The organism is Mesorhizobium sp. Cs1299R1N3 (genome assembly GCF_037179625.1).
In the GTDB taxonomy this organism is placed as follows: Bacteria; Pseudomonadota; Alphaproteobacteria; order Rhizobiales; family Rhizobiaceae; genus Mesorhizobium; species Mesorhizobium salmacidum.
Genome location: NZ_JAPYKQ010000019.1, coordinates 1 through 96,905, shown reverse-complemented (window position 1 = coordinate 96,905; position 96,905 = coordinate 1). Strand labels below are relative to the sequence as shown.

Below are 96,905 nucleotides of genomic sequence, written 5' to 3'. Positions count from 1 at the left end.
ACTTCGCCGCGGTGATCAACCCGCCGCATGCGACGATCCTGGCGGTCGGCGCCGGCGAGCAGCGGGCGGTGGTCAAGAATGGCGAGATCAAAATAGCCACCGTGATGTCGGTGACGCTGTCGACCGATCATCGCGCCGTCGACGGAGCTCTGGGGGCCGAACTGCTGGTCGCCTTCAAGAAGCTGATCGAAAACCCGATGGGCATGCTGGTCTAGGAAAGGAAAAGGCTGTGCGGATATTCTTCACCAGCCTTTTTGCCTTTCTCATTTCCGGGTTGGCCGGCGGGCTGATCGCGCAATGGTTGGCCGTCGCCACCGGCGCCGAGGAAGAATATGTCATCGTCTTCATGTTCTCGGTGCTGGTGACTTTTGTCGTCACCTTCGTCTTCTTCGTCGCGCAATTGACGAACGATCCGGTCGCGGCCGTGGCGACGGCGGGAAAGTGGACGCTGATTATATTTGTGGCGCTGCTCCTCCTCTTGGTCGCGCTGATCCTCTACAGCGACAGCAGCGCCGCGGTGGTCAGGAAAGACATGCCGGTGGTTGCCGGTCTCGGTCTGCCGGGCCTGGTGACGATCATCATCCATTGGTTGTTCGTGCGCTGGCGCGTGAAGCGCGGTGTGGCCAACATAAAGGCGGGTTGAACGGATGAAGACGGTTCTTTGTTACGGCGACTCGCTGACATGGGGTTACAAGGCCGAAGGTGGGCGTCATGCGCTCGAGGATCGCTGGCCAAGCGTGCTGCAAGCTGGCCTCGGCGAGGGCGTTCAGGTTATCGCCGACGGCCTCAACGGCCGCACCACCGCCTTCGATGATCATCTGGCCGGAGCCGACCGCAACGGTGCGCGGCTGCTGCCGACGGTGCTGACGACGCATGCGCCGATCGACCTGATCGTCATCATGCTCGGCGCCAACGACATGAAGCCATGGATCCATGGCAACCCGGTTGCGGCCAAGCAAGGCATCCAGCGGCTGATCGACATCGTGCGTGGCCACGACTATCCGTTCGACTGGCCGGCGCCGCAGATCCTGATCGTTTCGCCACCTGTTGTAAGCCGCACCGAGAATGCCGATTTCAAGGAGATGTTCGCCGGCGGCGATAACGCCTCGGCGCAGCTCGCAGGGCAGTATTCGGCGCTTGCCGACGAAGCCGGCTGCGGCTTCTTCGATGCAGCCACCGTGGCGCAAACCACACCGCTCGACGGTGTCCACCTCGATGCCGAAAACACGCGAAACATCGGCAAGGCGCTGACTTCGGTCGTGCGCGTCATGCTGGAATTGTGATTGAAGGAGAAAAACCGTGGCTGAGAACTACGACGTCATCATCATCGGCTCCGGTCCCGGCGGCTATGTCACGGCGGTGCGTTCCGCCCAGCTCGGCTTCAAGACGGCGATCGTCGAGCGCGAGCATCTCGGCGGCATCTGCCTGAACTGGGGTTGCATTCCGACCAAGGCGCTGCTGCGCTCGGCCGAGATCATGCACTATTCGGATCACCTGAAGGACTATGGCCTGAAGCTCGACGGCAAGGTCAGCGCCGACACGGCGGCAGTGGTCGATCGGTCGCGGAAAGTGTCACTGCGGCTCAATGGCGGCGTTGCCTTCCTGATGAAGAAGAACAAGGTCGACGTTATCTGGGGTGAGGCCAAGCTATCGAGGTCTCCTTCCGGTGATAAATTGGGTGAGATCGTTGTTTCCAAGACGGCCAAGAAGCCGATGGAACCGCAGCCGCCGGTGCCGAAAGGCGTCAAGGGCGAGGGCACCTACGCCGCCAAGAACATCATCCTGGCGACCGGCGCCCGGCCGCGCGCACTGCCCGGCATCGAGCCGGATGGCAAGCTGATCTGGACCTATTTCGAAGCCATGGTGCCCAAGGAGATGCCGAAGTCACTGCTGGTGATGGGTTCGGGCGCCATCGGCATCGAATTCGCCTCCTTCTACCGCACCATGGGCGCGGACGTGACCGTCGTCGAGCTGCTGCCGGCGGTGATGCCTGTCGAGGACGCCGAAGTCTCGAAATTCGCGCAAAAGCAGTTCGAGAAGCAAGGCATGAAGATCATCCTCGAAGCCAAGGTGACCAAGGTCGAGAAGGGGGCGAACTCGGTCACCGCGCATGTCGAGATGAAGGACGGCAAGGTCGAGAAGATATCAGCCGACCGCATGATCTCGGCCGTCGGCGTCCAGGGCAATATCGAGGGCCTCGGCCTTGAAGCACTCGGCGTGAAGACCGATCGCGGTTGCGTCGTCATCGACGGTTACGGCAAGACCAATGTGCCTGGCATTTACGCCATCGGCGATGTCGCCGGCCCGCCGATGCTTGCCCACAAGGCCGAGCACGAGGGCGTCGTGTGCGTCGAGAAGATCGCGAATTTCCCCGGTGTTCACGCCATCGACAAGTTCAAGATCCCCGGTTGCACATACTGCAATCCGCAGGTCGCCTCGGTTGGCCTGACGGAAGCCAAGGCCAAGGCCGAAGGCAAGGACATCCGCGTCGGCCGCTTCCAGTTCGCCGCCAACGGCAAGGCGATCGCGCTTGGCGAAGACCAAGGCTTCATCAAGACCATCTTCGACAAGAAGACCGGTCAGCTGCTTGGCGCGCATATGGTCGGCGCCGAAGTCACCGAATTGATCCAGGGCTTTGTCGTGGCGATGAACCTCGAAACGACTGAGGAAGAGCTGATGCACACGATCTTCCCGCATCCGACGCTGTCGGAGATGATGAAGGAAAGCGTGCTCGACGCCTATGGCCGCGCCTTGAACGCATGATAGATTCGCCGCAGGAGACTCAGCTTCGAAAGCCGCAGGGTCGCGACGGCGGGGCAGTTCGTTTCCGGATGCACTTTTACTCGCGCAAGGAGAAGGCATATGCACTTGAACGGCGTGGGCTGGATCGCAGCCATCATCATCGGCGGCCTGGCGGGCTGGTTGGCCGAAATGGTCATGAAGAGCAACACCGGCATATTCATGAATATTATCATGGGCATCGTTGGCGCTGTAGTGCTGAATGCCATCCTGCAGGCGCTCAACATCGGCGTGTTCGGCGTCGGCTGGACCGCCTATCTGATCACCGGCTTTATCGGTGCCTGCCTTCTGATCTGGGTCGGTCGTCTGGTGCGCCGTTAATCGATATCGCTCCGGCTATGCGAAAACGGTTGTGGCGGCATGCGCCGCTGCAGCCTTTTTCTTTGTGTTGAAAAGTCCTAGATGACGTGAAAGTGACGATCGCCGACGAGCGGTCGCGAGAAAAGCCAGGGTTCAGATGGTCACTGTCCTCGACACGATCGCCAACGCGCCGCGGCTGCGGCATCCCGAGAAAGCGCACAAGCCCGACCAGGAGATGTTGCGCAAGCCGGACTGGATCCGCGTCAAGGCGCCGGTCTCGAAAGGTTATGCCGAGACACGCGAGATCGTGAAATCGCACAAGCTGGTGACCGTATGCGAAGAGGCCGGGTGCCCGAATATCGGTGAGTGCTGGGAAAAGAAGCACGCCACCTTCATGATCATGGGCGAGATCTGCACGCGCGCCTGCGCCTTCTGCAATGTCGCCACCGGCATCCCGACCGCGCTCGATCCCGACGAGCCGGCCCGGGTCGCGCATGCCGTCAAGCAGATGGGCCTTACCCACGTCGTCATCACCTCGGTCGACCGCGACGATCTCGCCGATGGCGGTGCGCAGCACTTCGCCGATGTCATCCGTGAGATTCGGGCGGCAACGCCTCTGACGACGATCGAAATCCTGACGCCGGATTTCCTGCGCAAGGACGGGGCGCTGGAGATCGTCGTGGCGGCCAGGCCCGACGTCTTCAACCACAATCTCGAAACCGTGCCGTCGAATTATCTGAAGGTCCGGCCGGGCGCCCGCTATTTCCACTCGATCCGGCTGCTGCAGCGGGTCAAGGAACTCGATCCGTCGATTTTCACCAAGTCCGGCATCATGGTGGGTCTGGGCGAGGAGCGGAACGAAATCCTGCAGTTGATGGACGATCTGCGCTCGGCCAATGTCGACTTCATGACTATCGGCCAATACCTGCAGCCTTCGAAAAAGCACCATCCGGTGATCCGCTTCGTCACGCCCGAGGAATTCAAGTCCTTCGAGACGATCGGCAAGACCAAGGGTTTCCTGCTGGTGGCATCGAGCCCGCTGACGCGCTCGTCGCATCACGCCGGCGACGATTTCGCCCGGCTGCGCGCGGCGCGCGAAGCGCTACTCATGAAAGCGCCCTAATGCATGTCGCCCAAAAGTGACCTCAGTTTTGGGAGAACGACGTGCATAAAGACGAAGACTCTGAAGCGCGTCGCATGACTCCGTTTCGACGCGACGCGCTTTAGGGCCGGTTTCATGCCGAAATTCGAAGCCACCCGCCGCGTCGCCCACACGCCTGAGCAGATGTTCGCGCTGGTCGCCGACATCGAGACGTACCCGCAATTCCTGCCGCTTTGCGAAGCGCTGACGGTCCGCTCGCGCAAGGAGCGTGACGGACGTACCATCCTCGTGGCCGATATGAGCATCGGCTACAAGGCGATCCGGGAGACCTTCACGACGCAGGTGCTGCTCAAGCCCGAAGAGAACGCAATCGATGTGAAATACATTGATGGCCCGTTCAAATATCTGAGCAATGTCTGGCGTTTCGAGCCGGACGGTGCCGGCTGTACCGTGCGCTTCTTCATCGACTATGAATTCAAGAGCCGCATCCTGGGTGCGCTGATGGGCACGATGTTCGACCGCGCCTTCCGCATGTTCGCCGAGGCTTTCGAAAAACGCGCCGACGTTATCTACGGCAAGACACCGGCGGCCTGACTCTCGCCAAGCGCCTGCAAGCCGAGCTCGAGCGCATGGTTGACCGTTTCCCGGCGGATGAAGTCACGGCCATTGTCGGCAAATAGCTTGTATTCAGCCGTCACCGGCTGGCCGTTCACCGCAACGCCGAACCAGACCAGCCCGACCGGCTTTTCCCTAGAACCGCCACCCGGACCGGCAATGCCGGTGACGGCCAGGGTCAGCCCGGCGCGTGAACGGGCGAGCGCGCCGGCTGCCATTTCGATCGCTGTCTCGCGAGAAACCGCGCCATGCGCGTCAAGCGTGGCGGCGCGCACGCCGAGCATGTCCATCTTGGCTTCATTGGAATAGGTGATGAAGCCGCGATCGACCACGGCCGAAGAGCCGGCAATGTCGGTCAGCGCGGCAATGATCATGCCGCCGGTGCAGCTTTCCGCGGTCGCCAGCATGAGGCTGCGCTCCCGGCAGGCCTTAAACAGGGCGATGGCCAGATCGCTGTTGGTCATTCCGGAACCTCGCCGGGAAACACCACGCTGGCGGTTGCGATCGCCGCGATGCCTTCTTCGCGGCCGACGAAGCCGAGCTTCTCGTTGGTTGTCGCCTTGATCGAGATGCGGTCGGCGGAAATGCCCAGCATCTGGGAAAGGACCGCCGTCATCGCCTCGCGGTGCGGGCCGACACGCGGTGCCTCGCAGATCAGCGTGATGTCGGCATTGGCGATGCGCCCGCCGCGCTCCCGCACCAGTCTTGCCGCATGTTCGACGAATATCCGCGACGCAGCACCTTTCCACTGCGGATCGGTAGGCGGGAAGTGCGTGCCGATGTCGCCGGCCCCGCAAGTCGCCAGCAGCGCGTCGGTCAGGGCATGCAGGCCGACATCGGCGTCGGAATGGCCCGACAATTTTCTGTCGTGCGGAATGGCGACGCCGCAGAGCGTGACATGGTTGCCGGGCTCGAAGGCATGGACGTCATAGCCATTGCCGGTGCGGATGTCGGGAAAGTGTGCCCGCTCGCTGGAAAGTCGCTGGTGCGCCATGGCGATGTCCCGTGCCCATGTGAGTTTGACATTGTCCGGCGAGCCGGGAACGAGCTTCACCGGCATTTGCATCCATTCAGCGATCGACGCGTCGTCGGTAAAGTCGGTTTTGCCTCTGTTATAGGCTTCCTCATGCATCGTCATGATCGCGAGGAAGGGAAAGCCTTGCGGCGTTTGGGCCGCGTGCAGCCCGCTCCTGGGGACTGTTTCGCCGACCATGCCGGTGGCCGATTCGCGTTTCAGCGTGTCGGCAACGGGCAAGGCGGGAAGCGCGCCTTCGCCCTCGCCGATGGCCGCGATGGTGCGGTCGATCAGATCCATGTCGACAAAGGGGCGCGCGGCGTCGTGGATGAGGACCTTGTCCGGCGCGTAGCTTCTTAGCGCGTGCAGCCCGAGCCGAACCGAATCCTGTCTGGTCGCGCCTCCGGCGATTGCCGTCACCCGATCGGCATCGGTGCCGACCGCTTGCCGAAAAAGCTCCTGGTCCTCGGCATGAATGGCCACGACGATCCGGCCGATAAGCGGGTGCGCCAGAAAAATATCGATCACACGAGCGATGACGGCACGTCCGCCAATTCGTTGATATTGCTTCGGACCATCAGTCTGGCCGGCACGCGCGCCGCGACCGGCCGCGACGATAACCACCGCGACTTTGCCACCCGGATCCGGAGCCTGATTTTCAGTTGCGCCAGTCATTCAGTCTGGTCCTAGTCGCGGCTAAGGCCGAAGGCCAGCATTTTCCCAATTGCGCCTTAATGTGGCGTCATTCCGCGTTGCACATTTCTCTCGATCTGGCTAGAGAATGTGCAACGAATGGACATGCTTGGTTTTTGTGCATGGTTAACTTGATCAGATTGGCCGCGCCACTTGACGTCGGCGGCGTGAGAATCCGCAACCGCGTCTTCCTCGCGCCGATGTCCGGGATTACGGACGAGGCGTTCAGACAGCGCGCCCATTCTCATGGCGCCGGCCTGGTCGTGTCCGAAATGGTGGCCAGCGGCGAACTCGCCAAGGGCAGGGCCGGCTGCGACCTGCGCATACGTCATTCCGGCCTGCCCGTCCATATGGTGCAGCTTGCCGGCCGTGAAGCCATGCATATGGCTGAAGGCGCGCGGATCGCCGCCGGCGAGGGCGCCGACATCATCGACATCAATATGGGCTGTCCGGCCAAGAAGGTCACCGGTGGCTATGCCGGCTCGGCATTGATGCTGGACCTCGACCACGCGCTCTCGCTGATCGAGGCCGTGGTCGCCGCCGTCAAGGTGCCGGTGACGGTCAAGATGCGACTGGGTTGGGACGACGCCGCACTTAACGCTCCCGTCCTGGCCCGCCGCGCCGAGCAGGCGGGCGTCAGGATGGTCACGGTTCACGGTCGTACACGCTGCCAGTTCTACCAGGGCAAGGCGGATTGGCGCGCCATCGCTCGCGTCAAGGAGGCCGTTTCCATCCCGGTCGTCGCCAATGGCGATGTCTGCTCCCAGGCTGAAGCCTCGATCATTCTCGAACAGTCCGGCGCCGATGCAGTGATGGTCGGCCGCGCCCATTATGGCGCGCCGTGGGTCGCCGGCAGCATCGCTGCGGCTGCCGGCGGGACATTTTCATCCGGCATTCCCGAGACCCCGCAAGGGCTCGCCGACTATGTCGTCGCCCATTACGAGGACATGCTGGCGCTTTACGGCATCGAGAGCGGCCTGCGGCAGGCGCGCAAGCATTTGGGCTGGTATCTCGATCGACATGCCGGCGGTATCGCTGGCGAGAGTAGAAAAGCGATAATGACCGCACTCGAGCCGGCTCGCGTTATTACCTTGCTGCGCGATGTGTTTTCGCGCGATCCGCAAACCTTGAACCTGCGGAGCGCCGCATGACCGCCACCGCTGGCCAGGGCACCGAAATGGCCGATGCCGCCCAGATCGTGCTGAACACGATCCGCCGCCCGGTGATCATGCTCAGCGAGGAAGGCTTCATCACCTTCGCCAACGCCGATGCCGAGGATTTCTTTCGCTCCAGCGCGACCATGCTGGCGCGCAACACCCTGTCCAAGCTCATACCCTTCGGCAGCCCGTTGCTGACGCTGGTCGACCAGGTGCGCGAGCGCCGCGCGCCCGTCAACGAGTATCGGGTCGACGTCTCGTCACCGCGCCTCGGCATCGAAAAGGTCGTCGATCTCTATGTCGCGCCGGTGCCGGAATTTCCGGGCTCCGTCGTCGTCATGTTCCAGGAGCGGTCGATGGCCGACAAGATCGACCGGCAGATGACGCATCGCGGCGCCGCGCGCTCGGTGACCGGCCTGGCGGCGATGCTGGCGCATGAGATCAAGAACCCGCTCTCCGGTATCAGGGGTGCTGCCCAGCTGCTCGAACTGTCCGCATCCGATGAGGATCGCGCGCTGACGCGGCTGATCACCGACGAGACGGACCGCATCGTGTCGCTGGTCGACCGTATGGAGGTGTTTTCCGACGAGCGGCCGATCGATCGCTATCCCGTTAACATCCACGTCGTGCTCGATCACGTGAAAGCGATCGCAAAGAACGGTTTCGCGAAGAAAATCAAGATATTGGAGGATTACGATCCTTCATTGCCTCCGGTATTCGCCAACCGCGACCAGCTGATCCAGGTGTTCCTCAACCTGATCAAGAACGCCGCCGAGGCAATCGGCAGCGATCCGCAGGGCGAAATCGTGCTGTCCACCGCCTTCCGGCCCGGTATTCGGGTTTCGGTCCCGGGCACGCAGGACCGCGTATCGCTGCCGCTGGAGTTCTGCGTGCGCGACAATGGTTCCGGCGTCTCGGAAGATATCCTGCCGATCCTGTTCGATCCCTTCATCACCACCAAGCCGAATGGCTCGGGGCTGGGGCTGGCGCTGGTGGCCAAGATCGTCGGCGAACATGGCGGCATAATCGAATGCGATTCGACGCCGCGCGCGACAACGTTCCGGGTCTTGATGCCGGCCTGGAAGGAAACGGCGCTGGGCGCTGATCAAGACGGCGAAGGAGACCGCAAATGACGGTTCGCGGCAATATTCTCGTCGCCGACGACGATGCGGCCATCCGCACCGTGCTCAATCAGGCCCTGTCGCGGGTCGGTCACGAGGTGCGCGTCACCTCCAACGCCTCGACCCTGTGGCGTTGGGTGGCGGCGGGCGAGGGTGACCTCGTCATCACCGACGTCGTGATGCCGGACGAGAACGCTTTCGACATGCTGCCGCGCATCAAGAAGGCGCGGCCGGAACTGCCCGTCATCGTCATGAGCGCCCAGAACACCTTCATGACGGCGATCCGCGCTTCCGAGACGGGCGCCTACGAATATCTGCCGAAGCCTTTCGACCTGACCGAACTCCTCAACATCGTCAATCGCGCGCTATCCGAGCCCCGGCGGCCGAAGATCGATGCCCGGCAAGAAGAGCAGCCCGAGACGATGCCGCTGGTCGGCCGTTCGGCCGCCATGCAGGACATCTACCGCATGCTGGCGCGCATGATGCAGACCGACCTGACGGTCATGATCTCGGGCGAATCGGGCACCGGCAAGGAACTGGTGGCGCGCGCGCTGCATGAGTATGGACGCCGCCGTGGCGGTCCATTCGTTGCAATCAACATGGCGGCGATCCCGCGCGACCTGATCGAATCGGAATTGTTCGGCCACGAGAAGGGCGCGTTCACCGGAGCGCAGAACCGCTCGACTGGCCGCTTCGAGCAGGCAGAGGGCGGCACGCTGTTCCTCGACGAGATCGGCGACATGCCGATGGAGGCGCAGACGCGCCTGCTGCGCGTCCTGCAGCAGGGCGAGTACACGACGGTCGGCGGCCGCACGCCGATCAAGACCGATGTGCGCATCGTCGCTGCCACCAACAAGGACCTGCGCACGCTGATCAACCAGGGCCTCTTCCGCGAAGACCTTTTCTATCGCCTCAACGTCGTGCCGCTCAGGTTGCCGGCGCTGCGCGAGCGCTCCGAGGATGTGCCCGATCTGGTGCGCCATTTCTTCAAGCTTGGCGAAATGGAGGGGCTGCAGACCAAGCGTATCTCTTCCGGCGGCATCGAACTGATGAAGCGCTATCCATGGCCAGGCAATGTGCGCGAGCTGGAAAATCTCGTTCGCAGGCTCGCCGCGCTTTATTCGCAGGACGAGATTTCCGCCGAGATCATCGAGGCGGAGCTCAAGACAGGTGAGCGCCCGGTGGTACCAGGTGCCGGCAACCTCATTCCCGACGATCTTTCCATTGGCCAGGCAGTGGAGCACTTCCTGCAGCGCTATTTCGCCTCCTTCGCAGGCGAATTGCCGCCCGCCGGTCTCTACGAGCGCATTCTGTCCGAAGTCGAATATCCGTTGGTGCTGGCTTCGATGACGGCAACCCGCGGCAACCAGATCAAGGCCGCGGAGCTCTTGGGCCTCAACCGCAACACCTTGCGCAAGAAGATTCGCGAATTGGGCGTCAACGTCTATAAGTCATCCCGCCAGACCTGAGCCGGCGCCGGGCACACGATCTTTTCAGGGGACCGAACGGGGAAAGAGTCCCGTCGCCGTCACACTTGTTGCATAATCGCCACAATGCGTTGCATAGATCGGATGCAATCACTGGCTCTACACGGCGACATGGCTCCGCAGATACCTGTACCCAACCAACCGCTTTTCAGCGAACCCGGCGCGCGCGACGGACGCCGGCTGCTGGCGCTGCCCGGCGTGGTCGCGGTCGTCGGCGCCCTGATCATGGCGGCTATTTCGTTCGCTATCCTGGTCGGAGCGACGCCGATCGCGCCGGACGCCAAGGCAACCTGGGCGCTGATCGCCCTCAACGCCGCCTTCGTGCTTGTCCTGATTGCGCTGGTCGGGCGCGAGGTGCATCGCATCGTCATGGCCCGCCGCCATGGCAAGGCGGCTTCGCGTCTGCATGTGCGCATCGTTGCCATGTTCGCGCTGGTTGCCGCCATTCCCGCCATCATGGTGGCGATCATCGCCTCGATCACACTCGATATCGGCCTTGATCGCTGGTTTGAGATTCGGACCAAGACAATCGTCAATTCTTCACTGTCGATCGCCGACGCCTATGTGCAGGAGAACGCGCGCAACCTGCAGGGCACGACGTTGTCGATGGCCTACGATCTCGATGCCTCCCGCTCGCTTTATGGCCTCGATCGCACCGGCTTTCTCGATCTTATGAACAAGGAAGCCGTAGGCCGCTCGCTGGCGCACGCCGCGCTGATCAAGCCCGACGGCTCCTTCGTCATGAGCGCCAAGACCGATGCCGATTTCGCCATGCCGGAACCGCCGGAAGGCGCGGTCGCTACTGCCACCGACGGCAAGCCTGTCCTGATCGAGCCGCGCACGCGCAACATCATGGGCGCCATCGTCAAGTTGCGTGAGATCGAGGGGCTCTATCTCTACACCATCCGTCTGGTCGACCCAGAGGTGATCAAGGCGCGGCAGATCGTCAGGTCCAACACCGACGAGTATCGCAATCTCGAGGACAACAGGCGCACCTCGCAAGTGGCATTTGCGCTGCCTTACCTGTCGCTGACCCTGATCATCATCCTCTCGGCGATCTGGACCGGCATAGCTGTTGCCGACCGGCTGGTGCGGCCAATCCGCCAGCTGATCGGTGCCGCCGATGAAGTCGCGACCGGCAATCTCGATGTCGCGGTGCCGGTGCGGCCGTCCGATGGCGATGTCGCCTCGCTCGGCGATACTTTCAACAAGATGCTGCTGGAGCTCAAATCACAGCGCAACGAGATCCTGTCGGCGAAGGACCTGATCGACGAGAGGCGGCGTTTTTCGGAAGCCGTGCTTGCCGGTGTCACCGCCGGCGTCATCGGCGTCGACCCTTACGGCATCGTTACCATCGTCAACCGATCTGCCGAATCGATGCTGGCCATTTCCGCCAGCGCGGCACTTGGGCAAAACCTTTCCGCGATCCTGCCGCATGTCGGCCGTGTCTTCGAGATCGGCCGCAAGTCCGGCAAGCCGGTCTACCGCGAGCAGGTGACTTTCTATCGCGCCGGCGCCGAACGGACCTTCAATGTGCAGGTCACCATCGAGGCCGGCGACGACGGCTCTGAGGAAAAATCCTATGTCGTGACGGTGGATGACATCACTGATCTGGTTCAGGCCCAGCGTTCATCCGCCTGGGCCGACGTGGCGCGGCGCATCGCCCACGAGATCAAGAATCCACTGACCCCGATCCAGCTTTCCGCCGAGCGTATCAAGCGCCGCTATGGCAAGGTCATCACCGAAGACCGCGAAGTTTTCGACCAGTGTACCGACACCATCATCCGGCAGGTGGAGGACATCGGCCGCATGGTCGACGAGTTCTCGGCTTTCGCGCGTATGCCAAAGCCCGAGATGAAGGCCATCGACCTGCGCGAATCACTGCGCGAAGCTTCCTTCCTGGTCGAGGTCAGCCGCGCCGATATCACGTTCGAGCGGACATTCGGCAATGAGCCGCTCAAGGGCACTTTCGACAGCCGGTTGATGGCACAGGCCTTCGGCAATGTGATCAAGAATGCGGCCGAAGCGATCGACGGACTGGAACAGAAGGACGGTTCGCACGGCATAATCCGGATTCAAGCCGGGCGTCAGAATGGCGCGATTCGCATCGACGTCATCGACAACGGCAAAGGCCTGCCGCGCGAGAATCGCCAACGGTTGCTGGAGCCTTATATGACCACACGTGAAAAAGGCACCGGTCTTGGTCTCGCTATCGTCAAGAAGATCGTGGAGGACCATGGCGGCAGGCTGGAGCTCCATGATGCACCTGCTGATTTCCACGGCGGGCGCGGCGCGATGATCAGCATCATCCTGCCGCCCGCGGCCGCCGCACTGCCGCGCGGCGAAAGCAGGGCGGACCACGAAAGAGAAACTGAAAAGGTCGATAATGGCGTCTGATATTCTCATCGTCGATGACGAGGAAGACATCCGGGAACTCGTCGCAGGCATCCTGAGCGACGAGGGTCACGAAACCCGCACGGCATTCGATGCCGACAGCGCACTGGCGGCCATCGCCGATCGAGCGCCGAGGCTGATCTTCCTGGACATCTGGCTGCAAGGCTCGCGCCTGGACGGATTGGCGTTGCTCGACGAGATCAAGACCATGCACCCGAACCTGCCCGTGGTGATGATTTCAGGCCACGGCAACATCGAAACGGCGGTTTCCGCCATCCGTCGCGGCGCCTATGACTTCATCGAGAAGCCGTTCAAGGCCGACAGGCTGATCCTCATTGCCGAACGTGCGCTCGAGACCTCGAAATTGCGCCGCGAGGTTTCCGACCTCAAGCTGCGCAGCGGCGAGACCTTCGACCTGATCGGCATGTCGTCGGCGATGAGCCAGTTGCGCCAGACCATCGAGCGCGTCGCGCCGACCAACAGCCGCGTGATGATCATTGGTCCCTCCGGCTCGGGCAAGGAACTGGCGGCCCGCGCCATCCATACGCTGTCGACCCGCAAGGGCGCGCCGTTCGTGACGCTGAGCGCCGCCAACATCACGCCAGAACGCATGGAGATCGAACTGTTCGGCACAGAATCGAACGGCGTCGAACGCAAGGTGGGAGCGCTGGAGGAAGCCCATCGCGGCATTCTTTACATCGACGAGGTGGCCGACATGCCGCGCGAGACGCAGAACAAGATTTTGCGCGTTCTGGTCGAACAGCAGTTCGAGCGCGTGGGCGGCACAAAGCGGGTCAAGGTCGATGTCCGCATCATTTCCTCGACCTCGCAGAATCTGGAGGCGATGATCGCCGACGGGCGTTTCCGCGAGGATCTTTACCACCGTCTCGCCGTGGTTCCGGTCATGGTGCCGGGGCTGGCCGAGCGGCGCGAGGACATTCCCTATCTCGTCGACAATTTCATGAAGCAGATCGCCCGCCAGGCCGGCATCAAGCCGCGCCGTATCGGCGACGACGCGCTGGCCGTGCTGCAGGCGCACAATTGGCCGGGCAACGTGCGTCAGCTGCGCAACAATGTCGAGCGGCTGATGATCCTGGCGCGCGGCGAGGATGTCGACGCGCCGATCACCGCGGATCTGCTGCCGTCCGAAATCGGCGATGTCATGCCGCGCACGCCCAACCAGTCGGACCAGCACATCATGGCGCTTCCGCTGCGCGAGGCGCGCGAACAGTTCGAAAAGGACTATCTGATCGCCCAGATCAACCGGTTCGGCGGCAACATCTCGAAGACGGCCGAGTTCATCGGCATGGAGCGCTCCGCCTTGCATCGCAAGCTGAAGTCGCTGGGCGTCTGACGCGGGGCGTTCATAAGCCGCGCCTGGGCCAAGCATTTGCCGGTTACGGCGGCGGCGGAATCGCATAAGAAAGCCCGAGAATTTTCCAGGGGTCGCCAATGCCGCGCATTGCCTATGTCAACGGGCGCTACATCGCTCATGCCGACGCGTCCGTGCATATCGAGGATCGTGGCTATCAGTTCGCCGATGGCGTCTACGAGGTCTGCGAGGTGGCGCGCGGCTTCATCGTCGACATGCCGCGCCACCTTGCCCGGCTGAACCGCTCACTGACCGAACTGTCGATCGCCTGGCCGGTGACACGCAATGTGTTGCCGCTGATCCTGCGCGAGGTGGTCAACCGCAATCATGTCGTCAACGGTCTGGTCTATGTCCAGGTGACGCGCGGTGTCGCCAGCCGCGATTTCGTTTTTCCGGCGGCGGACACGAAGCCGGCTTTGGTGGTGACCGCCAGGAAGGCGGATCCTGCCGCCGGCACGAAACGGGCTGAGACGGGTATCGCCGTCATCACCGTACCCGAGAACCGCTGGGACCGTGTCGACATCAAGAGCACCGGGCTGCTGCCCAATGTATTGGCCAAGCAGAAGGCCAAGGAGGCCGGCGCTCAGGAAGCCTGGTTCGTGGACACGGATGGCAACGTCAAGGAAGGTGGCTCGTCGAACGCCTGGATCGTTACCAGGGATGGCGTTCTGGTCACCAGGCCGGCCGAACATGGCATTCTGCGCGGAATCACGCGCACCACCATGTTCGAAGTCGCGGCGAAACTTGGCCTGAAGATCGAGGAGCGTGGGTTTTCCGTTGCCGAGGCCAAGACGGCTCGCGAAGCATTCATCAGTTCGGCGACGACTATTGCCATGCCAATCGTGACCATTGACGGTGATCCCATAGCCAATGGGCACCCCGGCTCAATAACACTTTCGTTGCGGCAGGCCTTTTTTGACATTGCGGAAAAAAGTCCAGCCTGATAACCGCACAGGTGGAATGAACATCAATATATCTCGTTCTGCTTGTCGTTACTGACGGCAAGAGGGTGTTTGCGCGCTTGACATGTGCCCGTTAATTTGGCGCATTGGCTGCAAACCGAAGGGGATCGGCGAAAGACAAAAACAATGGCGGAACGATCGCAAAACCTTCAGGACCTGTTCCTGAATTCAGTTCGCAAGAGCAAGAACCCGCTCACCATCTTCCTTATCAACGGCGTGAAGCTGACCGGCGTGGTCACTTCCTTCGACAACTTCTGCGTCCTGTTGCGCCGCGACGGCCACTCCCAGCTCGTCTACAAGCACGCCATTTCCACGATCATGCCGAGCCAGCCGGTTCAGATGTTCGATGGCGAGGAAAGCCAGGGCGCCTGATTGGCACGTGAGAAGGACGCGGACGGCACGGTTCGCGGAAAACCAGCGCATCATCCCGGGACGGAAGCCAAGGGTCCGACCCGGGCCGTTGTCATTGTGCCTGTGCTTACCCGCCAACCGCGTAATGACGATGACACGAGCCGTCCCCGGCTGACGCGCTCGGCCGAGGCGCGCCACGACGAAGCAGTCGGCCTTGCCCGAGCCATCAATCTTGATCTGATCCATACAGCGGTCGTAACCGTCAACGATCCTCGTCCGGCGACGTTGCTCGGCAGCGGCAAGGTCGAGGAGTTCGGTCAAATCGTGAAGGAGGGTCACGCGGAAGTGGTCATTGTCGACCATCCGCTGACCCCGGTGCAGCAGCGCAATCTCGAGAAGGAATTCAACGCCAAGGTGCTGGATCGCACGGGGCTGATCCTGGAGATCTTCGGCGAGCGGGCGCGCACCAAGGAAGGCACGCTGCAGGTCGAGCTTGCCCATCTCAACTATCAGAAGGGCCGCCTGGTGCGCAGTTGGACCCACCTGGAGCGTCAGCGTGGTGGTGCCGGCTTCCTCGGCGGTCCCGGTGAAACGCAGATCGAATCCGATCGGCGTCAGTTGCAGGAAAAGATCATAAAGCTGAAGCATGAGCTGGAAACCGTGCGCCGCACTCGCGACCTGCATCGCGCCAAGCGCAAGAAGGTGCCGTTTCCAGTGGTGGCGATCGTCGGCTACACCAACGCCGGCAAGTCGACGTTGTTCAACAAGCTGACCGGAGCAGGGGTGCTGGCGCAGGACATGCTGTTTGCCACGCTTGATCCCACATTGCGCCGCGTGCGCCTGCCGCATGGAACGCCGATTATCCTTTCCGACACGGTGGGCTTCATCTCGGACCTGCCGACGCATCTGATCGCGGCTTTCCGGGCGACCTTGGAAGAGGTGGTCGAGGCCGATCTCGTCCTCCATCTACGCGATATTTCCGATCCCGATACGGCGGCGCAGGCCGAGGATGTCGAACGCATCCTCGCCGATCTCGGCGTCGACGCCAGCGATACCAAGCGCGTGATCGAAGTCTGGAACAAGATCGACCTGCTGGACGAAGGCAACAGGCAGCGGCTGCTCGCCGACGGCGCCGACGGCAGCAAGGAGCCGCCAATCGCAATATCGGCGGTATCAGGCGAGGGCATCGATGCGCTGAAAGCGATCATCGAAACGCGGATGGCCGGCGAGCTGCAGGATCTGACGGTGACGATCGAGCCGGCCCAGTTCGGGCTTCTCGACTGGCTCTACCGCAATGGTGATGTCGTTTCGCGAACCGATAATGACGACGGCAGCGCCACCATCTCGCTCCAGGCCACGCAAAGCGCCCGTGAAGAGATCGAAAGCCGGTTGCGCCGCAAAAACAACGGCTAACGCACGACAATTCCAGGGAAAGTGTATCGCGGCTTTTCGTCTGGGATTGCCGAGCTATAGGCTTACTTCGCCGTTTTTGCTTCCTGCCAGAGCGCTTCCATTTCCTCCAGGGTAGCTTCCTCTAGCGAGCCGCCTGATTTTTCCAGGGCCTGCTCGACATAGTGAAAGCGCGAGCGGAATTTTTCGTTCGTTCCGCTCAGCGCCGCTTCCGAATCGAGCTTGAGGTGACGGCCGAGATTGACGACGGCAAACAACATGTCGCCGAACTCGTCCTTGATCTCAGCCGTTTCGCCCTTGGCCAGAGCCTCGCGCAGCTCCCCGATCTCTTCTTCGATCTTATCCAGGATGGGAGCAGCCTCGCTCCAGTCGAAGCCGACACGGGCGGCCTTTTCCTGAAGCTTCAAGGCTCGCGTCAAGGCGGGCAGGGCGACCGGAACACTGTCCAGGAATCCCTTGCCATTGTCCTCCGGGTCGAGGCCACGCGCGAGGCGGGCTTGCCGCTTCTCGGCTTTCTCCTGCGCCTTGATCTTCTCCCACATGCCCTTGGCCATGCCGGCGCTGCGAGCCTTCTCGTCGCCAAAGACGTGAGGATGGCGGCGGATCATCTTGGTGGTGATGGCCTGGACCACGTCGGGGAACGCGAATTCACCGGCCTCCTGCGCCATCTGGGCATGATAGACGACCTGCAGCAGGAGGTCGCCAAGCTCGTCGCGCAGGTCGTCGAGATCGCCGCGCGCGATGGCGTCCGCCACTTCATAGGCCTCTTCGATCGTATAGGGGGCGATGGTGGAGAAATTCTGCTCGATGTCCCACGGGCAGCCGGTCTTCGGCGCGCGCAACGCCGCCATGATCTCGATCAGGCGTGAAATGTCTTTCGATGGCGTCATGTAGCGGATGCTACAGCGCGAACCGCCGCGCTGCCAACGCTGTCAGCCGGAGAGGGGACCTTGTCCACAATTGCACCGCATCCGCTTCGTCAGTCGAGCACGGAAACGACCGCCTTGGCGAGGTCATCCATGCCGTCCTCGGGCAGGCCGGCCACGTTGATGCGGCTGTCGCCGACCATGTAGATGGCGTGCTCGGCGCGCAGCCGTTCGACCTGCGCTTCCGTGAGGCCAAGCCGGGAAAACATGCCGCGATGGCTGGCAATGAAGTCGAAGCGGTCGGAATTGGATTGCCGGCGCAGCGTCTCGGCGAATGCGACCCTAAGCCTCAGCATACGCAGGCGCATCTCTTCGAGCTCTGCTTCCCAGTCGGCACGCAGTGTGGCGTCCTCCAGCACGATGCGCACCGCGGCCGCACCATGGTCCGGCGGCATCGAATACATAGCGCGCGCCGCCGACAGCATCTGGCTCATCGCCACGTCTGCCTGCGCGCCGTCCCTGGCCAGGACCATCGCCGCGCCGACACGGTCGCGGTAGACGGCGAAATTCTTCGAGCAGCTCGACGCGACGACCATTTCCGGCACTTTCGCGGCCAGCAGCCGCAAGCCGAGGGCGTCGGCCTCGAGGCCGTCACCAAAGCCCTGATAGGCGATGTCGACAAACGGCAGCAAGCCACGCTCGACGATCAGATCCGTGACGGCCTGCCACTGAGCCGCATCCAGATTGGCGCCGGTCGGGTTGTGGCAGCAGCCATGCAGCAGCACCACGTCGCCGCTGTCGGCCGTCCGCAATGCAGCCAGCATGGCGTCGAAACGAACCGCACCCGAGGCCGCATCGAAATAGGGGTATTCGCGAATCCGCAGGCCGGCGGCACGCATCACCGGCATATGGTTCGGCCAGGTCGGGTCGGAGACCCAGACCGTCGCGTCCGACCGTGTGCGCTTGAGCAGTTCCGCCACCAGCCGCAGCGCGCCGGAGCCGCCGGGCGCCTGTGCCGCACGGATGCGCGACAGGTCCGCACCCGGACCGAAGGCGAGCTTGGCCATCACAGCGTTGAAGCCGGTATCGCCGGCAAGGCCGAGATAGGTCTTGGTATCCTGTCCCTCCAGCAGCCGCTTCTCGGCCTCGCGCACGGCGCGCATGACCGGCGTCTTGCCGTCGCGATCCTTGTAGACGCCGACGCCGAGGTCGACCTTGCCAGGGCGTGGATCGGCGCGATAGAGGCCGATCAGCGCAAGAATTTTGTCGGCGGGAGCTGGCTGCAGGTCTTCGAACATCATTATGGTTCCGTTGGCGCGGCGGAGTGATACGCAAATTGGCCAGGTTTCACCAGAGGTTTCGGTGCGCCGACGTGAAAGGCGGCACCTATTGGTGCAGCTTCCACAAACTTCAGAGAAAGCATGCTCCATGCTCGTCCGTCTGACCATGATCTGCGCCGGCGCCACGGCGGCGACCCGGAAAGGATCGTTTCCTTCGGATGAACCGCTGGAGCCACGATCGCTGACATTGGCAAAGGCGATGCGCGGGACGCTGCGTCGGGCCGACCGTGTGTGGACAGCGCCGGCGCTTCGCGCCTGTCAGACCGCGGAGGCGCTATCGCTGGATGCGTCTGTCGATCCGATGCTGGCAGACCAGAACTACGGTCGATGGGCAGGCAAGAGCTTCGACGAGGTGCAGGCGCTACAGCCGGACGAGATCGCCGCCTGGCGCACGGATCCGAATGTGGCCCCGCATGGTGGTGAATCGCTGGCCGACGTTGCCCAACGGGCCGCTGGATTGATGGATCGATTGATCGCCGAACGTGGTCACACGATCGCCGTGACGCATGCCAGCGTCATCCGCACCGCGATCCTGCATATTCTCAGCGCGCCGCTTGCCGCCAGTTGGAAGATCGACGTCGAGCCGCTGAGCATCACCGATTTTCGCAGCGATGGCCGCAGGTGGATGCTGCGCGCCTGCGGCGTAACAGCTCTCAAACCGGCAAAACCGCTTGGGAGCTGAGACGTGAGCCGCGGCGATATCCTCCAGCAAAGAAAAGTGGCGCCCCCGGGATTAAAACCCCCACATGCTCCGTAAACAGGACATGAAACCGTCGATGCCACGCTTTGATATCATAGGACAGCTCGGGCCGCTGCGACGCTACGCGCGCTCGCTGACGCGCGACGGCGTGGAGGCCGAGGATCTCGTGCATGACGCGCTGGTGCGCGCCTATGAGCGGCGCGGCACCTTCCGCTCCAGCGGCAACCTGCGGGCATGGCTGCTGTCGATCGTCCACAACACCTTCATCGACCGCATGCGTTCGCGCCGCTCGGAAGCGGCACGTCTCGAACAAGCCACATATCTGGCCGACGGCAGCACGCCGGCGCCGCAGGAACACTCCGTGCGCCTGGCGCAGGTGCGCGAAGCCTTTTTCAGCCTGCCGGAAGAGCAGCGCTCGGCGCTGCATCTGGTCGCCATCGAGGGGCTCTCCTACCAGCAGGCCGCCAACGCCAGTGGCGTGCCGCTGGGCACGCTGATGTCGCGTATCGGCCGGGCGCGCGCGGCCTTGCGCCAGATGGAGGAGGCGCCGGCGCGCGGCAAAAATCATCTCAGGATCGTTGGAGGTGACTCATGACCGCTCTTGTCGACCCGGTTACGGACGCCGATCTCGACGCCTATGTCGACGACCAGGTTGATGTCGCCCGCCGCATCGAGGTCGAGGCTTTCCTGTCCGCGCGTCCGGAGGCGGCCGCGCGCGTGATGTCTGATCTGCGCACCCGCGACGAACTGCGCGTGGCGCTGGCCGGCTCCGAGGGCATGGCGCGGCCGGCGACGGCCGATGCGGCGCGGCGGCTGGAGAGGGGACTTGGCCGGGGCCGCATCTTCGGCGTGCTGCAACGCGCCGCGGCGGTCGCCGCCTTCGTTGCCGCCGGCTGGCTGGCCAACGGTATCGTCGGGCCGATGTCGGTGACAAAGGTCGTCGCTTCGCCGCAGCCGCCCGCCTATGTCGACGAGGCTGTACAGGCACACAGGACGACGTTGCTGCGCGAAAACATGCCCTCGCAAACCGAGGCGGCCAATTACAACGCCGGCGAGATCCGCGCCGCCACCGCCATCGTCATGCCGTCGCTGCCGAAGGACTGGAAAGTCCGCGACGTGCAGATCTATCCGTCGCGCTTCGGCCCGAGCGTCGAGATCGCGGTTGAAACGAAGGAGATGGGCCTGGTGTCGCTATTCGCGATCCGGCCGGGCACTTTCGATGTGGTCAAACCGACCGTCGCGCCCTCCGGCGATATCTCCTCGGCCTATTTCCAGATCGGCGATGTCGCCTATGCGGTTGTCGCGAAGAGCGGGGTTCATGATCTCGACCGCACTGCCGAAACGCTCGCCAGAACGCTTTACTGACCCATCCACAAAGGAGACCTCAAAATGAATACGCCCAATCTTGGATACCGCGTGGGCACGGGCGTCCGGACCGGAGCCGTCTATGACGAGGGCCTGCGCCAGCACATGCTGCGCGTCTACAATTATATGGGCCTCGGCCTGGTGGTTACGGGCCTTATCGCCTTGCTGGTGTCGTCGACGCCGGCTCTCTATGTGCCGATCTTTTCCAGCCCGCTGAAATGGGTGGTGATGCTGGCGCCGCTCGCCTTCGTGCTCTTGTTCTCGTTCAAGATGCAGACCATGTCGGCGGCAAGCGCGCAGGCAATGTTCTGGGCCTTCTGTGCCGTCATGGGCCTGTCGCTGGCCTCGGTGTTCCTGGTCTTCACCGGAACCAGCATCGCGCGCACCTTCTTCATCGCCGCGACCATGTTCGGTGCCACCAGCCTCTATGGCTACACGACAAAGCGCGACCTGACCCAGTTCTCGTCCTTCCTGATCATGGGCCTGATCGGCGTGGTGATCGCCAGCATCGTCAACATCTTCCTCGGCTCGACCGCGCTGCAGTTCGCCATCTCGGTGATCGGCATCGCCGTGTTCATCGGCCTGACCGCCTGGGACACGCAGACGATCAAGGAGCAGTATGCGGAGAATTTCGATGCGGAGTCGCGGCAGAAGCTCGCCGTCTTCGGCGCGTTCTCGCTCTATCTGAACTTCATCAACATCTTCCAGTTGCTGCTGAATTTCACCGGCGAGCGGGAATAATCCGAACCGCAGCAGGAAACAGCTGGCATCTTGCCGTGGCCGGAGGGAAACCTCCGGCCACTTTTTCATCTGAGACCGCGCCCGGCCCGTGGCGCCATCGAAGTTCATCGCGACTGTGTGAAATGCTGCGTCCGCCGCCTTGAGTTCACTCCTGGCCATTTGCTAGCCTGCCGGCCACACCAGACGGACCGCGAGGACATATGGAACAGGACAGCCTGACGCTTCATGGCGACGGCATATCGGCGACCATTGCCGGGCAAGGCGCCGAACTGGTTTCGCTAAGGGATGCGCAAGGATTTGAGTTCCTGTGGCAGGCCGGACCGGCCTGGCGGCGCCATTCACCGGTGCTGTTTCCGATCGTCGGCCGGCTGAAGGGCGATCAACTGCGCCATCGCGGTCAGACCTATCCGATGACGCAACACGGCTTCGCCCGCGACAAGCCGTTTATGTGGGCGGAGAGGGGGCCTCGATCCTGCACGCTGGTGCTCACCGATGACGCGGAAACCCGAACCCACTACCCGTTCGCATTTCGCCTGGCCGTGACCTATACACTGGGCGAGGGGCAACTCGACATAGGATTGGAGGTCACCAACTCCGGCGACGAGCCGATGCCGGCCTCGATCGGGGCGCATCCGGCATTCAATTGGCCGCTGCTGCCGGATCTGGCCAAAACGGATTATCGGCTGACCTTTTCCGATGACGAGCCAACACCGATCCGCCGGCTGAAGGATGGCCTGCTCACAGCAACACCGCAGCCGACGCCTGTCAGAGGCAATATCCTCGAGCTCTCCGAACGGCTGTTCGACAAAGACGCCGTGATCCTGGACCGGCCGGCCAGCAACAGGGTTCGCTACGGCGCCGAGACTGGTCCGGCGATCGAGGTCTCATGGCAGGGATTTCAGGAACTGGGCATCTGGTCCAAACCCGGCGGCGCACCGTTCCTGTGCATCGAGCCTTGGCACGGCATGGCCAGCCCGCTGGATTTCGATGGAGAGTTCACCGACAAACCCGGCCTGATGCTGATCGCGCCGGGCGCGAAGCGTTCGCTGAGTTACCGGATCAGGCTGGAGCAGGGGCCTCGGTAAAGTTTCCTGCAGGCTGGACAGGGGCCGTATTCGACCTCAGCTTGGGTTTCAAACCTGCCGGACCACGGCGCCGATGACATTGACGAGGAGGCGCGCGGCGGTCAGCGCCGACAGGCCGTCAATGTCTGCAGGCGGATAGAACTCCACAAGATCGAATCCGGCGATCCTCGCCCGCTTGCCCAAGCCGGCAATGAGATCGATGACCTGGGTATAGGTGAGGCCGCCGGGAGTACGCGCTGCTACGCCCGGCATGATGCTGGGATCGAGGCTGTCAAAGTCCAGGGTGACGACGACCCGCGCTCCCTCCGGGATGTGCCTGAGCGCCGCTTCGACACCCAAGGTGTGGACCTCGCGCGCGGTGACGAAACGGCTGCCATAGTGCCGCGCCGCTTCGATCTCCGTGAGGCGTGCGCTGCCGACACTGCGCAGTCCGACCTGCACCATGCCGGCGACATGCGCCATCTCGCTCGCCCGGCGCATCGGGCTGGAGTAGCCGTGGCGTTCGCCATGCACCTCGTCGCGCCAGTCGATATGGGCGTCGATCTGCAGGATCCAGACAGGCCCGTGATCCGCAAAGCCGGCGAGGAAGGGAATGACCACGGAATCGTCTCCGCCGAGCAGGATGGGCACGGCCGGCAATGACAGGACCTCGCGCGTCTTCGCCACGATCCGGGCGCGGTTGCCGGCATTGTCATGCATGGTGGTCAGGATGTCGCCGGCGTCGACGCAGCAGATCGGCCTGCCGTCGAACAGCGGGCCGCCGAGATCGAAATCCCAATGCTCGATGAGCGCGGCATCACCCTGGCTTGCAACACGGATGGCATCGGCGGCCAAGGCATGGCTGCCGCTGTCTTTGCCGGGATAGGTGCTGCCGTGACCAGCTCCGAAGATCACTGCGCGGGGCGCCGTGCCACCGGCGAGGCGATCGGGCAAGCCCAGAAAGGAAGATCGAGTGGTCATTTCTGATCGCCTTCAGTCCCGCCGACGCATGATGAGCGGATTGGGGCAGGGTAGTTGCTTTGTATGCCGGATTCCATCGTCGAAATCTTGATCCCATGCTGGGCCTGCATTGGGTTCATTCCCGGCGTTCCGGGCCGGGTGACCCTTTCGATCTTTCCTTGACCGCCGTTTGGCACGGAACCTTCCAGCGCGAGCATCGTAAACGACGAGAGGTACTGGAAGCCCAATGCGCTCGTCTTCGAACGCTCTATCGAGGAGGCAAGGTTGCGACACCGCCAAGTGAAAGTTGACGGAAATACCGTTTTCTATCGCGAGGATGGTCCGACCGACGCACCAGTGCTTCTGCTGCCGCACGGCTATCCCTGCTCGTCCTATCAATTTCGAAGGCTGATGCCGGCATTGGCCGATCGCTGGCGTACCTTTGCGCCGGATTTCCCGGGCTTTGGCTACAGCGCGACGCCCGACTTCTCGGCATTCGGCGATGATTTCGATGCCTATGCAGGATTTCTGACGGCTTTCGCGAATACGCTCGGTCTGTCCCGCTATGCGCTCTGGTTGCACGACTACGGGTCGCAGATCGGATTGCGCCACGCCATCGCGCATCCGCAACGCATCACCGCGTTGATCGTCCAGAACGGCGACATCTACGAGGACGTGCTCGGCCCGAAATATGCGGCCATCAAGGCCTATTGGACCGAGAAAACGCCTGAGAAGCATCGTCCGCTGGAGGAGGCGGTGAGCGAGGAGGGTTTCCGGCACGAGTTTATCGGTGAGGTGGCTGACGCCGTGGCCGAGCGAATGCCACCGGATCTATGGAAACTCCACTGGCCGCTGATGAATACGCCGCTGCGTCGGCGGCTGGCCGTGGGCCTGATGGAGAAGCTGGAGGCGAATCTCGACTGGTTCCCGCGATACCAGGCCTATTTGCGCGAAAGACAGCCACCGACGCTCATCGTCTGGGGGCCGGAAGACGGCTACATGCCGGCCGCATCGGCTCGAGCCTACAAACGCGACCTGCCGGGAGCAGAACTCCATCTCATCGAGGGCGCCGGCCACTGGCTTCTGGAAACCCATTTCGATGACGTGCTTCCGCCGGTGCGTGACTTCCTCGCGCGCATCCATCGTTCAGCGCAAGGTTTGTGAAGAAGTGCAAAAGGAGAAGGATCGATGACGACAACGCCGACAATCGCGCGCATTTGGCGCGGCCGCACCCGGGCTGGTGTGGGCGACGCTTACGAAGTCTATTTGAAGGCCGAGGGCATTCCGCCGCTTGAGAAGACCGCGCTGGGCGTCCAGCTGTTTCGCGAAGATCGCGAAGGGGAAAGCTGGTTCACCACCATCTCGTACTGGCCCGACCACGAATCGATGACGGCTTTCACCAAGGGCGAGCCAACCGAGGTCCATCATCTCGACCGCGATCCGGAGTTCCTGATCGAGCTGCCGGAGCGAATCCAGATCCATCGCATCCTGCTCGACCGGCGGAGGCTCCGCTGATCCGATCCGGTCGCGGAAATGGGAACACATGGAGCGTCGCGCGGCACCGCCGCGTCATCTACAATAATATGTTGGGTGCGGGCGGTCCGCCAAACCGGAAGTGTTTGTCTCGATCGACGTGTCTGTATCGGCGGCGCCGTTCGAAATCCGCTGCGAGAGGGTCAGGAGGTCGGGTGAAAATCTATGTTCTGAGTGTAGTGGAGGGGCAGGAATGGGTTCTTCCCCATCAACCCGACGACTACCAGCTATTCGCGACCCTCGGGGCCCGGAGCCAGAAGCGATGGCGTTCGCCCCGGATGAAATTCCTGCGCGAGCAAGACGACGGAACACCCCGGCTGTATTCGGATTTTCCTTGGCTTGGCGAGCATGTGCTCATTCTGAGGGGCACGGCGTTGGGGTCGCTACGGCCGATTCTCGAACCGTATGGCGAATTCCTGCCGCTTCGTGCTGACGAGCCGATATCGCTCTTCAATGTCACCACTGTGGTCGATGCGCTGGATGAAGAACGTTCAGGAATCGTCCGCTTTGACGATGGCGGCATCATGACGATCGAAAACCTCGTCCTTCGGACCGAAGCCATCGCCGGGGCCGAGATATTCAAGCTGCCGGAGCGTGCCGATGGCGTGCGAAGATCCGATATCTATCTGCAAGAAACCATCGTGCGTCAGATTGGAGACCTCGGGCTCAAAGGCATCGCCTTTGAGTTGGCCTGGAACGACGAAACGGTCGGTCGCGACAGGATCGAATACCGCGGCGTGAAGCGGCGTGCGCCTGTCTCATCCGCGAGTTCGCTCAGAAGCTTCTGGGCCGGTCTGCTTCGGAAGGCAGGGCTGTAAAGCAGGATTGCGAGATGGATTCGAGATGCTTCTCACACTGTGACAAAAGTCGCATAAGATAGATTATGGAACTGGTGTATGGGGCGCAGCCCGGGAATTGCTGCGGTTTCGGCCATTGGCGAGCAAACATCGTGAACAGCACCACGCTGGCACTTCACGACCTCGAACTCATGATCGAACAGTCGAAGGGCGGATTGAAAAGCCGACTGAGCCGCTGTCTCTATCGTTCTGACTCGTAAGGGATTTCGATCACCATGCCATCGTAGGCCGGTTCGACATTGTCGGGCGTCTCAGTCATCACGGCGGTGTAGTCGAGCGGCACGTGCATGTGCGTCAGCACGGCGTTGCAAGGCGAAAGCGCCTCGATCCAGTCCAGCGCCTGGCCAAGCGAAAGATGGCTTGGATGCGTGTTGTACTGCAGCGCATCGATGACCAGCATGTCGAGGCCTCTCAGCCGCTCTGTGGTGGTCTTGGGAAAGTCGCTGATATCGGGACAGTAGGCGAGCCCGCCGATACGGAAACCCAGCGAAATGATGTCGCCATGGATCTGGGGCAGCGGCTCGAAGGTGAGGGCACCCCCCTCTCCTTCGATCACAACCGGCCTGGAATGATCGATGATGTGGGCGTCGACGATCGGCGGATAGGAACTGCCTGGCGGCGTCTCGAAGCAATAGCCGAACGCCTGGCGCAGTCGTAGCATGGTCGGCTCGTCGGCATGGATGTCGATGCGATGCCCCTGCTCCTGCACATAGCCGCGCAAATCGTCGATGCCGTGGATGTGGTCGGCATGCGGGTGCGTGTAGAGCACACCATGGATACGCCTGACTGAAGCCATCAGCATCTGCTCTCGGAAATCGGGACCGGTGTCGATGACGACCGTGGTGCGGCCGCCATTGGCAGCGATGCGCTCGACAAGCGCGGCCGTGCGCATGCGCCGGTTCCTGGGATTGGCGGGGTCGCAATTGCCCCAGTCGCCGGTGATGCGCGGCGTGCCTGGCGACGATCCACAGCCGAGAATGGTCAGGCGCAGCCGGTCGCTCATGCCTCGGGCGCCTGCTGGTCCGGACGTGGCATTTTTCCAAACAGCCGAAAGAAGTTATCGGTGGTCACCGCTGCGATTGCAGCCTCGGTGACGCCGATCGTCTCGGCCAGCACCCTGGCGGTCTGCGCGACATAGGCCGGCTCGTTGCGCTTGCCGCGAAACGGCACCGGCGCCAGATATGGAGCATCGGTTTCGACCAGCAGCCGGTCATGCGGCACATCGGCGGCGATGGCGCGCAATTCGATCGAATTCTTGAAGGTCAGGATGCCCGAGAACGACACATAGCCGCCTAATGATACGCCAACCTCGGCGAGCCGCCGTCCCGACGAAAAACAATGCAGGATGAACGGGAAGGCGCCCTTCCCTGTCTCGTCCTCGAGAATGGCGGCCATGTCGTCGTCGGCATCGCGCGAATGGATGACGAGAGGCAGCCCGGTCTCGCGGGCGGCGGCGATATGGGCGCGAAAGCTCCGCGCCTGCGCATCGCGTGGTGCCTTGTCGTAGAAGAAATCGAGCCCCGCTTCACCGATCGCCACCACCTTCGGGTGAGTGGAGAGGCGGACAAGATCGGCGGTGGTGACGTCGGGCTCCTCGGCGGCATTGTGCGGATGGGTGCCGACCGAGCAATAGACTTCGTCGAAAGTCTCTGCGATCTCAAGGATTTGCTGAAACCGCTTCACGCGCGTGGAGATCGTCACCATGCGGCCGATACCGGCCGCCTTGGCGCGGGCGACAATGGCCGCCCGCTCCTCGGCGAAGTCCGGAAAGTCCAGATGACAATGGCTGTCGACGAGCATCAGGCGTTCGCGTCCGTCTGTTCGACATAGCGCGGAAACACGCCCTCTGGCGCAGGCAGCGCCGTGCCGGACACAAGCGCATGGTCGGCGTGGACATGCACGAAATCGCGATTGTCCGCCGGCACCGCCAGCAGGTCGAGCAGCTTGCCGGCCGAGCCCGGAATAAAGGGCTGGCATAGAACGGCCACGCGCCGGACCACTTCGGCCGTCGTCCACAGCACCGTTTCCATGCGTTCCGGATTGGTTTTCTTGAGCGCCCAAGGTTCCTGACCGGCGAAATACCGATCGGCTTCCGCGACCACGCCGAAGATCGCCGCCAGTGCCAGATGGATGCCCTGTTCGACCATTGCCTTGCGCGCGGTGGCGAGAGCGTCGACCGCCTGATCCAGGATCACCTTGTCGGATTCCGCCAGATCGCCGCGCTTCGGCACCACGCCGCCGCAATTCTTGGCGATCATCGACAGCGAGCGCTGTGCCAGATTGCCGAGACCATTGGCCAGATCCGCATTGGTACGGTTGACGATCGCTTCATGGCTGTAGCTGCCGTCCTGTCCGAACGGCACCTCGCGCAGGAAGAAGTACCGCACCTGGTCGAGGCCGTAATGCTCGATCATGGTGAACGGGTCGATGACGTTGCCGACCGATTTCGACATCTTCTCGCCGCGGTTGAACAGGAAGCCGTGGCCAAAGACGCGCTTCGGCAGCGGGATGCCGGCCGACATCAGGAAGGCGGGCCAATAAACCGCGTGGAAGCGTACAATGTCCTTGCCGATGATGTGTGCATCAGCCGGCCAAAACCGCCAATCGTCTGCTTTTTCACCGGGATAGCCGACGCCGGTAATGTAGTTTGTCAGCGCGTCGACCCAGACATACATGACGTGCTTTTCATCGCCAGGTACCGGCACGCCCCAGTCGAATGTGGTGCGCGAGATCGACAGGTCCTTCAGTCCCGACTTGACAAAGCTCATCACCTCGTTGCGGCGCTCGGCCGGACCGATGAAGTCGGGTTGGTTTTCATAAAGCGCGACGAGCTTGTCCTGATAGGCCGACAACCGAAAGAAATAGCTTTCTTCCTCGACCCATTCGACCGGCGTTCCCTGTGGCCCGTAGCGAATATTGTCGGGACGGACCTCGGTCTCTTCCTCGCCGTAATAGGCTTCGTCGCGCACCGAATACCAGCCGGCGTAGCCGCCCTTGTAGACGTCGCCATTGGCGGCCATCGCCTTCCAGATCGCCTGCGAAGCCGCGTAATGCCGCTCCTCGGTGGTGCGGATGAAATCGTCGTTCGAGGCGTTGAGCGCAGTCGCCATGCGCTTGAACTCGGCCGAGTTGCGGTCGGCCAGTTCGCGCGCCGAAATGCCTTCCTTCTTTGCCGTCTGCAGCATCTTGATGCCGTGCTCGTCGGTGCCGGTGAGGAAGAAGACCTGCTTGCCGTCGAGCCTCTGAAAACGGGCAAGCGCGTCGGTGGCGATCAGCTCGTAGGCATGGCCGATATGCGGCTTGCCGTTCGGATAGGAAATCGCGGTCGTGATGTAGAATGTGTCGCGTGACATGAATGAACCGTCATGAATGTCTGAATGGAAGCCGTGGCGGTGGATATCGCATCGGAATGGCGATTGCCATCCCGAGACCAATGCACGCCGCCCAAAAGTGGCTCCTGTTTGGGGGGCCAACGGCATGCACCAAAAAGGCCGTCACATTCGCATTGCAGAATTCAGGCGGTCGATCATGGTCAGGGCGTGCTGCTTCTTGTCGAGATTGTAGGTGTCCGTTTCAGATATAGCGTCCAAGGCCTCGTGCCAAGTATCGGAGAGCGTTTTGGCCCGCTTGAGATCGCCAGCCTGCGCCGCCTGGCTTGCCGCGTCCGACAGAAGGTCCAGCGCCCGGCGGTTGAAGATGTCGAACTGGATCGCCTGGTCTTTGCCCGCGACGGCCTCGGCCAGGCGGTAGGCACCGGCAATATCGCTCTTTCCCGTCGCCACCAGGCCATCGAGCGTCTGCGCGATCTCCAGCCCGCCATACTGCGTCAACAGGATCGCGCTGCGGGCACTCCCCCCTGCCCGCTCGACCAGTGCGGCCCTTGCGGCGGGATCGTCCGGTGGTGGCGGCTCCGCTGTCTCCAGCACCGCCATCAGTTCGTTGGCGTCGAGCGGTGTCAGCCGCACCACCTGGCAGCGCGAACGGATCGTCGGCAGCAGACTGCCCGGCGCATGGACGATGAGAATGAACAGGGTCCGTGCCGGTGGTTCCTCAAGATTCTTCAGCAAGGCATTGGCCGCATTGGCATTCATGTCGTCGGCCGGGTCGACGATCACCACCCGGTAGCTGCCGTCATGCGAAGTCAGCGACAGGAAGCGGCTGACCTTGCGGATTTCGTCGACGGTGACGACGGTTTTGAAGCTCTTGGTCTTGTCGTTCAAGGGGCGGGTCAGATGCAGCACCCCCGGATGCGCACCGGTGGCTATCTGGCGAAACAGCGGCGAGGCCGAATCGGGGACCGCAAGGTTGCCGGGCGCCTGGTCGAAGGCCGGATGCTTCAAAAGGTGGTGGGCAAGATGGAAGGCGAGCGTCGCCTTGCCGATCCCGACCGGCCCGGCGAAGATCAGCGCGTGCGGCAGCTTTCCCGCGCGATAGGCGGCGGCAAGCATGGTGGCGGCCTGCCCGTGCCCGACCAGACGTGGCGTTTCGGAAGGTTCCGGCACACCGTCCAGCGTGTCATGCTGTTCCGGCGCGATGCGTTCGAAGATCATACCGGTGCGACCTGCCTGTTGCGCTCGGGCGCCCTTGCCTCCAGTGCCGCGAACACGGTCGCCGTGACGACATCCTCCACCGTGTCCGGATCGGCGGAGGCATCGACGACGATGCAACGTTCCGGCTCTGCCGCCGCGATCGCCAGGAACGCTTCGCGGCGGGCCTGGTGGATAGCCAGCGTCTCCTTTTCGAAGCGGTCGGCGACGGCATCGCTGCCACGCCGCAATGTCGCGCGCTTCAGGCCCTCGGCCGGGTCGATATCGAAGATCAGCGTCATGTCGGGCATCATGCCGTTGATGGCGACCTGTTCCAGCATCGCCATGAATGCCGGGTCGATCCCGCCTGTAACGCCCTGATAGACACGCGAGGAATCCAGGAAGCGGTCACAAAGCACGATGGAGCCGCGCTCGACCGCCGGCCGGATGACCTGCTCGACATGGTCGGAACGCGCGGCAGCGAAGAGCAGCGCTTCCATCTTCGGCCCGAACGGTTCGGCGGCACCCGAAAGCAGCACATGCCGGACCGCTTCGGCGCCCGGCGAGCCGCCCGGTTCACGCGTGCGCAGGACATCATACTTCTTGGCGCGCATCTTTGTGGCCAGCCGCTCGATCTGTGTCGACTTGCCTGCGCCTTCGCCGCCTTCGAAGGTGATGAAAAATCCGCGCGCCAACCGAGAGGCCTTTATTCCTGTTTGAGTAGATTGTTTGCGCTTTAGATAGTCCGCGACAGGCAAAACGTCCATGCCGTCGGTACTATCGAAGCCAGCCGACCGCCAGTTCCTTGACGGCATCGAGCGCGCGTTGCGGCAACGTGCCGACGCCGATCGACTCGGCCGCGAACAACGGTGTCTCCTGGCTCAGCGTGTCGCCGATCCAGACGCGCAGTGCGCCCACCGGTTGCCCCTCCTCCACCGGTGCGGCGACCGGGCCAGTGTAGATGATCCTGGCCGTCAGCTTGTCGCGGTTGGTGATCGGCAGGAAAATGTCGATCGGACCTTTTGCCTTAAGCGTCACGCCGGATTTCGCACCGCCAAAGACCTGGGCCTCCCCGACCACCTCGTCCTTGGCGAAGATCTCGGTCTTCGCGAACGAACGAACGCCCCAATCGAGCAGTTTGCGCGCTTCTTCGGCACGCTCCTTGTCACTGGCCAGCCCGCTCATTGCCGTGATCACCCGCGTGCCACCGTGGCTGACCGAAGCGACGATGCCGAAGCCGGATGTCTCGCTCGCGCCCACAGCCAGGCCGTCGGCGCCGATGTCCATCGCCAGCAACGGGTTGCGGTTCCTCTGCGAGATCTTGTTCCAGGTGAAATCCTTCAGGCCATAGTAGCGATAGAAATCCGGGTATTCGCGCCACAGATGCAGGGCGAGCTGCGCCAGCTCGCGCACGCTTGTCTGCTGGCCATCGGCCGGCAGGCCGGTCGAATTGACGAAAGTCGATGTCTTGAGGCCGATCTGGCGCGCGCGTTCGGTCATCTCCGCGGCAAAATTGTCCTCGGATCCGGCCATGCCTTCGGCGATAACGATGCAGCCGTCATTCGCGGCCTGCACGGTCACTCCCTGGATCAGGTCCTCGATCCGGATCGCCGATTTGAGCTTTGCGAACATCGTCGAGGTTCCCGACGGCGCGCCGCCTTTGCGCCAGGCGTTCTCGCTGACCACGAACGTATCGTCGAGTTTGAGGCGCCCGGACTTGAGGGCGTTGAAAACCACCTCCATCGTCATCAGCTTGGCCATCGAGGCCGGCGGAATGGGTTTGTCGGCATCTTTCGAAAACAGCACCGTGCCGGTGTCGGCATCGATCATGAAGGCCTGTGCGGCCTTGGTCTCGAAAAGCTGCGCTTGGGCCGGCGAAAGCGTGAGCAGGAGACCGAGGAGAAAGAACCCGGCGAAAGGCTGTAGCAAGCGAAACTGCATGAAATTCGACCCGTTGGCCGGCCCCTCCGGCATGCCGAAACTATCGGGCTTTTTCGCTGAGGGATCAACAGCCGGGCGGAAAGCCGGCTGTTGGATCAGTCGCGCACGACCAGCGCATCGGGTGCACCGTGGGACCATGCCGCCTTCAGCAACTCGTCCAGGCCGCCATGGCCGTCCGGATAGAGGTTGACCGCATACCAGTCATTGCCGTCGAGATCGGAGCGCTGGATTTCTATTCTGCCGAAGGGCTTTAGTGCCGAGGCCACGCGTTTGGCTTCGCTAGCATCGTCGAACGTGCCGGCGGCGACATAATCTGGGCTGGACGGCGCCGCATGGCGGCCGTTCTTTTTCCACGACCGCAGGATGTCGGCGGGCGACATGCCGCTGTCATCCAGAGCGGCAAAGACATCTGCGTGATGGACGCGTTCATTCGCATAGGACAGCGAGGCCATGGCGAACGGCGGTTGCGGCGGCAGGCTGATCTCCGGCCGTTCCGGCACGATCGGTCCGAAATCGGGCAGCGCCAGATCGCCGAAAGCCGCCGACTGCGCGGACATCTGCCCCTGCACCGGGGTTGCGGCATCGGTCAGCTGACCTGGAAACGGCACTGCGGCCGCGCCGACCGGAAGGCTCGGCGAAGGCCCGTTCATGGCCACCATGACGCCGGTCGGCAGGCCATCCGACGGATCCGGTATGCGGTTGCCTGGATGGTAAGAGGCCATCAGGTACTGGTCGTCATTGCCGTCGAGCGGCGCGCGGCCGACATATTCGACCTTCACCTTTGCGGTGCCGACCTTGTCGTAGTCCAGCATCTGCGCGGCTCGCTCAGAGACGTCGATGATGCGGCCCTCATGGTATGGGCCGCGGTCATTGACGCGCACGATCACCGAACTGCCGGTTTCGAGGTTGGTGACGCGGGCATAGCTGGGCAGCGGCATGGTCGGATGCGCCGCCGTCAGGTGCGCCGTGTCGTAGACTTCGCCGTTGGCGGTCAGCCGGCCATGGAAGGCGTCGCCATACCACGAGGCCAGACCCACCTTGGCGTACTTCTTGTCTTCTTTGGGATAATACCACTTGCCGCGAACCTGATAGGGCTTGCCAAGCTGATCGCGGCCGCCGCCGCGCCGCATGAAGGCAGCGCGCGGACTGGCCTTCACACCATATTCGGTCTCGGCGAAATATTCCTTGGAGCGGGTCTTCTTGTAGACCATGCCTTTCGGCTCAGGCTGCGATGCGCAAGCAGCAAGCAATGCAGCAGACGCTGCAAGCAACGCAACCGTGGCAACGCGACGAAGACGCGGGTGCGTCACAGCCTGCATTCTTGATTGTCCCCTAAAGTCTCAACCAAAGACGTCGTATCCGACCATCAGAGGAGCCAAGCACTCACTCGACAATGCCAACGACGTCTCGAACCCCGATCCTTTGTGCGCAGGAATTGTTTATCACGGTATTAACCGATTGTGGCCGGAACCGGGCAAGATTGTGACACTGCCCGTCCTGTCGTTGGCTAGGGAGAGGTATGCCTTTGCGGCGCCTGCCTGCAGGAAGCGATCAGGCGGTTGATCTCCGCTTCATCGGCAAGTTGCTGGCGTCGGAAAGCCGCCGTAGCGGCTCCAAGGCCAGGAGCAGCGGTGATCGCACCCGCGAGAGCGGAGCGTCGCGTCTGTGCGTGTGACATTTGGTAGTTCTCATCAGGAAGGGCTGTTCAGTCGCCGCCCTCGGGAGGCTTCTCCCCGAGGGCGGGCAACATCGGCTTACCGAATGATAGGCTCAATCCAGAACTCAACAACGCAACGCTTACACAACAGCCGATACAATAGACTTTGAACGTTTTGGTTCCGTTAGCGATGGCTAAAAATTAGAAAAACCAACCGCCTTCATGCACGGCACCGGCGGAAACGGCGCGGGCGGAATCCTCTTCTAAAGAATTCTACCTCTTTCCATGCACCAGTCTAAGCCCATTAGCTTGCTGGCAGCCGATACTGCAAATGGTACGGTAGTATTGAAATTGGAGGCTTTATACATGTCGACCCAGAACACAAACGGCTCGGAAAAGAAACTCGACCAGAGCCTTGTATCGGAATCCCAAGCGCGCCGGGACTTTCTTAAGAAGGCGGGGCGTTTCGCTGCGGTTACGCCGCCCGCTGTAACTCTCCTGCTCGGCACAAGCTTGAATTCCAAGGCGATTGCCAAATCAGGCGGATCGCGTCCTGGCAACGGATGGGGGGACAAGAACCACACCCACGCCGGCCCTCCCGGTCAGGTCCACACTCAAGCCAGCCCTCCCCCTCAGGTCCATACTCAAGTCGTGTTCGAGCGAGGCCACTCTGACAACGTCGGCGGCGGATCCCACGGAGGATCGAGGGCAGGCGATCCTAACTAGCAACCAAGCCCTCTGGATAAGGCCGAAGCGCTGGCGGTATCAATCGTCGCCACGGTCGAGAAGCTGAGGGATAACGGCTGATGCCCGCCTGGCCTGCGAGATCGCAAAAATTAACGGATCGTTGACCGCGCTGTCCTATTCTGAGACAGCGCGGTCTAGTCCCATCCGGACTGCGCAGGCGGCTCCGGCAACACAGCCCCCGCCGCACTGTCGGAGCCGCCACCATACTAGCCTGAAGATACCAGCAATGGTTGAATCAACTGTTACTGCAGTTGTTGCAAATAGAGCGAAACGGTTCTCCCTAATAAGATCTTTGTTTGCAGCGCTCCTTGAATCCCCGGCTTCGATCGGCAGTTAGCCTGATCACCGGCACATCGGACGATACCGAGCCATCGGCCCACAACGACCGCGCTTTGGTCTGCACCGAGCTGCGTCGGCCGCCTTCCCGCCACCAGATGCAAAAAAGCCCGCCGGGCATCCCCAGGGATGAATCAAGGGACATAGCCGGAGCGTTGGAAACCCAAGCTATCTCTTAACACGTGAGAAGCGGCATAGAGGTTTCAAGGCGTGAGCTAACGCCACTGAGGAACGGTAGCGGGCCTGTTCGAGGCCAGCATAGGTCAACGATGGGCGGTGGGGTCGGCTATTTCGACTCCACGCCCAGCTCAGGCCGCATGTCGATCGTATCGCCATCTCCATGCACGGCATCATGATCCCAATTGTTCGTCTTCTCGGGCGTTTTGACGACAGCCTCTCGGGTGTCCCTGTCTTTGTCCTTGCGGGGCTTTGGACCTGGCACGTCGCGTGATGACTTCGGTTCCATATGCGCCTCCTTTAGTTCTGTCCAGAAACAAGGACGGGAGGCTCGGGTTCCAAAAACAAGAAAGTCCGCTGCCTCGGGCAGCGGACTTTCGCTAGGAGTTGAGGGGACATCTCCATGCTTCGGAGACAGCAGACCAACAGTGGATTCGGTCCAATGTTAGTCTCTGTTTCGCGGCGCGTGCTGTGAGCGCCCAGGGTATTCGAACATCAAAATCACGCTGGACGTCTATTCCCATGTGATGCCGAGAATGCAGGCCGACGTAGCGGAGCAAGTTGACGTCGCGTTGCAGGCGGCTATAAGCAGCGATCGAAAAGGCAAATAGGTGCAAAGTGCGCAGCAGCCGGCGTTTCTCGACCGGACGCAGAATCAAAAAAGCGCAGCGTTTGTAACTACTTGGAGGGATGGCCGAGCGGTTTAAGGCACCGGTCTTGAAAACCGGCGTGGGCGCAAGTTCACCGTGGGTTCGAATCCCACTCCCTCCGCCACAACCTGTTGGTTTGTCTACGCAAAATTCGTTGACGAACCCACAACCCTGAAGCGGACTCCCTGCAACATTTCGCGATGCTACTGCAACAATAGTGCAACAGCTATCCTGTTGCACCGAGGCCCGATTCGAGCCAGTTGGGGATGAATTCCCATGACCGCGAGAATCAGGCGTTCAGAAGTATGTCTTTAGCAACTGTGTGGCGACCTCAGCTGCGAGCACCGGAGGCACCGCGTTCCCGACCTGCGCGAACTGCCGAGCCGTCGGCCCGACGAAGGCGTAGTCGTCGGGAAAGGTCTGAAGCCGCGCGCATTCCCTGACGCTCAGGGTGCGCGGAATCTCAGGGTGCAGGTGCGAGCGGCTGCCGTCGTTGGTGCCTCCCGCAATGACCGTCTTTGACGGCTCTAGAGAGGGGCGGCGGGCCTCTTAAGCTATGGCCCCACTCGTCGCTGAGGTGCTGGCCACAATTTAAGGACGCCCGTTTTGACCCCAGGCATCCTCATGATCCTTGACACGAACCTTACCGATACTTCGCTTGTCGAGTGAGACCACTTCAAAGCTCATTCCGTCGACCTGCAGCGTTTCGCCAGCCGCCGGCAGGTGGCCCAACTGCGTGAGGATGTAACCGCCAAGGGTGGAGTAGCGGTTTGTATCGTCGACGAAATCGCGGTCAATCGCGCCGCTGAACTGGCGAATGTCGACAAAGCCATCAGCCAGCCATGAGCCATCATCCTGGCGTTCGAGTGTCGCCGCTTCTTCGTCGATGTCAGGGAATTCGCCGGCAATCGCCTCAAGGATGTCGGTGGGCGTGGCGATCCCTTCGAGCGAGCCATGCTCGTCGACGATCATCGCCATCTGGACCGGCGAGCGGCGCAGCTGTTCCATGACCTTCAGCACGTTGGTGGTTTCGTGGACGATCACCGGTTGTCGGACGACGCGTGTCCAGTCGATCGATCTCCCGTCGATGAGCATGTTCAGGAGTTCCTTCGTGATCGCGACGCCGACGAACTCGTCGACCCTGTCACGGGCAAGAATGACGCGGCTGTGCGTCAGCTTGCAGATCGCTGTCTGAAGCTCGGATGGCTCGTCATTCAAGTCGAGCCACTCGACCTCGTTGCGCGGCGACATGATTGAGCTGACCGGTCGATTGTCGAGACCGAGCACGCCGCGGATCATCTCCTTCTCCTCGGGCTTGAAGAGGGTACCAGGCGCGACCTGCTCGGCAATCACGTCCACGGTCTCACCCAGCGGTTCTTCACCCACCCTGCCGCCAAGAAGGCGCAGCACCGCCGCTGACGTGCGCTCACGAAGATCGCCGGTCGTTATCCGCTTTTCCCGATTGTGACGCCCGACCTGGTTTGCTGCCTCGATGAGAACCGAGAAGCCGATGGCCGCATACAGATAGCCCTTCGGGACATGGAAGCCAAAACCCTCCACCACCAGGCTGAAACCGATCATCAGAAGGAAACCGAGGCACAGGACGACGACGGTCGGATGTTTCGACACGAAGGCCATGAGCGGCTTCGATGCCGCCATCATAACCGCCATCGCCACGCAGACGGCTGTGACCATCACCCAGAGCTCATCAACCATGCCGACGGCGGTAATCACGCTGTCGAGTGAGAAAACGGCGTCTAGCACGACGATTTGAACGATGACCTGCCAGAAGACGGCGTGAACGACCTTGCCTTCCTTGGGCCGATGCGAGCCCTCTAGTCGCTCGTGGAGTTCCATCGTGCCCTTTGCGAGCAGGAACACGCCGCCCAGGATCAGGATGAGATCACGCCCTGAGAATGACAGGCCAGCAACACTGAATAGCGGCTGCGTCAGTGTTACGATCCAGGAGATCGAGAACAGCAATACGATGCGCATGGCGAGCGCCAGCGCCAGGCCGAGCAGTCTTGCCTTGTTTCGTTGATGCGGAGGAAGCTTGTCGGCGAGGATTGCGATGAAGACGAGATTGTCGATGCCGAGGACGACTTCCAGAACGATAAGGGTTGTGAGGCCGATCCAGAGGTTTGGATCTGCAAGGAATTCCATGGCGGTACCTATCAGATTTTATCAGGCGAACGCGAAAAACCCCGGACCGAAGATCCGAGGCAAACGCCGCATGAATTACAAGCTATGAAATGAGAATATGGCTGGCATCGCAGGCGCAATGCCAGCCTAGATCGGTATCGATTCTCGCCTGTACTGTCGCCTTCTTCAGGCATTTCTAATTCTACTTCCGATCAGCGTGCGATAATTCCTATCGAAATGCTAAATATCATAAAAAAGCCAGTCGGGAAAGCGTGCGCTTCAGGAGCGATGCCCCCTGTTGCGTTCGGCGGCTCAGGGGGCAGGTACGTCTAAGTTATTGTCGCCAACTTTTGATAGTGTCGGACCCGCCGAATCCTTTACGGTCAGCGCAGCGAGTGCTCGCAATACGTTCGCTTGCGCGCGCCTCCTCGGCAGCCTCCACTTTGACAGCTTGCTCGACATCGAGTTCAGTCCGCCATGCGGCCACGACTGGGCGCGGTCCCTGCCCACCTGCTTGCACTCGCACCGGAACATCTTCACCAAGTCATCGTGCATGGGCGTGCTCAACCCCCAGGCGGGCGCCTAGCGCCTCAAGGTCGAACTTGACGGAATGTTTGCACTTGGGATGCCGCAAGTGACGTAAAACGAATCGCATCGGCAATGGTTTTGGACGTGGTGCGGCCTCGGAATGAGAAAATCGCCGCGCGCGGAATATGTTCCTATTGGCTGAGATTTGGCAAAATAAAAAGGGCCGGAAGCCGAACCCCGCCGGGCCTTGACGCCCCTGAATCAAGAAAACGCCCGCCACGTTTTGCGCAGCGGGCGCTAGTTCATGGGAGGAAATGAAACGCGTGCGGTCAAGGGTGGCCCCCTTTTACCCTCGATGACGATACGCCTCGCCTGGTTGGATAATAAGCGCGCAGCAGTTGAAGCACCGCATTATCCGGGTTGCGTGACTTTTCCGCCACAGACGAAGAAAGCCCGGGCACCTGAGCAGCCGAGCTAAACCTGCAAATATGCAGGTTTGATGTGGGGATCGTGTTTCCCTTCAGTGCAGCAGCGGGGCGCCGACGACGGCCAGCGCTGCGGTGAGGGCGAGGAGCGGCAGCAAAGGCAGGGAGGCGGCTTAACCATGCCGAATCTAGATGCGGTTGGCCTTCAGCAGGCGTACGATGGACTCGCGGGAGGGCATCTGGGAGGAGCCCTTTATGTTTGAAGTGCGGAGCTTTGTCGCCAAGATGGTGAAACGCGAGCGCGTAGCTGCCAAGCAGCGCGTGATGCCGCCGATAGTGAAAACACTCGCCGATCGGCCGGTTCACATCAAACCCCGGCCCGCCAAGAACAGACCGGCTCCGCCGCAGCATCACGCCGCCAGCAACATGTAGGCTTTCAGACGCCTGCACTTTCCGCACAGGACCGACGCTTAAGGATTGAGCGCCGACGCCCGAACCTTTGTCCCTCTTTCTCCAGAACCATCGTGCGGTGCCGGTGACGTTTGCGACGTTCCGCTTGGCGGGCCTATATCACCAGGGGACGGTGCGGCCGAGATAGTCGACATAGGTCAACCCCGGGGTTCCCCGCCTGGCAAGCAGGACGTTCACAAGGCTGGGCACGCTTTCCTCGATGCTCAGCCGTCCATCTGGTCCGCCCAACTCAGTACGGACCCATCCGGGCGCCATCAGCACCATGGCACGCGATTTTGCGGCATGACGGGCCGCGAAGCTTCGCATGAACATGTTCAGCGCCGCCTTGCTGCCGCGGTAGACCTCACGTTGACCTGTTTCGTTGTTGGAAATGCTGCCCTGCCCGGACGACATCACGCCGATCAGACCGGTCGCCGGGACAAATGGCTCCAGGCTCTCGAGGACACGCATCGGGCTGAGTGCATTTGTGACCATCACGCGAACGAACTCGTCGGTCGCCACATCAGCGATCGTTTCAGCCGGGTTGTTTGTCACGCCGGCATTGACGAACACTATGTCGAATGCCCTGCCCGACAGCCGGTCGCGCAAGGCCGCGACCTGATCGGGCTCGCAGATGTCGACCGTCTCGATTTCGAGCCGGCGGTCGAACTCATCCGCGAGATCGTGCAGCTTGGTCCGGCCGCCGCTTGCCCGGATCGTGCCAACGACGTGCCAGCCTTTCCTGAGGAACTCGGCGGCCATTGCATGGCCGAGGCCGCGCGATGCGCCGATAAGAAGGGCTGTACCTGATGGGGTGTTCAGAAAGTCTGCGGACATTGGGCAATCTCTTTCGTTTGCTGGGTGACCGCAGATATGGGCAAGCGGAAGCCCCGCGCCAGACGCGCCAAATTCAAACTATGGTTGCATCCGGCGCTATGTCTGCCAGAACAGCTGCGATAAGGCTGTGCCATGGACAATGTGGACATGAACCTTCTCGTGGCGCTGGACGTCTTGCTTGCCGAAGGCAGCGTGACGGGGGCGGCCCGCCGGCTCGGCTTGAGCACCTCGGCGATGAGCCGGACGCTCACGCGACTTCGCGCTGCCACCGGCGACCCGCTGCTCGTCCGGGCCGGACGCGGGCTTGTGCCCACGCCCCACGCCACGGAATTGCGCGATCGCGTCCATGAGCTCAGCCGGGATGTGCGAGCTGTTCTTCGGCCGCAAAACATGCGCCTGGACTTGGCCACGCTCGAATTGACATTCACCATTCGCGCCAGCGAAGCATTCCTGGAATTCCTTTCCGGCCCGGTCGTGATTGCGGTCACCCGTGCGGCGCCCCGTGTTCGCCTGCGCTTCGCACCCAAGCCCGACAAGGACGCGCGTCCGCTTCGGGAAGGTCTCATCGATCTGGAGATCGGTTTGCTTGGAACGTCCGCGCCCGAGGTACGCACCCAGTTCCTGTTCCACGACAAATATGTCGGCGTGGCCCGGGCCGGACACCCGCTTCTGACGGGCGCCTGTGTGACGCCCGAACGCTACGCCGCCTGCAAGCATGTGGTGGCATCACGGGAAGGAAATGTCGTCGAGCCGATCGATGGAGCCTTGGTGAAGCTTGGCCTCGGACGCACCGTCGTGGTTGTCGTGCCGGGCTACCCCGATGCAATGCGGATCGTGCGCCAATCGGATCTGGTCGCGACCGTGCCGCGCTCGTGTTTCGGCAATGCCGGCGCAAGCGACCATGCCGTCACGGCGGGTCTCGAGAGCTTCGAGCTCCCGCTTCTCATTCCGGAGTTCAAGATATCGGCGATGTGGCATCCTCGCATGGACGCCGACCCGGCCCATCGTTGGCTGCGCGATACCGTCATGTCGGTCTGCCGGGCGGCCTATCCCCGTCGATGAAGCGTGATCGCGCAGCGATAGTAAGTCCAACGCCAAGGCGCCGACTTGCTCATTCCGATTGCTGTGTGCGCTCCGCGATGGCAAATGCCTGCAGGTTCCTGGCCTTGCCGATGTCCTGGTCCGCGTTCGCGATGATCGAAAAGAAGGCTGCTCTCGCAATGTCCTTCTTGGAGGCCTTGGGGTGCGCTTTCCGGGCAGCTTTGACAAGCTGCTTGGGAGACATGTCGGGCGTGACGATCCTCATGAGAGTGTCGCCGATCGCACTCATTTCGCTTGCGTCCATGATGGGCGTCCCTGTGCTGACCGCAATGTCACAATAGCAAGGACAACTCGCGACCGACAATATGGTTCTGGAAATGAAAAACCCCGCCGGCAGGGACCGGAGGGGTTAGTCCTGGGAGGACGCGCGTTGCGCTGCGTTCGACAAGCGCGCGCCGACCAAGTAGCGCCAGCTTGCGACACGGATGTGACACCCGGCGATTGCGTGGGAAGCCGTGAGCGTGACACAGGCCGCCGGCATCAAGCCTTTCGAAAGGAGAAATGTGGTTCTGTTCGAAACTGAAGCGCGGGTGGCGCTGGCCAAAGGCAAGGCGATAGCGGTCGAATGGATATCTTTGGCATCAAGGGGCTGTTGATCTGCGCGCTGATCTTCATTCCGTTCGAGCATCTGTTTGCAGAGCGACCGCAGAAGATCCTGCGCAACGGCTTGGGTGTCGACCTGATCTATGTGCTGTTCAACGGCCTCGTCGTAAAGGCAGTAGTAGTCCTGATCGCGGCGAACACGCTCGAAGCCGCTGCAATGCTGGTCCCGCAATCGGTAACGCACGCGATCGGCGGCCAGCCAATCTGGCTGCAGGTCGCCGAAATCATCGTGATTACCGATACAGGTGTCTACTGGGCACACCGTGCGTTTCACGAAATCCCCGCGCTTTGGAAGTTCCATGCGGTCCATCACGGCATCGAGGAACTGGACTGGCTCGGTGCATTCCACTCTCACCCCGTCGACTCCATAATCACGAAGGCAATTTCGCTGACTCCGATCTTTTTTCTCGGATTTTCCGAAGCTTCGATCGGGGTCTTTTCCGTCATCTACTTCTGGCACACTCTGCTCGTTCATTCGAATTTGCGAATTCCGTTCGGCCCCTTGAAGTGGCTTATCGCCAGCCCGCAGTTCCATCGCTGGCACCATGCCAACCAGCGCGAAGCCTACGACAAGAACTTCGCCGGACAGTTGCCCCTCCTCGACGTGGTGTTCGGCACCTATAATGCGACAGGCAACAAAGTGCCTGAGAAGTACGGCGTCGATGATCCGGTCCCTTCCAGCTACTTCGGACAGATTGGCTACCCACTGCTGCGCCGCAGGAAACGATCGAATCGGGCAGCGCCGGAGAGCAAAGGCTGACGGCAAATATTGACCGCAGCTGTTGCCGCCCGATGTGGCTGCTTCGCGCCGAACGGCGTTCATGGCGGCAACACAACCCCACTTGTCGTGTCGGCTGATGGCAGCAGAAATTCCTTCGTGGGTTGGTGTCGGCGGGCGCCGGCGATAAATGTAGGTCCTGCGCAATTTGCCACGAGGCTGGTTTCGGCATGGATTATCGCGACGACGACCTCACGAAATTCGAAGCGCACGGCGCCGCTCCTTTGCCGGCCGCGGCGAACGAAGGCCAGGTGGAGCACGAGGGCGCAAAGATCTGGTACGCGACGTTTGGGACGGGTTATCCCGTGATCCTGTTGCATGGTGGCCTTGGCCATAGCGGCAATTGGGGATTTCAGGTCCCGTCATTGGTCAAGAACGGCTATCAGGCCGTCACCATCGACAGCCGCGGCCATGGACGCAGCACCCGCGACGAACGGCCGTACAAATACGAACTGATGGCCTCGGATGTCCTGGCGGTGATGGATCGCCTGCAATTGAACAAGGCTATCGCAGTGGGTTGGAGCGATGGCGCCTGCGTTGCCCTGATCCTTGGCATGAAGGCCGCCGATCGCATCGCGGGTGTGTTCTTCTTCGGCTGCAATATGGATCCCAGCGGCACGAAGGAGTTCGAGGCCAGTCCGGTCATCGAGCGGTGTTTCAGCCGGCACAAAAAGGACTATGCCGAGCTGTCGGCCACGCCAGGTCAATTCGATGCGTTTGTCAAAGCTGTCGGCCTGATGATGAAGAGCGAACCCAATTATGGCGCCGCCGAACTGGGAGAGATCGGCGTGCCCGTGGCGGTCGTCCAAAGCGAGCACGACGAGTTTATCAAGGACGAGCACGCGATCTATCTGGCCCACAGCATACCGGGATCGGAATTGGTCATGCTGCCCGAGGTCAGTCATTTCGCGCCCTTGCAGCGTCCCGACCAGTTCAACCACGTGCTGTTGGCTTTCCTCAAAATAATTCATCCTTGAGCCCGCCCGCACCGCTTCCGGAGTCCCAACTCCGGGCCATGCACGCGAGACATCATTTCGCCTGCGAGGCTTTTCACGTCGAATCGGCTAAGCCTTGCGGCATGAACGAGACCTCACTTTATGCGCCGGTGAAGCGTTTCCTCGAAAACCTCGACTTCGTCGTGAAAGGCGAAATCGGCGGCTGCGATATCGTCGCGCTGCGCGAGGGAGAGCCGCCGATCGTCGTCATCTGCGAGTTGAAGCTGCAGTTCAATCTCGAGCTGGTTCTGCAGGGCGTCGACCGCGCGGCTGCTTGCGATGAAGTGTGGCTGGCGGCGCGCATGTCGGCGCGTGGCAAGGGGCGCGAAAGCGATGCCAGGTTCCGCAACCTTTGCCGTCGGCTCGGCTTCGGCCTGATTGGCGTGACCGCCAATGATCGGGTCGAAGTGCTTCTCAGTCCGATCGCCGTGGCGCCGCGCAAGAATGCGCGACGGCGTTCTCGCCTTGTCGACGAGCACCAGCGCCGCCGCGGCGATCCTGTCGCCGGCGGAGGATCGCGCACTCCGATCATGACCGCCTACCGGCAGAGCGCCCTCGCCTGCGCCGCAGCGTTGGTGGACGGGCCCAAGCGCCCACGCGACCTGAAGGCGCTGACGCCGCTTGCGCCAAAGATCCTGCTGCATAATGTCTACGGCTGGTTCGCGCGCGTCGACCGCGGCGTCTACGATCTCACCGACGCGGGCCGTGCCTCGCTGATCCGTTGGCCGCAGGCCTCGCACAGTTCGCCAGGATGATCGTGAGCGTGCTCTATGCCGTCGGTCAGTTTGAGCGGGATTTGCCGATCGAACCAGGGGATGCATGGTGATGGTGCGCATCCTGGACATGCGAAACCTTGGCCCGGCGATGGCGCGGATGTTGGCGGAAATCGACATTGTCTCCGACGACGATTTGCGCAATCTCGGCTCGGTCGAAGCCTATCGTCGCCTGAAGTTTCGATTTGGCCGGCATGTGACGATCCTCGCGCTCTATGCCATGGAAGCTGCATTGTGCGACTGCGATTGGCGGAATCTCGACCAGGACAAAAAGGTATTTCTCCGACAACAGGTTGGCGCCGGCCAAGTCTTGGGAACGGCGTTACGCACGCCTCGCTGATCCGTTGGCCGCGGTCGTCCGACGATGAAACACGACACGGGATTTTGAACGCGCCGACCGCCTGAACACGGGAACCTGCCAGGCCTGTTGGTTGATTTTTCAGACAAAACATGCTGCTAGTCCCGCCCATGAAGACACTATGTATTGCGGCCGTGGCGTCCTTGGCCCTGGCTTTTCCGGCCAGCGCCATGGACAGCGCCCTGCGCGCCGGCCTCCTGAAACTCGACCCGCAAACTCGCCTCGAACAGCGTTGCGACGCCGAAATCCTCGACCGCATCTCTCATGACGACCGCAAGTTCAAGGCCGACCGCGTCGTCGCATACGCCTTCGCGACGCCAGAGATGAGCGCCGACGCGATCCGGAGCCCCGGTGCGGCGTTCCGCAGCAAGGGACAATGGTACCGGCTGAAATTCAAATGCCAGACGGGGCCGGACCATATGGAAGTTCTCCAGCTCCGCTATCGGATCGGGGATGAGATCCCGGAAGCCGACTGGGCGAAGTACAATCTGTACGATTAGGTTCTCGCGGGCTCGCACCGGCATCTGGCTGCAGTCGGCGGCTGTTGAGAATCTCGCGTGGTTCCACCGCCACGAAAATGGTTTCCCAGCGTTGTCCGGTGCCGCGACTTGACGCCAGCGGACCATGCCTTTAGGCCCGTTTGGACGATCGACGACGAACACTCGACGAAGGGCTTCCAGGTCGATGGAAATTTTTACCACCGCGGGCTTTTCGGCTCTTCTTCAGGTCATCGCTATCGATCTTGCCCTAGCGGGCGACAATGCCATTGTCATCGGCCTCGCGGCGGCCGGCCTGCCGGTCAGCCAACGCAAGCGAGCCATTCTTGTCGGCATCGCGGCTGCCACCGTTCTTCGCATTTTCTTCGCCTTGATCACGCAATGGCTGCTGACAATTGGTCCCATGTTGCTTATCGGTGGCGGCCTGCTTTTGCTGTGGGTTTGCTGGAAGATGTGGCGCGAATTGCGTGTCAGCCACGACGACGAGCGCGACGCCACCGAAGCGCTGTCGAACGGCGACTTCGACAAGGATGGCGTCGTCGGCGGCAAGGGGCCAAGCAAGACCTTCTCGCAAGCCGCCTGGCAGATCGTCATTGCCGACGTGTCGATGTCGCTCGACAATGTTCTTGCCGTGGCGGGAGCGGCCATGAACCATCCGACGGTGCTGATTGTCGGACTGGCGCTGTCGATCGCGTTGATGGGCTTTGCCGCGTCCTTCGTCGCGCGCCTGCTGCACAAATACCGCTGGATTGCCTATGTCGGCCTGGTCATCATCCTCTATGTCGCGGTCAAGATGCTGCTTGATGGGGCCGTGCAGCAATTCCCCGATCATTTCGCTTTTTTGGCACCCTGGTTCGGATCGGGAGGCCACTGAGCCACCCTGATGGCGTGGACCAGCCCATCGACAGGTTTGCTTGATTGCTGAACCCGTGCTATTGCGCCGCGCGTATTGGCTCCGGCCATGCGCCACAGACCGACATTTACAGCGACTTGAGGCCGGGGAACCGTTTCGGCCCGTGCCCCCATTGGAAACTTGCCTATGTCCGCCCCTCGCGTCAGTTTCGTCAGCCTTGGATGCCCGAAGGCGCTCGTGGATTCCGAGCGCATCATCACGCGTCTGCGGGCCGAGGGCTACGAGATCGCCCGCAAGCATGACGGCGCCGATCTCGTTGTCGTCAATACCTGTGGTTTCCTTGATTCCGCTCGCGACGAGTCGCTCAACGCCATCGGCTCCGCGCTTTCTGAAAACGGCAGGGTCATCGTCATCGGCTGTCTGGGCGCCGAGCCGGACGTGATCCGCGAGAAGCACCCCAACGTGCTGGCGATCACGGGGCCGCAGGCCTATGAGAGCGTGATGGCCGCCGTCCATGAGGCTGCCCCTCCCTCGCACGATCCCTACATCGACCTCCTGCCGCCGCAGGGCGTCAAGCTGACGCCGCGCCACTATGCCTATTTGAAGATTTCGGAAGGCTGCAACAACCGTTGCACCTTCTGCATCATCCCGGCACTTCGCGGAGATCTCGTTTCGCGGCCGGCGGCCGATGTGCTGCGGGAAGCCGAAAAACTGGCCAAGGCCGGCGTCAAGGAACTCCTCGTCATCTCGCAGGACACCAGCGCCTACGGCATCGACATTAAGTACCAGACGTCCATGTTCGGCGACCGCGAAGTGCGGGCGAAATTCCTCGATCTCTCGGAGGAGCTGGGCAAGCTCGGCATCTGGGTTCGCATGCATTATGTCTACCCCTACCCGCATGTCGCCGACGTCATCCCGCTGATGGCCGAGGGAAAAATCCTTCCCTATCTGGATATCCCCTTCCAGCATGCCTCGCCGCAGGTGCTGAAGAACATGCGCCGGCCCGCCCATGGCGAAAAGACGCTTGAGCGCATTCGCGGCTGGCGCGACGTGTGCCCGGATCTCGCGATCCGCTCGACCTTCATCGTCGGCTTCCCCGGCGAAACGGACGACGATTTCGAGATGCTGCTCGATTGGCTGGATGAAGCGAAAATCGATCGCGCCGGCTGCTTCAAATACGAGCCGGTCAGAGGCGCCCGTTCCAACGACCTTGGGCTCGAGCAGGTTCCGCAGGAGATCAAGGAAGCGCGCTGGCATCGCTTCATGCAGCGCCAGCAGAAGATCTCGGCGACGCAGCTTGCCAGGAAGGTCGGCAAACGGCTGCCGGTGCTGATCGACGAAGCGCACGGGAACTCGGCAAAGGGCCGCACCAAATATGACGCGCCTGAGATCGACGGCTCGGTCCACATCCAGTCGCGCCGGCCGTTGCGCGCCGGCGATATTGTCACCGTCAAGGTCGAGCGCGCCGACGCCTATGATCTCTACGGTTCGGCCGTCTGACCCTTCCTCGCTTTCCCGACAAATGAAAAGGGCGCCTCGCGGCGCCCTCTCCATATCGAAATGTGATCCACCGCTTATTGCGGCAGCTTGTCGTCGACGCCCTTGACGTAGAAATTCATGCCGAGCAGCGTCCCGTCGTCGGCGACCTCGCCGTCCTTCAGCCATGCCGAGCCGTCCTGCTTGGCGATCGGTCCGGTGAAGGGGTTCCAGCCGCCGGCGATCTTCTTTTCGGTCGCTTCGGCCATAGCCTTCACGTCGTCGGGCATGTTGGTGTAGGGCGCGAGCTTGACCGCGCCGTCCTTGATGCCGAGCCAGACATTGTCCGGCTTCCAGGAGCCGTCGATGGCTGCCTGCACGCGGCTGATGTAATAAGGGCCCCACTCGTCGGTCAGCGAGGTCAGCTGCGCGTTCGGCGCGAACTTGATCATGTCGGACGACTGGCCGAAGCCGTGCAGCTTGCGCTCTTCGGCCACCTGCAGGGCAGCGGTCGAGTCGGTGTGCTGGACGATGATGTCGGCGCCCTGGTCGAACAGAGCCTTGGCGGCGTCGGCTTCCTTGCCCGGATCGAACCACGAGTTCACCCAGACGATCTTGGCCTTGAAGTTCGGATTGATCGATTGCGCGCCGAGCATGAAGGAGTTGATGCCCATCACCACTTCCGGGATCGGGAAGGAGACGATGTAGCCGGCGACGCCGGACTTCGATTCCTTGGCGGCGATCTGGCCGAGCACGTAGCGGCCTTCATAGAAGCGCGCATTGTAGATGCCGAGATTGTCCCCGGTCTTGTATCCGGTGGCGTGCTCGAACATCACCTTGGGAAACTTCTTGGCGACCTTCACTTCGGCGTCCATGAAACCGAACGAGGTGCCGAAGATGATCTTGCAGCCTTCGCGCGCCAGACGCTCGAAGGCTCGGTCGGCGTCGGGGCCTTCGGAGACGTTCTCCAGATAGGCGGTTTCGACCTTGTCGCCGAGCGCTTTCTCGACCTCGAGGCGCCCCTGGTCGTGCTGGTAGGAATAGCCGAAATCGCCGATCGGGCCGGTATAGACCCAGCAGGCCTTCAACTTGTCAGCGGCCTCTGCGGACGCCGCCAGCGACAAGGCCGCTGTCGTCGTCATCAGGGCAATAAGCAGTTTTTTCATTGTGTTACCTCTCTGTGTTAAGCCTTGGAGCTTCCCGTCTTTTTGTTATTGTCAACGATCCGGAACGAATGGCTGCCCCAGGGAGGCCGGCGTGTTCATCATCGTCAGACGCTTGTTGCGCGAGATTAGAACGAGAACCACGACCGTTGCCAGATAGGGCAGAGAAGAAAGCATCTGCGAGGGCACCGGAATGCCAAAAGCCTGTGCATGAAGCTGGCCGATCCACACCGCGCCGAAGATGTAGGCGCCGGCCAGCACCCGCCATGGCCGCCAGGATGCGAACACCACCAGTGCCAGCGCGATCCAGCCGCGGCCAGCGGACATGTTCTCGACCCACTGCGGCGTATAGACCAGCGACAGATGCCCGCCGGCAAGACCGGCGCAAGCGCCGCCGAAGATGACCGCCAGGTAGCGGTAGCGGATGACCTTGATGCCGAGCGCATGCGCCGATGTGTGGCTGTCGCCGATCGAACGCAGCGTCAGCCCGGTACGCGTCTTGAACAGAAACCACATTACCGCGGCCGTCAGCGCGATCGAAATGTAGAACACTGGATCCTGGCCAAAGAGCAGCCTGCCCACGACCGGAATCGAGCTGAGGCCGGGAATGTCGAGGTTGGGCAGCCTGACGCCAGGCTGGCCGACGAAGCGCGTTCCCATCATGCCGGAGAGGCCGAGACCAAGCAGTGTCAGTGACAGGCCGGTCGCCACCTGGTTGGTGGCCAGCGACAGCGTCATGACGGCAAACAGCAGGGAGAAAAGCGCTCCCACGGCGATCGCCGCCAGCAGGCCGATCCAGGGCGATCCGGTCAGATAACCGGCTCCGAAGCCGCCGACGGCGCCCATGACCATCATGCCTTCGACACCGAGATTGAGCACGCCGGAGCGCTCAACCACCAATTCGCCGATTGCCGCGATCAAAAGCGGCGTCGCCGCCGTTGCGATGGTCAGGAGGATGTTGACGGCAATGTCCATCAGCGGGCTTCCTTCAACTTTGGCGCGACCTCGAGCTTCGCGGGGGCTTCCTGTTTGGTCAGCGCCAGGCCGATCAATCGGATGCGGTAATGAATGAGCGTGTCGCAACCGAGCACGAAGAACAGCAGCATGCCCTGGAACACCCTCGCCACCTTGTCGGAAATGCCGAGCGCGCTTTGCACCGCCTCGCCGCCGAGATAGGTCAGCGCCAGAACGAGGCCCGCGGCGACGATGCCGAGCGGATTGAGGCGGCCAAGGAAGGCCACGATGATGGCGGTGAAGCCATAGCCGGGCGAAATCACGGGCTGCAGTTGCCCAATGGCACCGGAGACTTCGGAGATGCCGGCAAGGCCGGCCAGCGCGCCCGACAGCAGGAAGGCGAAGAACACCATGCGGTTCAGGCCGAAGCCGGCGAACCGCCCTGCCCTCGGACTGGAGCCCAGCACGCGGACCTCGAAACCCTTGAGCATGCGGCCCATCAGGATCCAGATCAGCACCGCCGCAACCAGGGCGAAGACGAAGCCCCAATTGGCTCGCCCGGCATCGGGCATCAGCTCCGGCAGCACGGCCGAGTCGCCGAACTGGATCGTCTGCGGAAAGCCGTGTCCCTGCGGATCGCGCCAGGGACCGCGCACCAGCCAGTCGAGGAACAACTGCGCGACATAGACCAGCATCAGGCTGGTCAGGATCTCGTTGGTATTGAACCGGGTCTTCAGCAAGGCCGGGATCGCCGCGTAGGCCGCACCGCCGACCATGCCGAGCAGAAGCATCAGCGGCAGCACCAGCGGGCCCTCGAATTGCGGAAACAGCACGGGAATGATGGAGCCGAAGATTGCGCCGAAGATGAACTGGCCTTCGGTGCCGATGTTCCAGATGTTGGCCTTGTAGCAGACCGACAGGCCGACAGCGATCAGGATCAGCGGCGCGGCCTTGATTGCCAGCTCATGCAATTGCCAGACCTGGCTGATCGGCTCGATGAAATAGATCTTGAATGCGTTGAGCGGGTTGACGCCGAGCAGCGCGAACATAATGGCTCCGGCGATGATGGTCAGCGCGAAGGCGATGAACGGCGACAGCATCGAAAACAGCGCCGAGCGCTGCGGGCGTTTGACGAGTTCGAGGCGCATCATGCCGTCTCCAGCGTGTGTTCGGCGTGGCCGGGTTCGGCGCCGCCCATCAACAGGCCGACCTTCTCGAAAGTCGCTTCGGCGATCGGCATCGGCCTGGACAATTCGCCATTGTGCATGACCGCGATCGCGTCCGATATCTCGAACAGCTCGTCCAGATCCTGGCTGATCACCAGTACGGCCGATCCGCTGCGAGAGAGCTCGATCAAGGCTTGGCGAATGTGGGCGGCGGCACCGGCGTCGACGCCCCATGTCGGCTGGTTCACCACCATGACGCTTGGCCGGCGGTCGAGTTCGCGGCCGACGATGAATTTCTGCAGATTGCCGCCCGAAAGTGCCGCTGCTTCGGGATCTGGCGCGCTTTTGCGCACATCCATCGCCTCGATGATGCGTTGCGAGGCGGCGTAGACGGCGCCGCTCCTGACCATGCCACCGGTGCCGACAAAGGCCTTGCCGTCCGTGGCATGGCGCGACAGCAGGAGGTTTTCCGAGAGTTTCATGCGCGGCGCGGCACCATGGCCGAGACGCTCCTCCGGCACGAAGGCAGCCCCCAGCAGGCGCCGCCCGGTAATGGTGAGGCCGCCGGCGTCCTTGCCACGTATGCGCACCGAGGCGGTATCCTGCTGTAAAACCTCGCCGGAGACGGATTCGAAGAACTCGCCCTGGCCGTTGCCGGCGACGCCGGCAATGCCGATCACCTCGCCGGCGCGGACATTGAGGTTGATGTTCTTGAGCGGAATGGAAAACGGCGTTGCCGGCTTGCGGTTGAGGCCGCGGATTTCGAGCAGCGGCTGCGCGGTTTCGATCCCCTCGACCGGCGCCCGCACCACGGCCTGCACCTCGCTGCCGACCATCATGCGGGCGAGCGATGAAGCCGTCTGCTCGCGCGGATTGCAGTGACCGACCACCTTGCCATGCCGCAGCACCGTGGCGCGGTCGCAGATGCGTTTGACTTCTTCGAGCCGGTGCGAAATGTAGAGGATCGATTTGCCTTCCGCCCGTAGCCGCTCCAGCGTCTCGAACAGCTTGTCGGCCTCCTGTGGCGTCAGCACCGATGTCGGCTCGTCCAGGATGATGAGTTGTGGCGTCTGCAGCAGGCAGCGGATGATTTCGATGCGCTGGCGCTCACCGACCGAAAGGTCGCCGACCAGCGATTCCGGATCGAGCGGCAGGCCGTAACTGTAGGAAAGCGCCCTCGCCTTGGCCGCGATGCTGCTGATCGGCGAGCCGTCATCCAGCGACAGCGCGATGTTCTCGGCCGCCGTCAGTGCCTCGAACAGCGAAAAATGCTGGAACACCATGCCGATGCCGAGCTTCTTGGCGGCGCCAGGGCTGGTGATCCGCACCGCTTGGCCGTTCCAGAAAATCTCGCCCGAATTGGGCTCCAGCGAGCCGAACAGCATCTTGACCAGCGTCGACTTGCCGGCGCCGTTCTCGCCGAGCAAAGCGTGGATTTCACCTTTGGCGATGTTGAGGTCGATATGGTCGCACGCTGTCAACGTGCCGAATATCTTGGTCAGGCCACGAACCTCAAGCAGGTTCGCCCCGTCATGATTTGCACTCACAGTGCCTCCCATCCGGATTACCGGACATGTTCTGTGTTCCCGCAAGCATCGTATGCGCGGCCGGCTCTCGTGCGAAAGCAGCACGCAACTTGAAAGAGCTTCAAGAATTTCAGCGGAAACTCAAGGGTAAAGATTAGCCCTTCTCGCACAAGGATACGGCTGGCCGGCTTTTCGTGCAAACCATGCCCGCCGCTGCGGCAGGACGTTGAAAACCCAGGCTGTCGTCAGGGAACCAGGACGGTCGTGCCTGTCGTTCTGCGTCCTTCAAGATCCTGATGTGCCTTGCCCGCGTCCTTCAGCGCATAGCGCTGATTGATCTTAATCTCGACAGCACCACTGAGCACAACCTCGAACAGTGCGGCGGCGGAGGCGTCGAGGTCCTCGCGTTTAGCATTGTAGACGAACAGCGTCGGCCTCGTGGCGAACAGCGAGCCCTTCTGCGCCAGCAGCGACATCGAAAACGGCGGGATGGGTCCGGAAGACTGCCCGAAGCTGACGAACATACCGAGCGGCTTGAGGCAGTCGAGCGAGGCCGGAAATGTGTCGTTGCCCACGGAATCATAGACAACGTCGCATTTCCTGCCGCCGGTGATCGCGGCGACGCCGGCGACGAAATCCTGCTCCTTGTAGTTAATGACGTGATCGAAACCGTGTGTCTTGGCCAGTTCGATCTTGTCGGCAGAGCTGGCGGTGCCGATGACCGTCGCCCCGAGATGCTTCGCCCACTGGCCCAGAATGAGCCCGACGCCGCCGGCCGCTGCATGAAACAGGATCGTGTCGCCTGCCTTCACCTTGAAGGTCCGGCGCAGCAGATATTCCGCGGTCATGCCCTTCAGCATCATGGCGGCCGCCTGTTCGTCGCTGATGCCGTCCGGCACCTTGACGACCTTGCTGGCATCGATGACGCGCTCTTGCGCATAAGCGCCCGTCGTCACGGCATAGGCAATCCGGTCGCCGGGCTTCAGCCAGTCGACGCCCTGGCCGACTTCCAGCACCACGCCGGCGGCTTCGCTGCCCGGAATGAGCGGAAACCCTCCGGGCGGCGGATAGAGACCCGAGCGATGATAGACATCGATGAAGTTGAGACCGATCGCGGTATGCCTGATCAGGATCTGGCCCGATCCCGGCTGGCCGGGATCGGCGTCTTCATAGGTCAGGACTTCCGGGCCGCCATTGGCATGGATGCGGATCGCTTTGGACATGGACGGGATTCCTTGAAAAGCGGCTGGTCAGGCCTTTTTGGCGCCGAGGTTTGGAAAGAACTGCATGAGGCCACCAATGGTTGCAAGGTAGAGCCCGGTAACGGTAATGCCGATCTTGGTGAAGGTGCCGACCTGCTCGCCCAGCACGCCGATCTGGTCGTAGAAGGCGGCGAGCGCCGCCTGCGCGAGCGCTAGCGCGCCAAAGGCGCACCACAACAGCGTCATGCCGAGATTGATCGGCCGCAGCCGCTCCACCCGCACCGGATGGATGAAGTTTATCGGGACAAAAGTCAGAATACCTGCCACCACGACCACCGCGAACGAAACCCATTGTCCGGGTTCGATGACGAATAGAGTGAACACCACCATGTTCCAGACCACGGGGAATCCCTTGAAGAAGTTCTCCTTCGTCTTCATGCCGGTGTCGGCATAGTAGATCGCGCTCGACACGACGATGATGGCGGCCGAAAGGAACGAGAGGCCTTCGCCCATAAAGCCCCGTTGGTAGAGCGCGAAGGCCGGGATCAGCACGTAGGTCACATAGTCGATAATGTTGTCGAGGAGTTCGCCGGACCAGGTCGGCAGGATTTCCTTGACCTCCAGCTTTCGGGCGATCGGCCCATCGATACCATCGACGAACAGCGCCAGTCCGAGCCACCAGAACATGGCCGTCCAGCGCTCCTCGCTCGCCGCTACCAGCGACAGGAAAGCCAGGAACGAACCGGAGGCGGTCAGCAGATGCACCGAAAACGCGCGCGCCTGCGGCCAGGTGACCTTCTTCTTCGGTCGCGGAATTCGCTCGGTGATCTTCTCGGCGATTTTCCGGGCCTTTGTGTTCTTTCTCACGGGCCCCGCCAATCCAGCTTGCAGATTTCGGCCGAGCGGCCGGCGAAATTCCAATTGCGGCCAAAGGCGCGCATCTTGCTCTTGTCGGACCTCGCCACGATGATCTCCGGCGCGATCCAGTATTCGGAATTCGTGATCACCGTATCCTTCTCGCGGTCCTTGCCCGCGATTGGCGTGACCGCCCCGTCGATGATCTTCGGTATCTGGAAAATACGCGTCTTGGCCCGCGTCTCGTAGGTAATCGGCACCTGTTCGACGCCCAGGAATTTGCCGACGAGGATCGAGAGCAGCGACGTCGTCCCGCCGGCCTTGCCGGTGAAGATCTTGGTCAATGCCTTGACCGCGTAGACCGAGGCTCTGATGTCGATGAACAGGCCCGCGGTCCAGTTGCCGCGACTCATGTAACCCGGGATTTCCATGATCAACCCGAGATTGAGGCCGGAGAGGTCGACCTCGCCGAAATGCCCGGCGTCGATACGAAAACCCGCCCAGGTCTGGCAATAGCCCTCGGTCGGAGGATGACTGCCAAGCGACAGCACGCAAGGACAAAAAACCGTGCAATTGCAGGAGAGAACGAGCTCTCCTTTCATTGCCCAGCTTTGATCTGCCATCGAATTTCCCCCCGTCATAGCGAGACTACTAGCAGCGCGGCTGCCCAGACAAGCAGTATCGCACCAGCCAGCCGGGTTGGAAGACTGCCCGTCGTCTGTTTTTCAATCAGGGTGAACACACCGATCAGCGCCATCCAGAAGACATTCATCACGCCCACGGCGAACATCACCAGCATCAATGCCCAGCAACATCCCAGGCACCAGATGCCTTGCGCGGCGCCGAGCCGAAACACGCGGACGGTCTCGGCACTCCAGTTCGAAAACAGGATCGAGAACGGGTTCCGGCATTTCGTCAGGCAGGCCTCCTTGAGGCCGCTGAACTGGTAGAGGCCGGCAACCAGCAAGGCGAGCCCACCAGCAACGCCAAGCACCGGATCGAATATCCCGCCGGAGGCGGCGAATGCGTGGACGGCAAGTGTCAGTGCCGCAAACAGCATCGAGGCGGCAAGCCAGACGCAGAGGTAGCCGGCAACCAGCACCAGCGGATGGACGACTGGCTCCCCCTTGATCCGCGCCGTATCGGCGATCTCGCAATAAATGCGGATCATTGGTGCCGCGGATGGCAGCATCGCGGCGATCGCCATGAGAAACCACATGAGGATGAGCGCCAAGGTATGCGGGCCGATGCTTGCGTCGAGCGGCGTTGGTGAAAGGCAGAGCGCGAAGAACCGTTCGAGGACGGCTGGTAACGGCAATTGCGGCAAATTACGCAACAAGGCATCGCCTGGCGCGCTGATCTGGGCTTCGGCGCTGCGAATCGCCATCGCGGCGAGCAGCAGCCAGGCCAGTGCGATGCTTGCACCGACGACGACGTTGACCGTCAAGCGCGGGTTGCGCGCGACGTTTGCCGTGGCGCGGCCGGCACGATCGAGGTGGCTGAAATCATCCTGTTGGCCGGTCATTCCACTCGAATGGGCCGAATCGCCGCGTTGATCAAGCCGCATGATCTGCCCTATATGCGTCTCTTGACTGGCAGGTCTGATGGCCGCCTCGCACAGCAAGCCGGAAACCGATCTTGGAGCATCAGGAAACAGCGCGGATACTGATCGCAGGCACGGGGCCGGCGGGATTGATCGCCGCCCTTGGCTTCGCCGATGCCGGTTTTCCGGTGACGATTGCCGGGCCCGAGGTTTCGGCTCCCGATGGCCGTACCACGGCGCTCATGACGCCCGCGCTGAAAGTGCTCGAACGGCTGGGCGTGCTCCAGGACATCGAGCCCAAGGCCGCACCCTTGAAGGTGATGCGCATTGTCGATGCGACCGGCCGGCTGATCCGCAGTCCCGTCGTCACTTTCCGCGCCAGCGAGATCGACGAGGAACAGTTCGGCCTGAATCTGCCCAACAGCGTCCTTGGACCCGCGCTTGCCGACAAGGTGGCGGCGCATTCCGGGATCGAGTGGCGCAGATCGATGGTGAAGGCCTGGCATCTCGGCGGCGACAAAGCTCACGCCGCGCTGGCTGACGGCAGCGAGATCGATGCATCGCTTGCGGTCGCTGCCGACGGTCGCCTGTCGCCGGCCCGCGAGGCCGCGGGCATCTCGACGGCGGCGCGCGCCTACCCTCAGGCGGCGCTCGTCCTCAATTTTGGCCACAGTCGCGAACATGGCTTCACCTCGACGGAGTTCCATACCGAGACTGGCCCGTTCACGCAGGTTCCACTGCCGGGCAATCGCTCCAGCCTTGTCTGGGTGGTCAAGCCCGAGACCGCCAAGGAGCTTGCCGCTTTGGACGACGCAACGCTCTCGCTGCGGATCGAACGAAAGATGCAGTCGATGCTCGGCCGAGTAACCGTGGAGTTGGGCCGCCAGATTTATCCATTATCGACGGTGACCCCTCTGCGTTTCGCGGCGCGACGGGTGGCGCTTGTCGGTGAAGCCGCGCACGTGTTCCCGCCGATCGGTGCACAAGGCCTCAACCTAGGCATCAGGGATATCGACGATCTAGTTGGAATCGCAACGGAAAATCGCGGAGATCCCGGCGCTGCCGAGGCCCTTGCAGCCTACGATTTCAAACGCCGGCCTGACATCCTCGCGCGGAGTAGCGCGGTCAATCTGCTCAACGTGTCGCTTCTTTCCGATATGTTGCCGGCGCAGATGGCGCGTGGCGTCGGTCTCGGCGTGCTTGGTGGTTTTGCACCGCTTCGCGCCTTTTTCATGCGCGAAGGGCTGCGTCCCGGCAGCGGCTTTGCGGCGCTTGCGGGCGGCCTGCGGAAGCCGACGCGGCAGCGGTAGCGATTTTGAGGACTTTGCCGCGGGTATCGCGACGTTCATCAAAAACCTTTGTTGCGCATTCCGCGTATTTTGAAGGCGCTCAGACGCTCGGGATTGAATTGATGCGGAGTCTGCGCCAAATAAAGTCAAGGAATTCAGTGGTGAGTACGATGAAAACGGCCAAATTCGCGATCGGACAGGTGGTTCGCCACCGGCTGTTCCCGTTCCGAGGCATCATTTTCGACGTCGATCCACAATTCGCCAACACCGACGAATGGTACGAAGCCATCCCCGCCGACGTGCGGCCGCGCAAGGACCAGCCGTTCTACCACCTGCTCGCCGAGAATTCAGAAACCGAATACATCGCCTATGTCTCAGAGCAGAATCTGCTCGAGGATCAGTCGGGAGAACCCGTCCGCCATCCGCAGATCAAGGAAATGTTCGACAAGAAGCCGGATGGGCGCTACGCGCCGAAACGGCAGTCCAGGCACTGACTTCCGGCATACTGAGACTGAGACGGACAGAAATGAAAAAGCGGGGCATGACCCCGCTTTTTTTGACTCGATAATGACCCGATGGTGGATCAGTTCGCGGTCTTCGCCTTGTCCTGCTCGTCCTTGAGCTTCTTGGCGAAGTCCTGGTTGTTCTTGGCGACGAAGTCCTGGAGCTTCTTCTGCCGGTCCTCGATGTCCGACTGCTGCAGCGGGGGGCCGTCATAGGCGCCGCTGAAGCCCTGCAGCGCGATCTTGATCGGGTTGGCCTGGTTCTGGAAATTGATCGAGGTCAGCGTGATCCCCTGACCCTTCTTGAACGAGGCGACGAGCTGGTCGGTCAGCGGCACTTCGGCCACGCAACGATCCGGGAAGCAGATGACATAGTCGAGCTTCTGCGCCTTGCCGGCGTCGATCTGCAGGCCGATGCCGGGAGGCACGAGGCGACCGGTCGGGACCGTCACCTGGAACACCTTGCGGTTCACCTTGCCCTTGAGCTCGATCAGGCTGACGCCGGTAACAAGCTGGCCATTGCCAGCGGTGACGATGTTCTGGACATTGCAGATGTCGACATCTTCCTGCTTGGTGCAGGCCTTGAACCAGCCCTGCGGAATCTGCGGCTGCTGCTGCGCGGAAGCAGAGGGAAGTCCTGCGCCGAGAAAGCCAACCACGCCTGCGGCCATGACCGACAGGCGGTACGCGTTGCTGTTCAGGCTCGTCATGTCGTGTACTTCCTCTCAATGATCCCGGGACCGGCTTCTTCGTGCCGTGTGGTCCAGCTACCTGTTGCCAAAATGAGGCAACAGAATGACTTCGGACGGCGTGTTACACTGCAAGCGGCGTCGAATCCAGCCCGCCCACTTGTAATTCTTGACGACGCCATTGGCCGCCACGCAGTTGCCCCATGCTAGGGTGCGGACCGAATCATCAAGCCGACCTGTTAAGGAGACGGTCATGGGCCGCGTTCTTGTTTGGCTGGTCACCGCACTATCGTTTTTCACCCTGTCGTCGCCACCGGCGCTGTCGGAGCCGAAATACGCTATTGCGATGCAGGGCGAACCGGCCCTGCCGCCGGACTACACCCATTTCAGCTACGTCAATCCCGACGCTCCGAAGGGTGGCAGCATCACTTATTGCGTCGTCGGCAGCTTCGACAACCTAAACCCTTTCATCCTGAAAAGCCTGCGCACGACGGCGCGCGGCATGATGGACACGATCTTCGGCAATCTGGTCTTCGAGCCGCTGATGCAGCGCAGTGCCGACGAGGCTTTTACCCTCTATGGGCTTTTGGCCGACACCGCCGACATGGATCCCGAGCGCAAGAGCATCGAGTTCCATCTCAACGCGAATGCCAAATGGTCGGATGGTCAGCCGGTGACGCCGGAAGACGTGCTGTTCACTTACGATGCCTATACGCAGAAAGGCCGCCCACCCTACAGCGACCGCATGGCCAGGATCGCCAAGCTCGAAAAGACCGGCGACCATAGCGTGCGCTTCACCTTCAACGACAAGGCCGATCGTGAGTTTCCCCTGATCATCGCGCTGACGCCGATCATCCCCAAGCACGCTTTCGACATCGACACCTTCGACAGAACGACGCTGAAGCCGTTGATCGGCAGCGGTCCCTACAGGATCGCGCAGGTGACGCCCGGCCAGCGCATCGTCTTCAAGCGCAACCCCGACTACTGGGGCAAGGACATTCCCGCCAAACGGGGTTTCGACAATTACGACCAGATCACCATCGAGTATTTTCTCAACGCCAACGCCAAGCTCGAGGCCTTCAAGAAGGGGCTTTGCGCCATCGACGACGACGGCGATCCGGTGAAACGCGAGCGCGATCTCGACTTTCCCGCCTTCCATAGGGGTGACGTGGTTTCTGAAACCTTCGACACCGGCATTCCGCCCGTCGTGACCGGTTTTCTGTTCAACACGAGGTTGCCGAAGTTTTCCAACCCGGTGGTTCGGCGCGCGCTCGGCATGCTTTATGATTTCGAGTGGGCCAACAAAAATCTGTTCGGCGGCAAGTATACCCGCACGATGAGCTATTGGCAGAATTCCGAGCTTTCCGCGCTCGGCCATCCGGCTGACGACAGGGAAAAGGCGCTTCTGGCGCCCTACCCCGGCCGCGTGCCGGCCGACGTCATGGACGGCACCTGGAAACCGCCGGTGACAGACGGTTCGGGCCAGGACCGCAAGGTGCTGAAGACCGCTTTCGACCTTCTGAAAAGCATCGGCTACCACGTGAACAATGGCACGATGATCGATCCCGATGGCAAACCTTTTGGTTTCGAGATCCTGACCGCCTCGCAGGACGAAGAGCGTCTGGCCGGCATCTACCAGCGCACATTGGAGAAGATCGGCATCAACGTCAGCATCCGCAGCCTCGATGGCGACCAGATCCAGTCGCGCAAGCAGCGTTTCGATTTCGAAGCCCTGATCGGCTCCAGCGGCTTCAACAATTCGTTGTCCCCTGGCATCGAACAGATCGGGCGCTGGTCGTCCGCCGCGGCCAGGACGGAAGGATCGTTCAATCTCGCCGGCGTCGCCGATCCGGCGATCGATGCGGCCATCGACGCAATGCTGCGAGCCCGTTCGAAGGAGGATTATGTCGCGGCGGTTCGCGTTCTCGACCGGCTGCTGATCTCCGGCAATTACATGGTGCCGATGCAATACAACACGCAGCAATGGCTTGCTTACTGGAATTATCTGGAACATCCGCGAAAGACGCCCATATTCGGTTACCAGTTGCCGACCTGGTGGCGCAAACCGAATTGAAAACCCGGAGATAGAGATGAGCGAAGCGAACGCCATTACCGTCGATGTGGTGTCGGACGTCGTCTGCCCGTGGTGCTTCATCGGCCAGAAGCGGCTGGACAAGGCGGTCGCCGCGGCCGGAGATGTCGAAGTGCATATACGCTGGCGGCCGTTCCAGCTCGATCCGACCATTCCTCCGCAAGGCAAGGACCGCCACGACTACATGCTGGCCAAGTTTGGCAGCGACGAGCGCATTCGCGAAATTCATGCCCGCATCGAGCCGCTTGGCGAGGCCGAGGGCATTTCCTTTGCCTTCGACGCCATAAAGGTGGCCCCAAACACGCTCGACGCGCATCGGTTGATCCGCTGGGCCGGTGCCGCCGGCGAGGACGTTCAGAACCGGCTGGTGCGCCGCCTGTTCCAGCTGAATTTCGAGGAAGGCGTCAACATCGGCGACCATACGGTGCTGGTCGAAGCTGCCCGCGAGGCCGGCATGGACGCCTCGGTTGTTGAAACGCTCTTGCCGAGCGACGCCGATGTCGAAGCGGTTCGCACGGAAATCACCACCGCTTCGCGCATGGGTATCACAGGCGTGCCATGCTTCCTGCTCGAGGGTAAATATGCCGTGATGGGCGCGCAGGACGCGGACACGTTGGCTGATGCGATCCGTCAGGTCGCGGCGGCCAAGGCGCGTGGTGAATTGGAAAAGGCCGACTGAGGCCAGCAGACGCCACTTCGCCGCCATTTTGGCCTTGCTGATGAGAGAACCAGCCACCGTTGGCGCGCTGGTGCGGATCAACCCCTTGGTTGATGACGGGACAGGCGAGTTGGCGACGTCGCTGCGGCAAGGAATCAGACATTGAGGGCGGCGTATTTCGGGAATTCTGGCCAGGCCCAGTAAGAAAATCCCCCGCCCCACACGACTTTTGAGTCACAAAGCCGTGTACGAAGCTTCCCCAAGGGAAGATCGGCCGCAGCCACGGCCGTGGTGCCTAAATGACCGAAATTCATCGAAATTTTCTGGCCATCATCCACGGTTTTGATGTCAATTCGATCTTCAATCTGTTGCCTCAGGGCAACGGCCGCGGCGGCTTTCTGGTCTGCCCGGTTTAAAATTAATGGAAAATGATCAATTGGTGTTACCATCCGTAACAAAACAAAAAAGGTTTGGGCGGGATCGTGATTCGGATCGGCAGACGATCGCAAGAGTCAGTACCGGATGGACTACACCGCGACGCCGCAGGGCAGTCGCATTTGACGCCGGTATCCTCGATGCGCAATTTCTGGGGGCTCATGCGAGCCTACTGGGTCTCGGACCGCTGGAAGGAAGCCTGGACGCTGACGCTGGTGATCGCGCTGCTCACCGCGCTGTCCAGCAAGGCCAGCGTCTGGTTCGCCATGGCTTCGGGCGAATTGGTGAATTCAATTGCCTTCCTGCACGACGCCGCCAACACCCGTCCGCTGGAGACAATCCTGACCAACGCCGGCGTGCTGGTGCTGCTCGTCCTGCTCAAGGATGCCGGCTTCACCGGTATTCGCAATCTCGTCTCGGCAACCTTGCACCGCAAATGGCGTGGCTGGCTGAACGACAAATTCAACCAGGCCTTGCTCGACGGCAATCACACCCATTTCCATGCTCAACATGGTTCCGCGGACGGCGGCATCGTTGCGCCCGACAATGTCGACCAGCGCATCCAGGAATCGATCAAGGACATGACCGGCGGTGCGATCGGCCTCGCCATGGGCGTGCTGGGGCTGGCGACTTCGCTCTACTTTATCGGCCAGAACCTGCTGCAGTCGTCAGTGGAGGTCAAAGGACTGGAGTTCCTTGGCAGCTATGGCAGCGCTGTTCTCGCCCTCCTCGCGGTTGCCACTTACGTGCCCCTCAACACTTGGATCGCCGTCAAGCTCGGCAGCCTGCTGGAACGTCTCAATATTCGCATGCAGAAGGCCGAGGGAAGCTATCGTAGCGAACTGACGACATTTCTGCGCCGCAGCTTCCATGTCGCCGCCTCACATGGCGAGGGCGTGCAGAAAATGATGCACGACCGGCTCTATGTCGACATCGATCGCACCTGGGGACGGCTGAATGTCGTCAACACCAGCTATATGTCGTTCGAGTTGATCTACAATTTCATCGGCGCCCGTATTGTGGCCTATGCTCCTGGCCTGGTGCCGTTCATCCACAGCCGCCTGGACTATAAAGGTTACATCACCGGCTCCGAAATGGTGGGCCAACTCATCAGCCAGTGTTCGTGGTTCATCCATGTCATGCCCGCCATCGCCACGCTTCGCGCCAACAGCCAGCGTGTGACGGAGCTCGCCAACGCGATCGAGAATGTCCAGCACCCACAGGAATTCTACAGCCAGAGCGGCCGTTCCGACTTCCACTACGCCAGCCAGAATCCGGTTTTCGGCCTGACCATCCAGAAGCTGGAGCTGGCGCATCAGGGCGAGGACGCGACGCCATTCCTCAGCTCCGCCAACCTGCGCTTCCGACGCGGCGAATGGACCTTCCTGAAGGGCGAATCCGGTTGCGGCAAGACCTCGCTGATCAAGGCGATCAACGGTTTGTGGCCCTACGGCCGCGGCACTATCGTCTTCCCCGAGGGCGTGAAGAGTTTTTATGCCGCCCAGGAGGTCAAGCTGCCGCAGGTGTCGCTGAAGCAGCTGGTCTGCCTGCCCGGCTCCGAACGCGATCATGGTGATGCCCAGGTCGCGTCGGCGCTGCACAAGGCTGGCCTTGGCGATTTCATCGAACACATGGCCAATGAAAGCCGCGAGGGCAAAAGCTGGGATCAGGTCCTGTCGGGCGGCCAGAAACAGAAGCTGGTGGTGGCTCGTATCATACTGCAGCAGCCGGGACTGTTGTTCCTCGACGAGGCGACCGGTGCTCTCGACCCTGACGGCAAGATTGCCTTCCACCAGGCCATCAAGGACAACTGCCCGGATGTGACGGTGATCAGTGTCATGCACGAAGCCGTGGCGCCGAGATCGGCTGCCGGCACCGAGTTCTACCACTCGATGGTGCTGATTGCCGACGGTGTCGCCACGAAGAAACCACTCGCCCCGAGCCTACCTCTCGAACTCACCACGATCCTGGCCCAGCCAAGGCCGGTCGAGGACAAATGGACGCGGTTCTCGCGTCGGCTGAAGCAGAAATAACGACGACGTCACCGGGACTTGCCGCGTTGAACGGCACACGGTGATCACAGTCTCGCGATCGGCGCCGTTCGGCACTGTTTTCCTTCCTCACCGCGATTGACTCGGCAAGGTGCGCTCCTATGTTGCGCCGGCTTGCAGACAGTCAAAAGCGAACCCGCAAGCGGAAAGGTCACCGCGCCATGCCTGGCGACAGTCACAGTCGAACGCAACCGCCGTCCGCCTAGACGTGACCTGAATGGTTCATGTCCTGCCGGACGGCAAGGAGTGAACCATGAACGATTTTTCCCCGGTAGCGGACGACGAGGCCGTCGCCATCGCCCGCATCCTTGCCAATGACCACGTCGCCGACGTTGTCGAGGCGCTCAATCATGAATCGCGCGAAACCGCGACGGAGCTGCTTTGCGCCGTACCCTTCGAACGGCTGGTCGAGATTTTCGATCAGCCTGAGCTTGAGGGCGCGCCCGAACTGGCGGAGGCCCTGCCCCGTCCCAAGGCGAGCAAGCTACTCACCGCCATGTCCGTCGACCGCGCGGCCGACATCCTGCGCGAGCTCGAAGAGCCGGCACGCTCAGAACTGCTCGGCGCATTGGCGCCGCCGCTGCGCGCGACCCTGCTTTCCATTCTGGGCTATCCTGAAGGCAGCGCCGCCTCGATCATGACGACGGAGTTCGTCAGCGTTCCCTCCGACTGGACCGTCGGGCGCACGCTCGATTACATCCGCAAGGTCGAGCGGACGCGCGAGACCGTCTATGCAATCTACATCGTCGATCCGCAAACACACCTCCTGGTGCGGTCGACGGGCTTGCGTCGGCTCATCACCGGTGAGCCGGACGACTCGATCCTGTCGGTGGCGCCCGACCGCATGCCGGTGACGGTCAGCCCGCTGACCGACCGCGAAAACCTGGCGCAGACGATCTCCAAATACGATCTGCTCGCCGTTCCGGTCGTCGATCACGGCAAGATCCTCGGCATCGTCACCATCGACGACATCATCGACACGATGATCGAGGAGACCACTGAGGACGTGCATCGCTTCGGCGGCATGGAGGCTCTGGACGAGCCGTATATGAAGATGAGCTTCCTCGCCATGATCAAGAAGCGTGGCGGCTGGCTCTGCGCGCTGTTCATCAGCGAGATGCTGACGGCCAATGCGATGCAAAGCTATGAGGGCGAGCTGGAGAAAGCGATCGTGCTGACGCTGTTCATCCCGCTGATCATGAGCTCCGGCGGCAATTCCGGCTCGCAGGCGACCTCGCTGGTCATCCGAGCGCTGGCGCTGCGCGAGATCGGCCTTCGCGACTGGTGGCGGGTGGCGTTGCGCGAATTGCCTACCGGTCTCGTGCTCGGAGCCATGCTCGGCGTGGTCGGCGTCTGCCGCATCGCGCTCTGGCAATATATGGGCTTCTACGACTATGGCCCGCACTGGCCGCTGATCGCCACGACTGTCGGCGCCGCACTGGTCGGCATCGTCACCTTCGGCTCGCTGTCGGGGTCGATGCTGCCTTTCGCCCTGAAACGGGTCGGTTTCGACCCCGCCAGCGCATCCGCGCCGTTCGTCGCCACGCTGGTCGATGTCACCGGACTGGTGATCTATTTCTCAGTGGCGCTGGTCATTCTGCGCGGCACTCTGCTGTAGCGGTTTGACTACCGCCGCCGGCCAAGGCTGGCGGCGGCGCGTCGACAGGCGAGGCGTCAGACGCGCTCGCCGTCCTTCACCCGGTAGGTCGGCTTGTACATGGTGACGAGCTCTTCTGCCGCAGTCGGATGCACGGCCATGGTGCGGTCGAAATCATCCTTGGTCAGCCCCGCTTTCAGGGGGATGCCGAGCAACTGTGCCATTTCCCCGGCATCCGGCCCCAGTATGTGGGCGCCGAGAACCTTGCGCGAAGCGCCGTCGACGACCAGCTTGATCAGCATCTTTTCGTCACGGCCCGACAGCGTGTGCCTCATCGGCCGGAAGCTGGCGCGGTAGATTTCGATATCGGCGAAGCGCTTGACGGCCTCGTCTTCCGATAGGCCGACCGTGCCGATTTCGGGTTGCGAGAAGACGGCGGTCGCGATCGTGTCGTGGTCGGGCGCCGTCGGATTGCCCTTGAACGCCGTCTCGACGAAGCACATCGCTTCGTGGATCGCCACCGGCGTCAGCTGTACGCGGTTGGTGACATCGCCAATCGCCCAGATATTGTCGATGTTGGTGCGGGAATACCGGTCGACCTTGATCGCACCGGTCGCGGCGGCCATCTCGATGCCTATGCCCTCCAGGCCCATATTCTCGCTGTTGGGGATGCGGCCGATGGCCAGCATCACCTGGTCGACCGTCAGCACCTGCCCGCTGATGAGCTGCGCGTCGAGCCGCCCGTCCGGCCGCCTGCTGACCGATTCGGAGACGGAATGGCAAAGGATTTTTATCCCCTTCTTTTCCATCGTCTCATGCAGCGTGCGCCGCAGGTCCATGTCGAAGCGGCCAAGAATTTCCTTGCCGCGATAGACTAGCGTGGTGTCTACGCCGAGCCCGTGAAAGATGTTGGCGAACTCGACCGCGATATAGCCGCCGCCCTCGATCATAATCGTCTTCGGCAGTTCCTTGAGGTCGAAAGCCTCATTGGAGAAGATGCAGTGTTCGTGGCCGGGCAGTGCCGGATGCGCCGCCGGACGGCCGCCGGTGGCGATCAGGATCTGATCGGCGGTGACGGTGCGGTCCTCGCTCAGGAGATGGATCACGTGCGGGTCGACGATCATCGCCCGCGAATGAAAGGTCTCGCCGCCCGAACCCTCGACGTTTTTCTTGTAGATCGACTCCAGGCGGCTGATCTCGCGGTCCTTGTTGGCGACCAGCGTCTGCCAGTCGAATCTGGCTTCCGGCACCGTCCAGCCGTAGCCGGCGGCGTCGGCGAAATGCTCGGGAAATTGCGAGGCATAGACATAGAGCTTTTTCGGCACGCAGCCCCTGATGACGCAGGTGCCGCCAAAACGGTATTCTTCGGCGATGCCGACGCGCTTGCCGAGCGCTGCCGCGACCCGTGCCGCCCTCACCCCGCCGGAGCCTCCGCCGATGACGAAGAGGTCGTAATCATAACCGGCCATAAAGCGGCTCCTTGAACGCCAAAAATGTGAGTGACAGGTAGGCCGCAAACCACCAAAAGAAAAGCCCGGACAGGCCGGGCTTTACAGATGGCCGCAAAGGCCGCGTTTGAAATGCAGGATCAGTTCTGCGTGTCGTCGGCAGGAGCCGAACCGTCCGCGGGTGCGGCGCCATCCGCCGGGGCCGCATTGTCTGCCGGAGCGGCGCCATCGGCGGGCGCAGGCGCAGCCGGCGCCTTCGCTTTTGCCGCCGCCGCCAGCGTTTCGCCGACCTGCTGGGCAAGATCGCGAGCTACGCCGTTCTGCCAGATGTCGGCGGCCTTGACGAGGTCGCGCGTCACGGTCGGGCCGCTGTCGAGCAGCTTCTTGCCGGACTCGGAGCTGTAGAAGGCCGCGATGTCGGTGAGTTCCTTTTCGGAAAACACTTTCGCATAGGCAAGAGCCGCTTCCTTCTCGAGATCCGCGCGGCGAGAGGCCATCGCCAGTGCCTTCTCGTTGATCGTCTTGCCGATCAGCTCCTGCATGTCAGGGTTCTTCTGAATGAGCTGCGATTCGAGCGCCGCGGCGGCCTGCGGCAGGATGCTGTCGAACGGGTCGGTCGCGTGGATCGCGGCAACCGCGGCGCGTGCGGCCTTCAGATGCGATTCCGTGACGTCCTGCGCGAAGACAGGCGAGGAGAACGCGAAGACGGCCGAAGCCGCCACAAGGACGGAAAGACGGCGAACCCGGTTATGCAACATCATGATCGATAGAACTCCCTGGTTTTCGGGCGGCATGGACAGTTTGGATACCGTCGCCGCCGGCGATGATGGCCGCTGACGCCAGCCCGATGAAAAGACCGTGCTCGACCACGCCAGGAATGGCGTGGAGAGCATTCGAAAGCGCTCTTGTATCCGGAATGCGGCCAAAAGATGCATCGAGGATAAAATGGCCGCCGTCTGTAACAAAAGGCTGGCCTCCCGTCATCCTCAATGTCACCGGACCGGAAAGGCCGAGATTTCCAGCCGCCACGGCCACGGCGATCTCGGTCGCGCGCAGGCCGAACCGGTTGACTTCGACGGGAAGAGGAAACCGGCCGAGCGTCTCGACCATCTTCGAACGGTCGGCGATGACGATCATGCGCTGCGAGGCCGCCGCCACGATCTTCTCACGCAGCAGCGCACCTCCGCCACCCTTGATCAATGTCAGCTCCGGGTCGACCTCGTCGGCGCCGTCAACGGTGAGATCGAGTTCGGGCGTTTCCTCCAGCGTCGACAGCGGCACGCCGAGTTCGCGGCACAGCGCGGCGGTGCGTTCCGAGGTTGGCACCCCTGTTATGGTCATGCCGGAGGCAACCTTGTCGGCGAGCAGCCGCACGAACTCGTCGGCAGTGGTGCCGGTGCCGATGCCGAGCCGCATGCCGTCGGTGACATGGGCAAGGGCCGCCCGCGCGGCCTCGACCTTCAATTGCCTCGCATCCATGCCGTTTGCTGCCCCGAAACCTAATGCATGCCGCCCAAAAGTGACCTCGGTTTTGGGAAACGACATGCATGAAACAAAGACCCAAAGCGCGCCGCGGGGAGTCCGTTTCGACGCAACGCGCTTTAGCGTTTCGGGCTCCTAGCACTTTTGCCGGCCGGGTCAAAGCCTTTGGCGACGGCCCCACCAGTCTGCTTGCCTTAAAGCGTCGCAGCCGCTATCGCCTGCCGATGCACAAACCTGCGCAGGATGGATCATGAGTCGCCCGATCATCGTGTTCGACCTCGATGGAACGCTGATTGACACGGCGCCGGACCTGCTCGACAGCCTCAACCACAGCTTGGCGGCCAGCCAACTGGCAGCCGTCGACGAAGCCGGCTTCAGACGCTTCGTCGGCCATGGCGGCCGGGTGATGATCGAACGGGCGCATGCCGCGCAGCAACGATCCCTCAAGGTCGAGGAGCACGACCGGCTGCTGAAACTGTTCCTCGATCACTACACTGACAATATTCCTGGCAAATCCCGCCCCTACCCCGGCGTGATCGAGGCGATTGCCCGCTTTGAGAAGGCCGGCTATCTGCTGGCCATCTGCACGAACAAATACGAAGCCAATTCGCTGGCGCTGATCGAAGCGCTTGGCTTGACCAGGCATTTCGCGGCAATTGCCGGGCAGGACACGTTCGCGTTCCGCAAGCCCGATCCGCGTCACCTGATCGAAACCATCAAACGGGCCGGCGGCGATCCGCACTGCGCCTTGATGGTGGGCGATTCGCAAACAGATATCGACACCGCCAAGGCCGCCGGCATTCCTGTCGTCGCCGTCGACTTCGGCTACACCGACCGTCATGTGCGCGAGTTCGAGCCCTCGGCGGTGATATCGCATTTTGACGCATTGACGCTCGATCTGGCGCAAGGGCTGATCGGCGCCGCCGCGCACTGAGCGCCGGCGATGAAAATGTCTCCGGAACGGCGCCTGGCGGGACCGCAAATCCGATCTGTGTGAGAACACCAGACACTGCCTTGACTTAACGGGCCGGCCTCCCTTATATCGCGGCTCGCTTGGCCTTCGGGCAACGAGCGGGCGATTAGCTCAGCGGGAGAGCACACCCTTCACACGGGTGGGGTCGCAGGTTCAATCCCTGCATCGCCCACCATCTGTTTGCTGGGCATCACATCGGCAGCTACAGTCCGCCCCTTCAGCGTTCTCCCTTTTTTGCGCAGGCATTGAAACGCCGGGATGCAGGCACGACGACATGACGCCAACGTTGCATGGCCATGAATATTGAAGCGGCCATCGTGGTTTTTGGCATAGGACGCTTGTCTTGCCGCAACTGCAAATCCTTGGATCGGTGACCCGGCATGCCCACATGCGGAACAAACCTGCATGGCAGCGAGTTTCCCTCCGTCGAAACTTGAGGGAAAACCATGTCCAGATTTCTGCTTGCGACCTCCGTCGCCGTTCTTCTCGCCGCCGGGCCTGCCTTTGCCGCGGATGAAACTCCGTTGCCGCCACCCAATGCCAAGAAGCTGTCGGAGATCATCGCCAAGGTCGAGCAGCGTGACGGGTTTCGCTACGTGAAAGAGGTCGACTGGGACAAGGACGGCTACACCGTCACCTACTACACCTCGGACAAGGCAAAGGTCGAAATCGACTTCGATCCTGTGACGGCCGAACCAAAATAGGATTCGCAGGGATATCCTCGTCGCGAATGCGCTGCCCACGAGCATTCTCAACGACGAAACGGGAGCCCAAATTGTCCATCCTTGGGGTATGTTATGCGCCGGCGCGGGGCCGCGCCTTGGGCAATCCTGTTGGCTTGGGGCCATGATGCGATGTTTCGTTAGAACTTATTTGCTGTCTGTGCTCGCCATCGTCCCAGCCGGCAGTTTCCTTGCCGTTTCTCCGGCGCGGGCCGATGGGCCGTCCTTCGACTGCGCCAAGGCAAGCCTGCCGGCGGAAAAAGCGATCTGCGCCGACCCGCAACTGTCGGCGATCGATCTGCTGGTTTCGAAGGCGTACAAGGGTTTCGAGCCAGCGTTCGGCGGCGACAAGCGCAAGATTGCCCGCGGGCTGATCGCCGACCGCAATGCCTGCAAGAGCGATACGGCATGTATCGCCAGCGCGCTCAACAACGCCTTGCAGACCTATGGGAATGCGCCATCCTGGGTGCAGGACTACAACATCGCGCTGATTGGCAAGAAGGCGCTCGAAGCCGCCGGGCGAAACCCCGGGCGTAACGATCAGCCCTTGCCCTTAGCGATCGGCCAATGCGCATCGACGCACATCGAGACGCTTACCACGCGCCTCGGCGACGATCCGCTGGAAACGGCCAGTCCCGACGCGGGCAGCGCGGCCACGTTCACCAATGGTGGCGGGGCTGTCTCCTATGATCGCGAGCCTGGATTGGCTGCCTCGAAGGTTGGAGAACCGGTCGTCATGTGCTTGATCTTGATTCCCAGGGACTGCCCCAAGGACGACGACCGTGGCCGGGTCTATTATTCCGTCGACCTCGTCGCGAAAGGCTCCTGGGCTCTGCCGGATTCGCAGCATATGTGCGGCGGCGCCTGAGTGGCTGGTCCGCCTGCGTCGGGCCGCGACGCTGGCCAGGTCTTCCGTCTCCCCTTGCGTCAATTCGCCATTGATGGCTGACTGTAGGATGAACGGGCTTCACGGGGGTGGGCATGTCGACTGCGAAGCACTTGATGAAGCGCGTCCTGATGATGCTGGCCGGCTATCTTGTCGCCATACTGGTCGGCCTGATCGCGGTGGTGGCGATCTATGCGGCGCTGAGTTCCGTGCCCAACGCGCCCGCCTATTTCGACCTCATGGGCGTCTCACCGATCGCGGCCTTGGTGGTGCCGCCGCTCGGCATGTTCATCTATTTCCTGACGGTTGTGCTGACCGCGCCACAGACGCTGATTTTCGCGCTGATCGCCGAGTTTTTCTCCCTGCGCAGCGCCCTGCTGCACATGCTCTTCGGCGCCGCCGCAGCGGCCGGCGGCTTCTTCCTGATCTGGCCGAGCGCGGCGGAGGACGTCGATCCGGAGCGCTGGGCCGATATCGGCATCATCGCCGTCGCCGGTCTTGTGGCCGGGCTGGTCTACTGGCTGATCGCCGGGCGCGACGCCGGTTTCCGGCGCCCGCTGTCAGAGAGTTAGCGATTAGGTCGAGGGTGAGCGCACCGCCTCGGTCGCATCCAAGGCCTGCTTTAGCCGGGAATCGCGGTCATAGACGTCGCTGAAATACTCGACCTTGCCGGACATGTCTGGCCAGGCGGTGAAATAGGCGACATAGACCGGGATTTTGCGCGTTACATCCTCGGTCGAGTGTCCGTGCTTCAGCTTCTCCGCGATATAGTCGACCGAGGTGCCGAGCACCGCCGCCGCCATGCCGCGTGGATCTTGCAGGCGTACGCAGCCATGGCTGAGCGCGCGCATATCCTGCTTGAAGAACGATTTCTGCGGCGTGTCATGCATGTAGATCGCATGCTTGTTGGGGAACAGGATCTTCAGTTCGCCCAACGCATTGGCCTCGCTCGGCTGCTGGCGCACATTGTAGGGGATGTTGGCGCCATAAGCGCCCCAGTTCACTGCCGACGAAGGAATGCGCTTGCCGCGTGAATCCGTCACCTCGTAGCCGGCACGGTCGAGATAGCCGGGGTCGCCGCGCAACCTCGGCAGCATTTCGTTGACGATGATCGACTGCGGCACGCCCCAGTAGGGGTGGAAATCGACCTGCTTGATCTGATCGTAGAAGAACGCCGTCTGGTTGGTAACCCGACCGACGACGGCACGCGTCTTCAGCTTTTCCTGGCCGTCGTCAATGTAACTTGCGGTGAAGGCGGGCTGGTTGATGAAAACACGCGGACTGCCGAGATCGGAAGGCAGCCAGCGCAGTTCTTCCAGCGCCACCTCGACCTTCAGCAGCCTGTCGGCCTTCGACGTCCCGGCCAGTGTGGCGACGGTGCGCGGTCCGATGACGCCGTCACCCTTCATGCCCTCCTTCTGCTGCACCGCCTTGATGAGCGGGACCAGTTCGGGAACATAGACTTCGCTGGTCGCCAAACGCGACAGGACCTCGCCATAGGTGCCGCCCATCTCGTCGTCGAGATTACGCGCGATCAGCGACAGGAGCTTTGGCAGTTCGGGGCTGGTTTCGCCTGGCTTCAGCAGCAGCTTGGGATCGACGACGATCTCGTTCTCGGCACTCGCCTGCAGCGATTCCAGTTCGACGCGCAGCGCCTGATACTCCGCATTCTGGGGATGGCGCGATTCCAGATATGTGCGAACTTCCTGTGTATGCGCCAGTGTCTTCAGCACGCCTATCATGTCGAGCGGCTTGGCCGGGAAATCGTAGTAGCCGGTCATACGATTGGGCTCGACACGGCCGCTCTGGGCGTCGTGGGCGTAACGCAGGACGCGTGCCGACAGCGCCATCTCGAAACGGACGAGTTCCTTTAGCTTGGCTGCGTCGTCTGTCGAGGTCGAACTGGTGGCTGGCACGTCGACGGTGTAGTCGGCAGGCGTGAGGCCGTAGCTGGCAGCCTCGCCGAGCACCCGCACGGCATCTTGCGCACGGTTGTTGGGGCTGGTTCCGTTCACCCAGATGAAATCCGGGTTGGCCGAGTAATAGGCGATCAGCGCCTTGGCGATGTCGGGCTCTGCGTAGAGTTCGTAGTCGCTGAGGCCGGCAATGGCATCGTGGAAGGCAGCACCGGTGGCCGAAGGAACGAAAGCGGCATCTTGCGGTGTCGCCGGCTGCGGCGCGGTCGCTAGCGTCGAGAAGTCGACACGCACCAGCCTGTCGGCCTTGTAAGTATAGTATGACGGACCGCTGATCCTCACGCTACCGCCGCTGCTGCCGGCCGGCGCCTTCGGCTTGTGTTTTGGCGGAGGAGGCGGAAACTCGCCCTTCGGCTCATGCCTGATCCCGCCGCCGAACAGCATGTCGAAAAGCCCTTGGGCCCCTGCCTGAGGCATGCCGAAAGCCAGCGTCGCCGTAATCGCCACGAGCGGCATCACGGTTGCTTTTTTACCGAGGAATTTCATGGATCACCCGCTCCGGTCGCAACCGGTTCCCGTTCCGCACGCTAAACCGTCCCGCTCACCGCATGGCGGATGTAAGGCGCGACTATACCGATTCATACCGATTTCGTTAAGCTTTCATAAATTTCGGCAGGGCTGTTGCAGAACGGTTTCACAACATCGTGACGGCCGGCGCGACCGAACTGTCGCGCCGGCCACGGGAAGCCTCGCGCCTCAAGCGTTTGCGCCGCCGTCGATGGTCAGCGCGGCTCCGGTAACGAAACGGCCCTCCGGTCCGGCGAGCCAGGCAACCATGCCGGCGATATCCTCCGCCTTGCCGAATCGCGGGGTCGCCATCTTCTGGCGCTGATGGTCGGCATGCGGGCCGTCGGCCGGGTTCATGTCGGTATCCGTCGAGCCGGGATGAACGACATTGGCGGTGATGCCGCGTGCCCCGAGGTCGCGGGCCAATGCCTTGGTCAGGCCGACCAGCGCCGCCTTGCTGGCCGAGTAGGCTCCCAGGCTGGTGTCGGTGACCCGCTCGGCCAGGTTGCTGCCGATCGAGATGATCCTGCCGCCCTCGCCCATGTGCCTTGCCGCCGCTTTCGAGGCGATGAACGGCGCCCTCAGATTGACCGACATGGTTTCGTCGAAATCGGCAAGCGACAGCGTATCGATCGGCGCCGCGCGCCAGATGCCGGCACTGTTGACCAGGATGTCGAGCCGGCCGAAGGCGGTCACCGCATCGGCAACCGCCTGGTCTATGGCCTCGGCATCACGGTTGTCGGCCTTGATCGCGATGGCGCGACCGCCCTTGGTCTCTATCTCGGCGACGACGGACCGAGCCAGTTCCTCTCCATGCACGTAGGTCAGCGCGACATCGGCCCCGTCTGCCGCGAGCCTTCGCGCGATTGCCGCGCCGATACCGCGGCTGCCTCCGGTGACGAGTGCCGCCTTGCCGTTCAAACTTCCTGATGACATCGATTTCTCCATTTATGTAGCGATTGATACATAAATATCTGCCAACCTTGCCCAGTCGCGTCAACTCATTTATGTATCGATCAACACAGAAAAGAGCGTCATGTCGGAAAGAGGCCGTCCCCGCACGTTCGATCGAACCGCGGCCCTGCGGCGCGCGATGGATGTATTTTGGGCCAAGGGCTATGAAGGTGCGTCGATCAGCGATCTCGCCGCCGCGATGGGCATCAATTCGCCGAGCCTCTATGCCGCCTACGGTAGCAAGGAGGCCCTGTTCCTCGAGGCGACCGATCTCTATTCCCGCGTGGAGGGCGCCGACATCTGGACCGCGCTGGAAGAGGCGCCAACGGCGCGCCTTGCGATCGAGCGGTTTCTGCGCCGCACTGCAAAGGCCTATTCGCAGACGGGTCGCCCGCAGGGCTGCCTGATTGCTCTGGGGGCGCTGCACGAAGACTCGAGCCGAGGCGCGATCTGCACGGATTTGCGGCGCCGCCGCGCCGAGAATCTTACCGCCCTGAAGAAGCGTCTCGAGCGCGGCGTGGCCGAGGGTGAACTGCCCGCCGGCTTCGATTGCCGTGCCGCGGCGACCTTTTTCGCAACGGTCCAGCACGGCATGTCGATCCAGGCGCGCGACGGTGCTTCCCGGGCCGCCCTGCTGGCGACGGTGGCCGGGGCAATGGCCGCCTGGAAGACCATGGCCGGCACGGTCGAGGCGTGACAAACACCGTTCGTTGTGCTCGAAATCCGCCTTGCCAGCAAACCTGCGGCCGGGAGGGACGACAGTGAAAAAAGGGTATCGCGAACTGCTGGATGAGGCCAACGCCGAGATCGAAGTGGTCTCGCCCGAGGAAGCGGCAGGACTGCTTGAAGACGAAGACACCATTTTCGTCGATCTGCGCGATCCTCGAGAGATCGAGCGTGACGGCAGAATTCCCGGCGCCAAGCATGTCACCCGTGGCATGCTGGAGTTCTGGATCGATCCCGAAAGCCCCTACCACAAGGCCTTCTTCGCTTCGGGAAAAAGCTTCGTCTTCTTCTGCGCCGGCGGCTGGCGTTCGGCGCTGGCCACAAAGACGGCGCAGGACATGGGGCTTTCGCCGGTCAAGCACATCCTCGGCGGCTACACGGCCTGGAAAGCGGCCGGGTTGCCCGTAAAGCCGGGGGAAAAGAAGAAATAGCCTGAAGCTCAGTGGAGCAGCGACGGCCCGCGCTGCGTGGCCACGAAGTCGACGGCGCGTTCAACCACACCCTTGTCGACCAGAATGCGGCGATGGCCGAGCCCGTCGGCCCAATGCAACCGCACATGATCACCGGCGCCGGCATAGCGTCGTGCGTGTTCAGCCGGCACCTCCCGGTCGTCAGGCGCGTGGATGACCAGCGTCGGCACGGGCGCCTGGGCAAGCTGGCGGTCACCGGTGAATTCATGCAGCGGCCGGCCGGAGAGATATTCGACGCGGTCAGCCATCGCGACTTGCGAGCGGGGACCGACATTGAGCATGCGGCTGAAGTCGTCGAAGATTGCCGGCAGTGAGCTTGGCGCCGCGATCAGCACAAGACGTGCGGCCGCCAATGGTAGGATGTCCTTGACGGAGCCGGCGATGGCATTGGCGGCAACGGCGCCTCCGAAGGAATGGCCGACGGCGGCCACGAATGGCCCGAACCATTCGCCGACCACTCTTGCGGCTTCGACGGCGTTGACCATGTTGAGGTGCCTGCCCTGCGAATGGCCGTGACCGGGAAGATCGAGCGAGACGACCTTATAGCCGGCAGCACGAAACCCTTCGATCAGCACGCGCATATATTCGGTACGCGAGCGCCAGCCATGGATGATGAGAACGGTGCCGGCAGGCTCGCGGCCCGGCTCGGGGCGGAATTCATGCACCATGACGCAGCCGGTCGCGGTCTTCAGCCGGTGATGCCGCGCCTCGGCCATGAACTCGGCGGCGCGGTCGATTGCCCGGCGCTCGCCGTCGGTGAGCGTCCTGGTGCTTGGCGTACGGCAGAACAATTCGAAAGCCGCGCGTCCGGTGATGCGCGGCGCGACATGTTCGGCCGCACCAAACACACCTCGGATGACCTTCAGCCCGAATGATGCCATAGTCAGAATCCATCCATACGTTCAAGCATGAACATAATAGTTCAAAGATGAACAATAAACAAGAGCTACCCTGGGACAACCCGCGTTTTCGCAACTGGGTCGCGGTGGCGCGCGCCTGCCATGTGCTGGAGCGCACGCTGGCGGTGAACCTCGCGCCGCTCGATCTGAAGCCGGCGCAGCTCGACGTGCTGATGAATCTCTACCGCCATCCCGGCATGTCGCAGCACGACCTTGCGCGCAAGCTGCTCGTGGGCCGCTCCAACATTACCATGTTGTTGCCGCAACTCGAGACACGTGGCCTGCTGCGGCGCGAAGGCGACGAGAAGGACAAGCGCGTCTTGCGGCTTACGCTGACCGAAGCCGGCGAGGCGCTGCTGATGCAGGCGCTGAAAGTGCATATGGCGCTGATCGAGAAGGCGATGAGCCAGTCGACGCCGGAGCAATGCGACATGATCGGCGACCAGATGCGCAAGATCTATGACGTGCTGAACGAGGCGTGACCGCCCTTTCAGTAGATCACCACATCGAGTTTTTCGCTCGTTCCGGCCATTCCCTGTCGTAGGTTTCGCCGTCAATATTCTTGCGGCTGGTGATTTCCAGGATCTTTCCGGGTGTCGGCAGCGACTTCGGGTCGACATGTCTCTCCGGGTTCCACAGCTCCGACCGCACGATCGCCCGGGCGCACTGGAAATAAACCGAATCGACATCGATCACGGTGACCGAACGCGCCGGCTTGCCGTCGACCATGAACGATGCGCACAGCGCTGCATCCGTGGTGATATGCGCCCGGCCGTTGATGCGCAGCGTCGTGCCGGAGCCCGGCACCAGGAACAGCAGGCCGACGCGCGGGTCGCGGATGATGTTCTTTAGCGAATCGGCACGGTTGTTGCCGCGCCGGTCCGGCATCATCAGCGTTTTCGCATCGACGATGCGCACGAAGCCCGCGAGATCGCCGCGCGGCGAACAGTCCAGCCCCTCCGGACCGCTGGTCGCGAGCGCGACGAAGGGCGAAGCTTCGATAAAGGCGGCGTATTCAGGAATGACATGGTCGAGTTCCTTGACCACGGAGGCTTCGCCGGGCAATCCGTAGAGCGCTTCGATTTGTTCGACTGTGGTGATCACCGACATTTTCCGTCTCCCGATCCGCCGCCCCTACTCCCGGCACATGACGTTTTGACGACGCAACGGCGGCTAACGATCGCGGCTCAAGCCTTTCTCGGCGAGCTCCGCGAGATAGGCGTTCCAGCGTGCGTCCTTCTCGTGGCCGAGCGTGTGCAGGTAATTCCAGGTGAAGATGCCGGTGTCATGGAAATCGTCGAAGGTGATGCGCACCGCGTAATTGCCCACCGGTTCGATCTTTAGGATGGCCACATCGCGTTTGCCGGGAACCGTCACTCTCTGTTCCGGCGAATGGCCCTGCACTTCCGCGGAAGGCGATGCCACGCGCAGCAATTCCGCCGGCAACTCGAACGGCTGGTGGCCGGGAAACGTCACGGTGAGCAGCTTGCGGTCCCTGGAGACCCTCAGTTCTTTTGGCGCTGTCATGGTCGATCCTGCCTGAATGCCCTTCCCTACGCTGCTTCGCCCCGTACGCAAAGGCGTCAACGGTGTCCGACACGCAATGTCGGTCGCGGAATGTTACCAAGGATCGAGGCAAGCTATCTTGAATGGCGGGCTGGATCGTATCACATAGCTATATATAACGATGCCGATAACGGCCACGGAAACGTTCGAACATGAACATGATCGACCCCTTCGGTCGCACGATCAGCTATCTCAGAGTGTCGGTCACCGACCGCTGCGATTTCCGCTGCACCTATTGCATGGCGGAGGACATGGCCTTCTTGCCCAAGAAGGACCTACTCTCGCTGGAAGAACTTGACCGGCTCTGCTCCGTGTTCATCGAAAAGGGTGTCAGACGGTTGCGCCTCACCGGCGGTGAGCCGTTGGTGCGCAAGAACATCATGCATCTGGTGCGCCAGCTTTCGCGGCACCTCGAAAGCGGCGCACTGGAAGAACTGACGTTGACCACCAACGGCTCGCAGCTTTCGCGCTTCGCCGCCGAACTCGCCGATTGTGGTGTCAAGCGCATCAACGTTTCGCTCGATACGCTCGATGCCGACAAATTCCACGCCATCACCCGCTGGGGTCATCTCGACAAGGTCATGGCAGGCATCGACGCGGCTCAGGCGGCGGGACTGAACGTCAAGCTCAACGCGGTGGCGTTGAAGGATTTCAACGACGCCGAATTGCCCGAGATGATGCGCTGGGCGCATGGCCGGGGCATGGGCCTGACCGTCATCGAAACCATGCCTATGGGTGAGATCGATGCCGACCGCACCGACCAGTATTTGCCGCTCTCGCTGCTGCGCGCTTCGCTCGAGCGCCAGTTCACGCTGACCGACATCCCGTTCAAGACCGGTGGCCCGGCCCGCTACGTCCATGTCAGCGAGACCGGCGGGAAACTCGGCTTCATCACGCCGATGACGCATAATTTCTGCGAAAGCTGCAATCGGGTCAGGCTGACCTGCACGGGCACGCTTTACATGTGCCTTGGCCAGGAGGATGCGGCCGATTTGCGCGCGCCGCTGCGCGCGTCCGAAGGCAACGAACTTGTCGCCGACGCTATAGACGAAGCAATCGGCCGCAAGCCGAAAGGCCATGACTTCATCATCGACCGCCGCACCAGCCGTCCGTCGGTGTCACGGCATATGAGTGTCACGGGCGGCTGACCTTCTCGTCTTTTTGTGCGAGAATTGCCCTGCAATCATCGGCTTCGGGCAGACATGAGGTGGCTCTTTTCGATCGTGACATCTCTCGCCGTGGCCTCGGCGAGCACTGCGTTTGCCGCGCAATCCACCTACGTGAACGAGCGCTTCGGCACCGTCTGCACCTTTCCCGACGATGTCTTTAGCGATCGCCAGCCCGAGCCTGAGAATTGCGACGGGCAGGTGTGGCTGAGTGCGGACAGCGCCAGCCTGACATGCTCCGGCATATTCAATGTCGATGACGACACGCCGAAGGGATTCATTGCCGCTGAAAGAGCGAGCAACGAGCCGGGCTACGAGGTCACCTACAGCAAGGCCGGCAAGGACTGGGCGGTGCTGTCGGGCGTGAAGGATGGAAAGATCTTTTACGAGCGGCGGCTGTTTGGCAGGGATGGCGTCATCCGCACGGTCTGGATCGATTACCCACCGGCGCTGAAATCGAAATATGACCCGCTGGTCGGCGCCATCGCCGGCAGCCTGAAGGGGCCATGAACGGGGGGCGCATGAGCATTTTAGCCACACCGCAAGCAAATCTTTGTCCGCAAATGCCGGTCTGATTTACTGGTGACGGTTTCCCGCCTAGCCTCCGTTCCCCAGCGGCTCATCGCTTTCTCGGGGGATAACATCATGCGCCAACTTCTTCTTTCTTTCGCCTTGCTCGGCTTGGCCGCCCTGCCCGCGGCTGCCCAGTCGATCGGCGGCACTTACACCGTCGCCGGCACCAATTTCGACGGTTCGTCCTATGACGGCGAAGCCACCATCACGCTGACCAGCGGGACTACCTGCGCGATCCATTGGGAGACGGGCGGCTCATCCTCCGATGGCATCTGCATGCGCAACGACAACGCATTCTCCGCCGGCTACGCAATGGGCAAGGATATCGGCCTCGTCGTCTACAAGGTCGAGGATGACGGGTCGCTGCATGGCCTGTGGACCATCGCCGGCAAGGAGGGGAATGGCACCGAGGTGCTGACGCCGAAGAAATAGCGATCGCCTCGGTTGTACAGGTGTCGGGAGGCAATGCCGCCTTCCGACAGAATTCGTGCCTGATCCAGGATGATTTCACGCCGGCGACGATGGGTATCCGGTCCTGGCCCAGCCCTTTGCTGTTGCTGTTTCGTTGCGGGCTGTTACAGGCTTGCCTGCCAAAGCAACCGGTTGATGTCTTGCCCCTTTCCCCAAATCTTCGCGGCGCGTTGTTCATGGTGGTGGCGATGGTTGGCTTCACGCTCAACGACGCCATTACCAAATACTCTTCCCAGTCGATGAACATGGCGCAGGTCATGCTGATCAGAGGGGCGTTCGCCTCGCTCTTCGTCGGCCTGCTGGCCTGGCAACGCGGAGCGCTTGTCCAGCCTCGCCTGATGCTGCAGCCGCTGGTGGCGATCCGTGTGCTGAGTGAAGCGGGCGCTACCGTGTCCTTCCTGATCGCCCTCGCCCATTTGCCGATCGGCAGCGTTTCGGCCGTCTTGCAAGCACTGCCGCTGGCGGTGACGATGGGCGCGGCGCTGTATTTCGGCGAAGCGGTCGGCTGGCGGCGCTGGTTGGCGATCGCTATCGGTTTTGCCGGGGTTATGATCATCGTGCGGCCGGGTTTCGAGGGCTTCAGCGTCTATTCTCTGGTGGCCCTGGCCAGCGTCGCGTGCTGCACGGTGCGGGACCTCGCCACCAAGCGCATCCCCCAGGCCGTCCCGACGATGCTGGTATCAACCGCCACCGCGCTTGCCATGACCGTCGTCGGCGCGTTTCTGTTGACGCCGATGGGCGGCTGGACACCGATGACAGGCAAAAGCACGGCGCTGCTGGCACTGGCGGCAGTGCTGGTGCTCATCGGCTATCAATTCATCATCATGGCGATGCGTTCGGGCGAGATCTCCTTCATCGCGCCGTTCCGCTACACCGCGCTCCTCTGGTCGATACTGCTTGGCCTGATCATCTTCGGTGACATACCGGACATGCCGATGATCGCCGGCGCGGCAATAGTCGTCGGCTCGGGCCTCTATGCACTTTATCGCGAGCGCATCGTCGGCCGGCGAAGGATCGTCGCCGAAAGCACCGGCCCGGCCATGGCGCCGGAAGGACTCTAGCACTCCCTTGAAGCCGCTTGCGATTTCCCGCGGCTGGCGTACAGGCTGGATGGCATGAAGCGCTATGTCGCGGGGATCATTCTGGCCGGTGGCCAGTCGAGACGAATGGGCGGTGGTGACAAGGCGTTGTTGCCGCTGGGCGGCGGCTGCGTGCTTGACCAGGTCCTGTCGCGGTTTGGTCCGCAGTTCGAGACCCTGGCGCTTAGTGCCAACGGCGACCCGGCACGGTTTGCCCGTTTCGGGCTGCCGGTGCTGGCCGATACCCTTGAAGGCTTTGCCGGTCCCCTTGCCGGTATCCTCACCGGCCTGGAATGGGCCGCTGCCGGCAGGCCTTGCAAGGCGGTCGTCACTGCTGCCGGCGACACGCCTTTCCTGCCGCTGGATCTCGTCGATCGTCTGGCGGCGGCAGTCGATGAACGTCCCGGTTCGATCGCCGTCGCCTTCTCCTCAGGCAGGCGGCATCCAACCTTCGCGCTATGGCCGACCGGATGCCGCGAAGCCTTGCGGCATTTCCTGGTCGACGAAGACAACAAGCGGGTTTCGGCCTTCATCGAGCAGCGCGACTATGTCGAGGTGGAATTCCCGTTCCTGCAATCCGCCGGACAACCAATCGATCCTTTCTTCAACATCAACGTGCCGGACGATCTTGCCCTGGCCGAACGCCTGTTGCAGAGCATGACGTCATGAACAGACGCGTCTTCGGCATCACCGGCTGGAAAAACTCCGGCAAGACCACACTCACCGAGAAGCTGGTCGCCGAGCTTGTGCGGCGCGGCTGGAAGGTCTCGACGGTCAAACACGCCCATCATGATTTCGACATCGACAAGCCAGGGGCGGACAGCTTCCGCCATCGGCAGGCCGGCGCAACCGAGGTTGCGATCGTGTCGGGCAATCGCTGGGCGCTGATGCACGAGTTGCGTGGCGAGCAAGAGCCGCCGCTGGACGCGATCCTCTCGCGGCTCGCCCCGTGCGACATCGTGCTGGTCGAAGGCTACAAGCGCGAATCCCACCGCAAGATCGAAACGAGGCGGCTGGAAGCGAAGGACCGGACGCCGCTTGCGGCGGGTGATCCCAATATTGTCGCCGTCGCCGCGGATTTCGCCATCACCGACAAGAGCCTGCCGGTGTTCGACCTCGACGACGTAGAATCCATAGCCGACTTCATCGAGCGCACGACCGGCCTCGTTGCTTGAGATGTAACGTAAGGGCAGAATCCCATTGCCGATTTTGGCGGTTTTGCAGTTGCTTTTTTCTTGGAAAGAGTGGGAGTATCGGCCCAGCGGGCGGTCAAAAAGCACCGCCCCACAGAGCCGTTTCGGAACGACGGCCGGGACCATAAAGAGAGGACTATCATGCGTATTGCACTGCGTATCGCGCTCGCCGCATCGGCTGCGCTGCTGACGCTCGGCGTAGCCCAGGCCCAGGAAAAGACCCTGCGGATCGGCACCGAAGGCGCCTACCCCCCATTCAACAACCTCACCGCCGACGGCCAGCTTGTCGGCTTCGACATCGACATCGCCAAGGCGCTTTGCGATGAGATGAAGGTCAAGTGCACCTTCGTCGCCCAGGATTGGGACGGCATCATTCCCGCACTTCAGGCCGGCAAGTTCGATGCCATCGTCGCCTCGATGTCGATCACGCCGGAGAGGAAGGAGAAGGTCGACTTCTCGCACAAATACTACAACACCCCGTCGGCGCTCGCCGTGCCGAAGGATTCGCCGCTGAAGGGCGTGACCAAGGAAGACCTCGCCGGCAAGAGCATCGGTGTCGCCACCACGACCACCCATTTCAACTATGCCTCGAAGACCTACACCGACAGCACCGTCAAAGGTTATCCGAGCAGCCCCGAGGAGCAGGCAGATCTTGCCAATGGCCGTCTCGACGCTATCGAGGACGATATCGTCGTGCTGCAGCAGTGGCTTGATTCGCCTGACGGCGCTTGCTGCAAGATCCTCGGCCAGCCATCGCCGCAACCGGTCGAAATTTTTGGCCCTGGCGCCGGCATAGCCGTTCGCAAGGGCGAAACCGACCTGGTCAACAAGCTGAATTCCGCCATCGACGCCATCCGTGCCAACGGAAAATATAAGGAAATCAACGACAAGTACTTCAAGTTCGACGTCTACGGCGCCGAGTCCTGATAATCATTGCCAAGGCGGCAGGGGTCTCCTGCCGCCTTTCATCTCAGGAGCGCCGTGGGGATAAGACCAGTCAATGCCAGCCCAAAGCATATGGACACTGCTGAGTTGGGGACCCGAGGGCTGGAGTGACGATATTGCCTATGGCGCGTTGGTCACCATCGCGCTTGCCCTTGCGACGCTGCCGATCGGCCTGACGATCGGCTTTTTCGTCGCCTGGGCCAAGCAGTCCGAAGAACCGTCGCTGCGGGTGGCCGCCAACATCTACACCACCGTGTTTCGCGGCCTGCCGGAACTGGTGACGCTGTTCCTGTTCTTCTTCGGCATGCCCATCCTGCTGCAATATGTCATCCGCCTATTCAAGCCCGAGGCGACGGTCGACGTCGACAGCTTCATCGCCGGTATGATCGTGCTGTCGCTGATCTTTTCCTCCTACGCCAGCGAGGTATTCCTCTCCGCCTTTCGCGCCATTCCCAAGGGCCAGTATGAGGGCGGCTACGCGATCGGCCTGTCGACATGGCTGACCATGCGCAAGGTGATCCTGCCTCAGCTGCTGCGCATCGCCTTTCCCGGCCTCGAGAATTGCTGGCTCAGCCTGCTCAAGGACACCGCCCTGGTCTCGGTCGTCAACCTCGCCGAAACCCTGCGCAACGCGGGGGTGGCGGCGCGTGTCACGAAACACGCGTTCCTGTTCTACAGCGTCGCGGCCCTGGTTTTCCTCGTCCTGGCGATCCTGTCGTCGATCGCGACCGGGTTCATCTTGCGTTCGCTGGGACGGAGGGAGGCACGATGAGCGTCAGCCAAGCTATCTCCGTTGACCGGCCGCCGCCGCAGGCACGCGGCTGGCCGCGCACCCGTATCGTCGGGTACGCGCTCGTCGGCCTCTGGATTCTCTTCGGCCTCGGTATTCTAGCCTATCTCATCTATGCCTGGAACGGCGAGTTCTTTGCCAGATATGCGCCTGCCTATCTGCAGGGACTGTGGACCACGCTGTCGCTCGTTGCCATTTCGATGGTGGTCGGCGCGATCTTTTCGCTGCCCGTCACCTATGGCCGCATGTCGAAGAGCCGTTTCCTGTCCGGCCTTGCCTATTGCTATGTCTATTTCTTCCGCGGCACGCCACTGCTGGTCCAGGTCTACCTCGTCTACTATGGGTTGGGTTCTTTCCGGCTGCAGCTCGAATCCATCGGGCTGTGGTGGTTCTTCCGCGAGGCCTTCAACTGCGGCGTCTTCGCCTTTGCGCTCAACACCGCGGCTTATCAGGCCGAGATCCTGCGCGGCGCCATCGAAAGCGTGCCCAGAGGCCAATGGGAAGGAGCCGCCTCGCTCGGCCTTCACAAGCTGCAGACGCTGCGCAAGGTTGTCCTGCCGCAGGCGTTCATCGTGGCATTGCGGCCCTACGGCAACGAGCTGGTTCTGATGATCAAGGCTTCGGCGATCGTCGCCATCATCACCGTCTATGACCTGATGGGCAACGCGAAGCTCGCCTACGCCAAATCCTTCGATTTCCAGGCCTATGTCTGGGTCGCCATCGTCTATCTTGTGATGGTCGAAATGCTGCGCCACGGCGTCGAATGGATCGAGCGCCGGATCACGATCCACCTAAAGCGCTGAACCGTTCCTGATCGGCCTGTGCCAGTCGATGCGGCGGTGCGCGCCTTGACGAATTCGTCGCATGGCCTAGAGCTTCCGCAGCTGAAATCTCTGTTTCGCCGGAAGGACAAGGCATGGCATCGGTGGCATTTCTCGGTCTTGGGGTCATGGGCTATCCCATGGCCGGACACCTGAAGAACAAGGGCGGCCACGACGTCACCGTCTACAACCGCACCCAGGCCAAAGCCGAACAATGGGTCACCCAACATGGCGGCAGCCTTGCCGCGACGCCGGCCCAGGCCGCCGAGGGCAAGGATTTCGTCTTTTCCTGTGTCGGCAATGACGATGATTTGCGCTCGGTGACCACGGGGTCGGAAGGCGCCTTCAAGGCGATGAAGAAAGGCTCGGTCTTCATCGACAACACCACGGCGTCGGCTGAAGTCGCGCGCGAACTGGCGCAAGCCGCGCAATCGGGCGGATTCTCATTTCTCGACGCACCGGTCTCCGGCGGTCAGGCCGGCGCCGAGAACGGCGTGCTGACCGTCATGGTCGGTGGCGATGAGGCTGCGTTCGACAGGGCCAGGCCGGTCATCGACGCCTTTGCCCGCATGGTTGGACTGATGGGATCGGCGGGCGCCGGCCAGCTCACCAAGATGATCAACCAGATCTGCATCGCCGGATTGGTGCAGGGACTGTCGGAAGGCATCCATTTCGGCAAGAAGGCCGGCCTCGACATCGAAAAGGTCATCGAGGTGATTTCCAAGGGTGCGGCCGGCTCCTGGCAGATGGAAAACCGGCACAAGACCATGAACGCCGGCAAATATGATTTCGGTTTCGCCGTCGACTGGATGCGCAAGGACCTCGGCATCTGCCTGGCGGAAGCCGACCGCAACGGCGCCCGGCTGCCGGTGACCGCGCTTGTCGACCAGTTCTACAAGGACGTGCAGGCGATGGGCGGCAAACGCTGGGATACGTCCTCGTTGCTGGCCCGGCTGGAAAAATAGGATCGCGATGGCCAGCTTTCGCCCCAATCCAGTGCCGACGAAATCGTCGCGTATCTGCGCTCGATCGCCTCGGAGGAAAATCGTCTTGGCATGCTGCGCTACGGCATCAAGATCGAACGCGCGCTCGGCATCTCGCACGGTGTGCAGCGGCAGATTGCCAAGAAAATCAAGCGCAACCACGAGCGCGCGTTCGCGCTGTGGCAGACAGGTATCGTGGAGGCGCAGTTCATCGCCTCCGTCACGGCCGACCCAAAGCGGTTTTCCGCCGCGGATGCGAGGCAATGGGCGTCGAGTTTCGACTCCTGGGATATCGTCGATGGCGTCTCTGATCTGTTCGTCGACACGGATGCCTGGATAGAACTGATCAGCGAATTTGCGGCCGATGAACGGGAATTTGTTCGACGCACGGCTTTTGCCATGATGGCCTGGTCTGTCGTCCACCGGAAGAAAGAGCCGGAGGCGACCTTTCTCGCCTTCTTGCCCATCATCGAAGCGCAGGCCACCGACGCCCGCAACTTCGTGAAGAAGGGTGTGAACTGGGCCCTTCGTTCGCTCGGCAAACGGTCCATGGTTATGCACGGTGCTGCCCTTGCTGTCGCCGAAAGGCTCGCGCAATCGACCGACAAGACCGCGCGCTGGATCGGCAAGGATGCTATGAAGGAACTATCGGATGCCAGGACAATCGAGCGCCTCGCCGCCAGAAAGACCTGACAGGTTGAGGAGTGCTGCGGCCGGTTCTCGCCGACATGTGATGCGGCTCGAGCATTGACGCCACCGACGGCGGCGTCTTTACTCGCCCGCAAAGGATGCGGCCATGACCCATTTCAAATCAATCCTGGCGCTTGCGGCCGCGCTTGCTCTCTCCACCGCCGGCGGTTCGGCCGAAACCACGCACATCTTCTGGAAGGATTTGCGCCCGGTAACCCAGGCGGTTGCCGAAGACGCCGGCCTGCCGATGATCGCGGCGAAACTGCCGGATCACGGCGAGACGCTTTCGGTTGCCCTGCAGGACAAAACGATACAATTAGCCGGCTATGCATTGCCGGTCGATCGCGACGGCGATCTCGTCTATCAGTTCCTGCTGGTGCCTTGGACCGGCGCGTGCAGCCACATGCCGACGCCGCCGCCCAATCAGATCATGCTGGTCACGCCTGCCCGTCCCTACAAGATGTCGCAAGCCTACCAGCCGGTCGCCGTTACTGGTGCCCTGAAGCCGGAGATGGAGAAAAGCCAATTGTTCATTCTCGACGGCGTCAGCGTCATCCAATCCGGTTACGCCGTGCGCAAGGCCGATGTCGTGGGCGTCGACACGGTTCCGGACTCCGTCGTATTGCCGGTGAACTCGCCCTGGAGTTTCCTCAACAAGAAGAAGAATTGAGTTGCGGGATCAGGCCGCGTTGGCGCCCGACTCCGGGATCAGGCCGCGTTGGCGCCCGACTCCTTGTCCAGCACCATGTAGTCGAGCGGGATTTCGGTCGTGTATTTGATCTGCTCCATGGCGAAGGACGACGACACGTCCCGGATCTCGATCTTGGCGATCAGCCGCTTGTAGAAGGCGTCATAGGCGGCGATGTCGGGCACCACGACACGCAACAGGTAATCGACGTCGCCGCTCATGCGATAGAATTCGACCACCTCGGGAAATTCCTGGATGACCTCTGAGAACCGGCGCAGCCATTCATGGCTGTGCGAATTGGTGCGGATCGACACGAAGACGGTGACCCGCACATTGACCTTTTCGTGGTCGAGAATGGCGACGCGCCGCTTGATGACGCCCTCCTCTTCGAGCTTCTGGATGCGCCGCCAGCACGGTGTGGTCGACAGGCCGACTTTCTTGGCAACGTCGGCGACCGCGAGCGTCGCGTCCTCCTGCAGGAGGCGGAGAATTTTTCGGTCAAGGCGATCCATCGGAGGCTCCTGGTGGAATAGTTTCGCTATATTCCCTTTTATTTGGGCCGTTCACAAGAAAGAAATTCTGCTGCCTGCGCCGAAAGCGAGTGATTTCTTGCTGAATGCCTAAGCGAGGCGATAGCGGATTTCCGACCGCAGGAAAGGCAGCAAATCCATTTCAAACCAAGGATTCTGCTTCAACCAGCCAGTGTTGCGCCAGGATGGATGTGGCAGTGGCAGCACTTTGGGGCCGACGGAACTCTCCCAGATGGCGCGCCAGTTCATCACCGTTTCCGTCAGCGAGGGGCGGCGCGCCGCGCCCATATGCCAGGTCTGCGCATAGAGGCCGATCGCCAGCACCAGGTCGATCCGCGGCATCGACGCCATCAAGGGCGCGCGCCAGGCGGGGGCGCACTCACGCCTCGGCGGCAGGTCGCCGCCCTTGGCGTCCTGTCCGGGAAAGCAGAAGCCCATCGGCACAATGGCGAATTTCTCGATGTCATAGAATTCGTCGCTGGTCACGCCGAGCCAGTTGCGCAGGCGGTCGCCGGAAGCGTCGGTGAATGGCATGCCCGACACATGCACCTTGGTTCCAGGGGCCTGGCTGGCGATCAGGATGCGGGCGCTGGACGAGGGTCGCAGCACCGGACGCGGCTTGTGGGGCAGCGGCTTGCCGACGGGAGTATCGACGCAGATGCGGCAGGCGCGGACCGTCGCGGCGAGCCTGTCCAGTTGGACGCTCAAGCGGCGGCACTCGGGCGGCTGGAGACGGCCTGATGCCAACGTAGCACATTGGTGCATTCCTCTGGCACCTTGATGCGTGCTGGCTTCATGAAGTCGATCGCGATCAGGCCGGTGATGTCGGCAATCGAATAGCTGTCGCCGGCGGCGAATTCGCGGCTGCCCAGTTCAGCGTCCAGCAGCCTGAGAAAATCCACCGCCTTCGGCTTGTTGGCCTCGCCCCATTCGGGGATCTGCGGGCTTTCCCATTCCTTCATGGCCGGATGGATGTGGCGGAAAGCTTGCGTGACACTGCTGAGCAGGTTGAACTCCATCCGCCTCTGCCACATCTCGACCTGCGCCTTGCCAAGTGCGCCGCGCCCGAACAATGCCGGCTCGGGATAAAGCTCCTCGAAATAGCGGCAGATAGCGACGGATTCGGTGAGGATGGTGCCGTCATCGAGCTCCAGAACCGGCAGGCGCCGCAGCGGATTGCGCGAGCTGACCGGCTGCTGCTTGTGTTCCAGTGCGCCCATGTCGATGGGCACCAACGGAACCGTGATCCCCTTTTCAGCGAGGAAAACGCGAACCCGTCGTGGGTTGGGCGCACGACCGCCGTCGAACAATTTCATTTCGATCCTCCTTTTCCTTCCGCCAGACATGCTTCACCAGAAGCGAAATATCTCGCGCACGGCATCGCCGATCGACGCCAGCATGCCATGTTTTCGCTCCACGACATCGCCGTGGTGGCTGTCGCGCCAATCCTGCGGCTGGTCGAACGTGCCCGCCCAGATGCCAATCCTTGCGGCGCGCGCGGTGGCTTCCTCGCCTTCGAAGTCGCCATAGGCGACGGCCCAGCCCGCCTCGACCTGGGCGCGGTTGAGGTCGGTGCCGCCGGCCTTGCAGTCGCCAAGCAACCGGCCATAGCGATCGCGCTGCCAGCCGCTGCAGGTGACCGGCCTGCCGGCGATCAGCCGCACCAGCGATTGGCGCGCCTGAGTACCACAGGCATAGTCGGCGCCGTTCTTGCGGCAGGTCTGGGTATACTCCGGAGCGTCGATGCCGCGCATGCGGATGCGCTCGGCGCCGAGCGTGATCGAATCGCCGTCATTGATGATGGCCGTACCTTGCGTCTTGCGTGTCTCCACCCGGTCAAGACGCGCCGCAAGCAGGATCAACAGCCCCAGGATGATGACGGTCAGCCCGTAGTCCAGCAGCTTGCGCCACAGGCTTCTGCGGCGAGGTGCCGCGTACCGCGGGCGCGACCTTGGCGACCAGGAACGGCTCATATGGCAAACGGTTGGTTAATCATTCGAACGTAGCTTAACACCTTGAAATCGCTGCGCGCATAAATTGAAGCTTTTGATGCCCTTGCAACGCTCGAACACAGCGGACAAGTTCATTGTGGACCGCAGGAAACGGCATCGCAACAGCGATGTCGCGCGCGCGGTGCGCAAGACGCGCGACCGTCTTTCGCAGCAGGCCGGCAACCCCGATTTCGATCGCGAACTGCTGAAGCTCCACGCCCGGGCGATGACAAGCGGTGCCGTCGTCATCCCGCTGCTCGTCCTGGTGATCGCCGCCGCCGGCCGTTTGGCCGGTGTCGGCAATGAGATCGGCCTCTGGGCGTTGTTTACGCTCACCTGCTATACAACAGTCGTCTTCATGGCGCGGCGCATCGAGCGCACGGAAGCTTCCGAACTCAACTCATTGCAAACGCGAAGGGAATTCCTGGTCGGGCATTTCCTTTGCGGCCTTGGCTGGGCTTGGTTTGTCTGGCTGGGCTGCGGCGCCTGCGAGGTCGACCAGTTCCAGGTGATCAAGGCGGTAGTGCTCCTGTTCGCCATGGCAGGGACCGCGCTCATGGCCTCGTCCCTGAGCGGCGCCCTGCTGGCGACCTTCGCATTTCCAGTGGCACTCTACGCCTATGCCGCGACCAGGTCGTGGATGCCGGTCGAGGCGATCATGGCCGGGCTGCTCGTCCTGTCGCTGCCTTTCTTCGCCTATATCGCCAGTCACCTCAATCGCTTCTCCCTGCTGCTCTTGTCGTTCCGCTCCGAAAAGGATGCGCTGATCGCCGAAGTGGAGACGGCGAAATCGATGTCGGACGAGGCGCGGCGGCGGGCCGAGGACGCCAACCTTGCAAAATCGCGTTTCCTCGCTTCGATGAGCCATGAATTGCGCACGCCGCTCAACGCTATTCTCGGCTTTTCCGAGGTGATGGCGAACGAGGTGCTGGGGCCGATGAGCAATCCTACCTATCGCGACTACGCCCATGACGTGCATGATTCAGGCCAGCACCTGCTCGACCTGATCAACGAGATCCTCGACCTGTCGCGCATCGAGGCCGGCCGATACCAGCTCAACGAGGAGCCGGTGATGCTGCTCAACATCGTCGAGGATTGCTGCCACATGATGGAGCTTAAGGCACGCAACAAGGATATCCGCGTCGTTCAGGATTTCGAACAGACATTGCCGCGGCTGTTCGCCGACGAGCGCGCCGTGCGCCAGATCGCGCTCAACCTTCTGTCCAACGCCATCAAATTCACCGCCACCGGCGGCGAAATCCGCGTCCGGGTCGGCTGGACGGCGGGTGGAGGACAGTACATTTCGATCAAGGACAACGGCCCCGGCATTCCCGAGGACGAGATTCCGATCGTGCTTTCAGCCTTCGGCCAGGGTTCGATCGCCATCAAGAGCGCCGAGCAAGGCACCGGGCTTGGGTTGCCGATCGTGCAAGGGCTGCTCGCCATGCATGGCGGTGAGTTCGAGCTTCACTCCAAGCTGCGCGAGGGCACCGAGGCGATCGCCATCTTCCCGCTGAGCCGGGTGATGGAAGAACTGCCGGCGCTGCCGACCGCCGCGGTCGCCGCGCGGCGGCGGTAGCGGATCTATCAGTGTGCGGTGTGCTTAGCCCCGCACAGCCGCCGCCATGCCTGAACTGGTCAATGCCGCTGCCTTGACCAGCCCGGCCGCCAGGGCTGCTCCTGCCCCTTCGCCATGACCGATGCCCAGATCGAGCAGCGGACGCAGCCCGAGGTGCTCGGCGGCCCTTGCATGCGCGGGCTCCGGCGACAGGCTGGCGAGAAGACAATGATCAAGTGCTGCGGGGTTCGCCGCATGCAGCACCGCCGCGGCTGCCGTTGCCGCGAAGCCATCGAGCAGTACCGGTATCTGCTGCATCCGCGCGGCAAGGATTGCGCCGGTTATCGCCGCGAACTCGCGGCCGCCGACCCGCCGCAGCGCCTCCAGGGGGTCTTCCAGATGGTGGCCGTGAAAGGCCAGCGCCGCATCGATCACCTTCGCCTTGCGGGCCTGCATCGCCGCATCGGCGCCGGATCCCGGACCAATCCAGTCGGCACCCCTGCCCCCCAGCAACGCGGCGAACAGGGCGGCGGCGACGGTGGAGTTGCCGACGCCGAGATCGCCCAGGCAAAGCAGGTCGGTGCCGCCGGCAATCGCCTCCATTCCGAAGGCCATGGTGGCCGCGCAACCGCGCTCATCGAGCGCGGCATCCTCGGTGATGTCGCCGGTCGGGATGTGCAGGGCAAGATCGAACACCTTCAGACCGAGGTCGTTGGCAATGCAGATCTGGTTGATCGCCGCACCGCCGGCCGCGCAAAGCTCGACCGCGTTGGCGGTCGCCGCCACGGGCCTCGGCGAAATGCCGTGCCTGACAACGCCATGGTTGCCGGCAAAGACAGCCATCAAGGGCCTGGTCACGGCGGGCGGAGCGCGACCGCTCCAGGCCGCGAGCCACGCGGCGATGTCCTCGACGCGGCCAAGCGAATTCACCGGCTTGTCGGCCTTGGCAAACAGCGTGCGCACGCGCGCTTCGGCTTTGAGGTCGGCTGCCGGCAAACTGTCGAGCAGGTTGCGGAAATCATCGAAAGGCAGTGCACTGGTCATGTCGCGAACAATCGTTCCTGGATCCGGGGAGCGGCATAGCTGCCTTGTGTGATCGGCACAACCTCCTCGATCGTCCTTCCTGATTTGCCGCAAAGGCGGTCACGGAAGGCGCTATCGCGAGGGCTTGCATTGGCTTTGCCGTTGCACCATGTGGAGATGGAAGAGCGGATTCCGGACCGGGTCCCTCGAGAGAAAGTCATGACGGCCATCGAAACTCCCTGCATCCTGGTCTGTTCGATCGATATGAAAACCGGCTTCTGCTTCGGTTGCGGCCGCACGCGCGACGAGATCGGCGCCTGGATGGCGATGACGCCCGAGACGCGCCGCAGCGTGATGGCCGAACTGCCGGCCCGGCTGGAAACCGTCGAGCGCCGGCCGCGCCGGGAAACACGCCGCACCCGCATGGCGCGCGAACGCGACGCACTCTAGCGAGGAACGGATGAGCAGCCGGCTGTTCTGGACTGTGATGGCGGTGATCGGCGTCGGGGCAGCGCTTCTCATGCTCAACGATTCCGCCGGCAGCACGCTCGGCGTCGAGAATTACGATTTTGGCCGGCTGATCTGGCTTGGGGCTTTCGGCGCCCTTGTCGGCGCCGGCTTGCTGCGGTCGGCTCCGCTCGGAGTGATGGCCCGCAATCTCGGCGCCTGGGCGGCAATCGTGCTCGCGCTGATCGCGGGCTACCAATATCGCTACGAGCTGCAAGACGTCGCCAGCCGCGTGACCGCGGGCCTCGTTCCCGGCAGTCCGCTGGCGCTCGGCGTCGAAGACGGCCACGCCACCGTGACCCTGGACAAGGCCGACAATGGTCATTTCGAAGCGCGCATCCTGGTCAACGGCAACCCGGTTCGCACCGTTGTCGACACCGGCGCGACCAGCACGGTCCTGACTTCGGAAGACGCGCAAGCCGCCGGCTTCAATCCGGCGGCGCTCAGCTACACAATACAGGTTTCGACAGCCAACGGCATGGCACGCGCCGCAGCGGTCAAAACCCACGAGCTGGCGATCGGCGGCATCGTGCGCAAGGATATGTCGGTGATGATCGCCGCTCCCGGCATGCTGAGCCAAAGCCTGCTCGGCATGAACTTCATCGGTTCGCTCTCGGGCTTCGACGTGCGCGGCGACCGTATGATCCTCAGGGACTAATGCATGTCGCCCGGAAGTGTCCTCGGTTCCGGGATATCGACATGCATAAAATCAGAAGCTAACAGCCGGTCAGGCGAATCCTATTCGCCTCGACATGCTGTAAGTTCAGGCCGCTTCGGCGGCCGCTCCTCCGAATTCGACAGCCGCGAAAGCCGTCTTCAGCACGTCCGGCCCGGCTCCGGGCCGGGTCGCGTCGGTGGATAGGACCTGGCGGTAGCGGCGCGCGCCGGGCAGCCGGTGAAACAGCCCGACCATATGGCGGGTGACATGGCCGAGCCGTCCGCCTTGTTCGATGTGGCGCGCCGCATAGTCCGCCATCGCATCGATCAGCGCCGCGAAATCGAACGCTTCCGGCAGCGCTCCGTAGAAGGCGGCGTCAACACCGGCCAGAATGCCTGGTGTGTGGTAGGCCGCGCGGCCGAGCATGGCTCCGTCGACATGATCGAGATGCGTCCGAACCTCTTCAAGCGACTGAATACCACCATTGATGCCAATGAATTTACTCGTCTTTTTCTCCTTCAGCCGATAGACCCTGTCATAGTCAAGCGGCGGGATGTCGCGGTTTTCCTTGGGGCTCAGCCCCTCCAGCCACGCCTTGCGAGCATGCACCCACAAGGCATCGGCGCCGGCATCGAAAACCCCATTCGCCAGCGCATCGAGCGCCGGCTCCGGATCCTGTTCGTCGACGCCGATGCGGCATTTGACCGTGACCGGCACCTTCACTGCCGCTTTCATCGCTGCGACACAGTCGGCGACAAGGTCGGGCACTTTCATCAGGCAAGCGCCGAAGGTGCCCGACTGGACGCGGTCGGACGGGCAGCCGACATTGAGATTGATCTCGTCATAACCGAAGGCCTCGCCAATGCGCGCCGCTTCGGCAAGTTTTGCGGGATCCGAGCCGCCAAGTTGCAGGGCGACAGGATGTTCCACCTCATCGAAGCCAAGCAGCCGCTCGCGCGCGCCGTGGATCACCGCGTCGGCGACAACCATTTCGGTGTACAGCAGCGCATGTGTCGTCAGCCGGCGATGGAAGAACCGGCAATGCCGGTCCGTCCAGTCCATCATGGGTGCTATGGCTATTCTATGCTCTTGATTTATCAGCATTTTTCTTTAACATCAAATCGTTAGACCCTGCCGAGTGCACACGAATTTACGACAGGATACGACCCTTTTCGCCACGTTTCGATCTCTCAGTGCACACGGAGCGCACACAAAAAATTGCCACCTAAATCAAGCTCTCGTCCGTATCCTGGCGTGTCCACGTCCGTCGCAAAGGTCGCTACGCCAGCGAGACCTTCCTGCGCCGAGACGCCGCGCGGCGTTGGGCGACCGAAACCGAGCGCCAAGTCGATCGCGGTGAGACGCCGACGAAGTCCCGTATGGCGCGCCTGAAAACTTTCGGCGAACTCATCGACCTTCATATCGACGACATGTGCGAAGTAGGCAAGTCCCCGCGGCGCTCCAAGGCCTCCGTGGTGAACGCACCTCATCTGCGTTGCGGCGGTGCCGATCGCGAACGAACCGTGGTGTGCTCACCCTTTATACGCGAGCCAATCCACGCGGCCGAGGCCCTGGCAAGGTGGTCATTCCCACAGTTGAAAAGCTGACAAGTGGCGACTGACGCCCGACCGACGAAATTGTCACGATTAACCGATCGTTGACCGCGCTGTCCTATTCTGAGACAGCGCGGTTAGATCCCAACCGGACTGCGCAGGCGGCTCCGGCAACCCAGCACCCACCTCACTGTCGGGGCCGCCACCACACTCTGGAATAGATACCAGCAATGGTTGAATCAACCGTTACTGCAGTTGTTAAACTAGAGCGAACGGCTATCCCGCCGTCTTGCCGCCATCCACTAGGCGCGTCTCCAGTCTCAAAATCTCAACACTGACTCCCAGGGAGACCTTCCTAACCAGCGTGGCTTTTCAGCTCTGTCCCTACTTTCCTTCCGCCACAGCCTGGCGCACCGCCTGCTCGAATGCTGCGCGACCGACCTTACTCAACCGGATGCTGAACGCCTCAAGCGAGTGCCGGATGACGTTCTCCAGATCGAGGAATTTGACCTTCAGATTGCGCCGGTGGGTTAGCAGAAGCCGCGTCCGGTAGCAGCTTTCCGAGTTAATGCGGGCCGCCTTGTCGGTTACGGTGACGAGACGAACAGGATATAACGTTATTGGGAGCAGCTGGTCGAGGAAAGCCTCACCGTCATGAAACCGATGAACGAAGAGCATCTTGCGGTTTTACGCAGGCACATGGTCGAGATGATTGCGATCCATGCCGACCTTGCAAGCGAAGAACTCGGCAAGGCAACGCTCGATGAGCGGGTGATGGCATCGATGCGGCGGGTCCCGCGACATCTCTTCGTGCCCGCTGCGGTCGCGCCTTATGCCTACCAGGACATGCCGCTGCCAATCGGCTTCGATAAGACCGTGTCGCAGCCCTTCATGGTCGCTCTGATGACCGATCTCCTTGCTCCCCAAGCGCACGAAACGGTGCTCGAGATCGGGACTGGCCTGGGCTATCAATCCGCCATCCTCGCGGAACTCGCAGGACAAGTTTGGAGCGTCGAAATCATCGAGGAATTCGCAAGCCATGCCGAGGCTCTGCTGCAGGGCCTCGGCTTCTCGAATGTCGCCATTCGTGTCGGAGACGGGTCTCGGGGCTGGCCCGAGCACGCCCCATTCGACAAGATTTTGGTTAGCGTGGCGGCTGAGCGGACGCCGCCGGCTTTACTGAATCAGCTCAAGCCAGGGGGACGCCTTGTTCTGCCTTTGGCGTCTGAAGAAGTACAGTTTCTGACTATCATCGACAAGGATGCTGCTGGGCAACTCGAGACTCGGAAACTCATCCCGG

104 protein-coding genes, 2 tRNA genes and 1 pseudogene are annotated in these 96,905 nt (G+C 62.0%); 65 read left to right on the top strand and 42 right to left on the bottom strand.

What is annotated here, in order from left to right; genetic code table 11:
• The 7 genes from O7B34_RS27825 to O7B34_RS27795 form a co-directional block, all read left to right on the top strand.
• Window positions 1–215, top strand: a 215-nt coding sequence (locus tag O7B34_RS27825) for a 2-oxo acid dehydrogenase subunit E2 (RefSeq protein ID WP_337149020.1), incomplete at its 5' end; no start/stop codon positions are given.
• A 14-nt stretch (window positions 216–229) separates the two neighbouring features.
• Window positions 230–643, top strand: a complete 414-nt coding sequence (locus tag O7B34_RS27820) for a hypothetical protein (RefSeq protein WP_337149019.1) — start codon at window positions 230–232, stop codon at window positions 641–643.
• Window positions 644–647: 4 nt separating this feature from the next.
• Window positions 648–1,283 carry an SGNH/GDSL hydrolase family protein gene (locus O7B34_RS27815; RefSeq protein WP_337149018.1) on the top strand — a complete coding sequence of 212 codons (636 nt, stop codon included), beginning with the start codon at window positions 648–650 and terminating at the stop codon, window positions 1,281–1,283.
• 16 nt (window positions 1,284–1,299) lie between these two features.
• A complete protein-coding gene (gene lpdA / locus O7B34_RS27810) occupies window positions 1,300–2,763 on the top strand; it encodes a dihydrolipoyl dehydrogenase (RefSeq protein ID WP_337149016.1) in 1,464 nt (487 codons plus the stop codon).
• A gap of 99 nt (window positions 2,764–2,862) precedes the next feature.
• A complete protein-coding gene (locus O7B34_RS27805; protein ID WP_027142753.1) occupies window positions 2,863–3,120 on the top strand; it encodes a GlsB/YeaQ/YmgE family stress response membrane protein in 258 nt (85 codons plus the stop codon).
• A 136-nt stretch (window positions 3,121–3,256) separates the two neighbouring features.
• The gene (lipA, locus tag O7B34_RS27800; RefSeq protein ID WP_337149015.1) at window positions 3,257–4,222 is read left to right on the top strand and encodes a lipoyl synthase; all 966 of its coding nucleotides are present in this window, start codon (window positions 3,257–3,259) and stop codon (window positions 4,220–4,222) included.
• Window positions 4,223–4,336: 114 nt separating this feature from the next.
• Window positions 4,337–4,795 (top strand): type II toxin-antitoxin system RatA family toxin, encoded by a 459-nt coding sequence (locus O7B34_RS27795; protein WP_337149013.1) that lies wholly within the window; start codon window positions 4,337–4,339, stop codon window positions 4,793–4,795.
• Here the strand turns inward: O7B34_RS27795 and O7B34_RS27790 are convergent.
• Window positions 4,771–5,280 (bottom strand): CinA family protein, encoded by a 510-nt coding sequence (locus O7B34_RS27790; RefSeq protein WP_337149012.1) that lies wholly within the window; start codon window positions 5,278–5,280, stop codon window positions 4,771–4,773. The genes O7B34_RS27795 and O7B34_RS27790 overlap by 25 nt on opposite strands.
• Complete coding sequence (locus O7B34_RS27785) at window positions 5,277–6,506, bottom strand: bifunctional 2-C-methyl-D-erythritol 4-phosphate cytidylyltransferase/2-C-methyl-D-erythritol 2,4-cyclodiphosphate synthase (protein ID WP_337149010.1); 1,230 nt, start codon at window positions 6,504–6,506, stop codon at window positions 5,277–5,279. Before O7B34_RS27785 ends, O7B34_RS27790 begins: the two co-directional genes overlap by 4 nt.
• A 140-nt stretch (window positions 6,507–6,646) precedes the next feature.
• Here O7B34_RS27785 and dusB point away from each other — a divergent pair, with 140 nt between their 5' ends.
• From dusB to hflX, 8 genes are all read left to right on the top strand, one after another.
• Complete coding sequence (dusB, locus tag O7B34_RS27780; protein ID WP_337149009.1) at window positions 6,647–7,675, top strand: tRNA dihydrouridine synthase DusB; 1,029 nt, start codon at window positions 6,647–6,649, stop codon at window positions 7,673–7,675.
• On the top strand, window positions 7,672–8,814 hold the full coding sequence (locus O7B34_RS27775) for a two-component system sensor histidine kinase NtrB (protein ID WP_027142747.1): 1,143 nt from the start codon (window positions 7,672–7,674) through the stop codon (window positions 8,812–8,814). The genes dusB and O7B34_RS27775 overlap by 4 nt, the downstream gene beginning before the upstream one ends.
• Window positions 8,811–10,271: a nitrogen regulation protein NR(I) gene (gene ntrC / locus O7B34_RS27770; protein WP_027142746.1), complete on the top strand. Its 1,461-nt coding sequence runs from the start codon at window positions 8,811–8,813 to the stop codon at window positions 10,269–10,271. Before O7B34_RS27775 ends, ntrC begins: the two co-directional genes overlap by 4 nt.
• A gap of 129 nt (window positions 10,272–10,400) precedes the next feature.
• On the top strand, window positions 10,401–12,686 hold the full coding sequence (locus tag O7B34_RS27765) for a sensor histidine kinase NtrY-like (RefSeq protein ID WP_337140551.1): 2,286 nt from the start codon (window positions 10,401–10,403) through the stop codon (window positions 12,684–12,686).
• Complete coding sequence (gene ntrX, locus O7B34_RS27760) at window positions 12,676–14,037, top strand: nitrogen assimilation response regulator NtrX (RefSeq protein WP_027142744.1); 1,362 nt, start codon at window positions 12,676–12,678, stop codon at window positions 14,035–14,037. The genes O7B34_RS27765 and ntrX overlap by 11 nt, the downstream gene beginning before the upstream one ends.
• A 98-nt stretch (window positions 14,038–14,135) precedes the next feature.
• Window positions 14,136–14,999 carry a D-amino-acid transaminase gene (locus O7B34_RS27755; protein ID WP_337149008.1) on the top strand — a complete coding sequence of 288 codons (864 nt, stop codon included), beginning with the start codon at window positions 14,136–14,138 and terminating at the stop codon, window positions 14,997–14,999.
• Between the two features lie 144 nt (window positions 15,000–15,143).
• Window positions 15,144–15,389, top strand: a complete 246-nt coding sequence (hfq, locus tag O7B34_RS27750) for an RNA chaperone Hfq (RefSeq protein ID WP_006202172.1) — start codon at window positions 15,144–15,146, stop codon at window positions 15,387–15,389.
• On the top strand, window positions 15,390–16,781 hold the full coding sequence (hflX, locus tag O7B34_RS27745) for a GTPase HflX (protein ID WP_140768165.1): 1,392 nt from the start codon (window positions 15,390–15,392) through the stop codon (window positions 16,779–16,781).
• Between the two features lie 62 nt (window positions 16,782–16,843).
• On the opposite strand, the gene mazG is transcribed toward hflX, so the two are convergent.
• Window positions 16,844–17,668 carry a nucleoside triphosphate pyrophosphohydrolase gene (gene mazG / locus O7B34_RS27740; protein ID WP_337140231.1) on the bottom strand — a complete coding sequence of 275 codons (825 nt, stop codon included), beginning with the start codon at window positions 17,666–17,668 and terminating at the stop codon, window positions 16,844–16,846.
• A gap of 89 nt (window positions 17,669–17,757) precedes the next feature.
• Window positions 17,758–18,942: an amino acid aminotransferase gene (locus tag O7B34_RS27735; protein WP_337149028.1), complete on the bottom strand. Its 1,185-nt coding sequence runs from the start codon at window positions 18,940–18,942 to the stop codon at window positions 17,758–17,760.
• Between the two features lie 4 nt (window positions 18,943–18,946).
• Here O7B34_RS27735 and O7B34_RS27730 point away from each other — a divergent pair, with 4 nt between their 5' ends.
• The 5 genes from O7B34_RS27730 to O7B34_RS27710 all read left to right on the top strand — a co-directional run bounded on the left by O7B34_RS27730 (window position 18,947) and on the right by O7B34_RS27710 (window position 22,875).
• Window positions 18,947–19,666 carry a histidine phosphatase family protein gene (locus tag O7B34_RS27730; protein WP_442921008.1) on the top strand — a complete coding sequence of 240 codons (720 nt, stop codon included), beginning with the start codon at window positions 18,947–18,949 and terminating at the stop codon, window positions 19,664–19,666.
• A gap of 94 nt (window positions 19,667–19,760) precedes the next feature.
• Window positions 19,761–20,279 carry a sigma-70 family RNA polymerase sigma factor gene (locus tag O7B34_RS27725; protein WP_337149007.1) on the top strand — a complete coding sequence of 173 codons (519 nt, stop codon included), beginning with the start codon at window positions 19,761–19,763 and terminating at the stop codon, window positions 20,277–20,279.
• A complete protein-coding gene (locus O7B34_RS27720; protein WP_337149006.1) occupies window positions 20,276–21,049 on the top strand; it encodes an anti-sigma factor family protein in 774 nt (257 codons plus the stop codon). Before O7B34_RS27725 ends, O7B34_RS27720 begins: the two co-directional genes overlap by 4 nt.
• Window positions 21,050–21,073: 24 nt before the next feature.
• Window positions 21,074–21,790, top strand: coding sequence for a Bax inhibitor-1/YccA family protein (locus O7B34_RS27715; RefSeq protein WP_140505285.1), 717 nt, complete (start codon window positions 21,074–21,076; stop codon window positions 21,788–21,790).
• Window positions 21,791–21,990: 200 nt separating this feature from the next.
• On the top strand, window positions 21,991–22,875 hold the full coding sequence (locus O7B34_RS27710) for an aldose 1-epimerase family protein (RefSeq protein WP_337149005.1): 885 nt from the start codon (window positions 21,991–21,993) through the stop codon (window positions 22,873–22,875).
• Window positions 22,876–22,923: 48 nt separating this feature from the next.
• Here the strand turns inward: O7B34_RS27710 and O7B34_RS27705 are convergent, their stop codons facing one another.
• Window positions 22,924–23,835 (bottom strand): agmatinase, encoded by a 912-nt coding sequence (locus tag O7B34_RS27705; protein WP_337149004.1) that lies wholly within the window; start codon window positions 23,833–23,835, stop codon window positions 22,924–22,926.
• A 249-nt stretch (window positions 23,836–24,084) separates the two neighbouring features.
• Between O7B34_RS27705 and O7B34_RS27700 the strand changes: the two genes are divergently transcribed.
• The 3 genes from O7B34_RS27700 (at window position 24,085) to O7B34_RS27690 (ending at window position 26,165) form a co-directional block, all read left to right on the top strand.
• Window positions 24,085–24,978, top strand: coding sequence for an alpha/beta fold hydrolase (locus O7B34_RS27700; RefSeq protein WP_337149026.1), 894 nt, complete (start codon window positions 24,085–24,087; stop codon window positions 24,976–24,978).
• Between the two features lie 24 nt (window positions 24,979–25,002).
• Complete coding sequence (locus tag O7B34_RS27695) at window positions 25,003–25,329, top strand: hypothetical protein (RefSeq protein ID WP_337149003.1); 327 nt, start codon at window positions 25,003–25,005, stop codon at window positions 25,327–25,329.
• Between the two features lie 173 nt (window positions 25,330–25,502).
• On the top strand, window positions 25,503–26,165 hold the full coding sequence (locus O7B34_RS27690) for an imm11 family protein (RefSeq protein WP_337149002.1): 663 nt from the start codon (window positions 25,503–25,505) through the stop codon (window positions 26,163–26,165).
• 220 nt (window positions 26,166–26,385) lie between these two features.
• Here O7B34_RS27690 and O7B34_RS27685 read toward each other — a convergent pair whose 3' ends face one another.
• The 8 genes from O7B34_RS27685 to O7B34_RS27645 all read right to left on the bottom strand — a co-directional run bounded on the left by O7B34_RS27685 (window position 26,386) and on the right by O7B34_RS27645 (window position 35,877).
• Window positions 26,386–27,207, bottom strand: a complete 822-nt coding sequence (locus tag O7B34_RS27685; protein ID WP_337149001.1) for an MBL fold metallo-hydrolase — start codon at window positions 27,205–27,207, stop codon at window positions 26,386–26,388.
• Complete coding sequence (locus O7B34_RS27680) at window positions 27,204–28,004, bottom strand: TatD family hydrolase (protein ID WP_337149000.1); 801 nt, start codon at window positions 28,002–28,004, stop codon at window positions 27,204–27,206. Before O7B34_RS27680 ends, O7B34_RS27685 begins: the two co-directional genes overlap by 4 nt.
• On the bottom strand, window positions 28,004–29,557 hold the full coding sequence (metG, locus tag O7B34_RS27675) for a methionine--tRNA ligase (RefSeq protein WP_337148999.1): 1,554 nt from the start codon (window positions 29,555–29,557) through the stop codon (window positions 28,004–28,006). The genes O7B34_RS27680 and metG overlap by 1 nt, the downstream gene beginning before the upstream one ends.
• Before the next feature lie 141 nt (window positions 29,558–29,698).
• Window positions 29,699–30,754, bottom strand: coding sequence for a DNA polymerase III subunit delta' (locus O7B34_RS27670; RefSeq protein WP_337148998.1), 1,056 nt, complete (start codon window positions 30,752–30,754; stop codon window positions 29,699–29,701).
• Window positions 30,751–31,425: a dTMP kinase gene (tmk, locus tag O7B34_RS27665; RefSeq protein ID WP_027142727.1), complete on the bottom strand. Its 675-nt coding sequence runs from the start codon at window positions 31,423–31,425 to the stop codon at window positions 30,751–30,753. The genes O7B34_RS27670 and tmk overlap by 4 nt, the downstream gene beginning before the upstream one ends.
• 82 nt (window positions 31,426–31,507) lie before the next feature.
• Window positions 31,508–32,671 carry a D-alanyl-D-alanine carboxypeptidase family protein gene (locus O7B34_RS27660; protein WP_337148996.1) on the bottom strand — a complete coding sequence of 388 codons (1,164 nt, stop codon included), beginning with the start codon at window positions 32,669–32,671 and terminating at the stop codon, window positions 31,508–31,510.
• Window positions 32,672–32,766: 95 nt separating this feature from the next.
• Complete coding sequence (locus O7B34_RS27655; RefSeq protein ID WP_337148995.1) at window positions 32,767–33,990, bottom strand: septal ring lytic transglycosylase RlpA family protein; 1,224 nt, start codon at window positions 33,988–33,990, stop codon at window positions 32,767–32,769.
• Between the two features lie 1,707 nt (window positions 33,991–35,697).
• Window positions 35,698–35,877 carry a hypothetical protein gene (locus O7B34_RS27645; protein WP_140711542.1) on the bottom strand — a complete coding sequence of 60 codons (180 nt, stop codon included), beginning with the start codon at window positions 35,875–35,877 and terminating at the stop codon, window positions 35,698–35,700.
• Window positions 35,878–36,272: 395 nt separating this feature from the next.
• Here O7B34_RS27645 and O7B34_RS27640 point away from each other — a divergent pair.
• Window positions 36,273–36,362: transfer RNA gene (locus tag O7B34_RS27640), tRNA-Ser, on the top strand.
• Between the two features lie 173 nt (window positions 36,363–36,535).
• On the opposite strand, the gene O7B34_RS27635 is transcribed toward O7B34_RS27640, so the two are convergent.
• Window positions 36,536–36,748: a DNA cytosine methyltransferase gene (locus O7B34_RS27635; RefSeq protein WP_337149025.1), complete on the bottom strand. Its 213-nt coding sequence runs from the start codon at window positions 36,746–36,748 to the stop codon at window positions 36,536–36,538.
• Window positions 36,749–36,829: 81 nt separating this feature from the next.
• Window positions 36,830–38,347: a TerC family protein gene (locus O7B34_RS27630; RefSeq protein ID WP_337149023.1), complete on the bottom strand. Its 1,518-nt coding sequence runs from the start codon at window positions 38,345–38,347 to the stop codon at window positions 36,830–36,832.
• On the opposite strand from O7B34_RS27630, the gene O7B34_RS27625 reads away from it, so the two are divergent.
• Both O7B34_RS27625 and O7B34_RS27620 read left to right on the top strand, forming a co-directional pair.
• Window positions 38,279–38,494: a hypothetical protein gene (locus O7B34_RS27625; RefSeq protein WP_337149029.1), complete on the top strand. Its 216-nt coding sequence runs from the start codon at window positions 38,279–38,281 to the stop codon at window positions 38,492–38,494. The two genes, O7B34_RS27630 and O7B34_RS27625, sit on opposite strands and share 69 nt — an antisense overlap.
• A gap of 1,058 nt (window positions 38,495–39,552) precedes the next feature.
• Window positions 39,553–39,765, top strand: a complete 213-nt coding sequence (locus O7B34_RS27620) for a hypothetical protein (RefSeq protein ID WP_140711572.1) — start codon at window positions 39,553–39,555, stop codon at window positions 39,763–39,765.
• A 138-nt stretch (window positions 39,766–39,903) separates the two neighbouring features.
• Here the strand turns inward: O7B34_RS27620 and O7B34_RS27615 are convergent, their stop codons facing one another.
• Window positions 39,904–40,620 carry an SDR family oxidoreductase gene (locus O7B34_RS27615; protein ID WP_337148994.1) on the bottom strand — a complete coding sequence of 239 codons (717 nt, stop codon included), beginning with the start codon at window positions 40,618–40,620 and terminating at the stop codon, window positions 39,904–39,906.
• A 132-nt stretch (window positions 40,621–40,752) separates the two neighbouring features.
• Here O7B34_RS27615 and O7B34_RS27610 point away from each other — a divergent pair, with 132 nt between their 5' ends.
• Window positions 40,753–41,682 carry a LysR family transcriptional regulator gene (locus tag O7B34_RS27610; protein WP_337148993.1) on the top strand — a complete coding sequence of 310 codons (930 nt, stop codon included), beginning with the start codon at window positions 40,753–40,755 and terminating at the stop codon, window positions 41,680–41,682.
• Window positions 41,683–41,731: 49 nt separating this feature from the next.
• Here the strand turns inward: O7B34_RS27610 and O7B34_RS27605 are convergent, their stop codons facing one another.
• Window positions 41,732–41,965, bottom strand: coding sequence for a hypothetical protein (locus O7B34_RS27605; protein WP_337148992.1), 234 nt, complete (start codon window positions 41,963–41,965; stop codon window positions 41,732–41,734).
• Window positions 41,966–42,286: 321 nt separating this feature from the next.
• Between O7B34_RS27605 and O7B34_RS27600 the strand changes: the two genes are divergently transcribed.
• The 7 genes from O7B34_RS27600 to rimO all read left to right on the top strand — a co-directional run bounded on the left by O7B34_RS27600 (window position 42,287) and on the right by rimO (window position 48,078).
• Window positions 42,287–43,084: a sterol desaturase family protein gene (locus O7B34_RS27600; RefSeq protein ID WP_337140264.1), complete on the top strand. Its 798-nt coding sequence runs from the start codon at window positions 42,287–42,289 to the stop codon at window positions 43,082–43,084.
• A gap of 188 nt (window positions 43,085–43,272) precedes the next feature.
• The gene (locus O7B34_RS27595; RefSeq protein WP_337148990.1) at window positions 43,273–44,079 is read left to right on the top strand and encodes an alpha/beta fold hydrolase; all 807 of its coding nucleotides are present in this window, start codon (window positions 43,273–43,275) and stop codon (window positions 44,077–44,079) included.
• Window positions 44,080–44,180: 101 nt separating this feature from the next.
• On the top strand, window positions 44,181–44,852 hold the full coding sequence (locus O7B34_RS27590; protein WP_337148989.1) for a DUF2161 domain-containing phosphodiesterase: 672 nt from the start codon (window positions 44,181–44,183) through the stop codon (window positions 44,850–44,852).
• Between the two features lie 70 nt (window positions 44,853–44,922).
• Window positions 44,923–45,210 carry a TfoX/Sxy family protein gene (locus tag O7B34_RS27585; protein ID WP_337148988.1) on the top strand — a complete coding sequence of 96 codons (288 nt, stop codon included), beginning with the start codon at window positions 44,923–44,925 and terminating at the stop codon, window positions 45,208–45,210.
• A gap of 110 nt (window positions 45,211–45,320) precedes the next feature.
• Window positions 45,321–45,728, top strand: a complete 408-nt coding sequence (locus O7B34_RS27580) for a DUF930 domain-containing protein (protein WP_337148987.1) — start codon at window positions 45,321–45,323, stop codon at window positions 45,726–45,728.
• Between the two features lie 184 nt (window positions 45,729–45,912).
• On the top strand, window positions 45,913–46,599 hold the full coding sequence (locus tag O7B34_RS27575; RefSeq protein ID WP_140505329.1) for a TerC family protein: 687 nt from the start codon (window positions 45,913–45,915) through the stop codon (window positions 46,597–46,599).
• Window positions 46,600–46,764: 165 nt separating this feature from the next.
• The gene (rimO, locus tag O7B34_RS27570) at window positions 46,765–48,078 is read left to right on the top strand and encodes a 30S ribosomal protein S12 methylthiotransferase RimO (RefSeq protein ID WP_337148986.1); all 1,314 of its coding nucleotides are present in this window, start codon (window positions 46,765–46,767) and stop codon (window positions 48,076–48,078) included.
• A gap of 74 nt (window positions 48,079–48,152) precedes the next feature.
• Here rimO and O7B34_RS27565 read toward each other — a convergent pair whose 3' ends face one another.
• The 8 genes from O7B34_RS27565 to O7B34_RS27530 all read right to left on the bottom strand — a co-directional run bounded on the left by O7B34_RS27565 (window position 48,153) and on the right by O7B34_RS27530 (window position 56,487).
• Entirely contained in the window at window positions 48,153–49,220 is a 1,068-nt protein-coding gene (locus tag O7B34_RS27565; protein WP_027142704.1) for a BMP family ABC transporter substrate-binding protein, read from the bottom strand.
• A 51-nt stretch (window positions 49,221–49,271) separates the two neighbouring features.
• Window positions 49,272–50,192 (bottom strand): ABC transporter permease, encoded by a 921-nt coding sequence (locus O7B34_RS27560; protein WP_337148985.1) that lies wholly within the window; start codon window positions 50,190–50,192, stop codon window positions 49,272–49,274.
• The gene (locus tag O7B34_RS27555; RefSeq protein WP_337148984.1) at window positions 50,192–51,322 is read right to left on the bottom strand and encodes an ABC transporter permease; all 1,131 of its coding nucleotides are present in this window, start codon (window positions 51,320–51,322) and stop codon (window positions 50,192–50,194) included. The genes O7B34_RS27560 and O7B34_RS27555 overlap by 1 nt, the downstream gene beginning before the upstream one ends.
• Window positions 51,319–52,896: an ABC transporter ATP-binding protein gene (locus O7B34_RS27550; protein WP_337148983.1), complete on the bottom strand. Its 1,578-nt coding sequence runs from the start codon at window positions 52,894–52,896 to the stop codon at window positions 51,319–51,321. The genes O7B34_RS27555 and O7B34_RS27550 overlap by 4 nt, the downstream gene beginning before the upstream one ends.
• 212 nt (window positions 52,897–53,108) lie before the next feature.
• Window positions 53,109–54,086, bottom strand: coding sequence for a quinone oxidoreductase family protein (locus O7B34_RS27545; protein WP_337148982.1), 978 nt, complete (start codon window positions 54,084–54,086; stop codon window positions 53,109–53,111).
• A gap of 27 nt (window positions 54,087–54,113) precedes the next feature.
• Window positions 54,114–54,932, bottom strand: a complete 819-nt coding sequence (gene pcsA / locus O7B34_RS27540) for a phosphatidylcholine synthase (RefSeq protein WP_027142699.1) — start codon at window positions 54,930–54,932, stop codon at window positions 54,114–54,116.
• Entirely contained in the window at window positions 54,929–55,543 is a 615-nt protein-coding gene (locus O7B34_RS27535) for a DUF1326 domain-containing protein (RefSeq protein ID WP_337148981.1), read from the bottom strand. Before O7B34_RS27535 ends, pcsA begins: the two co-directional genes overlap by 4 nt.
• 14 nt (window positions 55,544–55,557) lie before the next feature.
• Complete coding sequence (locus tag O7B34_RS27530; protein ID WP_337148979.1) at window positions 55,558–56,487, bottom strand: DUF2182 domain-containing protein; 930 nt, start codon at window positions 56,485–56,487, stop codon at window positions 55,558–55,560.
• A 71-nt stretch (window positions 56,488–56,558) separates the two neighbouring features.
• Between O7B34_RS27530 and O7B34_RS27525 the strand changes: the two genes are divergently transcribed.
• Window positions 56,559–57,773, top strand: coding sequence for a UbiH/UbiF family hydroxylase (locus tag O7B34_RS27525; RefSeq protein ID WP_337148978.1), 1,215 nt, complete (start codon window positions 56,559–56,561; stop codon window positions 57,771–57,773).
• A gap of 149 nt (window positions 57,774–57,922) precedes the next feature.
• Entirely contained in the window at window positions 57,923–58,246 is a 324-nt protein-coding gene (gene hspQ, locus O7B34_RS27520) for a heat shock protein HspQ (protein ID WP_027142695.1), read from the top strand.
• Window positions 58,247–58,335: 89 nt separating this feature from the next.
• On the opposite strand, the gene O7B34_RS27515 is transcribed toward hspQ, so the two are convergent.
• The gene (locus tag O7B34_RS27515) at window positions 58,336–58,965 is read right to left on the bottom strand and encodes an invasion associated locus B family protein (protein WP_140812814.1); all 630 of its coding nucleotides are present in this window, start codon (window positions 58,963–58,965) and stop codon (window positions 58,336–58,338) included.
• 232 nt (window positions 58,966–59,197) lie between these two features.
• On the opposite strand from O7B34_RS27515, the gene O7B34_RS27510 reads away from it, so the two are divergent.
• Both O7B34_RS27510 and O7B34_RS27505 read left to right on the top strand, forming a co-directional pair.
• A complete protein-coding gene (locus O7B34_RS27510) occupies window positions 59,198–61,018 on the top strand; it encodes an extracellular solute-binding protein (protein WP_337140276.1) in 1,821 nt (606 codons plus the stop codon).
• A gap of 16 nt (window positions 61,019–61,034) precedes the next feature.
• Entirely contained in the window at window positions 61,035–61,715 is a 681-nt protein-coding gene (locus O7B34_RS27505) for a DsbA family oxidoreductase (protein ID WP_337148977.1), read from the top strand.
• Between the two features lie 134 nt (window positions 61,716–61,849).
• Here O7B34_RS27505 and O7B34_RS27500 read toward each other — a convergent pair whose 3' ends face one another.
• Window positions 61,850–62,203 (bottom strand): hypothetical protein, encoded by a 354-nt coding sequence (locus O7B34_RS27500; protein ID WP_337148976.1) that lies wholly within the window; start codon window positions 62,201–62,203, stop codon window positions 61,850–61,852.
• Window positions 62,204–62,269: 66 nt separating this feature from the next.
• On the opposite strand from O7B34_RS27500, the gene O7B34_RS27495 reads away from it, so the two are divergent.
• Window positions 62,270–64,162, top strand: coding sequence for an ABC transporter ATP-binding protein/permease (locus O7B34_RS27495; RefSeq protein WP_027142692.1), 1,893 nt, complete (start codon window positions 62,270–62,272; stop codon window positions 64,160–64,162).
• Window positions 64,163–64,433: 271 nt separating this feature from the next.
• On the top strand, window positions 64,434–65,798 hold the full coding sequence (gene mgtE / locus O7B34_RS27490; RefSeq protein WP_140505357.1) for a magnesium transporter: 1,365 nt from the start codon (window positions 64,434–64,436) through the stop codon (window positions 65,796–65,798).
• Window positions 65,799–65,854: 56 nt separating this feature from the next.
• Here mgtE and gor read toward each other — a convergent pair whose 3' ends face one another.
• From gor to rpiA, 3 genes are all read right to left on the bottom strand, one after another.
• Window positions 65,855–67,246, bottom strand: a complete 1,392-nt coding sequence (gor, locus tag O7B34_RS27485; protein ID WP_337148975.1) for a glutathione-disulfide reductase — start codon at window positions 67,244–67,246, stop codon at window positions 65,855–65,857.
• Between the two features lie 119 nt (window positions 67,247–67,365).
• A complete protein-coding gene (locus O7B34_RS27480) occupies window positions 67,366–67,986 on the bottom strand; it encodes a DUF2059 domain-containing protein (RefSeq protein ID WP_337106921.1) in 621 nt (206 codons plus the stop codon).
• Window positions 67,973–68,704 (bottom strand): ribose-5-phosphate isomerase RpiA, encoded by a 732-nt coding sequence (gene rpiA / locus O7B34_RS27475; protein WP_337148974.1) that lies wholly within the window; start codon window positions 68,702–68,704, stop codon window positions 67,973–67,975. Before rpiA ends, O7B34_RS27480 begins: the two co-directional genes overlap by 14 nt.
• Window positions 68,705–68,957: 253 nt before the next feature.
• Between rpiA and O7B34_RS27470 the strand changes: the two genes are divergently transcribed.
• From O7B34_RS27470 to O7B34_RS27450, 5 genes are all read left to right on the top strand, one after another.
• The gene (locus tag O7B34_RS27470) at window positions 68,958–69,641 is read left to right on the top strand and encodes a phosphoglycolate phosphatase (protein ID WP_337106919.1); all 684 of its coding nucleotides are present in this window, start codon (window positions 68,958–68,960) and stop codon (window positions 69,639–69,641) included.
• Between the two features lie 139 nt (window positions 69,642–69,780).
• A tRNA-Val gene (locus tag O7B34_RS27465) sits at window positions 69,781–69,855 on the top strand.
• A 271-nt stretch (window positions 69,856–70,126) separates the two neighbouring features.
• Window positions 70,127–70,384 carry a PepSY domain-containing protein gene (locus O7B34_RS27460; RefSeq protein WP_027142686.1) on the top strand — a complete coding sequence of 86 codons (258 nt, stop codon included), beginning with the start codon at window positions 70,127–70,129 and terminating at the stop codon, window positions 70,382–70,384.
• Window positions 70,385–70,562: 178 nt separating this feature from the next.
• Complete coding sequence (locus tag O7B34_RS27455; RefSeq protein ID WP_337149022.1) at window positions 70,563–71,270, top strand: lysozyme inhibitor LprI family protein; 708 nt, start codon at window positions 70,563–70,565, stop codon at window positions 71,268–71,270.
• A 113-nt stretch (window positions 71,271–71,383) separates the two neighbouring features.
• Window positions 71,384–71,860 carry a hypothetical protein gene (locus O7B34_RS27450; protein ID WP_337148972.1) on the top strand — a complete coding sequence of 159 codons (477 nt, stop codon included), beginning with the start codon at window positions 71,384–71,386 and terminating at the stop codon, window positions 71,858–71,860.
• A 3-nt stretch (window positions 71,861–71,863) separates the two neighbouring features.
• Here the strand turns inward: O7B34_RS27450 and O7B34_RS27445 are convergent, their stop codons facing one another.
• Entirely contained in the window at window positions 71,864–73,750 is a 1,887-nt protein-coding gene (locus O7B34_RS27445; protein WP_337148971.1) for a L,D-transpeptidase family protein, read from the bottom strand.
• A gap of 210 nt (window positions 73,751–73,960) precedes the next feature.
• Window positions 73,961–74,707, bottom strand: a complete 747-nt coding sequence (locus O7B34_RS27440; protein ID WP_337128072.1) for a 3-oxoacyl-ACP reductase family protein — start codon at window positions 74,705–74,707, stop codon at window positions 73,961–73,963.
• 100 nt (window positions 74,708–74,807) lie between these two features.
• Here O7B34_RS27440 and O7B34_RS27435 point away from each other — a divergent pair, with 100 nt between their 5' ends.
• Together O7B34_RS27435 and O7B34_RS27430 are read left to right on the top strand one after the other, a co-directional pair.
• Window positions 74,808–75,422, top strand: coding sequence for a TetR/AcrR family transcriptional regulator (locus tag O7B34_RS27435; RefSeq protein ID WP_337148970.1), 615 nt, complete (start codon window positions 74,808–74,810; stop codon window positions 75,420–75,422).
• Between the two features lie 64 nt (window positions 75,423–75,486).
• Window positions 75,487–75,882 carry a rhodanese-like domain-containing protein gene (locus O7B34_RS27430; RefSeq protein WP_337148969.1) on the top strand — a complete coding sequence of 132 codons (396 nt, stop codon included), beginning with the start codon at window positions 75,487–75,489 and terminating at the stop codon, window positions 75,880–75,882.
• Between the two features lie 8 nt (window positions 75,883–75,890).
• On the opposite strand, the gene O7B34_RS27425 is transcribed toward O7B34_RS27430, so the two are convergent.
• Window positions 75,891–76,802, bottom strand: coding sequence for an alpha/beta hydrolase (locus O7B34_RS27425; RefSeq protein ID WP_337148968.1), 912 nt, complete (start codon window positions 76,800–76,802; stop codon window positions 75,891–75,893).
• A gap of 47 nt (window positions 76,803–76,849) precedes the next feature.
• Between O7B34_RS27425 and O7B34_RS27420 the strand changes: the two genes are divergently transcribed.
• Window positions 76,850–77,302 carry a MarR family winged helix-turn-helix transcriptional regulator gene (locus O7B34_RS27420; protein ID WP_337148967.1) on the top strand — a complete coding sequence of 151 codons (453 nt, stop codon included), beginning with the start codon at window positions 76,850–76,852 and terminating at the stop codon, window positions 77,300–77,302.
• A gap of 16 nt (window positions 77,303–77,318) precedes the next feature.
• Here the strand turns inward: O7B34_RS27420 and O7B34_RS27415 are convergent, their stop codons facing one another.
• Together O7B34_RS27415 and O7B34_RS27410 are read right to left on the bottom strand one after the other, a co-directional pair.
• Window positions 77,319–77,930: a pyridoxamine 5'-phosphate oxidase family protein gene (locus O7B34_RS27415; protein ID WP_337148966.1), complete on the bottom strand. Its 612-nt coding sequence runs from the start codon at window positions 77,928–77,930 to the stop codon at window positions 77,319–77,321.
• A gap of 63 nt (window positions 77,931–77,993) precedes the next feature.
• Window positions 77,994–78,347 (bottom strand): gamma-butyrobetaine hydroxylase-like domain-containing protein, encoded by a 354-nt coding sequence (locus O7B34_RS27410; RefSeq protein ID WP_027142676.1) that lies wholly within the window; start codon window positions 78,345–78,347, stop codon window positions 77,994–77,996.
• A 191-nt stretch (window positions 78,348–78,538) separates the two neighbouring features.
• On the opposite strand from O7B34_RS27410, the gene moaA reads away from it, so the two are divergent.
• From moaA to O7B34_RS27350, 12 genes are all read left to right on the top strand, one after another.
• A complete protein-coding gene (moaA, locus tag O7B34_RS27405; RefSeq protein WP_337148965.1) occupies window positions 78,539–79,534 on the top strand; it encodes a GTP 3',8-cyclase MoaA in 996 nt (331 codons plus the stop codon).
• Between the two features lie 75 nt (window positions 79,535–79,609).
• The gene (locus O7B34_RS27400; protein WP_337148964.1) at window positions 79,610–80,062 is read left to right on the top strand and encodes a hypothetical protein; all 453 of its coding nucleotides are present in this window, start codon (window positions 79,610–79,612) and stop codon (window positions 80,060–80,062) included.
• A 135-nt stretch (window positions 80,063–80,197) separates the two neighbouring features.
• Window positions 80,198–80,557 (top strand): hypothetical protein, encoded by a 360-nt coding sequence (locus O7B34_RS27395; protein ID WP_337148963.1) that lies wholly within the window; start codon window positions 80,198–80,200, stop codon window positions 80,555–80,557.
• A 179-nt stretch (window positions 80,558–80,736) separates the two neighbouring features.
• Window positions 80,737–81,657: a DMT family transporter gene (locus O7B34_RS27390; RefSeq protein WP_337148962.1), complete on the top strand. Its 921-nt coding sequence runs from the start codon at window positions 80,737–80,739 to the stop codon at window positions 81,655–81,657.
• A gap of 54 nt (window positions 81,658–81,711) precedes the next feature.
• Window positions 81,712–82,344, top strand: a complete 633-nt coding sequence (gene mobA, locus O7B34_RS27385) for a molybdenum cofactor guanylyltransferase MobA (protein WP_337148961.1) — start codon at window positions 81,712–81,714, stop codon at window positions 82,342–82,344.
• Window positions 82,341–82,850 (top strand): molybdopterin-guanine dinucleotide biosynthesis protein B, encoded by a 510-nt coding sequence (mobB, locus tag O7B34_RS27380; protein ID WP_337140299.1) that lies wholly within the window; start codon window positions 82,341–82,343, stop codon window positions 82,848–82,850. The genes mobA and mobB overlap by 4 nt, the downstream gene beginning before the upstream one ends.
• A gap of 159 nt (window positions 82,851–83,009) precedes the next feature.
• Entirely contained in the window at window positions 83,010–83,795 is a 786-nt protein-coding gene (locus O7B34_RS27375; RefSeq protein ID WP_027142669.1) for an ABC transporter substrate-binding protein, read from the top strand.
• 73 nt (window positions 83,796–83,868) lie between these two features.
• Window positions 83,869–84,585, top strand: a complete 717-nt coding sequence (locus O7B34_RS27370) for an ABC transporter permease (RefSeq protein WP_337128083.1) — start codon at window positions 83,869–83,871, stop codon at window positions 84,583–84,585.
• Window positions 84,582–85,406 carry an ABC transporter permease gene (locus O7B34_RS27365; RefSeq protein WP_337148960.1) on the top strand — a complete coding sequence of 275 codons (825 nt, stop codon included), beginning with the start codon at window positions 84,582–84,584 and terminating at the stop codon, window positions 85,404–85,406. Before O7B34_RS27370 ends, O7B34_RS27365 begins: the two co-directional genes overlap by 4 nt.
• A 113-nt stretch (window positions 85,407–85,519) precedes the next feature.
• Entirely contained in the window at window positions 85,520–86,389 is an 870-nt protein-coding gene (locus O7B34_RS27360; protein ID WP_337140302.1) for an NAD(P)-dependent oxidoreductase, read from the top strand.
• Between the two features lie 90 nt (window positions 86,390–86,479).
• Entirely contained in the window at window positions 86,480–87,100 is a 621-nt protein-coding gene (locus tag O7B34_RS27355) for a DNA alkylation repair protein (protein ID WP_337148959.1), read from the top strand.
• Between the two features lie 103 nt (window positions 87,101–87,203).
• Window positions 87,204–87,767, top strand: a complete 564-nt coding sequence (locus O7B34_RS27350; RefSeq protein WP_337148958.1) for a DUF3299 domain-containing protein — start codon at window positions 87,204–87,206, stop codon at window positions 87,765–87,767.
• A gap of 38 nt (window positions 87,768–87,805) precedes the next feature.
• Here the strand turns inward: O7B34_RS27350 and O7B34_RS27345 are convergent, their stop codons facing one another.
• From O7B34_RS27345 to O7B34_RS27330, 4 genes are all read right to left on the bottom strand, one after another.
• Window positions 87,806–88,297, bottom strand: a complete 492-nt coding sequence (locus O7B34_RS27345) for an Lrp/AsnC family transcriptional regulator (RefSeq protein ID WP_006205209.1) — start codon at window positions 88,295–88,297, stop codon at window positions 87,806–87,808.
• 108 nt (window positions 88,298–88,405) lie between these two features.
• On the bottom strand, window positions 88,406–89,080 hold the full coding sequence (locus tag O7B34_RS27340; protein ID WP_337140305.1) for a uracil-DNA glycosylase family protein: 675 nt from the start codon (window positions 89,078–89,080) through the stop codon (window positions 88,406–88,408).
• Window positions 89,020–89,631, bottom strand: coding sequence for a glutathione S-transferase (locus O7B34_RS27335; RefSeq protein ID WP_337148957.1), 612 nt, complete (start codon window positions 89,629–89,631; stop codon window positions 89,020–89,022). Before O7B34_RS27335 ends, O7B34_RS27340 begins: the two co-directional genes overlap by 61 nt.
• A gap of 33 nt (window positions 89,632–89,664) precedes the next feature.
• Entirely contained in the window at window positions 89,665–90,288 is a 624-nt protein-coding gene (locus O7B34_RS27330) for a thermonuclease family protein (RefSeq protein ID WP_337140307.1), read from the bottom strand.
• Between the two features lie 76 nt (window positions 90,289–90,364).
• Here O7B34_RS27330 and O7B34_RS27325 point away from each other — a divergent pair, with 76 nt between their 5' ends.
• The gene (locus O7B34_RS27325) at window positions 90,365–91,885 is read left to right on the top strand and encodes a sensor histidine kinase (protein WP_337148955.1); all 1,521 of its coding nucleotides are present in this window, start codon (window positions 90,365–90,367) and stop codon (window positions 91,883–91,885) included.
• A 24-nt stretch (window positions 91,886–91,909) separates the two neighbouring features.
• On the opposite strand, the gene O7B34_RS27320 is transcribed toward O7B34_RS27325, so the two are convergent.
• Window positions 91,910–92,908, bottom strand: coding sequence for a nicotinate-nucleotide--dimethylbenzimidazole phosphoribosyltransferase (locus tag O7B34_RS27320; RefSeq protein WP_337148954.1), 999 nt, complete (start codon window positions 92,906–92,908; stop codon window positions 91,910–91,912).
• A gap of 198 nt (window positions 92,909–93,106) precedes the next feature.
• On the opposite strand from O7B34_RS27320, the gene O7B34_RS27315 reads away from it, so the two are divergent.
• Together O7B34_RS27315 and O7B34_RS27310 are read left to right on the top strand one after the other, a co-directional pair.
• Window positions 93,107–93,337 (top strand): DUF1289 domain-containing protein, encoded by a 231-nt coding sequence (locus tag O7B34_RS27315; RefSeq protein ID WP_027142658.1) that lies wholly within the window; start codon window positions 93,107–93,109, stop codon window positions 93,335–93,337.
• 10 nt (window positions 93,338–93,347) lie between these two features.
• Window positions 93,348–94,052, top strand: coding sequence for a TIGR02281 family clan AA aspartic protease (locus O7B34_RS27310; RefSeq protein WP_337148952.1), 705 nt, complete (start codon window positions 93,348–93,350; stop codon window positions 94,050–94,052).
• Between the two features lie 105 nt (window positions 94,053–94,157).
• Here O7B34_RS27310 and dusA read toward each other — a convergent pair whose 3' ends face one another.
• On the bottom strand, window positions 94,158–95,156 hold the full coding sequence (gene dusA, locus O7B34_RS27305; RefSeq protein ID WP_337148951.1) for a tRNA dihydrouridine(20/20a) synthase DusA: 999 nt from the start codon (window positions 95,154–95,156) through the stop codon (window positions 94,158–94,160).
• A gap of 275 nt (window positions 95,157–95,431) precedes the next feature.
• On the opposite strand from dusA, the gene O7B34_RS27300 reads away from it, so the two are divergent.
• A complete protein-coding gene (locus tag O7B34_RS27300) occupies window positions 95,432–95,659 on the top strand; it encodes a hypothetical protein (RefSeq protein WP_337148949.1) in 228 nt (75 codons plus the stop codon).
• 339 nt (window positions 95,660–95,998) lie between these two features.
• On the opposite strand, the pseudogene O7B34_RS27295 reads toward O7B34_RS27300, so the two are convergent.
• Window positions 95,999–96,187 (bottom strand): annotated as a pseudogene (locus tag O7B34_RS27295) (IS110 family transposase); the annotation flags it as partial.
• A 72-nt stretch (window positions 96,188–96,259) separates the two neighbouring features.
• Between O7B34_RS27295 and O7B34_RS27290 the strand changes: the two are divergent.
• On the top strand, window positions 96,260–96,905 hold a 646-nt coding region (locus O7B34_RS27290; protein WP_337148947.1), incomplete at its 3' end, for a protein-L-isoaspartate(D-aspartate) O-methyltransferase.

Coding starts and splice junctions, on each gene's coding strand:
- O7B34_RS27815 (WP_337149018.1), top strand. CDS start 648: ATGAAGACGGTTCTTTGTTACGGCGACTCGCTGACATGGGGTTACAAG.
- O7B34_RS27805 (WP_027142753.1), top strand. CDS start 2,863: ATGCACTTGAACGGCGTGGGCTGGATCGCAGCCATCATCATCGGCGGC.
- lipA (WP_337149015.1), top strand. CDS start 3,257: ATGGTCACTGTCCTCGACACGATCGCCAACGCGCCGCGGCTGCGGCAT.
- O7B34_RS27795 (WP_337149013.1), top strand. CDS start 4,337: ATGCCGAAATTCGAAGCCACCCGCCGCGTCGCCCACACGCCTGAGCAG.
- O7B34_RS27790 (WP_337149012.1), bottom strand. CDS start 5,280: ATGACCAACAGCGATCTGGCCATCGCCCTGTTTAAGGCCTGCCGGGAG.
- O7B34_RS27785 (WP_337149010.1), bottom strand. CDS start 6,506: ATGACTGGCGCAACTGAAAATCAGGCTCCGGATCCGGGTGGCAAAGTC.
- dusB (WP_337149009.1), top strand. CDS start 6,647: ATGGTTAACTTGATCAGATTGGCCGCGCCACTTGACGTCGGCGGCGTG.
- O7B34_RS27775 (WP_027142747.1), top strand. CDS start 7,672: ATGACCGCCACCGCTGGCCAGGGCACCGAAATGGCCGATGCCGCCCAG.
- ntrC (WP_027142746.1), top strand. CDS start 8,811: ATGACGGTTCGCGGCAATATTCTCGTCGCCGACGACGATGCGGCCATC.
- O7B34_RS27765 (WP_337140551.1), top strand. CDS start 10,401: ATGGCTCCGCAGATACCTGTACCCAACCAACCGCTTTTCAGCGAACCC.
- ntrX (WP_027142744.1), top strand. CDS start 12,676: ATGGCGTCTGATATTCTCATCGTCGATGACGAGGAAGACATCCGGGAA.
- O7B34_RS27755 (WP_337149008.1), top strand. CDS start 14,136: ATGCCGCGCATTGCCTATGTCAACGGGCGCTACATCGCTCATGCCGAC.
- hfq (WP_006202172.1), top strand. CDS start 15,144: ATGGCGGAACGATCGCAAAACCTTCAGGACCTGTTCCTGAATTCAGTT.
- mazG (WP_337140231.1), bottom strand. CDS start 17,668: ATGACGCCATCGAAAGACATTTCACGCCTGATCGAGATCATGGCGGCG.
- O7B34_RS27735 (WP_337149028.1), bottom strand. CDS start 18,942: ATGTTCGAAGACCTGCAGCCAGCTCCCGCCGACAAAATTCTTGCGCTG.
- O7B34_RS27730 (WP_442921008.1), top strand. CDS start 18,947: ATGGTTCCGTTGGCGCGGCGGAGTGATACGCAAATTGGCCAGGTTTCA.
- O7B34_RS27725 (WP_337149007.1), top strand. CDS start 19,761: ATGCCACGCTTTGATATCATAGGACAGCTCGGGCCGCTGCGACGCTAC.
- O7B34_RS27720 (WP_337149006.1), top strand. CDS start 20,276: ATGACCGCTCTTGTCGACCCGGTTACGGACGCCGATCTCGACGCCTAT.
- O7B34_RS27715 (WP_140505285.1), top strand. CDS start 21,074: ATGAATACGCCCAATCTTGGATACCGCGTGGGCACGGGCGTCCGGACC.
- O7B34_RS27710 (WP_337149005.1), top strand. CDS start 21,991: ATGGAACAGGACAGCCTGACGCTTCATGGCGACGGCATATCGGCGACC.
- O7B34_RS27705 (WP_337149004.1), bottom strand. CDS start 23,835: ATGACCACTCGATCTTCCTTTCTGGGCTTGCCCGATCGCCTCGCCGGT.
- O7B34_RS27695 (WP_337149003.1), top strand. CDS start 25,003: ATGACGACAACGCCGACAATCGCGCGCATTTGGCGCGGCCGCACCCGG.
- O7B34_RS27685 (WP_337149001.1), bottom strand. CDS start 27,207: ATGAGCGACCGGCTGCGCCTGACCATTCTCGGCTGTGGATCGTCGCCA.
- O7B34_RS27680 (WP_337149000.1), bottom strand. CDS start 28,004: ATGCTCGTCGACAGCCATTGTCATCTGGACTTTCCGGACTTCGCCGAG.
- metG (WP_337148999.1), bottom strand. CDS start 29,557: ATGTCACGCGACACATTCTACATCACGACCGCGATTTCCTATCCGAAC.
- O7B34_RS27670 (WP_337148998.1), bottom strand. CDS start 30,754: ATGATCTTCGAACGCATCGCGCCGGAACAGCATGACACGCTGGACGGT.
- O7B34_RS27660 (WP_337148996.1), bottom strand. CDS start 32,671: ATGCAGTTTCGCTTGCTACAGCCTTTCGCCGGGTTCTTTCTCCTCGGT.
- O7B34_RS27655 (WP_337148995.1), bottom strand. CDS start 33,990: ATGCAGGCTGTGACGCACCCGCGTCTTCGTCGCGTTGCCACGGTTGCG.
- O7B34_RS27645 (WP_140711542.1), bottom strand. CDS start 35,877: ATGGAACCGAAGTCATCACGCGACGTGCCAGGTCCAAAGCCCCGCAAG.
- O7B34_RS27625 (WP_337149029.1), top strand. CDS start 38,279: ATGCGGAGGAAGCTTGTCGGCGAGGATTGCGATGAAGACGAGATTGTC.
- O7B34_RS27620 (WP_140711572.1), top strand. CDS start 39,553: ATGGACTCGCGGGAGGGCATCTGGGAGGAGCCCTTTATGTTTGAAGTG.
- O7B34_RS27615 (WP_337148994.1), bottom strand. CDS start 40,620: ATGTCCGCAGACTTTCTGAACACCCCATCAGGTACAGCCCTTCTTATC.
- O7B34_RS27610 (WP_337148993.1), top strand. CDS start 40,753: ATGGACAATGTGGACATGAACCTTCTCGTGGCGCTGGACGTCTTGCTT.
- O7B34_RS27605 (WP_337148992.1), bottom strand. CDS start 41,965: ATGGACGCAAGCGAAATGAGTGCGATCGGCGACACTCTCATGAGGATC.
- O7B34_RS27600 (WP_337140264.1), top strand. CDS start 42,287: ATGGATATCTTTGGCATCAAGGGGCTGTTGATCTGCGCGCTGATCTTC.
- O7B34_RS27595 (WP_337148990.1), top strand. CDS start 43,273: ATGGATTATCGCGACGACGACCTCACGAAATTCGAAGCGCACGGCGCC.
- O7B34_RS27590 (WP_337148989.1), top strand. CDS start 44,181: ATGAACGAGACCTCACTTTATGCGCCGGTGAAGCGTTTCCTCGAAAAC.
- O7B34_RS27585 (WP_337148988.1), top strand. CDS start 44,923: ATGGTGCGCATCCTGGACATGCGAAACCTTGGCCCGGCGATGGCGCGG.
- O7B34_RS27580 (WP_337148987.1), top strand. CDS start 45,321: ATGCTGCTAGTCCCGCCCATGAAGACACTATGTATTGCGGCCGTGGCG.
- O7B34_RS27575 (WP_140505329.1), top strand. CDS start 45,913: ATGGAAATTTTTACCACCGCGGGCTTTTCGGCTCTTCTTCAGGTCATC.
- rimO (WP_337148986.1), top strand. CDS start 46,765: ATGTCCGCCCCTCGCGTCAGTTTCGTCAGCCTTGGATGCCCGAAGGCG.
- O7B34_RS27565 (WP_027142704.1), bottom strand. CDS start 49,220: ATGAAAAAACTGCTTATTGCCCTGATGACGACGACAGCGGCCTTGTCG.
- O7B34_RS27560 (WP_337148985.1), bottom strand. CDS start 50,192: ATGGACATTGCCGTCAACATCCTCCTGACCATCGCAACGGCGGCGACG.
- O7B34_RS27555 (WP_337148984.1), bottom strand. CDS start 51,322: ATGATGCGCCTCGAACTCGTCAAACGCCCGCAGCGCTCGGCGCTGTTT.
- O7B34_RS27550 (WP_337148983.1), bottom strand. CDS start 52,896: ATGGGAGGCACTGTGAGTGCAAATCATGACGGGGCGAACCTGCTTGAG.
- O7B34_RS27545 (WP_337148982.1), bottom strand. CDS start 54,086: ATGTCCAAAGCGATCCGCATCCATGCCAATGGCGGCCCGGAAGTCCTG.
- O7B34_RS27535 (WP_337148981.1), bottom strand. CDS start 55,543: ATGGCAGATCAAAGCTGGGCAATGAAAGGAGAGCTCGTTCTCTCCTGC.
- O7B34_RS27530 (WP_337148979.1), bottom strand. CDS start 56,487: ATGCGGCTTGATCAACGCGGCGATTCGGCCCATTCGAGTGGAATGACC.
- hspQ (WP_027142695.1), top strand. CDS start 57,923: ATGAAAACGGCCAAATTCGCGATCGGACAGGTGGTTCGCCACCGGCTG.
- O7B34_RS27515 (WP_140812814.1), bottom strand. CDS start 58,965: ATGACGAGCCTGAACAGCAACGCGTACCGCCTGTCGGTCATGGCCGCA.
- O7B34_RS27510 (WP_337140276.1), top strand. CDS start 59,198: ATGGGCCGCGTTCTTGTTTGGCTGGTCACCGCACTATCGTTTTTCACC.
- O7B34_RS27505 (WP_337148977.1), top strand. CDS start 61,035: ATGAGCGAAGCGAACGCCATTACCGTCGATGTGGTGTCGGACGTCGTC.
- O7B34_RS27495 (WP_027142692.1), top strand. CDS start 62,270: ATGCGCAATTTCTGGGGGCTCATGCGAGCCTACTGGGTCTCGGACCGC.
- mgtE (WP_140505357.1), top strand. CDS start 64,434: ATGAACGATTTTTCCCCGGTAGCGGACGACGAGGCCGTCGCCATCGCC.
- gor (WP_337148975.1), bottom strand. CDS start 67,246: ATGGCCGGTTATGATTACGACCTCTTCGTCATCGGCGGAGGCTCCGGC.
- O7B34_RS27480 (WP_337106921.1), bottom strand. CDS start 67,986: ATGATGTTGCATAACCGGGTTCGCCGTCTTTCCGTCCTTGTGGCGGCT.
- rpiA (WP_337148974.1), bottom strand. CDS start 68,704: ATGGATGCGAGGCAATTGAAGGTCGAGGCCGCGCGGGCGGCCCTTGCC.
- O7B34_RS27470 (WP_337106919.1), top strand. CDS start 68,958: ATGAGTCGCCCGATCATCGTGTTCGACCTCGATGGAACGCTGATTGAC.
- O7B34_RS27460 (WP_027142686.1), top strand. CDS start 70,127: ATGTCCAGATTTCTGCTTGCGACCTCCGTCGCCGTTCTTCTCGCCGCC.
- O7B34_RS27450 (WP_337148972.1), top strand. CDS start 71,384: ATGTCGACTGCGAAGCACTTGATGAAGCGCGTCCTGATGATGCTGGCC.
- O7B34_RS27445 (WP_337148971.1), bottom strand. CDS start 73,750: ATGAAATTCCTCGGTAAAAAAGCAACCGTGATGCCGCTCGTGGCGATT.
- O7B34_RS27440 (WP_337128072.1), bottom strand. CDS start 74,707: ATGTCATCAGGAAGTTTGAACGGCAAGGCGGCACTCGTCACCGGAGGC.
- O7B34_RS27435 (WP_337148970.1), top strand. CDS start 74,808: ATGTCGGAAAGAGGCCGTCCCCGCACGTTCGATCGAACCGCGGCCCTG.
- O7B34_RS27425 (WP_337148968.1), bottom strand. CDS start 76,802: ATGGCATCATTCGGGCTGAAGGTCATCCGAGGTGTGTTTGGTGCGGCC.
- O7B34_RS27420 (WP_337148967.1), top strand. CDS start 76,850: ATGAACAATAAACAAGAGCTACCCTGGGACAACCCGCGTTTTCGCAAC.
- O7B34_RS27415 (WP_337148966.1), bottom strand. CDS start 77,930: ATGTCGGTGATCACCACAGTCGAACAAATCGAAGCGCTCTACGGATTG.
- O7B34_RS27410 (WP_027142676.1), bottom strand. CDS start 78,347: ATGACAGCGCCAAAAGAACTGAGGGTCTCCAGGGACCGCAAGCTGCTC.
- moaA (WP_337148965.1), top strand. CDS start 78,539: ATGAACATGATCGACCCCTTCGGTCGCACGATCAGCTATCTCAGAGTG.
- O7B34_RS27395 (WP_337148963.1), top strand. CDS start 80,198: ATGCGCCAACTTCTTCTTTCTTTCGCCTTGCTCGGCTTGGCCGCCCTG.
- mobA (WP_337148961.1), top strand. CDS start 81,712: ATGAAGCGCTATGTCGCGGGGATCATTCTGGCCGGTGGCCAGTCGAGA.
- mobB (WP_337140299.1), top strand. CDS start 82,341: ATGAACAGACGCGTCTTCGGCATCACCGGCTGGAAAAACTCCGGCAAG.
- O7B34_RS27375 (WP_027142669.1), top strand. CDS start 83,010: ATGCGTATTGCACTGCGTATCGCGCTCGCCGCATCGGCTGCGCTGCTG.
- O7B34_RS27370 (WP_337128083.1), top strand. CDS start 83,869: ATGCCAGCCCAAAGCATATGGACACTGCTGAGTTGGGGACCCGAGGGC.
- O7B34_RS27365 (WP_337148960.1), top strand. CDS start 84,582: ATGAGCGTCAGCCAAGCTATCTCCGTTGACCGGCCGCCGCCGCAGGCA.
- O7B34_RS27360 (WP_337140302.1), top strand. CDS start 85,520: ATGGCATCGGTGGCATTTCTCGGTCTTGGGGTCATGGGCTATCCCATG.
- O7B34_RS27355 (WP_337148959.1), top strand. CDS start 86,480: ATGCTGCGCTACGGCATCAAGATCGAACGCGCGCTCGGCATCTCGCAC.
- O7B34_RS27350 (WP_337148958.1), top strand. CDS start 87,204: ATGACCCATTTCAAATCAATCCTGGCGCTTGCGGCCGCGCTTGCTCTC.
- O7B34_RS27345 (WP_006205209.1), bottom strand. CDS start 88,297: ATGGATCGCCTTGACCGAAAAATTCTCCGCCTCCTGCAGGAGGACGCG.
- O7B34_RS27340 (WP_337140305.1), bottom strand. CDS start 89,080: ATGCACCAATGTGCTACGTTGGCATCAGGCCGTCTCCAGCCGCCCGAG.
- O7B34_RS27335 (WP_337148957.1), bottom strand. CDS start 89,631: ATGAAATTGTTCGACGGCGGTCGTGCGCCCAACCCACGACGGGTTCGC.
- O7B34_RS27330 (WP_337140307.1), bottom strand. CDS start 90,288: ATGAGCCGTTCCTGGTCGCCAAGGTCGCGCCCGCGGTACGCGGCACCT.
- O7B34_RS27325 (WP_337148955.1), top strand. CDS start 90,365: ATGCCCTTGCAACGCTCGAACACAGCGGACAAGTTCATTGTGGACCGC.
- O7B34_RS27320 (WP_337148954.1), bottom strand. CDS start 92,908: ATGACCAGTGCACTGCCTTTCGATGATTTCCGCAACCTGCTCGACAGT.
- O7B34_RS27315 (WP_027142658.1), top strand. CDS start 93,107: ATGACGGCCATCGAAACTCCCTGCATCCTGGTCTGTTCGATCGATATG.
- O7B34_RS27310 (WP_337148952.1), top strand. CDS start 93,348: ATGAGCAGCCGGCTGTTCTGGACTGTGATGGCGGTGATCGGCGTCGGG.
- dusA (WP_337148951.1), bottom strand. CDS start 95,156: ATGCTGATAAATCAAGAGCATAGAATAGCCATAGCACCCATGATGGAC.
- O7B34_RS27300 (WP_337148949.1), top strand. CDS start 95,432: ATGGCGCGCCTGAAAACTTTCGGCGAACTCATCGACCTTCATATCGAC.